Genomic DNA, 112080 nt, shown 5'->3' on the forward strand with positions numbered 1-112080 from the left:
TCGGCGATGATCCGCCCCACGTGGGTGGAGCCGGTGAAGTTGATGCGCCGCACCGCCGGATGCGCGATCAGCGCGCTGACCACGTCCGCCGCCTGTGCCGGGTCGTTGTGGATGACATTGACCACGCCGTCGCCCAGACCCGCCTCATCGAGCACCTCGCCGATCAGCGCGTGGGTGTGCGGGCACATCTCAGAGGCCTTGAGGATCACGCTGTTGCCGCAGGCAAGCGGCCCAGCGATGGCGCGGGTGCCGAGGATGATCGGCGCATTCCAGGGCGCGATACCCACCACCACACCGCAGGGCACCCGGACACTCATGGCCAGGTTATCCGGCACATTGGAGGGGATCACCTCCCCCTGGATCTGGGTCGTCAGCGCCGCCGATTCGCGCAACACGTTTGCGGCCACCATGACGTTGAACCCGGCCCAGCCCGGCGTGGCGCCGGTCTCGTCGACCATGGCGTCGACGAACGCCTCTCGGCGCGCCTCCATCAGGTCGGCGGCCTTGTTGAGCTTCGCCCGGCGCTCGCTCGGGCCGACCTGCGACCAGGTCTTGAACGCGCGCTGCGCCGCCTCGGCCGTGCGCGTCACGTCCTCGAGCGACGCCGCCGACACCTCGGACACCGCCTCACCACTCAACGGGTTGTTGCGCGTAAACGTGGCGTTCTGAGAGGCCGGGCAGGTCTGGCCGTCGATTAACAGTTGAACAGGCGTCATGGCGTGGCTCCTTGGGGTTCATTGAATTGTTATTAAGAACGACTGACGAAAGATTGGCTACCCCTCACCCCAGCCAAGCTCCTTGGCCAGGGCAAAGGCGTGATTGGCCGCCGGTACGCCGGCGTAGATCGCCACGTGCATCAACACCTGGCGCAGCTCGGCCTCGCTCAAACCGATACGTTGAGCGGTTTTCAGGTGCAGCGTCAGCTCTTCACGGCCGAGTGCTGCCAAAATGGCGGTGGTGATCATGCTGCGCTCGCGCCGCGTTAGGTCCTCGTTGCTCCAGAGCTCGCCCCAGGCCAGCCGCGTGATCATCTGCTGGAAGGGCGCATCCAGGCTGTTGGCGTTGGCGGTGGAACGCTCGACATGCGCCTCGCCCAGCACCTGCTTGCGGGTTTCAAGACCGGTGGCGTAGGCCACGCCTTCGTTGGCCACATCGCCAAGCGCTATCGCCATGACGCTCAGAAGTGTCTCGGCAAAGCGCGCCGGCGCCTCGACCGACGGCACATGGCCTACGCCGTCAAAAACCTCGAGCGGTGCACCGCCGAGTTCTTTTGAGAGGGCCTCGAGGGTCGCCGGCGGCGTCGCGAGGTCTTCGCTTCCGCCAAGCAGGTGCACATTGGCGCGCTTGCCGGCCAGCCGGCCGGTGAAGGTATCGCGGCCCAGCATCTCACAAAGCTGGGCGTAGGATTCGTCATCACCGCGGCCCATCTGGACACACCAGCCCGCTTTGAGGGCGGGGCTCGCCTCGAACGCCTGGGGCGCGAACCAGCGCGGGACGATCTCCTTTGCCATGACCTCGAGCCCCTCTTCACGCACGCGGCCGGCGCGGGTGTTCCATAAATCCGGGTTACCGATCACCGCACCGGTATTGGTGAGGGTCGCGGAGAGCAGTTGATCGCCATGCTCGGCGATCAACTGCTGGCCCACGACGCCGCCGATCGAGGTGCCCACGAAGTGAAAACGCCGCGCGCCGGCAAGCTCTGCCAGCGCCAAGGCTTCCTGGGCCAGATCGGCAGGGCTGACCCTGGCGTCGTTGACCGCTTGGCTGGCGCCGTGGCCGGGCAGATCCCAGGTCAGTACGCGGTAGCGGGGGAGCAGCGTGGGTATCACGTCGTCCCACACGGCCTGGCTCATGCCCAAAGGGTGAGCCAGCACCACCAGCGGATTGGCTTGCGAGCCGAGCAGCCGATAGGCAACGCTGCGGCCATTAATCGTATGAAACGCCATGGTGGCCTCCGTTAAACGCGTTCGATCAGCGTGGCAATACCCTGGCCGACGCCGACACACATGGTGCAGAGTGCGTAGCGCTTGCCGCTATTTTGAAGCTCATAAGCGGCGGTGAGCAAAAGCCGCGCGCCGGACATGCCCAGCGGGTGCCCCAGCGCAATCGCCCCACCGTTCGGGTTCACGCGCGGGTCGTCGTCTTTGAGTCCCAGATCGCGCATACAGGCCAGCGACTGGGACGCGAACGCCTCGTTGAGCTCGATGACGTCGATATCGTCGAGGGAAATGCCGGTACGCGCGAGCAGTTTCTTCACCGCCGGTACCGGGCCATAGCCCATGATGCGGGGCTCGACCCCGGCGGTGGCCATGCCGACGATCTTCGCCATGGGCGTCAGGCCGTGCTGCTTCACGGCGGCTTCGCTTGCCACCAGCATGGCAGCGGCGCCGTCGTTCACCCCGGAGGCGTTACCTGCGGTGACGCTGCCGCCTTCGCGAAACGGGGTTGGAAGGCCAGCGAGCTTCTCAAGCGTCGTTTCCCGCGGGTGCTCGTCGGTGTCGAAAATCAGCGGGTCCTGCTTACGCCGGGGGATCTCGATGGCGGTGATTTCGCGGGCGAAGCGGCCGGCCTTTTGCGCCGCGGCGGCTTTTTGCTGAGAGCGCAGCGCGAAGGCGTCCTGATCTTCCCGGGCAATATCGAACTGCTCGGCGACGTTTTCCGCGGTCTCCGGCATGGAGTCGATACCGAAAGACTTTTTCATGACCGGGTTCACGAAGCGCCAGCCGATGGTGGTGTCTTCGATTTTCTGACCGCGGGAAAAAGCGCTGTCGGCCTTGCCCATGACATAAGGGGCGCGGGACATCGACTCCACGCCGCCGGCAAGCGCGAGTGCCATTTCCCCGGCTTTAATGGCGCGAAACGCGGTGCCCACGGCGTCCATGCCCGAGCCGCACAGCCGGTTCATGGTGGTGCCGGGCACCGAGGTGGGAATGCCCGCCAAAAGCGACGACATGCGCGCCACGTTGCGGTTGTCTTCGCCGGCCTGGTTGGCGCAGCCCATGAAGACTTCTTCGATGGCCGCCGGGTCGAGGCTCGGCGCCTCTTGAAGCACCGCCTTGAAAATCGTTGCGGCCATATCGTCCGGGCGAACCGGCGCCAGGGTGCCGCCGAAGCGGCCGACCGCGGTGCGGCGGGGGTGGCACAAATAAACGTCGCTCATCGTTCTCTCCTGCAACTCAAATGCCTACTGGCCGGCGTGGGCGCGGTCGGTGCGCTCTTTCAGCTCGCGCAGAACTGATAACTCGTTGTCGCTTGGCTCCGGGGTGCTCGAAAGCTGCTCGGCAAAGCGGATTTCCCAGCCGGTGGCTTCCTGCACCTGCTCCCGGGTTACCCCCGGATGAAGCGACACCACCACCAGCTCCTTGGTCTGCGGGTCGGGTTTCATCACGCACAGATCAGTGATCACCCGGGTGGGCCCCTTGCCGATGTTGGGGACGTTATCGCGCCCCTTTCCATCGCGACCAAAACCGAGCGTCGTCACGAAATCGACCCGCTCGACGAAGGCCCGGCTGGAGTGTTTCAAGGTAATGAACACTTCCCCGGCGTTGGTAGCGATCTCCGGCGCGCCACCGCCGCCGGGCAGGCGCACTTTGGGTTCGCGATAGTCGCCAATCAGCGTGGTATTGAGATTACAGTACTTGTCGATCTGGGCGGTGCCCAAAAAACCGACGTCGATTTTCCCGCCCTGTAGCCAGTAACGAAACATCTCCGGCACGGCGACGGTGGTCAGCGCGGTTTCGGCCAGCTCGCCGTCACCAATGGAGAGCGGCAGCACGTTGGGTTTGGTCTGCAGCGTGCCGGACTCGTAAATCAGCACGACATCCGGGGCGTGAGTCAGCCGCGCCAGGTTGGCGGCTTCCGACGGCAGGCCGATGCCCACGAAGCAGGTCGAGCCGTTCTCCAGCGCCCGGGCCGCGGTGACCGTCATCATTTCAGACGAGGTGTACTCAAGACTCATTGGGCATTCTCCCCTGCCGGGTAGACGTTATCGTCAAGCCACTGGGTGAAGGTATCGCGGTCCCGAGCAATGGCGTCCCACTCCTTGTAGAAGCGGTTGCTGCGCCCGTAGTAGCCGTGGGTGTAGGAGGGCAGCGCGCCCTTTTCGGCCACCGCGATGGCGCTGATCGCCCAGCCCGGAATCACGCAGGCATTGGGGTGGGTCGCCAGGTCGTCGACGATCTCTTCCACCGTGACGATACTGTGTTTGGCCGCCAGTACGGCCTCTTTTTGAACGCCAACGATGCCTTCCACCAGTACGTTGCCCTGGCGGTCCGCGCGCTGGGCGTGCACGATCGAGACATCCGGGCGCACCGACGGTACCGCCGCCAGGCGCTCGCCGGTGAACGGGCACTCGATGAACTTGATCTGGTCGTTCACGCTTGGCAACTCGCTTCCCACGTAGCCGCGCAGCACCGCCAGCGGCAACCCCGCCGCACCGGCTTCGAACGCGCAGGCCATGGCGGCATGGCTATGCTCCAAAATCTCGATTTTGCGAGGCCAGCCCTTCTCGACCGCGTCGCGCAGGCGGTGAAGCGAACCAACGCCCGGATTGCCGCCCCAGGAAAAGATCACCTTTTTGGCGCAACCGGCGCCAATCAACTGATCGTAGATGATGTCTGGGGTCATGCGGATCAGGGTGAGGTCGCGCTTTTGCTGGCGGATCACTTCGTGACCCGCGGCAAACGGAATCAGGTGGGTAAAGCCTTCCATGGCCACGGTCGCGCCGTCTTCGACGTAGCGCGCCACCGCGTCATGCAGGCTGAGAAACTCGGCCATAGGGGGTGCCTCTTAGCAGGGAATTGCCATCTCTGACAACTTGTTCACATAACGAACATACATTCTTTATACGAACAAGTTACTGCGCTAAGCGAATAGCGTCAAACCCCAGGCCATGGCGGTAGCGCTTCGATAACCGGCGCCCTTTTTAAACTCCGCTTAATTAATCCATATAATTCATTTGCTTATGATTTTTCCAGCCAATCCTTAGCGCGACTTACCTGGGCGACGCTGCTACCAAGGTATAAAGCGGGATCACAGGCCTTCTCCAGTGCCTGTTGGCTAACGGCGTTTGCCACGTCGGCGTACTCGGCGAGTACCTCGGCGTAGGGGCGCTCCTGCTTGCGCGCTCGTTCGGCGGCTTCGGCGCTCACCGTCTTTGCCCGCTCTGCCCCCAGCGCGGGTGTCAGCAAACGCGCGACCGGCTCGGCCATAATGCCGCCGCCGGTTGCCGACAGATTGCGCCGCATCGCTTGCGGGTTCACTTCCAGCCCCTCGAGCAGCACCGCGGCCTGCTCCAGCATGCCCTCGACCAATAGCGCGCTTTCCGTGAGCGGGGCCCACTCGGCATGCCACTCGCCCAGGCCACGCTCCAGAGGCTGCGCCGCCGCGTTCGAAAGCACGCTGGCATGGCCGTGTACCTGCCGGGCGGCGCCGCGAATCAACGCGCAGCGCACCGGATTGCGCTTATGCGGCATGGAGGAGGACTCGCCCATACCGGGGGCCGAAGGTTCGGCCACTTCACCGACTTCGGTCTGAGTCAGCAGCGAAATATCCAGGGCGATGCGCTCGACCGCCCCTGCGACGCCATCAAGCGCGGCGCCCAGGCTTTGAACCGGGTAGCGGTCGGTGTGCCAGGGTAGCACCGGTGCCGCCAGCCCCAGCCGCTTGGCCAACGCGTCCATCCAGCCAAGGCCGTGATCCCCCCAGCCCGAGTGCACGCCCACGGCGCCGCCAAACTGAACCGGGAGCTCCACCTCTGCCAAACGCCGGCGCGCCTGCTCCAGCCCAATGGCCCAGTGCGCCACCTTGACCCCGAAGGTGATCGGCAGCGCCTGTTGCATCAGCGTGCGCCCCACCATGGGCGTCTCAGCGTGGGCCTCCATGAGCAAAACCGCCGCGGCCCGGCAGCGCTTTAACCCATGATCGAGCGCTTCGAGACGCGGCTTGAGCAGGAGCATGAGCGCGGTGTCCACCACGTCCTGACTCGTGGCGCCCTGGTGCCAGTAGCGCTTGAGGTCGTCACCGAGTCGCCCCCGGCCCTGCTTAACGAACGGAATCGCGACGTTACCGCCGCTGGCGATGCCCTCGGCGAGTTCGACGGTATCGAAGGTAGCGCTTTCGAGCTGCTCGCGCATTTTCAGGGCTGCGCCTTCGGGCGCTGCCCCCGAGGCTTCCTGGATCTCCACCAGCGCCAGCTCGAAGGCCAGCATGGCGCGTACCATGGCGTTTTCGTCACAGGTGGAAAGCGCGCTCTGGCTCATGAAGGGGTGCTTAAAGAAGGGGGCGGGCATGGGTATGGGGCTCCAATGACGATTATTCAGAGCATGAAAATAGCGTAAAAACCGCTCTCAATGAAAAACGGTATCAATATTCGCTCTGTTAACAGTCAGTGGTTAAGTGAGAGATGCGCATGTACGCACCCTCTAGCTACTGGTTTGCAAGGGGTGCGTTAAAGGCTATAGCCACTCACTGAGGGCGCGGTACTTCATCGTGACGTACATACCGCAACACCATTTCGGTGACGTGCTCTTCAAGCTTGTTTTGGTTTTCAGGCGCCGCCTGCTGCCACTCGAAAATACGTGAAAACGTATGCTGGTTGGAGACATTGAAAAACGACAGCGCGCTGATCAACCAGTGCAGTTCACGCACATCCAATCCGCCGCGAAAACAGCCCGCCTCCACGCCACGATCGTAAACATCGGTAAGCACGTCGATAACACCCGCATTGAGCGACTGAATGAGGTCTGATTGCGCTAAAAAGCGACCGTGATGAATATTCTCGATCATGACCAGGCGGATGAAATCGGGATTTTGCGCATGATGACAAAAGGTGAACCGCACCAATCGGCTCAACGCTTCAACGGGCGGCAGGTGGTCGAGCGCAAGCTCCGTCTCTTGAAGACGAACCTTTTGATAGGCCGCCTCGAGGGTATGCAGATAAAGGGTCTCTTTATCCTTGAAGTAATAATAAATCATGCGTTTGGAGGCACGGGTTTTTTCAGCGATTTCGTCGATTCGCGCCCCGGAAAGGCCTTTTTCGGAAAACTCGTGCGTAGCGACTGCCAAAATATCCGCGCGTACGGATTCGGGGTCATTTTTACGCCGAGCTTGCCCGCCGCTAACGCCGGATCTGTTGGTAGGAGATGCCATAAAGGTGCCTATTATTGTGATGGTAGTCTTTGGTCTAGTATGCCTTATATTGACTGAACGTACCATTTCGTACATTGTTTTAAAAAGAATGAAAAACGCCTTAGCACGCCTATTAAAAAAGACTTTTATCCCCCTAAAACAGTCTGAAAAGAGGACAACAATAATGTCTCAACAGCCACAGCTCACAGCCATGAAGCGCACCCTGACTGCCGCTATTGCCACCATCACGCTCGCCGCTGCCGCCCAAGCAAACGCCCAGACACTCCGGTTCGCCCACGTGGACCCCGATGACTGGACCACCTCGAAAAAAGGCGCGGCGGGGCAGGTTTTCAAAAATCTCGTGGAAGCCGAAACAGACCTGACCGTAGAGCTCTACCCGGCGGGTTCGCTGGGTGGTGAAACCGAGCTTATCGAAGGTGCTCAGGATGGCACGATTAGCCTCGCCATGGTATCCGGCGCTTACGCCAACTTCTGCCCAGCCGTTGCCGTGACGGACATGCCATATACGTTTCCGTCGGCGCCGGTGGCCTGGTCCGTTATGGATGGCGAATTCGGTACGGCGCTTGCCGAGCACTGTCTGGAGCAGACAGGCCTACGTACGCTGGCTTACGGTGAAACGGGCTTTCGCCATTTCACCAACTCCGTACGTCCAATCCACTCACCGGAAGACATGCGTGGTCTGAAATTCCGTGTGCAGACCATTCCCCTCTACCTGGAAATGGTGCGCGGGCTGGGGGCGGAGCCTCAAGGCATTGCCTGGGGCGAAGTGCCGACCGCTTTGGCCACGGGCTTGGTCGATGGCCAGGAAAACCCTATTTCGGTGATCTTTGGTAACAACTTCTACGAGTTCCAGGACTACCTGACGCTCGACCGTCACGTTTATGGTGTCGACCACCTATTGATCAACGACGAGATTTTCCAGTCGCTGAGCGCTGAAGACCAGGCCGCGGTTAAACGCGCCGCCGTCGTCGCAGGTACGACGGGGCGCGTTATTCAGCAGTTCAACTCGGCAGAAGGCATCTCCAAACTCCAGGCCGAAGGCATGGAAGTGACCCAGCCAAGCGAAGAGCAGATGGAAGCTTTCCGCGAGGCGGCGCAACCTCCCGTTCAGGCCTATCTTCGCGATGAACTGGGCGACGATTCCGAGTGGATCGACCGCCTCTCTTCAGCCGTTGAAGAAGCCTCACTGCGCTTTTAAGTCTGCCTTGTCAAAACGCTTTGCGAGTGGGCCGCCTACGGCCCACTCGCCATTTCGTGTGCCTGACCAACCCTTGAAGGTGCTCTCATGTCCTGTCTTCTCATCCGGCTACATCGTGGCCTGATCCTTCTCAATGGCGGCCTGGCGGGCCTTGCCATGATACTTATTTTTATCCTGGTCGCGGGTAACGCCTTTGCCCGCTACACCTACGGTGGCTCTATCAGCTGGGGAGAAGATACCGCGATCTACCTGATGATTTACGGCCTCATGTTCGGCATGGCTTGGGCGTATTTACAGGACAAGCACATCGGCTTCGATCTTGTACGGCGTTTTTTACCCGCCCGTTGGCAACGCTGGCAGTCCATCATGATCGACCTTGTAGTATTGGCCGTCGGCCTTGGCTTGATCGTGTCGGCCGTTGAATTCATTAGCTCCCGTGGCGGACGCACCTCAGCCAGCACGGGCATGCCGATGTGGCTGTTTCAATCCTCCATGCTGGTGGGCGGCGGGCTGCTCAGCCTTTCTGCTTTGGTAATGGCTGCGCTACGCCTGAACACGCCCGCCAAAGAGGAGATCGCCCCATGATTTTCCTGCTGCTATTGGCCCTCGTTCTGCTCGGCGTGCCGTTCGCCTTTGCCATTCTTGGCACGCTAACAGTGCTGATGAGTACCGGCGATCTGCCCTACCATATCCGCATCGTCTCGCAGCAGCTTTTCGGCGGGCTGGAGTCCTTTCCCCTGCTGGCGATCCCGCTGTTCATTCTGGCCGGCGAGCTGATGAACGAGGCGGGGATTACCCATCGCATCATCAACCTGGCCAGCGCCATCGTGGGCAGACTCAAGGCCGGGCTTGCCCACGTCAATATCTGGGCATCGGTCATTTTTGCCGGGCTTTCCGGCTCGGCGATTGCCGATACTTCGGCGCTGGGGCGAGTATTTATTCCCTCGATGGAAAAACAAGGCTATCCACGCGACTTTGCCGCTGCGCTCACTGCGGCGTCTTCGGTGATAGGGCCCATCATTCCGCCCAGTATTCCGGTCATCATCTATGCCCTGACGGTATCGGGTGTTTCGGTACCCGGACTCTTTTTGGCTGGTATCGTGCCCGGCGTTCTGCTCGCCCTGGGGCTTTCGGTCTACGTCTACTTCTTTGCCGGTGACTTGGGCGCTTCGACGTCAAAAGTACCGTCGCGCCGCCACGCGATTCTTCACGGCCTGCTCCCGGCGCTCATGCCGGTCTTCGTGGTCGGGGCCATTCTGGCCGGTATCGTCACGCCCACCGAGGCGGCTGCCTTCGCGGTGGTCTACGCCCTGATTTTGGGTGTGCTGCTCTATCGCAACATCCGGCTCGTCGACCTGCCCGCCATCTTCGCGCGCGCCATGCGCGATAGCGCCGTCATCATGCTGATCATGGGCGCGGTGGCGGCCGCCAACTGGGTGCTCACCTTCGAGCGCGTGCCCAATATGCTCACCGAATGGGCGCTCATGAATATCGATACCCAGTGGGCCTTTCTGATTGCCGTCATTGGACTGCTGCTGGTGGTGGGGCTGTTTTTGGAGGGTATCGCGGCCATTCTGGTGCTGGTGCCCATTCTTCACCCCATTGCCATGGCGCTGGGGATCGACCCGCTGCACTTTGGCATCGTGGTGATCTTCAACCTGATGATGGGGCTTATCACGCCGCCCATGGGGCTATGTCTGTTCGTGGCCGACTCGGTCTCCGGAGTTGGCATGGGCCGCATCATTCGCCGCATTCTGCCGATGCTGGCCGTTCAGTTTCTGATTCTACTGCTGATTACGTTCGTACCCGCGCTGGTTACCTTTCTACCGCGCTTGGCGGGCTACTGATTTTATCGACTGCTGTTTTCAGACGGCAAGGAGCACGATGTCATGTATTCATCCATTGCCACGGTGTGCTTGAGTGGCTCACTCGAAGAGAAGGTCGACGCCATCGCCGAGGCGGGCTTCGAAGGACTAGAGCTATTCGAAAACGACCTGACCGCCTTTACCGGCACGCCGCGCGAAGCCGGCGAACTGATTCGCTCGCGCGGGCTCAAGCTCGTGACGCTGCAGCCGTTTCGCGACTTCGAAGGGCTCCAAGGGCATGCCCGTGAACAGGCCTTCGATCGCGCCGAGCACAAGTTCGATCTGATGGAGGAGCTGGGTACGGATCTATTGATGACGTGCAGTACGACCCACCCCGATTCGCTGCCGGGCATGAGCCGGGCCGCCGACGACTTTCATGAACTGGGGGAGCGCGCCGCGCGTCGCAACTTGCGCGTGGCTTACGAGGCGCTGGCCTGGGGTCGCCATATTCACGACTATCGCGACAGCTGGGAAGTGGTGCGCCGCGCCGCGCACCCAAGCGTCGGCCTGGTGCTGGATACCTTCCATATTTTCTCGCGCCAGACCGAACTGGGCACCATCGGGCGCATTCCGGGCGACAATATCTTTCTGGTGCAGACCGCGGATGCGCCGCGGCTCTCCATGGACCATCTCTCCTGGAGCCGCCACTACCGCTGCTTTCCAGGCCAAGGGGAGCTTCAGATGAATGCGTTCATGGCCATGCTAGAAGAGACGCGCTACGACGGCCCGCTCTCCCACGAAATCTTCAACGATGTCTTTCGTATGGGGCATAGCGATCAGACAGCTCGCGACGGTTTGCGCTCCTACCATTTACTGCGCAGCATGCAAAAAGACAGCGGCATTCCCGCGCCGCAGCCCGTCGAGTCGGTCGCTTTTCTTGAAATCGCTGTCGAACCGGCGGATCTGGCGCCACTTCGCGAGCAGCTTGCCGCGCTAGGGCTTTCCTGCGTAGGCCGCCACCATACCCTTGATGCCGAACGCTGGGCAGCGGGGGACGTCAACCTGGTGATCAATACCGAGTCCAGCTTCACCGGCCGGGTGCCCGGACGCGATGCGACCGCGATTACCGCCATTGGTCTGAAAGTGGGCAACGCGTACGAGGCGTTCAAACGAGCGGACAAGCTGGGCTACGATATCGTCGAACCCGAAGAAGTCGGCTCGAGCCATCGCATGAGTGCGCTGCGCAATGTGGACGGCAGTCTCTCCTACATTATCGATGACTCGCAGCTAAGCCGTACTTGGGATCGCGAATTCACTATCGATGTTCGGCCGGTACCTCAAAGCGCCATCATCGATATCGACCACATCAGCGTGGCATTGTCGTATCACGACTATCTTTCGCTCATGCTGCAGTACCGCGCCATTTTCGAGCTGGAAATCACGCCCTCCTTCGATGTGACCGACCCCCGCGGGTTGATCCAAAGCCAGGTACTGCAAAATTACAACGGCCGCTTCCGCTTGGCGCTGAATGCCAGCGCGTCGCCGGATACCGCCAGCAATCGCTTCGTCCGCCAGTACGGCGGCTCGGGCATTCACCACGTCGCCCTGCAAACCCGTACCTTGCGCGACACCAGCGCCACGCTTCAAAAGGCGAATACACCGATCCTACCGATCCCCGGCAACTACTACCGCGACCTGGCCGCACGCTTCGATCTGCCCGCGCAGACCCGCGAGTGGATGGAGGAAAACCATATTCTGTTCGACCAGGACGGCAGCGGCGACTTCCACCAGCTATACACCCAGCCGGGGCGCAAGGCGTTCTTCTTCGAACTGGTACAGCGCGACGGCTATCAGGGACTCGGCGCGCCCAACGCCTTCGTTCGGGTAACGGCCCAGCAGCGTCTGGAAGCCGAGATCGACGCTATCGCCCAATAAGTGAGACCTCATAACGTGAAAGAGAATCAAGCATGATCAAACTCGGACTGGTAGGAGAAGGCATTGCCAAATCGCAGTCGCCCGACTTGCATGTTCGCTTGGGGGCCGCGCTGAGCGAAACGGTACGCTATGACCTGGTAGATAGCCGTGGCGTCGATGACTTCGACTTCCCCACGGCCATACAGACCTTGTGCGCCGAGGGCTACCGCGGTACCAACGTTACCTTTCCTTTCAAGGAAAGAGCCGCACAGCTAGCCGACATTCGCGGCGAAGGCGTCAAGCGGGTCGGTACCGCCAATACATTACTGTTCGACGCGCAAGGCCTGCGTGCGGAGAACACCGATTACACCGGCTTTATCAGCGCCTATCGCCACTCGTTCGGCAGCCGCCTCGCCGGCGATGTACTGCTGGTCGGTGCTGGCGGCGTGGGCCGCGCAGTAGCGTGCGCGCTGGGCGAGCTGGGTGCAACGTGCGTGCATATCCTGGAGCGCGATAGCGCACGCGGCGAAAGCCTGGCCCGCGACCTTGGGGCCATGGGGATCACCGCGGTGTGCGTGACTCCAGAACAGGCCGAGCAAGGGCTGCCTGGCTGGCAGGGCGTGGTGAACTGCTCCCCGATTGGCCATATCAATCATCCCGGCTGCCCCATCGCTACCGCTGGACTTGGCAAGCAACACTGGGTGTTCGATGCCGTCTACATCCCCGCGCATACCGAGCTTTTGACCGCTGCCGGCCAAGCGGGCGCCGATACGCTCTCGGGGGTAGAGCTGTTTGTATTTCAGGGCGTGGACGCCTTTCGGTTTTTTACCGCGGATCGCCTAAGCGCCGACAGGATCGACCCACACGTCATATCGTTGCGACAGCATTATATCGAGCGGCTCGTCACCACGCCGGCGCCCCTTGATTCATCCAACTGATTGACAAGACGCAGGTGCCAAGGCAGTTCTGGCGGTGGATAAAGCGGCCGTCCGCTTTCATAAGCTGAAAGGATCACCATGCTCGCCATCCTCGCAATTACAACGCCTATTTTTTTGTTGATCGGTACCGGCTATATCGCCAGAAGAAGCGGCCTCATTACGGCGGATCAAATGCAGGGTGTTGCGATTTTCGTGCTGTACCTTGCGCTACCCGCGCTTATGATACGTGCGCTCAATCAACAGCCGCTGGAAGAGATTCTTCAGATCAACTATCTGGTGGCTTACGGCGCAGGATCCGTGCTGGTGTTCGGCATCGGCCTCTTCATCAGCATGCAGCGCCGGCACGAGCCGCTGCAGATAGGCGCTATGCAAGCGCTGGGAATGTCGGCATCCAATAGCGGCTTTATTGGCTATCCGGTGGCGGCGATGGTCATCGGTTCGCCGGCTGCGGTGCTGCTGGCACTCAATATGATGATCGAGAATCTGTTGATCATCCCCGCCGCACTCATACTGGCAGAAATGGCCACACAAAAAAGCACGCGCCTAAGTACGACACTCAAGAAAACCGCCTTCAATCTGGCTAAAAATCCCGTGCTGGCGGGGTTAGCAATCGGTTTGAGCTTCGCCGTTTCGGGCTTACCCCTGCCGGATACACTGCTAACGCCCATCGACATGCTGGCCGAAGCGGCGGGGCCCGCGGCACTTTTCGTGATTGGCGGGGCGCTTTTCGGTTTAAGGCCGAAAGGACTGACCCGGTACGTGAGCCTGATCGTGATTGGCAAGCTGCTGCTTCATCCGCTTATCGTGCTCGCGGCCTTTCTGGTGGTACCCAACATCGAGCCAATCTATATCGTCGGCGCCGTTCTATTTGCCTCGGCGCCGATGATCAGCATCTATCCCCTGTTCGGGCAGCGCTACGGCGTTGGCGATATGAGTGCAGCCGCGATGTTAATGGCGACGATTGCGTCTTTTTTCACGCTGAGCCTGTTCATAGCATTACTGCTGAGCATACCGATGCTGGCGCTCTAGAGCGTGCTGGACGCTTTCATGATGGCCTCAAGCGCCGCCAGGTAGCCTTGTGTTCCAAGCCCGGCGATCACCCCGTCAGCGCGCAATGACACGTAGGAGTGGTGACGAAAGCTTTCGCGCTTGTGCACGTTGGAAATATGCACTTCGATGACCCTCCCTTCGAAGGCGTTGAGTGCATCGAGGATGGCAACGGAGGTGTGGGTATAGGCCGCCGGATTGATGATGATCGCCATGCTCCCGTCTTGCCGGGCAGTGTGGATCGCATCGATCAGCGCGCCTTCGTGATTACTTTGAAAGCAGTTGACCTCCCACCCTGACTGCAGCGCCGCTTCGCGCAGCCGGTTGTTCACGTCCTCCAGGGTTTCGTGGCCATAGATATCGGGCTGGCGGGTGCCCAAAAGATTGAGGTTCGGCCCGTGCAGTACCGTTACCTTTTTGTGACCCATAGTAGATGGCTTCCTTGATGGCGGGTTGAGGGTGCTGGAGCAGACTAACGAATAATTGTTCGCTATTCGAACACTATGTTACATTAGCTTTTTTATAACCGCGTGCCAACGGTGACCCCTTCGCTATGAAAGACTCTTTACCGGACGATGTGCTCACGCCCGATAGCCGTGACTTTGTCTCTGCCCTGGCCAGTGGCCTGGAGGTCATTCAGGCCTTCGACGATGCGCATCCACGTATGACCTTGAGCGAAGTGGCCGCGCGCACCGACATGAATCGCGCCAAGGCGCGGCGTTTTTTGCTCACGTTGCACGCGCTTGGCTACGTGCGAAAGCACCAGCGTTATTTCGAGCTGACGCCCAAAGTCCTGCAGCTGGGCTATTCGTTTCTTTCCGCGAACAATTATCGTAGCGTTATCCAGCAGTTCCTGGAAGACATTACCGCCCGGACCGGGGAGTCCTCCTCGCTTGGCCAGCTCGACGGTGACGAGGTCATTTACCTCGCGCGTTCAGCGGCGCCTCATCGCTTGATGGCCATTACGCTTTCCATCGGCACTCGCCTGCCGGCGGCGCATACGTCGATGGGCCACGTTCTACTTGCCCAGCTCCCTGAGCAGGCGCTCGAGGAGTATCTGGAGCGCATCGCCCTAAAGCGCTACACCGACAAGACCCTGGTCGATAAAACGGCGCTCAAAAAGCGGCTTCACGCCGTTCGCGAGCAGGGCTACGCGGTTGCCGACCAGGAGCTGGACTCCGGTCTACGCTCGCTTGCCGTACCGGCCTTTGACGCCTCGGGTAGGCTGCTGGGGGCGATCAATATCAGCACGAATGCGGCGCGTGTCGATATGGACACGCTGCTCAAGGAGTATCTGCCGCTATTACAGCAAAAGGCCGCGCAGATACGCACCGCCATTACGCGTTAACCTTCGTTTAAATCTCGCTTGAAAGCTGCGCTTCACTAAAAGGGTGTCCGCTGATGAGTATGCCTCCTCCCCTTTACCTTGGCCTGCCCATGTGGGCCAACCAGGAGTGGCAAGGTAGCCTTTACCCGCGCCACGCGAAAACGGAGCTTTTAAGCGACTACGCCACCGTATTTTCGAGTGTCGAGGGCAATACCACCTTTTACAGCGGGGCGCCGAAGAGCGACACCATTGCGGCTTGGGCGCGTCAGGCGCCGGCGCACTTTCGCTTCTGCTTCAAACTGCCCGCGCGAGTAACGCACGACCAGCGGCTGGGCTCGCTCGGCGACGCCTGGGCGTTTCTCGACGCCTTGACGCCGCTGCACGACCGGCTAGGGCCCACCATGGTGCAACTGCCCCGGGATTTCGGCGCTCAGGAGCTACCCAGATTGGAGGCGCTGCTCGCCCAGTGGCCGGCGCATTTACCCTGCGCCGTCGAGGTACGCCACCCCGAGTTTTTCCAGAAAGGCGCCGCGGAAAAAGCGCTTAACCAATTGTTGATAACTTATTCGGCTAACCGCGTAATGCTGGATGTGCGCCCGGTGTTTTCAACGCCGGACCAACGCCATCCGGGGCTTGACAAAGCGCGTCAGGAAAAGCCGAAACTCCCGCTACACGTGCTTTCAACGGCGAATCAGCCGGTCATTCGTTTCATCGGGCACATTGACAAGGCGATCAACAAGGACTATTTCACGCCGTGGATAGCGCGTATCAACCTGTGGATAAATCAGGGGAAAACCCCTTTCTTGTTTGTGCATACAGCGGATAACCGCGAGTCGCCCCAGATGGCACAAATGCTTTATAACGCCTTGTGCGAACAGGTTTCGCTTCCTGCACTGGCTACCTTCCCCGGCGACACCCAAACACCGCTCTTCTAGCCGAGCCTTCAGCGTGAGGAATTGCCCACCGGGCACCGGCGGACGCTGGCATGGTGGGCGCTGTTCATATAAATTGCGCATACTTTCGATAGCCACTTAATGTTATCGAGTGGGGGCGTTAGCTTAAAAAAGCTTATTACAAACTGAAAACCTTGGGTGATGTATGGCAAAACTGGCACATGCACAATGGTCATCGCGTATGGGCTTTGTGCTGGCGGCCGCTGGTTCAGCGGTTGGCTTGGGGAATATTTGGCGCTTTTCATACCTGACCGGTGAAAGCGGCGGTGCGGCCTTCGTTCTGGTTTACCTGGCGTGCGTGGCGCTGGTGGGCCTACCGATTCTGGTGGCGGAGTGGATGATCGGCCGGCGTGGTCAGAAAAACCCGATCAACACCATGGCGGATCTCGCCAAACGCCATGGCCGCACGCGTCGGTGGGCGCTGGTGGGTATCAGCGGCGTGCTGGCGTCGTTTTTGATCCTGTCGTTTTATAGCGTGATCGGCGGCTGGTCGCTCAACTACACCATCAATGCGGTGGCCGGCTCGTTCAGCGGCCAGGACGCCGAGGCCAGCGAAGCAGCCTTCGGCGCGCTGCTGGGCGATCCGGGTTCGCTTTTGATCTGGCACACGCTCTTTATGGTGCTGGTCGTGGGCATCGTGGCCCGCGGCGTTACCAAAGGGCTGGAAGCCGCCGCGCGCATCCTGATGCCGGCACTGGTCGTCCTTCTACTGGTGCTGGTTGGTTACGGCGCGGTGAGCGGCTCCTTCGGTGAGGCGTTCGCCTTCATGTTCACCCCGGATTGGAGCGCGCTCAACGGCGGCGTCATGCTGGCCGCCATGGGCCAAGCCTTTTTCACGCTGTCGCTGGGTATGGGCATCATGATGGCCTATGGCTCGTATCTGGGTGAGGACGTCAACCTGCTGAGTACTGCGCGGACGGTCATCGTCCTCGACACCGCCATCGCGCTGTTGGCGGGCCTTGCGATCTTCCCGATCGTCTTCGCCACGAACCTCGATGCCTCCAGCGGCCCTGGCCTCATCTTCGTTACGCTGCCCATCGCGTTCGGCAACATGGTCGGCGGAAGCCTCTTGGGACTCGGCTTCTTTTTGCTGTTGACCTTCGCAGCACTCACCTCGGCGATTTCGCTGCTGGAACCGGTGGTGGAAACCCTGGAGGAGCGCACGCATCTTGGTCGCCTGGGCGCCACGCTGGTCAGTGCCGTGGCCGTTTGGCTGGTCGGTGTGGCGGCGCTGTTGTCGTTCAACGTGTGGGAGGACGTGCTGCTGTTCGGGCTGAACATCTTCGACTTCCTGGACACCTTCACCGGCAAGATTCTGCTGCCGCTGACCGGCCTGGGCGCGATCGTGTTCTACTCGCTCTGCCTGGACAAGGAAGAGTCGCGCAAGGAGCTTGGCATGGACGTGTACGACTACAGCCTTTGGAATCTGCTGACCAAATACGTGGCACCGATTGGCGTGGTTGTGGTGTTCGTGGCGGGCTTCATCTAAGCCGCTTGGCAAAACGGATGTCGGCCACTTATCAGGCCCTGCCATTGGCAGGGCCTTTTGGTATCTGCGCAAGGCTGGACCCGGCGCTTTAACCCGTTACGCGCTAGTGAAGCGCGCGGTGCGCCAGCTCCTCGTCGTCCGGCAGCGGGGCGATGTCTCGGGAAAGTTTTTGTGACTCCCGGTGCAGCTCGATGCCGCGGCGCGCCTTCAGATTGCGCTGGGCGGCGCTTCTCCGGCGCTGCGTGTGTTCGGCGACTTCCATTCCCATGAATAGTTCGAGCAGTTCGCTTTTAAGCGACGTCAAGCGTTCGACGTTTTTCATAATCGATGCTCCCTCAGGTGAATCGGCGTTCGTCCACCTGCATCCGTGACCACTATTTATGATGCAGTGCGGCACGTCACTTATTACTATAACCTACTTGACAAAATGATGACGGTCCGGAAAGAAAAGCTTTAACGGCTTTTAAACGCGCAAGCGCCACGCAGGAATGGCGAACGGCTTGACGGCGCATAACGCGCTTGGGTCAGGCATACTGTCGAAAACGCTATGGGATCGTAGCGTGTACCGAATAATCAAGGAGCTCACCGTGAGTCGCGCCCTGTTCGATGAAATGAGACGCCGCATGGAGCACTTTCGCCGCTCCGAACAAAAAGTCGCGCGCTTCGTCCTGCGTAACCCCGACGAAGTGATCCACATGCGCATCGTGGACCTGGCAACGGAAGCCGGCGTCAGCGAACCCACGGTGGTGCGCTTTTGCCGGGCGCTGGGCTGTAACGGCTTTCAGGATTTCAAGCTGCAGCTGGCGCAGATGCTTGCCTCGGGCAGCCAGTTCGCCCAGTTCTCGATGAACGATAGCGACTCGGTGGCGGAGTTCTCTCACAGTATTTTCGACTCCACCGTGGGTACGCTTTTATCGGTGCGCGACCGGCTGGATAACGACGCCCTCGGCCGCGCGGTCAACGCCTTGGCCATGGCCAACCGGGTCGAATTTTACGGCTTTGGCGCCTCCGGGGCGGTGGCCTTCGACGCTCAGCACAAGTTCTTCCGCCTGCAGATTTCCACGTCCGCCTACGCCGACCCGCATATGCAGAACATGTCCGCGGTCACGCTCCAGGAAGGCGACGTGGTGGTGGCGATCTCGCAAACCGGGCGCACCAAGGCGCTGGTGGCAAGCGTTCGCCTGGCCCGGGAAGCCGGCGCCACGGTGATCGGGCTTTGCCCGAGCGAGTCGCCTTTGGCCGACGAGGTGAGCCTGCCGCTCTACATCGATGTCCACGAAGATACCGAGATCTACACGCCGCTTAGCTCGCGCATTGCGCATCTGGTGCTGATCGACGTGCTGGCGGTGGGCGTTGCCAAAACCCGCGGGCCGAAGCTTGCCGAGCAGTTAAAAGCGGTGAAGAAGAGCTTGAACACGCTGCGCTACCCGGACGAAAGCTAGCACGCACTGTATGGTCGTCCAGTGGCCGGGCTGTGTTAAACTGTCGGCCCATTTGCAAACCGGCAGCGGCTACCATGGACGACGTGACGGCGATTCTCGATCAGCTCAACCCCGCGCAGCGCGAGGCGGTCAGCGCCCCCCAGGGCAATCTACTGGTGCTCGCCGGGGCGGGCTCGGGTAAAACCCGGGTACTGGTGCATCGCATCGCCTGGATGATGCAGGCCGAGGGCCTTTCGCCCTACGCGCTGCTCGCCGTTACTTTTACCAACAAGGCCGCCCGGGAGATGCGCACGCGCCTGGAAGCGCTTTTGGGCATCTCCATGCGCCACGTCTGGGTGGGCACCTTTCACTCCATCGCCCACCGGCTTTTGCGCACCCATTGGCAGGACGCGAAACTCCCCCAGAACTTTCAAATCATCGACTCCGACGACCAGCTACGCCTGGTCAAGCGCTTGCTAAAGGACTACAACGTCGACGACGAGCGCTACCCACCGCGCCAGGTGCAGAGCTTCATCTCCGGCTGCAAGGAAGAGGGGTTGCGAGCGCACCAGGTCAATGTGGACGGCGACGGTTATCTGAGCCAGATGGTCGAACTCTACGAGCGTTACCAGTTCACCTGCGAGCGCGGCGGGCTGGTCGATTTCGGCGAGCTCTTGCTTAGAAGCCTGGAGCTTTTGCGCGACAACCCGGCGCTTTTGAACCACTACCGCGAGCGCTTCGGCCACGTGCTGGTGGACGAGTTCCAGGACACCAACACCCTGCAGTACGCTTGGCTGAAGCTTCTGACCGGCATGCAGACGCCGATGACCGCGGTCGGCGACGACGACCAGTCGATCTACGGCTGGCGCGGGGCGAAAATCGAGAACATCCGCCGCTTCGAAGACGAATTCCCCCAGACCCATACCGTGCGCCTGGAGCAGAACTACCGCTCCACCAGCGCCATTCTCGACGCCGCCAACGCCTTGATCAGCCACAACAGCGAGCGCATGGGCAAGAATCTTTGGACCGACGGCGTCGAAGGCGAGCCGATCTCGGTCTACGCCGGCTTCAACGACCTGGAGGAGGCGCGCTACATCGTCGACACCATCAAGGAGCGCGTCGACGAAGGCGTGAACCGGCGCGACGTGGCGATTCTTTACCGCTCCAACGCCCAGTCGCGGCTGATCGAGGAGACGCTGATCCGCCAGGGGATGCCGTATCGCATCTATGGCGGCCACCGCTTCTACGAGCGCCTGGAGATCAAGAACGCCCTGGCCTACCTGCGTCTTTTGCTCAACCGTGACGACGACGCCTCACTGGAGCGGGTGATCAACGTGCCCACCCGGGGTATCGGCACACGTACCGTGGAAATCCTGCGCCACCGGGCGCGTTTGGAGAGCGTCTCCCTCTGGCAGGCGCTGCACGACGCCGTCGGTGATGGCACGTTGAAAGGCCGCGCGGGTAACGCCGTACAGACATTCGCCAACCTGATCGAGCAGCTCGACAACGACGCCGCAGGGCTCTCGCTTTACGAGATCATCGATCACGTCATCGAGCACACCGGGCTGATCGAGCATCACAAGAGCGAGCGAGGCGAGAAGGGCCAGGCGCGAGTGGAGAACCTGGGCGAGCTGGTGACCGCGGCGCGGGCCTTCACCCAGGGCGACGCCTTCGAGACGCCGGAAGCCGGCGAAGGCATGACCGCACTGGAAGCGTTTCTGTCCGAGGCCGCGCTCAACGCCGGCGACCACGAGGCCGAGGAGTTCGAGGACAGCGTGCAGCTAATGACGCTGCACTCCGCCAAGGGTCTGGAGTTTCCGGTGGTGTTCATCGCCGGCGTCGAAGAGGGCCTCTTCCCGCACAAGATGTCCGTCGAGGAGCCGGGGCGCCTGGAAGAGGAGCGAAGGCTTTGTTACGTGGGCGTGACCCGCGCCATGCAGAAGCTTTACCTGACCCACGCCGAAACGCGGCGGCTGCACGGCAAGGAGGTCTTCCCCCGGCCGTCGCGGTTTCTGCGCGAGTTGCCGCCGCATCTGCTCGAAGAGGTACGCCTGCGCGGCCACGTCGCCCGCCCGGTCACCGCCTCGGCGCGGCCCAACTACGCGCAGACCTCCATCGAGAGCGACGGGGAGCTTCCGGAACTTCACGTGGGCCAGCGCGTGAGTCATCCGGTGTTCGGCGAAGGCATGATCCTCAACGCCGAAGGCCAGGGGGCGCGGGCCCGGGTGCACGTTAGTTTCGAAGGCGAAGGCGACAAGTGGCTGGTGCTCGGTTTTGCCAAGCTCACCCCGCTTTAGGCTCACTTGCCCAACAAAACCCCTTTGGCGCATACTCACAAGCGACGCTTGCGCCTTTGTGCAACTATAAAAAAACAGACCTTGTTGGAGTATCCCCTCTCATGCAACGCCGCCAATTCATTAAAACCGCCGGCTTCGGCGCCGCTGGTGTCGCCGCCGCCCCCTTCGTGAGCAGCGCCCAGGCCCAAGAAACCTACACCTGGGATATGGTCACCTCCTGGCCGAAAAACTTCCCGGCGCTGGGCACCGGCGCCAACGACTTCGCCCGCCGAGTAGAAGAGCTCTCCAATGGCCGCATGCGTATTCGCGTACACGGCGCCGGCGAGCTGGTCCCGGCTCTCGAAGTATTCGATGCAGTGTCCGCGGGTACCGCCGAGATTGGCCACTCCACGCCCTACTACTGGCGCGGTAAGGTGGCGGCGGCGCAGTTCTTTACGGCGGTGCCGTTTGGCATGACCACCACCGAAATGAACGCCTGGATCTACCACGGCGGCGGCCAGGAGCTTTGGGACGAGGTATACGCCAACCACAACCTCAAGCCGTTCGCCGTGGGCAACACCGGCCCGCAGATGGCCGGCTGGTTCAAAAAAGAGATCAACTCGCTGGACGACATGCAGGGCCTTCGTCTGCGCCTGCCCGGTCTTGCCGGTGAGGCGATGAACGGCATCGGCGTGAGCACCGTGAACATGCCAGGCTCCGAGATCTTTACCTCGATGCAGACCGGCGTGCTCGACGCCGCGGACTGGGTCGGCCCGTACAACGATATGGCCTTCGGTCTCCACCAGGTCGCCGACTACTACTACACCTCGGTGTGGAACGAGCCCTGTGCGCTGGTCGAAAGTTTCATCAACCTGGACGCCTGGAACGAACTGCCGGAAGATCTGCAGGCGGTGATTCGCGAAGCCGCCCGGGCCTCGAACCTGGCCATGTTCACCGAGTTCGCCTTCCATAACGCCCAAGCGCTTGAAACCCTGGTCGACGAGCACGGCGTTCAACTGCGCACCTTCCCGGACGACGTCATGCAGGCGCTGTTCGAATCATCGAAAGAAGTGATTCAGCGCCAGACCGAAAACGACGAAGAGTCGCGCCGCGTCTACGAATCCTACTCGGCGTTCCAGCAGTTGATGCGCCCGTTCAGCGATATCGGCGAGTACGCCTACTTCAAAGGCCGCGAGAGCATCGGCGCCTAGGTTCAGGCGTCAAAGCATCGCAAAAGGGCGCCCAGGGCGCCCTTTTTGATGGTCGCGCTAGTCGCTATGCACGGCGCGAATACGCCCGTTATCGTCCAGGGCCACGACCACGAAGCGGGCCTCGGTCACCTTCTGGCGCTCTTCGAGGGTGCGCCCCTGGGGCGGGCGCACCCACACCTCGACATCGATTTTGATCGAGCTATGGCCGATTTCCTGTACCTGGGTGTATACGCTGACCATCGAGCCCACCCGTACCGGGCTTAGAAAGTCCATCGACTCGATCGCAACCGTCGCGGTGCGCCCGCCCGCTTCACGGCCGGCCGCCAACTCCGCGGCCTGGTCCATCTGGTTGACCAGCCAGCCGCCGGCAATATCGCCATAAAGATTGGTATCCTGACGCGAAGCCAGTAGCTTTAGCGTCAACTGCCCAAGCGGAGCAGGCGCATCGTCGAGGTCATGTTCAAGCGGTGTCATAGTCGGGTCGCTTCAAAGGCTTATTTTTGTAAAAGACGGCTGTAACGTATTTTTGTAACAGGATGCGGACATGATGGCACGGTTAGCATCCGGCGTCAGCTAATCACAAGAGGTGGATCGTTTGAACAGTCGCGGGTTACGCCCAGCCAATAAATACGTAAGCCTTGCACTTTGGCTGCTGCTTTGGCTCAGCGCGCCGGTCTTTGCGAGCGCGCCGATTAGCGGCACCCTGGGGGCGACCGGCTCCGACACCATGGCGAGTTTGGTGCTGCGCTGGGGCGAGGCGCTCACCGCGCGCCATCCGGATATCAACGTGCAGTTTCAGGCGGGCGGCTCGGCGATTGCACCGTCGGCGCTCACCGCGGGGACGACGCGCCTCGCCCCTATGTCGCGGCCCATGAGCGAAGGCGAGCGTGCCCGCTTCAAAGCGCGCTACGGCTATCCGCCACGCGAACTGCGCGTCGCCCGGGATGCATTGGTCGTGGTGGTGCACCGACACAACCCCTTGAACGCGCTGTCCCCCGAGGCGCTGGACGCCATCTTTTCCACCACTCGCGCCTGCGGGGCCAGCACGCCGATTCGTCGCTGGGCCGACATCACGCCACCGCCACAGTGGCCTTATGGGCGCATCGCGCTCAGCGGGCGCAACCTGGCCTCGGGCACCTTCGATCTTTTCCGCCAGCGGGCGCTGTGCGGCGGGCAGTTTCGGGCCGACATCAGCGAATACCCGGGCTCTTCGGCGGTCGTGGCCGCGGTGGGCCACGCGCCGGACGCCATGGGCTACAGCGGCTATCATCACCTGACACCCATGGTGCACCCGCTGGGCATCATCAATGGCCAGGGCAAAGCGATCTTCCCCACCGAGGCGACGATCCAAAGCGGCGAGTATCCGCTTTCAAGAGATTTGTACCTGTACGTGAACGCCGCTCCCGATACGCCGCTGCCCCCGGTCGAGCAGGCCTTCATCGAACTGATCATGTCCGTCGAGGGCCAGCAAATCGTGCGGGACGCAGGCTTTGTACCGCTAACTGACGAGCAGCGCGAAACGTCGTCGCTGTCACACGACTGACATAAAAATGACTTACGTTAAGGAGAGCTGATGCTTTACTCCGGTTACCCTACGCGCTCTCTTAAGATGTTCCTATGACGCGACCTCCCTTGCCTGCGCCTTTGTCCTGGCGAACACTCAAGGACCGCTTAGCCATCGCCATGATCACCGCCGCCGGCGTTGGCGTGCTGCTGGCGATTCTGGCTATCGGCGTGTTTTTGGTATGGGAAACGCTGCCGCTGTTGACCCGGTTCGACGATTTCTCGCTGGCGCGGCTGTCGCCTCTGGCCTGGGGCACGCTCAAGGCCGCCCTGGCTGCGTTGCTGTTGGCGGTGCCGTTGGCGCTGGGCGCGGCGGTTTTTTCGGCCCTTTTCATGACCGAGCGGCTTCGTGCGCGGATCAAGCCAACCCTGGAACTGATGGAAGCGGTGCCCGGCGTGGTCATCGGCTTCGTGGCGGGGCTCGTGCTGGCGCCCTGGGTGGAGCACCACCTTGCCAGCGCGCTGACACTTCTGGTGTGGCTGCCCCTGAGCGCGGCGCTGGCAGGCGTTTTATGGCATAGGGCGCCGAAAGCGCTGCGCCGAAGGCTCTCGCTCGACCGGGCCGGGCTCTGGCTGCTGCCCTGGGTCGCCGTCATGGCGGCACTCGCTCTCTGGCTTGCGCCCATGATCGAGCAGCAGTGGCTGGGCGGCGACCTGGCCCGGCTGCTGGATCAGCGCTTCGGTATCGATTACACCACCCGCAATACGCTGATCGTCGGCCTTGCCATGGGGTTTGCCATCATTCCAAGCGTTTATTCGCTGGCCGAAGACGCGCTCTACGGGACGCCCCAAACGCTGATGGAAGGCGCCCAGGCCCTCGGCGCCAGCCGCTGGCAGGCGCTTTGGAGGGTCGCCCTGCCCATGGCGGGGCCGGGTATCTTTTCGGCGGTGATGATCGGCGCCGGCCGCGCCGTGGGCGAAACCATGATCGTCCTCATGGCGAGCAGTAACGCCGCGCTCATGAGCCTGAGCCCCTTCGAGGGGCTGCGCTCGTTTTCGGCGGCGATCGCCATCGAGCTGCCCGAGGCGCCGCCGGACGGGCTGACCTATCACCTGCTGATTTTGGCCGCACTCGTGCTGTTCATGTTCACCTTTTTGGTCAACACCCTGGCGGAAGTCGTTCGCCAGCGCCTGCGCCGCCGCTACCAGCGGCTGGGGGGGTACTGATGGTACGCGGTGGCAAGCGCCGCTTTTGGCCCGGCGACACCCTGTGGGCCTGGCTCTGCGCCGGCTGCGTGGCGCTGTCGCTTTTGATGCTGGCGACGCTGCTCACGCTGCTCACCGTCAAAGGGCTGGGGCATTTCTGGCCGGCCACGCTCGAAGAGCTGACGCTGCGCTCCGGCGAGCAGGTGATCGGCCAGCCGATACGCGAGGCCCCCATTCCCCAGAGCGAGGGCGACGAGCGGCTTTACTTTACCGGCAACCGCGAACGAACCGGCGCCGACTGGCGCTGGATCGCGCTGGACGAGATCACAAGCCGGACCACCCCCGATGACGTGGTACGGCTCGAGCGAAGCCCCAGAGGGGATATCATCGGTCGGCTGAGCGCTTTGGAGCTCGAAGGCGAGCGGCTAACCGGCACCGCCGCCCGAACGCGCGTTGCCGGGCTGGTCGCTACATCCCGGGAGCACCGCCCGGAGGGCCAACTAATACTGCTCACCAGCCAAGGGCAGCGCCTGGTGCAGCCGCTTTCAAGCATCAGCGCCTTCCAGACGCCCAATGCGCTCTCGTTGCTGGAAAAAACCGCCGTTTGGGGTCGAGGCGTGTGGCGGTTTTTGAGCGAAGGCCCGCGGGCGGCCAATACCGGCGGCGGGGTCTGGCCGGCCATTTTCGGCACGCTTTTAATGGTGATTTTGATGTCGGTGATCGTGACGCCCTTTGGCGTACTGGCGGCGATCTATCTCAACGAGATCGCCCACCAGAATCGCCTGACTCGGCTGGTGCGTATCGGCGTGCGCAACCTGGCCGGTGTCCCTTCGATCGTTTACGGCGTGTTCGGGCTAGGCGTTTTCGTTTACGGCGTAGGGGGCTCGATCGATGAGTGGTTTTTCGATGACGCCCTGCCCTCGCCCACGTTCGGTACCGGCGGGCTTTTGTGGGCCTCATTGACGCTTGCCCTGCTGACGCTACCGGTGGTGATCGTGGCCACCGAAGAGGGCCTGGCGCGCGTGCCCATCGCCCAGCGCGAAGGCGCCGTGGCGCTGGGCGCGACCCGCCTGGAGATGCTGACCCGGGTCGTGCTGCCCATGGCGACACCGGCAATGCTGACCGGCGTGATTCTGGCCGTGGCCCGGGCCGCGGGAGCAGTAGCACCGCTGATGCTGGTCGGCGTCGCCAAGCTGGCCCCGCAGATGCCGCTGGACGGGGAGTTTCCCTACCTGCATCTCGAGCGCAAATTCATGCATCTTGGCTATCATCTATTTGATACCGCTTTTCATGGCGATGATGTCGAGGCCGCCATTCCGCTGGTTTACGCCACGGCGCTTTTATTGGTGCTGATCGTGCTGGTGCTTAACCTAACTGCCATATTTCTACGTCATTATTTACGGCGTCAACGAGGAGAGTCATGGCCGCGCCCTTGAAAGCCGCACCGCCGCCGGTAGTGACGTTCGACGCCGAACAGCGCTGTTTGAACGTTCAGGACTTCAGCCTGACCTACGGCGGCAAACCCGCGCTCAAGGCGCTAACGCTGCAAGTGCCGCGCCACCGGGTCACCGCGTTTATCGGCCCCTCCGGGTGCGGTAAGTCCTCGCTTTTGCGCGCGTTCAACCGGCTGCACGACCTTAACGAAAGCGCCGTTCACCACGGCCGTATCGAGCTTGAAGAGCGCGATATTTTCGAGGCGGACATCAATGTGAGCGAGCTTCGCCGTCGAGTGGGCATGGTGTTTCAAACCCCCAACCCTTTCCCGATGTCGATCTACGAAAACGTAGCCTTTGGCCTGCGCCTGGAGCGGCGCCTGCCCAAGCGCAAGCGCGACGACATCATCGAGTGGGCGCTTAGATCCGCCGCGCTTTGGGACGAGGTGAAGGATCGCCTGCACCGCTCGGCGTGGCTTTTATCCGGCGGCCAACAGCAGCGGCTGGTGATCGCGCGCACCCTGGCGGTCAGGCCCGACGTACTGCTGCTCGACGAGCCGGCCTCGGCGCTGGATCCGATCTCCACGCTCAAAATCGAGGAGTTGATTCGCAATCTTAAAAACGAGCTGACCCTGGTGCTGGTGACGCACAACATGCAGCAGGCCGCGCGAGTATCCGATTACACCGCCTTTTTGAATGACGGCGAGCTCGTCGAATACGGCCCGACCGACCAGGTCTTTACCAACCCGAAACAGCAGCGGACCGAAAACTACATCACCGGCCGGGTCACATAGCCCGGCGCCGATCCCCGCAGGAGTGCTCGATGGATATTACAAGCGATACCCATAGCCAGCATATTTCGCGCCAGTTCAATCAGGAACTGGAAGAGCTGAAAACCCGTCTGATGGCGATGGGTGGGCTGGTAGAAAAGCAGGTACAAAACGCCGTACACGCGCTGATGGAAAACGACAGCCACTTGGCCGAAGAAGTGCGCGACAACGACCGCCAGGTCAACGACATGCAGCTGAAGATCGACGAGGAGTGCACCCGCGTACTCGCCCGGCGCCAGCCCGCCGCCTCGGATTTGCGCCTGGTCCTGGCGGTGATTCGCGCTACGTCGGATTTGGAGCGCATCGGCGACGAAGCCAGCAAGATCGCGCGTAACGCCCTGATGCTATCCGACAACAGCAGCGGTATTCGTGGCCTCGTCGAAGTGCGCCATATCAGCGAGCACGTTCGCAAGATGTTGCGCGACGCGCTCACCGCCTTTGCCCGCTTCGATACCGAACTTGCCATGCAGGTCGTGCGCGAAGACGAATCCGTGGACGATGAATACGGCAGCGCCATGCGCTCGCTGATGACCTTCATGATGGAGGATTCGCGCTCGATCAGCTCGGTGCTGAGCATCATGTGGGTGCTGCGAGCGCTCGAACGCGTGGGCGATCACGCCAACAACCTGGCCGAGTACGTGGTCTACCTGGTGAAGGGGCTCGATATTCGCCACACCGCGCCGGACAGCCTCGATGAGCAGATGCTAAAAAAGCCTTGACCTTTTAAAGCGTTGAGCCTGCAATACGCCCAGGCATTCCACCCGGGCGTATTTATAAGGATCCTCGATGCTAACTGCGGTCTCCGCCCTGAGCCAGGGCATCCGCCTGGTCTATCGAAAAGGACTACGGCGCTATATATTTCTTCCCATCCTGATCAATCTGATCGTCTACATCAGTCTTGCAAGCTTTACCGCTCGGCGCTTTTCCGGCTGGCTGGACCATGCCATGGCGAGCATACCGGCCTGGCTTGACTGGCTCTCCTGGCTGATCTGGCCGCTGTTCGTCTTGAGCCTGCTGGTGGCGATATTTTTTACCTTCACGCTGGTGACGCATCTAATCGCCGCTCCTTTTTACGGCTTTTTGGCCGCCCACATAGAGCGCAGCGCCACCGGTGTCGAGCCGCTGGACGACCGGGGCCTGGCGAAAACGGCCTTGGACGCGGTGGGCCGCGAGCTGGTCAAGCTGCGCTATATTCTGCCCCGCGCCGCCCTTCTATTCGTTTTAAGTTGGATACCCGGGCTCAATTTAGTGGCCCCACTACTCTGGGCGCTTTTTTCCGCCTGGGTAATGGCCATCACCTACCTGGACTACCCCATGGATAACAACAAGGTGAGTTTTAAAGACATGCGCCAACGCCTGGCCGCGCGCTGGTGGCCGAGCATGAGCTACGGGGGGCTTGTCACGCTGATTACCTGGATACCGCTTGCCAACCTTTTCTTGCTACCCGGGGCCGTGGCCGGAGCGGTGCTGATGTGGGACGCCCATTACCGGGATATCAAGCAGTTGACTCATGATCGAGTCTGAGCTGGCAGGCTTTTCAAAGGTGGGATACGCGAGGTAGGCGAGGCGTAAACCTTTATAGTGATCAAAAGGTTTATAGCAAAAAAACGTTATACCCATAAAAAACTAGACCCCGCTACGAGGCGGGGTCTTCATTTATGCTTAGCGATTGCGATGTGTAACGAAAGCTTCCTATCCTTTTGAGGGGCTCCAACCGTGGAATCTAACCCTAACTAACGTTTTCTATCGTCGCTTGATTCAATCCTTGAATCGTATGGAGCATCCATGCAGTGGGACATCCTGTCCCTTATAAATGCTCACTCCCTAAGCGTAACGCTTTGTACAGAAAATGCAACAAAATGTTACTTATGAATCAGAGTTTTTCTCAACTACGCCTTCCGGAGAAGTTTCTGCACCCTCTTCGGTTGCAGTACCCATTGAGTCCGGCTCACCGATGGTTTCATCGTTAGGGCCTTGGGTGTGATGGTCGGTTTCGAGCTCTTCCTGAGTGTAATCCGGGTTGTCATTGGTGTTCATATTGACACCGGATGACTCGTGCGCCGGATCCTGCTCGACCATGCTGTCCTGGTTTTCCTCGATCGACGAGTGATCGGTGGTATCTGCAAACGCCATCGGGCTTGCCAATAGGCCAAACGAAATACCTAGAATACCAGCTTTCTTGAGTAGCTCCTTGGACATCATATTCCACCTCCTGAATCGCTGTGGTTACCGCTTAAAGTAAGAAAGAGTACCTTTCGGTCGACTACTTTGAAGCAGCTGTCTTTCTTACCAAAAGCTTTGCAGAGGCTGTGCCAAACATGGCATAAAAATTAATATTACTTTAAAAACAGTAACTTAAAATATTACAAGTCTTATACAGAAAGCCGGACAACGGCGTTTGCAACACTAAAAAGTGGCTAATAATGACACATAGACAATTTGTGACCCAATCTTGTATGCCATTTTGACACACTGTACAACTTTGGTCTCATATACCTAGGTCTGAGCAATTCGCGAGACGGGAAAGACGCAGCGAAAACGCGCCCCCTGCTGAGGGTGAGAGTCGATTTGAAGCTTTCCGTCGTGGCGCAGCAGGACGTGTTTCACGATGGCAAGCCCGAGCCCGGTACCACCGGTGGCGGTACTGCGGCCTTTATCCACGCGGTAGAAGCGCTCGGTCAGGCGGGGAATATGGACCGGGTCGATACCGTGCCCATTATCCTCCACTTCGATACAGACGCCGCCGTCAAGGAGGGGGGCGTAGCGCAGCGTGATCTCGCTCCCCCCGGGGGCGTAACGCACGGCGTTGAACATCAGGTTGGAAACGGCGCTTCGAAGCTCCTGCTCGCTTCCGATCAGCCGCGCGTCGCTTTCGATCACAAGCTCGATACTCTGGGGCTCGGTGTGCTGCTGCTGGGAAAGAGCGTTGGCATCCTGGTGAATGCTTTGTAAAAGCGGCGCCAACGCCAGCGGCTGATGATCCTTACCGCCCTGGTCGATTTCCAATCGGGAAAGCAGTAGCAGGTCATTGACCAGGTTCTGCATACGCAGGGTTTGCGCCTGCATCTGGCCGATACTGCGCCCCAACCGGGGCGGCAGCTCGTCTTTTAAATCGCTGTAGGTTTCCAGGTAACCCGAAAGCACGGTAAGCGGCGTGCGTAATTCGTGGGACACGTTGGCCACGAAATCACGGCGCATCTGCTCCAGGCGGTGCAGCCGGGTAATATCGCGCGCCATTACCAGACGCTCGTCATCGCCGTAGAGCGTGATTTGATACTCGAGAATACGCCGCTCGTCGATCGGCGAGGTAAGCGTTAACGGCTCGCTGTACTGGCGCGCGGAGAAGTAGCGTACGAAGGCGGGATCGCGCAGCAAATTGGTAATGTGCTGGCCACGGTCGTGGGCGGTTTGCAGTCCCAGCATCTGGTGCGCGGCGCTGTTCCACCATTCGAGATCGCCGTGGCGGTCGAGCATGACCACGCTGTCGCGCATCGCCTCAGAAGACTCCTGGATACGCGCAAGCGTGGCTCTTAGTCGGCTTTGCGTGATCCGCTGGCTTTTCTGGTAGCGGTAGAGTCGGTCCAGCAGCTCACCCCAAAGGCCCTTGGCCGCGGGGGGCTCTTCGTTGGGCGTGAAGGTCAGCCACTGATGCAGGGTACGCAGTTGGCGCAGATGATAGAAAAGACACGCCCCCAAACCCGCTGACAGCCCCAGCCCCGGCGAGCCAAACAGCCAACCCAGGACGACGCCGAGGGTGGCCAGACCCGCGATACGCCAAAGCTCTCGGCTCCACAAACGCACGCGCTACACCCGGGCGGAGAAGCGGTACCCGGTGCCGCGCACCGTTTGAATCAGGTTCTGGTGGGCATCGCCCAGCGCCTTACGCAGACGGCGGATATGCACGTCCACGGTGCGCTCTTCGACGTAGACGTTGCCGCCCCATACCTGATCCAACAGCTGGCTACGGGTGTAGGCGCGCTCCTGATGGGTCATGAAAAACTGCAGTAAGCGATATTCGGTGGGCCCCATATCCAATGCCTTGCCGTGGGCGCTGACCCGATGGCTTACCGGATCGAGCATCAAACCGTTGATTTCGATGGGGTCTTCCACGCCGCGTGGCGTCGTTCGGCGCAGCACCGCTTTCAAACGTGCCACCAGTTCGCGAGGCGAAAACGGCTTGGTGATGTAGTCGTCTGCCCCCGCTTCGAGCCCCTGGATCTTGTTATCTTCTTCGCCCTTGGCGGTCAGCATGATGATCGGGATCTCGGCGGTCGCCTCTTCGCGCTTCAGCCGCCTTGCAAGCTCGATCCCGCTGGTGCCCGGCATCATCCAGTCAAGCAGCAGAAGGTCCGGCTGATGGTCCACGACCAGGGCGTGGGCGTCCTGGGCATTGTCCGCTTCGAGCACGCGATAGTCCGCCATTTCCAGCGCCACCGCGATCATCTCGCGAATGGGCGCCTCATCATCGACGATCAAAACGGTCTTGGCGGTCATTGGCGGGCCTCACGGTGTCCAAACGAAAGTGGTTCGATGACATATCGGTGACAATCACACCATGGGCGGGTGACAGTTTTATGACATCCCCGACATTAGCCTGTCACCGGCCACCAGCTCAAGGCCAGCCCGGCAAATACCAGAAGTCCCGACCAGTGGTTGTTCAAAAACGCCTGAAAGCACGCGTCGCGCTCGCGGCCAACGATCAAGCGCTGCTGATGCACGAAGGTCACCGCCATGGCCACAAGGCCCAGCCAGAAGAATCCGCCAAGCCCTACACGCCAGCCCACCAGCGCCAGCAGCGCAAGCGTGGCCGCCTGCAGCAGCCCGATGATCAACCGGTCGGCCTCGCCAAACAGCACGGCGGTCGATTTGATGCCGATCTTCAGGTCATCGTCGCGATCCACCATGGCGTATTGGGTGTCGTAGGCGACGGTCCACAGCACGTTGGCTAAAAACAGAATCCACGCCTCGAGAGGCACGTAGCCCAGCACCGCGCCGAACGCCATGGGGATCGCCCAGGAGAACGCGGCGCCCAGTACCACTTGCGGGAAATGGGTATAGCGCTTCATGAAGGGGTAGATAAACGCCAGCGCCACGCCGCCCAACGAGAGGGCCACGGTAAACCAGTTGGTCAGCAGGACCAGCACGAAGGAGGCGGCGACCAGCAAGATGAACAGCAGTTTGGCTTCGGCCTCGCTGATACGCCCGGTCGCCAGCGGCCGGTTTTTAGTGCGTTTGACGTGGCCATCGAAGTGGCGGTCGGCGTAGTCGTTCACCACGCAGCCCGCCGCGCGCATGGTGTAGACCCCGGCGATGAAGATCAGCAGCACGCCACGCCCCGGCACGCCTTCGCCGGCCACCCACAGCGCCCAAAGGGTCGGCCACATCAAAAGCCAGGTGCCGATGGGCCGGTCCAGGCGCATCAGGGTGATGAAATCCGCCGCCCGAGACCACCCGGTAGGGCGCAGCAGTGAACGATCCATGCTTACCTCTCAAAGACAAAACGCGCGTCTAGCCTAGCGCGAAGCCATGCCAAGATCATCCGCCATCGTGGATAAAAAGGCCTCCTGGACCAATAGCGCCAGGCCGGTGTGATAAAAGACCGAACGCCGCGCCCACACCCCGGCCGCCCCAGGAGGACACAAGCGGCGGGCAAACGCTGGCCGCTGGCGGGTAGCAAAGAGGGGCCCGCGTACAAGATCCGGCTGGCGAAACAGCCAGCTCCCCAGTGAACGTTCGCCAAGGTGCTTTAGGTGTTGCCCCTGAAGCTGCTCGAGAGGCGCCACCGAGCGCGCCACTACCCAAGGGGCGTCATCCACGCACAGAGCCACTTCACGAAGCCAGGCCAGACGGCGCGGCGCCAGGCCCAGTGTCAGCGCTTCGTCGCGGGTGGGCACCCCTACCGTTTGGCGCAAAAGCTGCACACGAAAGGGGTTGGGCTGGCCTGCCGAGACCAGCCGCTGGGTCAGGGAATCGGTCGAGGCCACCCACTGCCACCAGGCGGCGCTCATGGCCGGGCGCAGCGCGTTCACGGGTTGCCAGCGCGCGTAGGGGGTAGGGTGCAAAAGGTGTGAAGCCACGCGGCCTCCTGGGCGGTCAAGTCGTTGAAGCTAGTGTAACATGACGTTCTAACGCACTTTTCTCAACGACATTTTCTTGAAGACCGTTCATTTAAAGACCCTTCATTTAAAGACAGTCATTGAAAACATCATGGTTCCAACACTGGGTGATGGCATGACCCATTCCTTCTCTCAAACCGAAAAGCCGGTGGATTTGATCATCCTGGGCACCGGCATGGCCGGTGTCGGTCTGGCCCGGGCATTGCGGCGCCAAGGTGACACCCGCTCGATCACCCTGGTAAGTTTCGACAGCGGCGATGAGTACAGCAAGCCACTGCTCTCCACGGGCTTTGGCAAACGCCTGGCGCCCGAGGCACTCGCCAGGCAAAGCGCCGACGAGGTGGCCCGCGAGCTCGACGCCACGCTGCGCCCCCATACCCATGTCACCGCGCTCGACGTCGATAGCCGGCGCCTGACGCTTGCCAACGGCGAGCAGCTTGCTTTCGAAAAGCTCGTGCTGGCCACCGGCGCCAGCCCACGCCTGGCCCTTGACGTGCCCGACACGTTGACCGGGCGCTTTTTCAGCGTGAACGACCTGGACGACTACCGGGGCTTGCATGAAGCACTGGCTTCGCGCAGTGCCCGGGTGGCGATCATTGGTGCAGGACTGGTCGGCTGCGAATTCGCCAACGATCTGCACGCCGCGGGTCACCAGGTCACGCTAATCGCCCCGGAAGCCACGCCGCTACCGCGCCTTCTACCCGCGCCGCTTGGCGAGGCGCTGGGCAGCGCATTCGAAGCGGGCGGCATTGCCCTGGCGCTGGGCCGCACGGTGAGCGCTATCGCAACGGATGAACACGACGATCTGATGCTCACCCTCGATAACGCCGAAACCTGCCGCGTGGATGCCGTGCTAATGGCCACCGGTCTGACCCCGCGCACAGCGCTTGCTCGCCAGGCGGGGCTTGACGTGTCGCCAAGCGGTATCCAGGTGGACCGCTACCTGCAAACCTCGAACGCTGCGATCTACGCGCTGGGCGATGCCGCCTGTGTCGACGGCGTCAATGCCATGTACGTACAGCCCCTTCAAGCCAGTGTGAAGGCGTTGGCGGCCACCCTGGCCGGCACCCCAACCCCAGTAAGCTTTGGCGCCTGGCCGGTGGTAGTGAAAACGCCGCTGCTGCCCGTGGTGGCCTACTCCCCGCCTGCGCCCGTCGCGCAGTGGCGTATCGAGGGCGAAGGCGATGCGCTCGCCGCCCTTGGCGAAGATAAAGATGGTCAATTAGTCGGGTTTGCGTTGACAGGCAGTTGCGTCAAAAGGAAAGTGGAGCTTTCCAGAGCGGTGCCTGCGCTGCTAGGCTGATCCACGACCGATTGGTGATCAGGCCATAAAGTTAAAACACTCGTTTGTTTTCAATAACACTCATAAGCGTTACGCTTACTTTTTCTATCAGGGAGACCCCTTTTATGCGCAAACCTGAACTCGCCGCTGCCATTGCTGAAAACGCTGATCTTTCCAAAGACAAAGCGGGCCAAGTGCTGAACGTCATTCTTGATGAAATCACCAATAGCGTGGCCAAGGGTGAAGACGTGGCCCTGATCGGTTTCGGTACCTTCACCGTGCGCGAACGCGCCGCCCGTACCGGTAAAAACCCGCAAACCGGCGAGCCGCTGAAGATTCCGGCCAGCAAAAACGTGGCGTTCAAGCCCGGTAAAGCGCTCAAGGACGCCGTTTCCTAATGAAACTCCGGCTAACGCTGTGGCTACTTGGCTTGATGCTCAAGCGAGCACTGCGGCGTAAGCCGCGTTTCAAAGAACAGCTTGAGCGTATGCGCAGTCTGGACTGGGGCATTGCCACGGAAGACCTCGGCACTGCCCGCCACTACCGAATGACGCCTAACGGCATCGACACCGGTAAAGGCCTGCCCATCGACCTGGACCTCGAACTACGTTTTCGCGACCAGGACGCCGCGCTGAAAATACTCAAAAAACCGACCCAGCAAGCCTTTCTGCACGGCATGATGAACGGCGACGTACGCCTGGTCGGCGACTCCAGCGATATGAACAAGCTGCAGAAGCTTTTGAAGTATTTGTAACGGCTAACAGCCCGCCCCCGCCAAGGGGGCGGGCTGTTTTAGTCTGTGGTTGAGACAATCCCTGCGCTCACACGTCGGCTTTTCTTCGAGTCTTCCCCCATGGTGGCAAACACGCTCAAAACGCGCGGGCTGCGCCTCTCAGGCCTGCCTAACGGTTTACTGTGCCCTGAGCATATCGAAACGACTTCGGTCGACCTGCCCCGTGACCCTGCGTTGTTGCTACGCCCCTGCTATATCAGCGTCGACCCTTACATGCGCACCCGCATGCACGCCCAAGGCTATGGATATATTGCGCGCTGGCAAACCGGCAGCACGCTTTCCGGCTGGACGCTGGCCGAAGTATTGGAAAGTCGCCAGGCAGGCTTCATGCCGGGAGATCTCGTCGCGGGGCATCTGCCCATGCAGGAAGTCGTGGCCAGCAGCGCGAAGGGGCTTTACCTCTTGCCCAAAGCGCAGAACCCGCTCGCCTATTTACATCCGCTGGGCATGACGGGTTTGACAGCCTGGGTAGGCATGGCGCTACTGGGCAAGCCTTTAGCGCAGGATACGGTACTGGTCAACGCCGCCGCCGGGGCGGTGGGGTCACTTGCCGCGCAGCTTGCCAAGCACGCGGGGGCTCGCGTTATCGTGACGGCCGGGCGCGATGACAAGCGCGCGTGGCTACGCCGATCAGGCTTTCACACCGTGCTCGACCACCGCCACCCCGACTACGCCCGCCATCTCGAACGCGCCGTACCCGAAGGTATTACGTTGAGCTTCGAGAACGTGGGCGGCAACGCTTTCAGCGCGGCGATCGACTCGATGCGTGAAGGCGGGCGCATCGTACTATGCGGGTTGGTCAGCCAGTACCAGTCGGCGAACCCCCGTCAGGGGCCCAACAACATTGCGACGCTTCCCGCGAAAGACATCACGATGACGCCCTTCGTGGTGCCCGACTATCTCGGCTACTGGGCCGAGTTTCAGCGCTTTATGGCACCGCTCGTCACTGAGCATCAGCTAAGCTGGCGGTTGAGTAAGGTACCGGGCGGGCTAGAAAGCGTCGCGGCAGCGCTCATCGGCGTGCTGAGCGGCGACAACCTGGGTAAACAGGTCGTGGAAATGTCTTGAAGCGACCAAGCACCAGGTGCGCCATAGCAACTCACGCGCCGCCATTGTTATACTAACGTCTAATAAATCAAACGAAGAGACGCCATGCCGATCCTGCGCCGCCTTTGGACCCTGGACAAGTTCGCCTACAGCCTGCGCGTATTTATCGCCTTTAGCGGGGCGCTGCTTTTTAGCGTGCTGCAGGCCGACGTGGCGTTGGTGATTCCGCTGTTTTTGGGCATTATCGCCTGCGCGCTTTCGGAAACCGACGATAGCTGGCAGGGCCGCCTGCAGGCGCTGGTGGTCACGCTGTTATGTTTTGCGCTGGCCTCTTTTATCGTCCAGTGGCTGTTTCCCTGGCCGTGGCTGTTCGCGTTGGGCCTGGGGGTGTCGGCGTTTACGCTGATCATGCTCGGCGCCATCGGCCAGCGCTACGCGACGATCGCCTCGGGCACGCTGATTCTATCGATCTATTCGATGATCAATATCGAGCAGCACGGCGGCGTGGATGCGGACGTGGCCTCGCGCCAGCTTCTGCTGCTGGCGGGGGCGGCCTGGTACGGGGTCATTTCGGTCATCTGGTGCGCGCTTTTTTCCCGCCAGCCGCTCAAGCAGAGCATGGCGCGGGTCTACAAAACACTGGGCGAGTTTTTGATTCTCAAGTCGGCGCTTTTTGAGCCGGTGCGCGGGGTGGATGTCGAGGCGCGCCGAGTGGCGCTGGCGCACCAAAACGGCCAGGTGGTCGCCGCGCTGAACCAGGCCAAGGAGATGATCTTTCGCCGGCTGGAGGGCCAACGAGGCAGCCGTAAGCTCAATCGTTACCTGCGCATCTATTTCGTGGCCCAGGATATCCACGAGCGAGCAAGCTCCACCCACTACCCCTACGGCGCGCTGACCGAGGCGTTTTTCCACCACGACGTGCTGTTTCGCTGCCAGCGCCTTCTCGACCAGCAGGGCCGGGCGTGCCGCCAGCTGGCCAAATCGCTGCTATTGAACCGGCCGTTTAGCCATGAGCAAAGCGAGCAGGCGCTCGCGGATCTGCGCGCCTCGATCGACAACCTGCGCGACCGCGGCCGGCCGGAGTGGCGCAACCTGATTCACCCACTCAATGCGCTGGCGGACAACCTGGCCACGCTAGAGGCACAGATCGCCAGCGCCCATAACCCGGACAGCAGCGTGGAGCGGCGCGACAGCGCGCTTTATGACCGCTCGCCGGCCAGCCTCAAGGATGCCTGGAGCCGCGTGCGCTTGAATTTGACGCTGGGCTCGCCGACCTTTCGCCACGCCGTGCGCCTTTCCACCGCGCTGATGGCGGGCTACGCGATTTTGCACTGGCTGGACCCGGAACAGGGCTTCTGGATCCTGCTCACCACGCTGTTCGTCTGCCGACCCAATTTCGCGACCACTCGGCGCTTTCTCTCCCAGCGTATTCTGGGCACGGTGATCGGCTTGATCGTGGGTTGGGCGTCGATCAGCCTGTTCCCCCAGCCTGGCGTTCAAAGCATCATCGCGGTCGCCGCCGGGGTCGCGTTCTTTGCCAACCGGGAGCGGCGCTACGTGGTCGCGACCGCCTCGATCACCCTGCTGGTGCTTTGCAGCTTCAACCAGGTGGGCGACGGTTTTAACCTGATTTGGCCGCGGCTATTCGATACGCTGATCGGCGCGGTCATTGCCGGGCTGGCGGTATTTTTCATTCTGCCGGACTGGCAGGGGCGCAAACTTTACCGCGAAGCCGCCAAGGTGCTGACCAGCCACCGCGGCTATCTCGACGAGATCGTCCACCAGTACGAAGAGGGCAAGCAGGACGATTTGAGCTACCGCCTGGCGCGGCGCAACGCGCACAACGCCGATGCGGCGTTTTCGACGCTTTTGACCAACATGCTTCACGAGCCGGGCCACTACCGCAAGCAGGATGCGGACAGCGGCCTGCGCTTTTTGGTGCTCTCCAATACGCTGCTGAGCCACCTTTCCGCGCTGGGCGCCCACCGCCACCGGCTAACCGAAGCCGAAGACGACGCCGCGCTGATGCCCCAGGCCAAACGGATTAGCGAGCTGCTGGCGGCGCTGACCGAGCAACTCCACAAGCGCCGGCCCGTCACGGATTTGGAAGACCAGACCCGTGCGCTTCTGGACGCGCTGGGCGAGCCGGTGCAAACGCCCGAGAGCGACGTCAACGCCGTTACGCTTTACCGGCCCATTCAGAGCCAGCTACGGCTGATCGCCGAACAGCTAACGCCGCTGGCGCAGAGCGCCGGGCGGCTGACCCAAACCAAATCCGAAGCCTCATGAACCGCTATACCTGGCCGTAGCGCCCGGCCGCCTCGCCCAGCCAGCGGCGCACCAGCACGGCGGTAGCCTCGCTGTCGCTTTGCAGCGCCTGGGCAAGGGCCGTAACCCGTTCGAGCAGATCAGCATCGCGCTCAAGATCGGCGATTTTCATCTGGGCGAGCCCGGTCTGACGGGTGCCCAGCACTTCGCCGGGGCCACGAATCTCCAGGTCCTTTTCGGCGATGCGAAAGCCGTCGGTGGTTTCGCGCATCACGCTTAGGCGCTCTTTGGAGCTTTTGGAGAGCGGCGGATGATAAAGCAGCACGCAGAAGCTCTCCAGGCTGCCCCGCCCCACCCGGCCGCGCAGCTGGTGGAGCTGGGAAAGCCCCAAACGCTCCGGGTTTTCGATGATCATGAGACTCGCGTTGGGCACGTCCACTCCCACCTCGATCACCGTGGTAGCGACCAACAGATCAAGTTCGCCTTCCTTGAACGCCGCCATTACCTCGGCTTTTTCGCCGGCCTTCATGCGCCCGTGGATCAGGCCGATGGCAAGCTCCGGCAGCGCGGCGGTCAGCTCTTCCCGCGTGACCTCGGCGGCCTGGCACTGTAATACCTCGGACTCGTCGATCAGCGTGCAGACCCAGTAAGCCTGGCGGCCGTCGCTGCAGGCGCGGCGGATCCGCTCGACCACCTCCGGGCGGCGCTCGTCAGACACCACCACGGTTTTCACCGGCGTGCGCCCCGGCGGTAGCTCGTCGATCACCGAGACGTCCAGGTCCGCGTAGGCGCTCATGGCAAGCGTGCGCGGAATGGGCGTGGCGGTCATGATCAGCTGGTGCGGGGTCAAGCCCCCCGCTTCGCCCTTTTCACGTAGCGCCAGGCGCTGGTGAACGCCGAAGCGGTGCTGCTCGTCGATGATCGCAAGCCCCAGGCAGTGAAACTTCACATCGTCCTGAAAAAGCGCGTGGGTGCCGACCACCATGCGCGCGCGGCCATCGGCGATGGCCGCCTTGGCATCCAGGCGGCTTTTGCCCTTGAGTTTGCCGGCAAGCCACGCCACCTCGATTCCCAGCGGCTCGAACCAGGCCTTGAAGGAGCGGTAGTGCTGCTCGGCCAGGATCTCCGTGGGCGCCATGATCGCCGCCTGGCAGTCGCCGGAAAGCGCCGAAAGCGCGGCCATGGCGGCCACCACGGTCTTGCCCGAACCGACATCGCCTTGAACCAGCCTGAGCATCGGGGCGGGCTCGGCCAGATCGAGTTCGATCTCCTCGAGCACCCGGCGCTGGGCGCCGGTAAGCGCAAACGGCAGCTGAGCCAAAAAGCGGGTTTGCAGGCTGCGCCCGGCGGGAAGCCTGGGCGCGCCATCGGCCTGGATGCGCAGGCGCACCTCGCGAAGGCTTAGCTGGTGGGCCAGAAGCTCCTCGAGCGCCAGCCGCCGGGTGGCCGGGTGCAGGCCCTGGGCCAGGGTATCCAGGTCCACATCCGGCGGCGGCTGATGCAAAAGCGCGAGGCTTTCGTGAAGCCCCGGCAGGTCGAAACGCTCGGCAAGTGCCGGCGGAATCATGTCCGGCAGCGCCTGCGGAGTATCGGTTAGCCTGGCGAGCGCCTGGCTTGTGAGGGCGCGCAGCCGGGTCTGGTGCAGCCCTTCGGTGGTGGGATAAATCGGCGTGTAGTGCTCTTCGACCGGTGTATCGGCGGCGCCGCTTGGCCGGTACTCCGGGTGGTAGATCTCAAGACCCGTGGCGCCGGCGCGGGCCTCGCCAAAGGCGCGCAGCGTAACCCCGGGGCGCAGCTGCTGGCTTTGGGCCGGCGAGAAGTGAAAAAAACGCAGACTCAGGATGCCGCTTGCATCGCGCAGGCGCACCAGCAGGCTACGCTTTCGCCCCTTGACGATATCGCAGGCGGTGACTTCGCCCTCGATCACGGCCTCGCTGCCCGCGCGCAAGAGCCCGATGGGCGTGACGCGGGTACGATCCTGATAGCGCAGCGGCAGGTGAAACAGCAGGTCGCTCACGCGCTCGACCCCTAGCCGCGCAAGTTTGAGCGCTAGCGCCTCGCCGACGCCCTTGAGCTCGGTGACCGGCGCATCGAGCTCGTTCATGGCGCGGGCTGCCGGCACTGGCTGATCGCCTCGATCAAGGCGTCGATGGCCTTGGGCCGAGGGAAGCTCGCCCGCCAGGCAATGGCCACAGTACGCGAAGGCGCCGGCGCCACGAAGGGCCGGCTTGTCAGTAGCGACTGCTCGTGCTTCTCTGTACCCAACGCCGACTGCGGCAGCACCGTAATGCCCAGCTTCGAGGCCACCATATGGCGGATCGTCTCGAGGGAGCCGCCTTCGGCTATCAGCGTATTGCTCGGGCTATTGAGCTTGTGGGTAATCGCCGGGCAGGCCTCCAGTATCTGGTCGCGAAAGCAGTGCCCCTCGCCCAGCAGCAAAAGCCGCTCCTCGAGCAGATCCTCCTTATCGATCGCCTCCCGCGCAGCCCAGGGGTGGTTGCTGGGGATCAGCACCTCGAACGCCTCGTCGTAAATCGCCTTGGTCACCACGTCGGTTTCGGTAAACGGCAGCGCCACGATGATCACGTCCAGCTCGCCGCTTCTAAGCTTGCTACGCAGCGTGCCGGTCAGCCCCTCTTCGATGTAGAGCGGCATTTGCGGCGCTACCTTGGCCAGCGCCGGAATCAGGTGCGGGTAAAGGTAAGGCCCGATGGTGTAAATGGCCCCGATGCGTAGCGGGTTGGCCAGTTGGTCGCGCCCGGCGCTTGCCAGCTCGAAAATCAGACTGGACTGCTCCAGCACACGCTGGGCCTGGGCGATGATCTTCTCGCCAAGCGGGGTGACCTGCACCGTGGACTTGGAGCGCTCGAACAAGGGCGTGTCGAGCTCGTCCTCGAGTTTTTTGACCGCCACCGAGAGCGTCGGCTGGGAGACGTGGCACCGCTCGGCAGCGCGGCCGAAGTGGCGCTCTTGTGCAAGGGTTACGATGTAGCGAAGTTCTGTTAAAGTCATAACGGTGCCGGCTGGCATCCTCTCGTAGCAGGTCGTGACGCATCGTCGTGGCCATGAACGGGATGGCAAGGACAGACAAATCTCTTTGACGATGGCATATCTCAAAGGGACTTTGTATCTAATAGGGAATATTTATCAGAAGGAGTGCGCAGGTGAAACTCACTGTACTGATTATCGGCTGTGGCGATATCGGCATCACCCTGGGGCGCGAGCTCCTGAGTGAAGGGCATCGCGTGGTGGGCGTGCGCCGCCAAACCGAGTCGTTACAGGGTACTGGTATCGAACCCCTGGCCCTCGATCTTAACCAACTTGAAGGGGCGAGCGCCACGGCGCTACCCCAGGCGGACTACGTGATCTACACCGTCAGCGCCGACCGCTTCGAGGAGAGCGCCTACCAAAGCGCCTACCCGGATGGCTTGAAGCGCGTGCTCGGCGTACTGGAGCAACACGACGTGCCGCCACGGCGTATTTTCTTCGTCTCTTCGACCAGCGTTTATGGCCAGCAAGAGGGCGAAGCGGTCAGCGAAGTCAGCCCCACGGACTCCACCAGCTTCTCCGGCAGCCTGATGCGCGAAGCCGAGCAGGCGCTTTTGAACCACCCGCTGCCCGGCACGGTAGTGCGTTTTTCGGGCATCTACGGCCCGGGCCGCGACCGGCTGATTCACCAGGTGCTGGGCGGGCGTATGGCCGCCATAACGCCGGCGATCTACTCCAACCGTATTCACCGCGACGACTGCGCCGGCATACTCGCCCACCTGATCCAGTGTCAGGAGAGCGGCAAGCCCCTGGCCGAGCTTTATCTGGGCAGCGACTCTGAGCCCGCCACCATGTACGACGTCATGAGCTGGCTTGCCAAAGAGCTCAAGGTGGAAACCACCGAGACCATGCAGTCGCCGCTTCGCCGGCGTACCAGCAAGCGCTGCGATAACAGCCGTATCCGCGAGACGGGCTACGCGTTTCGCTACCCGAGCTTTCGCGAGGGCTACGCCCAGATCCTCAAGGAAGGCGGCTTCAAGCCACAAAAAGCGTAACGGCTTTTCGACACAAAAGAGCGAGCCCGCGGGCTCGCTCTTTTTTTGGCTCTTTGGCAGCGCCTAGTCGCCAATGATCATCACGGCTTCGGCTTCCACCTGGCTTCCCTTGGGCAGCGCGCGAACGCCCACCGCGGCGCGCGCGGGGAACGGCGCCTTGAAGAACTCTTCCATTACGCGGTTAACGATGGCGAAGTTATCCAGGTCCACCAGGTACAGGTTGAGCTTGACGATATCGGTAAGCGAGCCGGCGGCTTCTTCGCACACCGCCTGCAAGTTGGTGAACACCTGACGCGTTTGAGCTTCGATATCACCGGCTACGAGTTCCATGGACTCCGGGTCGAGCGGAATCTGACCGGACATATAAACCGTATTGCCCGCCTTGATGGCCTGAGAGTAGGGGCCGATGGCGGCCGGGGCTTTCTCGGTATTGATAACGGCTTTATTGCTCATGGTGCCTTGCTCCTGTTGCGGCCATTCAATGGCATTTTTAATAAATGTGTTAAACGAATAAAACCTTCCAACCGTACAGAAAAAGCCGCTCCCGCCCGCGCATCAAGGGCATTGAAAGCGCGCGGTCAGGGAGGGCTTAGTTGGCTATTCGAGTTATTTTGCTGACGCTTGGCAGGTTGCGGATACGTTTCATGATACGGGCCAGGTGAACCCGCCCTTTTACCGAGAGCGTCAGGTTCACCGTGGATAGACGAGCGTCGCGCTCTTCGATGCCGATACGCTCGATATTGGCGTCGGCGTCGGTCACAAGACCTGCAAGCTCGGCCACCAGACCCCGGCGGCTTTCGATCTCAATACGCAGCGCCACCGGGAAGTCTTCGTCGATGTTCTCCGACCACTCCAGGCTGAAGAGCTTTTCCGGATCGCTTCTCAAATCCGACAAATTCTTGCACTCGCTGCGATGCACGACGATGCCCTTGCCCACGGACAAATGCCCGACGACCGGGTCACCGGGCAGCGGGTGGCAGCAGCGGGCAAAGCTCAGCACCATGCCTTCGCTGCCGCTGATCACCACGGCGTCATCGCTGTTTTCCAGCCGTTTGGGGCCGCCATCGACGCCGTGGGCAACGTCCACCAGCCGCCGGGCGGCGACGTAGGCCATGCGATTGCCAAGGCCCAATGATTCGAGCAAGACGTCCAGCGAGGACACGTCCAGCTCCTTGAACGCCCGGGGGAAGATCCGTTCGTCGAGCTCCTCGAGGCTCGTCTCGAAGGAGGCGAGCGCCTTGTTCAAAAGCCGCCGCCCCAGCATGATCGCTTCCGACTGCTGCTGGTGTTTCAGCGCGTGGCGAATGGCCGAACGCGCCTTGGCGGTGGAAACGAAGTTGAGCCAGGATAGATTGGGCCGCGCGCCGGGGGCGGTAATGATTTCCAGGGTCTGGCCGCTTTCAAGGCGCGTGGAAAGCGGCGCCAGGTGGCGGTCGATACGACACGCGATGCAGTTGTTGCCGATATCGGTGTGCACGCTGTAGGCGAAATCGACCACCGTCGCCCCCTGGGGGAGCTCCATGATGTCGCCCTTGGGCGTGAAGACGTAGATATCGTCGGGGAACAAGTCGTTTTTGACGTGCTCGATGAACTCCAGCGAGTCGCCGGCGTGGCGCTGCATCTCCAAAAGTCCCTTCACCCAGGCCCGCGCCCGGGCATGGCTGCCTTCGGCGATAGGATGGGAGGTTTGGCCGGCCTTGTAGAGCCAGTGCGCGGCGATGCCGTTGTTCGCCATGGCTTCCATTTCGCGGGTGCGTATCTGCACCTCGATGGGCATACCGCGCTGGCCAAAGAGCGTGGTGTGCAGGCTCTGGTAGCCGTTCGCCTTGGGAATGGCGATGTAATCCTTGAAGCGCCCGGGTACCGGCTTGAACAGGTTGTGGACCACGCCCAGGATGCGATAGCAGCTCGCCACATCGTCGGTGATGATGCGAAAACCGAACACGTCCATGATTTCGGCAAAGGGTTTGCGCTGGTCGCGCATCTTTTTATAGATCGATAACAGGTGCTTTTGCCGGCCGACCACCGTGCCCTTGAGCGCTTCGTCGTCGAGGCTTTGTTGCAGCGAAGACTGTATTTCGCGCATCGCGCCGCGCCGGTTACCCCGAGCCTTGGCTACCGCGCGTTTGATCCGCTCGGCGCGCATCGGGTGGATCGCCTGAAAGGAGAGATCCTCGAGCTCGATACGAATGGTGTTGATACCCAACCGCCCGGCCACGCGGGCATAGATTTCCAGCGTCTCGCGAGCGATGCGCCGCTTTTTGTCCGGGCGAAGCGCCCCCAGGGTGCGCATGTTGTGCAGGCGGTCGGCGAGTTTGACGATGATGACGCGAATATCCCGCGACATCGCCAGCACCATCTTCTGGAAGTTCTCGGCCTGGGCGACGGCCTTATCTTCGAAGGTGATCTGAGTCAGCTTGGAGACACCGTCGACCAGCTCCGCCACCGGGTGGCCGAACTGCTCGCCGAGGGCGTGTTTCGAGACCCCGGTATCTTCGATGACATCGTGCAGCATGGCGGCCATCAGGCTTTGATGGTCCATGTGCATGTTGGCCAAAATGTTGGCGACGGCGAGCGGGTGGGTAACGTAGGGTTCGCCGGAGCGGCGGCGCTGGCCGTCGTGGGCCTGCTCGGCGTAGTAGAAGGCGCGTTTGACCTGTTGGATTTCATCCAAGGGTAAATAGCCGCCGAGTCGGTCGGCCAGGTCATCGATGGTGAACATTTACCGCGCCCCTGATCGGTTTTAGGCTTAGTCGTCGATTTGGACGCTAGGCGCGGCCGGGCGCTGACGCACCGGCGCCTCGACCGGTTCGTCCAGCACGGTATGATCGACCAGACCCGCGGCAATTTCACGCAGCGCCAGGACCGTCGGTTTATCGTTTTCCCAGGCCAGCTGCGAATCCCGCGAGCCACGGGCGAGCTGACGGGCACGCTGGGTGGAAATCATCACCAGCTTGAAGCGGTTTTCAACATTTTCCAAACAATCTTCAACGGTTACGCGTGCCATGGGGTTTTCCTTTAATAACGGCGCCGGGCCAGCAGCGCTTAAAACGCCTGCCAGCCCGGCAAAATGGGCAACTTGACCCGATAGATTACTCGACGCCCGGCGCCTGTGACAAGAGCGCTTTGAGCAGCGGCGCGTGGCGATGCTGCATGGCAACACACGTTAGCCGCTGGCTGATGACCAGCGACGTGAGCTCGCCAAGGGCGGTGGTGAAGTCGTCGTTCACGACCAGGTAGTCGTATTCATCGAAATGGGTCATCTCGTTGACCGCGTCGCGCATGCGCCGCTCGATCACCGCGTGCTCGTCGGTGCCGCGGCTGGCCAGGCGGCGTTCGAGCTCGGCCCGGGAAGGCGGCAAAATGAAGATCGAGACGGCGTCTTTCATCTGCGCTCTGACCTGCTGCGCGCCCTGCCAATCGATTTCCAGAATCACGTCCTGGCCGGCGGCCAGCAGCGACTGAACGGCTTGACGCGAGGTGCCGTAGTAGTTATCAAAGACCCTGGCGTACTCGAAAAAGTCGCCACGCTCGATCATCTCTTCGAACGCTTGGGTCTGGCAGAAGTGATAGTTCACCCCGTCCACTTCCCCTTCGCGGCGGCCCCGTGTGGTATGCGAGACCGATACCTGAAGGCCATCCATACTCTCGATCAGCTCGCGAACCAGGCTGGTTTTGCCAGCGCCGGACGGCGCCGAAACGATAAACAGCGTACCCTGGGACATGAAACGCTTCCCTAATTGATAAAAACAGTCGTTAGCCCTGTGACGCCGCCACGCTTGCTGGCCGCGGTGCGCACTAAAGGCGGGCAGTATCGCATACCTGCCGCGCGGTCTGTAGTAGAAGACATGAGTAGAAGACATAAGTAGACGACATGGTAGAAGCCACGCAACGAACGTCATCGAAAGGAGTGCGGTATGCGGGGAACGATCTTTATATTAGCGCTGATCGCGCTGGGCGTGGCGCTGCAAAAAGGCCTGATCGAGGTCCCCCGCGAGTGGGCGCCCTGGGCGCCTTTGCACATCGACGACCCGGTCACCCCGGTCACGCAGTTAAAACTCAAACGGCTGGAGGGCGACCGCGCCGGTTGCCTGGCAGCGCTCGAGACCGCGCCACCCGGCGAACTCGACGTCACCCCCATGGACGACTACTCGCCCACGGCCAGTTGCCCGCTCACCAACGTCGTGCGCATGAACGCGAGCAGCGTGCGCTTTAACCGAAGCTTCGTGGCTACCTGCCCGATGGCGCTTGCCTGGGTAATGTTCGAACGCCACGAACTACAGCCCGCCGCCGAACGGATCATGGGCAGCCGCGTAAGCCAGGTCGACCACGTGGGAAGCTTTGCGTGTCGTAACGTATACGGGCGTGAATCGGGCAGGCGCAGCGAGCACGCTACGGCAGAAGCGCTGGATGTCACCGGATTTAGGTTCGAGAACGGCCAGCGTATTACGCTGATCAATAACTGGAATGACGAAGGGGCGGTGGGCGAGTTCTTCCGAGAAGCGCGGGACGGTGCCTGCAACACCTTTGGCAACGTACTAGGGCCCGAATACAACGCCGCGCATGCCGATCACTTTCATATGGGCATGCGCGGGTTCAGCCTTTGCCGCTAGGCGCGGCGAGCGATCACTCGAGGTTGATGTCGTCTTCGTCGGTGAGCGCGCCCGCCGCCGCACCGGCGCCTGCGCCAAGCACCGCGCCGCCGCCAACGCTACCACCGGTCGCCGCCGCGGTACCGGCACCCGCCGCCGCGCCAAGGCCCGCGCCGCTGGTGGCGCGCTCGCCAGAGGTCGAGCCGCAGCCCGCCAGGCCGATGGTCAGGGCCGCAATGGCGCCCAGGGTCAAAATACGCGAGGCTTTTACAAATTGAGTATGCATGAGTCATCTCCTTATGGGGGTGCACTCTTATACCTTAGAAAGAATTACCCACCTGCGCCAATTTAATTACGCCAACGCTTCGCTACCGCGCCTGGGCTACCTGGTAGGTGCGCTTTTCAAGCCAGCGCCCGAACACGAAAATGACCAAACCACACAGGGCAAGCCCGGTGCCCACGAAGCCAGTGCTCGACGGCGTAAGCCCGGCGCTGATCGCAAGCCCGGCAAGCCAGGCGCCCAGCGCGTTGGCACCGTTAAAGGCGGCGTGGTTGAGCGAGGCCGCCATGGTCTGGGCATCGCCGGCCACATCCATTAGCCGCGTTTGCAGCGACGGCGCCAGCGCCATGCTGGTACCTACCAGGCCCACGAACAAAAGCCCGGTCCAGACGTTATTGGCCGCGAAGTAGTAAAGCCCCTGAATGACCGCGCACCAGATCAAAATACGTGGAATGGCCCGCATCAGGTTCTTGTCGGCCATACGCCCGCCCACCAGGTTACCGATGATCGAGCCGACACCGAAGATGACCAATACCAGCGGGCCCAGCGCCTCGCTCATACCGGCCTGCTGGGTCAGCGTCGGCATCACGTAGCTAAAGATCGAGAACATGCCGCCACAGCCCACGCAGGCAATGGCCACCGTGACCAGCACGCGCTGCTTGATCAGCGCGGAAAGCTCCTTGAGCGGGCTCGCCAGCGCATCGAAGGGTTGAACGGGCACGTAAAGGCGAATCAGCAGCGCCGTTAAAAGCGCAATGCCCCCCACCCCGGCAAAGGCGATTTGCCAGCCAAACTGGTTACCCGCCCAGGTGCCCAGCGGCGCGCCGAGCAAAATCGCCACCGTCAGCCCCAGCATGACCCGGGAAACCGCCCGCGCCCGCTGGTCCACGGGGACCGCCCCGGCGGCCACCAGCGCCGCCACGCCGAAGTAGGCCCCGTGAGGAAGGCCGGCCAAAAAGCGCAGCCCCACGAAGGACCAAAAACCCGGCGCCATGGCGCTGGCAATGTTACCCACGGCGAACACCAGCATCAGCACGATCAAAAGCGAGCGCTTGGGCACCCGGGCCGCCATCGCGGAAATGATCGGCGCGCCGACCACCACGCCCAGGGCGTAGCTGCTGATCGCATACCCCACCTGGGGCACGGTCACGGCCAAATCCCCCGCCACCCGGTTCATTAGCCCCATGATGACGAACTCGCTGGTCCCGATACCAAAACCACCCAGCGCTAACGCAAATTCGGCCAGACGAGGGTTACTCGCCCGGCCCGCGGAAGACTCTTGCACACTCTGCTCCTCGGGGGTTAGCCCGCTTTTAAAACGTTTGGAATGGGGTAAATGATCGCAGGATTAGACTAAAGTAGAAACTCTTCACCACGAAAACCTGGCATCTCGGCAGGTACCCTCAAGACGAGCGGCCATCCGCCTTGACGGATAACAGACGCTCGCGCAGCTGACGGCTCTTGGGTATCAACCCTACTTGCAACCCTAGCGGGCGGAATACCTGGTCCAGCAGCGCCCGCGTCGGGCTCGCTTTATCCCCTTCGATATCGGAGAGCGAGCGGCGGCTGATACCGACCTTCTCGGCATATTGCGTTTGCGACATTCCCAGCACCTCACGACGCAATTGGCGCAGTACCTGGCCGGTGCTCATTTCCTCACGCAGCAGCCGGTCGAGCAGCTCCACCAGCAGCGCCTCGCGCTCGATACTACTTAACGCTTTGCGCTTCATAGTAGCCCCCAACGCTTTAGCTTATCGTCCAGGTAATCGAGCCCCAGCGCCGGCGAGTCCAGAAGTGTGGGCGCCACCCCGCGCAGGGCAAGACGCTCTTTCAAGCCGAGCAACTGCCTGGCCTGAGCTTGCAGCTCGCCCATCAATTGCTCCGGGGGCAGGTAGGTTTTCAGCGCCTCGGCAATGGCGAACCAGTCGACCTCTCGCCCCTGCTCGAAAGGTGCGCCCCAGGTCGTGGTGCGAATGATACCTTCCGGGTCGGCCTTCATCGGTGCAAAGTCGTAAATCGGCGCCAGCCAAATCCCTTGCGGTGTTTTCAGTAACGCCGTATTGCGGCCATGATTATCGCTGTTGGCAAACGCAATGTTGAGCAGATCACGTTTGACCCACTCACACACGAACGGCGCTTGATCGAAGGGCTGTCCCTCTTCCAATACGCGATACTGCTTGCCAAGCCTGCCGGTCAACGCCTCGATCACCGCAAAGTGATTCAGAAAACTTCCGGGTTCGCGGCCCATCACGGCGTAAACGGATTCCAGACCGAAAAAAGTACGCTGACCCGCTATATGTGCCACGTCGAACCGCGGTAGCCAAAGCGAAGGATAGCGCTCGCCTTCCAGCAGTCGCATACCCTGGGTGTCTATGGTGGCCACGCCAAGGGCGGTGAGTTCCTGGTAGAAGTGGTACTCGGCGCGCAGAATGTTGCTGTCGAGCTCGCTGCGTTGACCGCGCGGAAATTTGACCAAATAGTGCTGGTCGGTGCTGGCCTGGTCGTCCTGATAGGTATCGATCCAGACCTGATCATCAGGCGTACAGCGCAGCAATAGCTTTGGCGCCTCGCCACCGGCACCGGTCGCGCCCCCACCCGCGGCGCCCATTTGCTGGGCATAGGCCAGGAAGTCACTATCCCGGTCTACGACATCACGTAAAGGAAAGCGCTGCTGCTCCAGTGTGCTGCCCGCCGGGCGTGCGGGCAGCGACTCCTTGATGCGCAGATTGCCTACCGGCGCGATGGTGCCGTTGGCCAATAGGGTGTAATCCTGCTCCGCCTCGCTCAGCGATGCGATCCCCAGTTGAGTGACCCAATAGCGCCGGCTAGCGCCCGACGGCATGATGTCATCAAGAAACGTAAACCAGGTCGACGAATGGTGGGTTTCCATTAACGCGACGGGTAAACGTAAGCTGCAGGCCGCGTCATCGTCGCGCTCGAGATACTCGAGCGCGTAATCGGTCACATAGCCCAGCCGGGCCGCCCCTCGGCGCCCCTGCAAGGGGTGCTCGATGACCAGCTCGGCGGCGTCCTGCCATTGGCCGCGATGAAATAGTTGGATCATCAGCACTATCGGGCTACCTTGATTGAGTAATTTATTACTCAAAATTATAGCTCAGGGGCTTATTTTGTGCACTTTATTGCGCATCAGCGCTCAAAATAGACTCTAATGAACATTATTTTGCTCATTAACCATTGGTGATTCATGTCGTTCGATATCTCTACCCAGCCCACCCTCGACCACGCCATGGCCGCGCTTGCCGAGGCCGACCGCGATATCGCCCGGGCCCTGGCGCACGTGGGTCCGCCCGCCCCGCGCCAACGCGACAAGGGCTTCGCCACCTTCTTCTCGACCATCGTCAGCCAGCAGATCTCCACCGGCGCCGCGCGGGCGATCATGGGCCGCGTGAATACGCTGCTACCGGAGCTTCACGCCCAGGCGGTGATGGAGGTCGAAGGCCAGGCACTGCGCGACGCCGGGCTCTCCTGGCGCAAGGTCGAGTACGCCAAGGGCCTGGCCGAGGCGGAGCTTGCCGGCACCTTCAGCGCCGACGGCCTGGAGGCGCTGGACGACGACGCGGCGATTACCGCGATCACCCAACTCAGAGGCTTTGGCCGCTGGAGCGCCGAGATCTATTTGATGTTCTCGCTCAAGCGTGCGGATATTTTCCCCGCGGACGACCTGGCGCTGCGCGTCGCCCTGGGCCGCCTCAAGCGCATGGACGACAAGCCCACGCCCAAGCAGGCGCGTCAGATGGTGGAGCACTGGGCGCCCTGGCGAAGCGTAGGCTCGCTTTTTCTATGGCACTACTACCGGGGCGAGCCGCTTTAGGCGTTCAACCCGCCGAACTTGCCCGCCTGGTAGTCCTCGACCGCCTGGACGATCTCCTCGCGGGTGGTCATCACGAAGGGGCCGTGGGAGAAGATCGGCTCGTCGATAACGTCACCGTGGCCAAAGAGCAGCCGCGCACCCGATGAGGCTTCGATTTCGAGGGTCTCGCCCTCGCGGTCGACCTCGATCAGGTGATGCGCCTTGACCGGCTCACCGCCCACGCTTACCTCGCCGTTCACCACGTAGAGAAACACCTGGCGGCCAGCGGCCACGGGCAACGCCTCACTCGAACCTGCGGGCAGCGTGAGGGTCGACATGAAAATGCCGGTCAATGCCTCGATAGGGCCGGTCTTGTCGTCCCACTGCCCGGCGATCAGGTTCAGCTCACCGCCGCCGGGAAGCGCCAGCGCCGGGATATCCTGCTGCTGCAGGCCCACGTAGTGCGGGTCGCTCATCTTCAGTTTTGACGGCAGGTTGATCCAGAGCTGGAGGATTTCCAGCGGGCCGCCCTCGCGCTTGAACTCGGGCGGCGAGACTTCCGCGTGCACAATGCCGCTGCCCGCGGTCATCCACTGCACACCGCCTTCATGGATCACGCTTTGGTGATCGGTACTATCGGCGTGGGCAAGCGAGCCCTCGAGAATAAAAGTGACCGTCTCGAACCCGCGGTGCGGGTGCGGGCCAAAGGGCAGCCCCTGGTTATTGGCCGGGTAGGTCTGCGGGCCGTGGTGATTCAAAAACAGAAACGGGTCGAGCTGATCGAGCCCGGGCCCCGGTAGCGGGCGGCGCGTGGTCAGGTCGCCGATATCGTCCCGGTGGGCGGCGTGCTGGGCGATGACGCGGCGAGTAGCGTTAGTAGCTGGCATGACAATCTCCATGGACACTTTTATATGGCCCTAGCGTAAAACCTGCGCGGGCCAAAGAGGAGCGAATCTTTTGCTTCGCCATGATGGAAAAAATAGCTGAAACATTGCCTGAGAACCGCTTTATGAACGTTTTTGCGCCGCCTCGCCTCAGAACTCGGTGACTACCGTCACCCCCGCGCTTTCGAATTTATCCATATTGACCAGCGCATCGATCGACGCCGCCAGGCTGATGCGCCGGCCGATCAGCCGCTCCGGGGCGAGCTTGCCGGATTCGATCATCGCCAGCATGTCGCCGTAGCGGTGCGCCTGCATGCCATGGCTGCCGAGGATTTCCAGCTCGTTGGCGATTACCTGGCTCATGGGCACGGCGGGGGTGCTGTGGTCCGCGAGCATCAGCCCCACTTGTACATGCTTGCCGCGCTTGCGCAGGTTACTGATCGAATTGAAGCAGGTAGTGGGGTGGCCCAGCGCATCCAGCGAAACGTGGGCACCGCCGCGGGTGATCTCGCGCACCGCCTCGGTCACACTGGCGACCTCGGCCGCACTCACCGTGGCTACCGCCCCCAGCTGGCGGGCAAGCTTCAAGGCCTCATTCGAGATATCCACCGCCACCACGTTGGCCCCCAGGGCGCTGGCGATCATCACCGCTGAAAGCCCCACGCCACCGCAGCCGTGTACCGCGACCCACTGCCCCGGCGCCGCTTTGCCCTGGTCGACCACCGCACGAAACGAGGTCACGAACCGACAGCCCAGGCTCGCTGCCGTAGCAAACTCGAGGGTTTCCGGCAGCGCCACCAGGTTCACATCTGCGTAGTGGATGCCCACGTACTCGGCAAAGGAGCCCCAGTGGGTAAAGCCCGGCTGAAATTGGTGGTCGCACACCTGATGATGGCCGGCATTACACTCCGGGCAGGTGCCGCAGCCGCCCACGAACGGTACCGTGACCCGGTCGCCAACCCGCCACTTCGTGACATCCTTGCCCACCGCCTCCACGACCCCAGCCAGCTCATGCCCCGGCACGTGGGGAAGCGCCACATCCGGGTCGTGGCCCATCCAGGCGTGCCAGTCGCTGCGGCACACCCCATTGGCCATTACTTTCACCACCACGCCGTGGGGCTCCGGGGTCGGGTCCGGCACCTGTTGAAGAGCGGGCGGTGCAGAAAATTTTTCGAAAACAACGGCTTTCATGGGTCACTCCAGGGCATGTTTGAATCGTCCCAATATAACCAGCCGCGGCTGAAATTACTTTTCTGATCCATGGACACACAAGCGCGTTTTGAAGCACTCTTCCATTAATAGCGCAGCTAAGAAAGAGCCTTTCACCATGGCCCCACTAGACAAGATAGACGCCCAGCTCGTCGCCTACCTGCAGGCCGACGGCCGCCTCTCCAATGCCAAACTCGCCGAGCGGCTTTCGATCAGCGAAGCCACCTGCTGGCGGCGCCACAAACGCCTGGAAGAGGCGAGCGTGATCGAAGGTTACCAGGCCACGCTCAACCGCCGTGAACTCGGCGCCAGTGTGCTGGCCTTCGTGCAGATCACCTGCACCCAGCACGACGGAGCCGCCACCGCCGAGTTCGAACGCCTGGTGCAAGCAAGCTCGCGGGTACTTAGCTGCCACAACACCACCGGCGAGGCGGACTTTCTGCTTCAGGTCATCGCCCGCGACCTGGACGACTACAGCCGGTTCGTGGAGACGGTACTGCGAAAGCTCCCCGGAGTATCGAGCATCCGCTCGAACCTTTCGCTACGGGAAGTGAAGGCTACGAACCGGCTGCCGGTGGAAGAGTTGCTGGGGGGTTAGAGCAGCGCTATGCAAGGTTTCATTTTTACGAATCTTGCCTCTCCCTCCATCGCCTCGATTCGTTAGACTGTTCGACATTGGATTCTTATCATTTTATGCGCTTGACCCTCTCCCAGCTGGATCAAGCGGGAACAGCCCAATCAGGCATTCGATGTGCTGCGAAGAAAGTTTTACTGCGAAGGCGGCAGGCAAGCGGTAGGCGATGGGTATGATCAGTAAAGGCTCAAGCATTTGCCTTGAATTTTTGCTTCGTCCAGATAGCGAAAAACCCCGATGAACTCACCGAGGTTTAGACGCCGACCGGGCACTCCCAGTCCATTTGACACAGAGCGTGTAAGTAACGACACGGAAAGTCAATATCCAAGGGTGAGCGTATCAGGCGCATCGCCCAGCCTTTGGCGATAACGGTGAGCCCCCATAAAAAGAGCATGGAGCAGAACATGATCGACAAGCTAGCCGAAGTGAGTTTTTTAAGCCGGGCGCGGCTGGCGGAGCTTGCCAAGCGCGACGGTATCGCGCTGTCGACCTTTCAAATGCGCGTGCTGTCGGTGGTGGGGCGCTTTCCCGGCCAGCCCCAGCAAGCGCTGCTGCATTGCCGGGGGTGGGACAAGGGCCAGGTGGCGCGGGCGTTTCGTGAGCTGGAGCGCCAGGAACTGATCATTCGCTGCGGCAATTCGACGGCCAAGCGGCTCACCGAGGTTTCCTTGACCGTTGAGGGCCGGGCGCTGTTCGAGCGCCTGGAAGACGTGCGCCGCGAGCTATCCGCCACGTTGACCGCAGGGCTGACACCGGACGAAGCCCGGCAGTTCGAGACCCTGCTCGACCGCATGCTGGAACATATCGGTAACGATCTCCCCGAGACACCCTAAAACAATCACTTAGTGCGATGGACGCCGGCATAAGTTGACAAAGTCAACTTATAGCTATAGGTTTGCCCGCCCTTGGGCTGGCCTGGCCGCCCGTTTTTCATCGCAATGAGTGTTTCATGTCCCTACGCCTGGTTCTTGGCCTGGTCGGTATGCTGCTGGCCTGTATCGGTGCCGACATCAACGAAGAAGCGACGTCGCTGGCCCTGGCGGACATTCGCGGCGTCTACGGCTTTAGTGTCGACCAGGGTAGCTGGTTCACCACGCTGTACGCCACCGGCGTCGCCATGGGCATGCTGGTTGCGCCCTGGCTGGCGGTGACCTATTCGATGCGCCGCTTCGCGGTGGCGGCGGTACTCGCCCTCGGGGTGCTGGGGCTTTGCTGTACGTTCATCGAATCGCGGGCGGTGCTGCTGGGCTTGCGCTGGCTGCAAGGGCTCACCAACGGCTTTCTGATTCCGCTGTTGATGGCGGTGGCGCTGCGCTTTCTGACGCCGTCGACCAAGCTCTTCGGGCTGGCCGCCTACGGCCTGACGGCCACCTTCGCCCCTAACATTGCCAACCCTATCGTGGCGTGGGCCCACCATGACCTGGGTACCCACTTCGTGTTCTGGGCGGTAGTGCCGCTTTGCGTGCTGGCGGCGGCGCTGCTGCTTTACGGATTGCCCCAGGACCCACGCCCGCCCAACCGCTGGCGTCAGTTCGACTGGCTGGGCTGGCTGCTGGGCTGGAGCGCCTGCGCAAGCCTGGTGGTGCTGTTCACCCAGGGCGAGCGGTGGGACTGGTTCAACTCCCCCCAGGCGGGCTGGCTGGCGCTGGCCTGCATGACGCTGTTGCCGCTGTTCATCCTGCGCTGCTGCGTCGCGCCGGTACCGCTGATCCAGCCGGGGCTGGTCAAACGGGTCAACTTCGGCTTCGGCATCGCCATGCTGATCGGCGTGATCGCCCTGGGGGCCTCGGCGGCTTCACTGCCGGAGGAGTTTTTGGCCGAGATACACGGCTACCGCCCGCTGCAGAGCTTGCCCGTCATGCTGGCGCTGGCGCTGCCGTCGCTGGTGGTGCTGCCGCTGACCGCGTTCGTATTGAACTTCGAGCGCGTGGATAGCCGCTGGATGGTGGCGCTGGGGCTGGTGCTGATGGCGCTGGCCAGTTGGATGAACAGTGGCGCGACCCTGGCCTGGACCCGGGAGCAGTTCTACCTCTCGCAGGTGATTTTCTCCATGGGCCAGTCGATCGTAGTGGTGAGCCTTTTGACGACCTCCACGGCGGTGATCGACCCCTGGGAGGGGCCGTTCGCCTCGGCCACGATCAACACCTCGCGGGCGCTCGCCGGGCCGGTGGCCAGCGGCCTCATCGGCCATGCGCTAGTCACCACCCACGCTCACCACCTACAGACCCTGCTGGACCGCCTGGGCGGGCAGCGCTTCAGTCTGGCCAACGCGCTGCCGCTGGGGGGCCACGAGGGCGAAGCGCTGGCCTGGTCGGCTAACGCCAAAGGCGGCGAGCACTTTCACGCGCTGTACGAGCAGCTCGAGATGCAGGCCCAGGTGCTCGCCTACGCCGATATCTGGCGGGTCCTGGCGCTGGCCGCCCTGCTGCTACTGCCACTGTGTCTACTGCCCAAGCGTACCTTTGCGCCACGTTTCAACCGGCCCAAGCCGCTCTAACCCTAAAATCCCTAGCCTGAGAATGCCATGAGTACCCCAACCGATGACGCCCGCCCACGGGCGCGAACACCCCTGATACTGAGCGCGACCATCCTGATGCTCGCGGCCATCGCCGCCGGTTGGCTGGCCTATCAGCAGTGGCACAGCGACACCGTCTGGACCAACGATGCGCGCCTGGACGCCGACTACGTGGTAATCGCGCCGCAGGTGAGCGGCGATCTGGTGGCCGTTCACGTCGAGGATCACGAGCGGGTCAGCCGCGGCGATGCGTTGATGGAGATCGACCCGCGCGACTACCAGGCAGCGCTGGAGGAAGCCGAGGGCCAGGTAGCCGCGGCCCGGGCGGAGCTTGCGCGGATCGAGGCGCAGCGAGCCCAGCAACCCGCCCGGGTTCGCCAGGCAGAAGCGCAGCTCGCCCAGGATGGGGCCAACGCCGACTACGCCCACGCCACGGCGGAGCGCTTTCGCCACCTACGCCATAACGGCAACGTCTCGGACCAGAACGCCCAGCAGGCCGATGCCAATGCCCGGGCGCTTCAAGCCAAGCGCCAGGCCGACCAGGCCGATCTGGAGAGCGTGCGCCAGCAAGCAGAGGTGCTCCAGGCGCAGCGTGACAGCGCCGCCGCCGCGCTGGACCAAGCCCTGGCACAGCAGGAAAAAGCCCGGCTGGCGCTGTCGCGTACCCATATAAAAGCGCCCGTGGATGGCGTGATCGCCGAACAGGCGGCCCGCGAAGGGGCCTGGGTGGATACCGGCAGCGCGCAGCTCGCCATCGTGCCGGTCGAGGCGATCTATATCACCGCTCACTACCGCGAGGTCGATATTACCCGGGTCGCCCCCGGCCAGCCGGTGGATATCGACGTGGACGCTTTCCCCGAGCTTACCCTGCACGGCCACGTTCAGAGCCTGGCGCCAGCCACCGGGGCGACTTTCTCGCCGGTCTCATCCAACGAAACCTCGGGCAACTTCACCAAGATCGTCCAGCGCCTGCCGGTGCGCATCGCTCTGGACCCGGACCAGCCGGGGCTAGACAAACTGCGGGTCGGTCTCTCGGTCGAGACGACGATTCAAACCGGTGCGCCCGGCTAACGGCCCGGGCGGCTTTAAGCGCCCGCATGGCCAATCAAGACTACCCGAACGCTTCCAGTGCCAGATACGCTCCACTTTGCTCGTGGATCTCGCGCCCTTGTTCGTCGATCTCTTCGCAAATGGCCTTGAAGTGCGCGCGCTCGGCCATGCCGGTAAGCCAAGTGTCGACGCTGGGATAACCGCCGAACGAGTAGCCCGTCGCCTTGATCTGATAGAGCTCGCAGCTAATGGCCAGGTCGGCCAGGGTGGGGTGCTCGCCGCCCAGCAGCGTGGCCGAGTGGCCGGCCTTCGCGTGTCGCGCAAGCTGCGCCTCCAGCACGCCAAGCCCCGACGCCAGGCCATCCTGTAGCGGTTTCAGCTGGGTGGCCTGAATCTCGCGTTTGAGCATGGGCAGCGTCAAGTGCAGGTTCATGATGGAGTGGAACATGTCGAAGCGACGCACGCCGGCGTGCATCCAGGCAAGCCACTGGTCGATCCGAACGGAGGCAAGCGCATCTTCATCCCCCGGATACCAGCGCTTGGCGCACTGTCGATCGCTCGCCGTGCGACAAAGGTACTTCATAATCGCCTGGCTTTCGCCGAGGGAGAACGTATCACCTGCCGCGGAGGTAGCCTGCAGGGCGGGGACGGTTTCGAAGGGGTTAATCTCGGCAAACCACGGCGCATGGGTTTCACCACCCGCGAAGTCGATCTCGTGGAAGTCGTACTCGACGCCCAGCTCCCGGGCAAAAATTTCGACAGCCCGCGAAGGCTGAGAGGCGATGGGCGTAGAGGGTCATGGGCATGGGCAAGGCTCGTGTCTGCTAAACGGTATAGAGACAGCGTAGTGCACGGGGCGGCCATTGCGAAAACCCAACGCTTTGGGTCAAAAGCGTCGATCACTCAATATTCTGAATCTGCTCCCGCATCTGCTCGATCAATACCTTCAACTCCACCGCGCAGCGGGTGGTGTCGGCCACCACGGATTTCGACGACAGTGTGTTGGCTTCGCGGTTAAGCTCCTGCATCAGAAAATCCAGCCGGCGGCCCTGGGGGCCGGGCTCAATAAGCTGGCGGCGTACCTCATCCACGTGGGCTTCCAGGCGGTCGAGCTCTTCGTCCACGTCGGCCTTTTGGGCGACCATGACAAGCTCCGCTTCCAGGCGCTGGGGGTCGAGCTCGGTGCGGGCGATTTCCAGGCGTTCGAGCAGCAATGCGCGCTGGCGCTCTAGAATCTGCGGGAGAAAACCGCGCACCAGGCGCACCTGCTCGCTGACCGCATCGAGGCGGCTTTCGATCATCGCGCTGAGCTTTTCGCCTTCGCGGGCGCGGGCGTCGACCAGCTCGTCCAACGCCTGCTCAAAAAGGGCGTGGGCGGCGGTCTTGATGGCCTCCTGGTCGAGATGCTGGGTCTCCATCACGCCGGGGTGGTTCAAAAGCGCCAGCGTCGTCGGCGCTGCGGCGCCGGGTACTTGGGCCTGGATGGTCGCGAGCACGTCGGCGATCTCTTTTAGCCGCGCCTGGTTGACCGTGGGCGCTTGAACGTCATCGGCGCTTTCAAAGCGCAGGTTGCACTCTATCTTGCCCCGGGCCAGACGCTGCCTGAGCATTTCGCGAAGCGTGGGCTCGAGCTCGCGTAGCGCCTCCGGCAGGCGAAAATGCGGGTCCAGGTAGCGCTGGTTCACGGAGCGAATTTCGATCTGCAGCGTGCCGAAAGCGCTTGCCTGCTCGGTCCGGGCAAAAGCGGTCATACTGTGTACGCAGCGAGTGTTACCCATTGATCAGATCCTTTGAAAGCGCATTTTCTTCAGTCTACCCGATAGGGGCGGGTTTAACCGTCAGGACGTGTACAATAGACGGCTTTTCCGAGTGATGCGCTTTTGAGCGCGATTGAGAGGTGCTATGCGTCCCGATGTTGTTCGCCCCAGTGGCCGCGAGGCCGACCAGCTGCGCGATATCCGCCTGACCCGCGACTATACCCGCCACGCCGAAGGCTCGGTGCTGGTCGAGTTTGGCGACACCAAAGTGCTGTGTAACGCAAGCGTGGAGGCGGGCGTGCCGCGCTGGCTGCGTGGCAAGCACCAGGGCTGGGTGACCGCCGAGTACGGCATGCTGCCCCGGGCGACCCACTCGCGCAGCGGCCGCGAAGCCAGCCGGGGCAAACAGGGCGGCCGGACGCTGGAAATCCAGCGCCTGATCGGGCGCAGCCTGCGCGCGGCGGTGAATCTGAAGAAGCTTGGCGAGTTCACCATCACCGTGGATTGCGACGTGATCCAGGCCGATGGCGGCACGCGCACCGCGGCGATCACCGGCGGCTGTGTGGCACTGCTGGACGCGATTCGCTACCTACAGCGCGAGAAAAAGATCAAAGGCGACCCCTTCAAGCAGTTGGTCAGCGCCATTTCGGTAGGTATCTACAAAGGCGTGCCGGTGCTCGATCTCGACTACCCGGAAGACAGCAAGGCGGACACCGACCTGAACGTGGTGATGACCGACACCAACGAGCTGATCGAGGTGCAGGGCACCGCCGAGGCCGAGTCCTTCAGCCGCGCCGAACTCAACGCCATGCTGGATTTGGCCGAGAAGGCCGGAGAGGAGCTGCGCGAACATCAGCGCGAGGCGCTGGGCATTCGCGGGTAAACCATAACGCCGTTATCGAGACGCAAAAGGCCAGCGCTAAGCTGGCCTTTTTGACGGCTACTTGAAAGTGACTACCGGCGCGACGCGGGAAGTCGCTCAGCCTTAAAGGGCCAGGTCGTACTCGACGATCAGCGGGGCGTACTCGGAGAAGGTCGCGTCATAGTCGATCCAGGCGTCGACCACGTGGCGGCGAAAGTTCGGGCCGACCAGCTGGTAGTCGATGCGCCAACCTTCCTGGCGGTCGCGAGGAACCTGCTGGTCGAGTTTCGGCCACCAGGTATACTCACCGGCGTCGCGATTGATCTCGCGGAAGGTGTCGATGAAGCCGGTCGGGCCGAGCACCTGGTCCATCCAGGCGCGCTCTTCCGGGCGAAAGCCCGAGGTGAGCTGGTTGTCGGACCAGTTGGCCAGATCCACGGTTTTATGGGCGACGTGCCAGGTACCGCAGATGATGTATTCGCGGCGTTTGCGCGACATCTTCGTCAGGTACTCCTGGTACTGCTCCATGAAGGCCTGTTTGGCTTTTTGATCGGAGCCGTCGGGCATCAGGAAGGTAGCGATGCTGAAACGGTCGTAGTCCGCCTGCAAAAAGCGCCCTTCGTGGTCGCACTGGGGAAAGCCCAACCCGTACATGATGGCTTTGGGAATCTTGCGGCAATATAAACCGACCCCGGCGAAGCCATCTTCTTCGGCGTCCAAAAAGTAGCCTTCGAAACCTTCCGGATAGAGGATATGGTCGCCCAGCTCAAAGCTTTTGGCTTTGAGGTTCTGCACGCAGACCACGTCGACATCCTGCTGAGCCAGCCAGTCCAGGAAGCCACGGTCGACGGCATCACGTATACCATTGACATTAATGCTGGCAATTTTCATAAATCGTCCCTTTTGCGTCGCTGCTGTATGATACCCGACGTTTAGACGTTTGGGTAAATAGGCAAGCTTAATCAGACTATTTACCTGATCATTAACGGTTACGTTCACTCACATTTTTGCTTAAGAGACCATCGCCGTGACTGCGACTTTAAAACCCTATCAGCGCGACTTCATTGCCTTCGCTATTGAGCAGGGCGTGCTTAAATTCGGCGAGTTCACGCTTAAGTCCGGGCGCGTCAGCCCCTATTTCTTCAACGCAGGTTTGTTTCAAACCGGTCGCGCCTTGGCCAAGCTGGGTCGCTTCTACGCCCAGGCCATCATGGACAGCGACCTCGAGGCCGACGTGCTCTTCGGCCCGGCCTACAAGGGCATTCCACTGGCCGCCGTCACCGCCGCCGCTTTGGCCGACCACCATGACCAGGACATGCCTTACGCGTTCAATCGCAAGGAAGCCAAGGCCCACGGCGAAGGCGGCAACATCGTCGGCGCGCCGCTTGCCGGCAATATTTTGATCATCGACGACGTGATCACGGCGGGCACCGCCATTCGCGAGGTCATGGCGCTGATCGAGGCCGAAAACGCCCACGCCGCCGGGGTGATCATCGCGCTGGACCGTCAGGAGCGCGGCCAGGGCGAGAAAAGCGCCCTGCAGGAAGTGAGCGACCAGTACGCCATGCCCGTGGTAAGTATCGTCACTCTCGAGCAAGTACTTGAATATCTCGAAGAGCACGAAGGTGGCGAGATGCTCGCCTACGCCGAGGCGGTACGCGCCTACCGCGACCGCTACGGCGTGGTGGCTTCCCAGGCGCTATAGCGCGCCTTTGTAGCCCTGCTGCCGCCAGGCCTCGAAACTCACCACCGCCACGGCGTTGGACAAATTCAGGCTGCGGTTATTGGGCTGCATGGGGATGCGCAGCTTCTGCTCCTCTGCCAGTGCTGCGTGCACCTCGGCCGATAAACCACCGGTTTCCGAGCCGAACAGCAGCACGTCCCCGGGGGCAAACGCCGCCTCGCTGTGCGCCCTTCCCCCCTTGGTCGTAATGGCCCACATGGTGCGCCCGGCCATGGCCTTTGCAAACGCCGCAAAGTCGGCGTGGCGCGTCACGTTGGCCAGATCCCGATAGTCGAGCCCGGCGCGGCGCAGCTTTTTCTCTTCAAGATCAAAGCCCAATGGCTCGATCAAGTGAAGCCGGCAGCCGTTATTGGCGACCAGGCGCATGATGTTGCCCGTATTGGGCGCCATGCGCGGCTCGAACAGCGCTACTTCAAACATGACGAGTACCCTTTGGCCTGCGCAATGTCGCTCCGGTGGCACGCCCCCGCCGGGTGACGATTTCGCCCAACGGTGGCGCGGTATTATACAAACTCTTATAGAACTTTGGTCTAATGTTAGAAAAGATTTTTTTGACTCCATTCGACGTATTTATTCACCGGTTTCGCCTTCGACCCGCCGCCCTGTATGATACGGCCAAAGCGTCCCGCTTTCCTGCCAGGTAGTGTCCATGTCCTCTATTTTAAGCCGCATCAAAGGCCTTAATCCGCGCCAGCAAGAGGCTGTTCGGTATATCGATGGCCCCTGCCTGGTCCTTGCCGGGGCGGGGTCGGGCAAAACCAGCGTGATCACCACCAAGATCGCTTATCTGGTGCAGGAGTGCGGGATGAGCGCTCGGCGGATCGCGGCGGTCACCTTCACCAACAAGGCCGCCCGGGAGATGAAAGAGCGCGTGGGCCAGATGCTCAAGGGCAAGGAGGGCCACGGCCTGACCGTGTCGACCTTTCACACCCTGGGGCTCAACATCATTCGCGGCGAGCTCAAGACCCTGGGCTACAAGCCCGGCTTCTCGCTTTTCGACCCGGAAGACGCCAAGGCGCTTTTGCGCGATTTGATGAACAAGGACGCCCAGGTCGACGCCGAGCAGATCAACTCGGTGCAGGGCAAGATTTCCACCTGGAAGAACGACCTGGTACTGCCCGGTCAGGCGCTCTCGTACGCCGAAGACGAAGACGAGCAGTTCGCCGCGCGCGTCTACGAAGCCTACAACCGCCACCTGAAAGCCTACAACGCGGTGGATTTCGACGATCTGATCCTGCTGCCGGTGGTGCTGTTGCAAAACGATGCCGAGGCGCTGGCCCGCTGGCGGCGCAAGATCCACTACATGCTGGTGGATGAGTACCAGGACACCAACGTGTCTCAGTACCTGCTGGTGAAGCTGTTGATGGCCGAGCGTGCCACCTTCACGGTGGTCGGCGACGACGACCAGTCGATTTACGCCTGGCGCGGGGCGCGGCCGGAAAACCTGGTCACCCTGGGCGAGGACTTTCCCCGCTTGAACGTCATCAAGCTCGAGCAAAATTACCGCTCCACCGGGACCATTCTGCGCGCGGCGAACACGCTGATTGCCAACAACCCCCACGTTTACGATAAGACCCTTTGGTCGGACATGGGCGACGGCGCGCCGATCCGCGTGGTGGTCAACCGCCACGAAGAGGCCGAAGCCGAGCGCGTGGCCAGCGAAATGCTCACCCGGCGCATCAAGGAGCGTGCCGAGTGGCGCGACTTCGCGGTGCTCTACCGGGGCAACTTCCAGGCCAGGCTTTTGGAGTTGAAGCTTCAGCACTACCAGATTCCCTACAAGCTCTCCGGCGGCACGTCGTTTTTCTCGCGTAACGAGATCAAGGACGCCATGGCGTACCTGCGCCTTTTGATCAACCCATCTGACGACAACGCTTTTTTGCGCATCGTCAACGTGCCGCGCCGGGAGATCGGCCCGGGCACGCTTGAAAAGCTCGCCAACTACGCCAACGACCAGACCACCGGGCGCAATATTTCGCTTTTTAACGCCTGCCGAGAGCTGGGTCTCGAGCAGGTGCTGCCGACCAAAGCGGTGGAGCGGCTCGCGCGCTTTACCCACTTTATAGAAGGCGTGCGCAAGCGCATGGACCAGGGCGACGCCATCGCCGCCATTCGCGATATGCTGCGCGACATGGACTACGAAGCCTGGCTTTATCAAAACGCCAGCGCCCCGACCATCGCCGAGCGGCGCATGGCCAACGTGTGGATTTTGATCGACCAGCTCGAAAAATCGCTCAACCGCGACCCGGAAGAGGATGACGACTCTACCGCGACGGAAACCGACGGCGTCGAAGCCGCTATTTCGCGGCTGGTGCTGCGCGATATTCTCGAGCAGCAGGCCGAGGAGGACGACTCGGACCGCGTGCAGCTTTTGACCATGCACGCCTCCAAAGGCCTCGAGTTCCCTCATGTCTACCTGATGGGGTTGGAAGAGGACTTGCTGCCCCACCGCAACGCCATCGAGGTCGGCACGGTGGAAGAGGAGCGCCGTTTGGCTTACGTGGGCATCACCCGCGCGCGGCGCACACTGACGATGACGCTCGCTCGCCAGCGTAAGGCCTACGGCGAGCTGATGGACTGCCAGCCCAGCCGCTTTTTGGACGAGCTGCCCGCGGAGGATCTCGACTGGGAAGGCCGCGCCGATAAAGAGGACCCGGTTAAAAAGCAGGCGCGTGGTAAGGATGCCATCGCCGGGCTGCGCTCGCTGCTCGACTAGCGGTTTGGGTTATCCACAGCGCCTTCGTTCGATGCGGCTGTGGATAAACGAAGTGAGCTAGCGAGAGCGCTCGACCATGAAGTCGACCATCGCCTTGAGCTCGTCGTCGGAAGCGGTACTCGCCCCGCGGGGTGGCATCACCCCTTTACCGGCAATCACGCTTTGATAGAGCACGTCGGGGTCTTTATCCAGGCGCTCGCCCCAGGCGTTGGAATCGCCAAGCGCCGGAGCACCGGCAATGCCGGTGGCGTGGCAGGAGGCGCACCGGGCGCGGGCGTAAAGCGCTTCACCATCGAGTTGGCGGTGGGAAGCGCCCTCTTCGTCGTCAGCAGAATCGGGGGCTGAGGGCTCGGTTGGCGCTTCGCCTCGTTGCTGCGGCGCCGGCTCCTCCATCACGGGCTCGACCAGATAGAACGTCGCTGCGCGCATTTCGTCGTCGGAAAGATTGGGGTTGCCTCCGCGCGGTGGCATCGCGCCGACCCCGTCGATTGCGTGGCGCAGCAGTACCTCGAAGCCCTGGGGCAGGCGGGCCTCCCAGGCCTCGCTATCACCGCGAATCGGCGCACTGGCCACCCCGGTTTGGTGGCACGCCATACAAAGCCTGTCGTAGACCGCCTCGCCTTGCGCTCTCAACGCGTCGTTATCAGCCCACACAAAACTTGAGACAACGCTTAATAAAGCCCCTGCCACGCGCTTGAAATTCACTCCGGACCCCCTATAAAACGCGACCGTTAACGTCAAACGCTGGCATCGCGCCCCTTGGTGCGTAGAAGGCGTGATACCAGCGCGTGTAGCGATCCAATCGTAAAGCATCGGCAGAGCGGCGCCTGCCTGGGGCCGCGGGATCAGAAAATGAGGTTAAAGACACCGGTCAGCGTCAAAAGCCCGACAAGAAAAATGAATACGATGATGCCCAGGATAATTTTCATTGCGATTCCTCCATGAGTAGACAGGTATTCCTTAATGGAACGCGCTCAGTATAGAGTAAAAACTCGCACCATGACGACCTTGTCAGACCCGCTCTTCAGCCCCCTTGCGTCAGCCGGTTCGACCCTCGGGCTCTTCCCGGCGCCATGCGTAGAGCTGCTGGGTGCTATCGCCGCTGAAACCGGCCCGTGTGTAGGCCTGCCAGGCGGGCGTATTGTGCGCATCGACCGTTAGCGTGAGCGTTTGGGCGCCGCCCTGGTGGGCCAGCGCCTGCGCCTGCTCAACAAGCGCCTGGCCCAGCCCCTTACCGCGCCAGGCCGGAACGATCCCCATCAGTTGCAGCGCCCAGCTTGACGGCGTTTGCGGGGCCAGCAGCAAAACACCGACGGTCTCGCCCTTGTAGATGGCCTGGTACCAATGGCGCGGCGCCGCCGGCGCCTGGGCGTAAAATCCGGCTAATAAGGTCTCCATGGACAGTGCCTCGAGCAGCGCCGGGCAGTCCAGCGACGCTTCGCTAATGGCGCGCAACAGCGCGAGCTGACGCGCCCGGGCCAGTCCGCCAAAGGGCGCCATGAGAAGAGGCGACGAGGCGGTGTCCGTCGCCGCGCAGGGCGCCCGCAAATGCGCCACCCGGGCGATGCGCTCCATCCCGCTCGCCGCCAGCATCGCCGCCCAGTCGCTTTGCCCACTGCTTAGCATGACGTGGCAAAGATCGAAGCCCTGGCGGCTTACCCACCGATGGACACCGGCGAGTAACGCCTCGGCGGCGCTATTTTGCCGGGCGGGTAGCCAAAGCTGGGCGGTGGCGTCGGCCAGCGGCTCTACCCAAAGGGTGGCCTCGATGCGCTCTGCGCGCGTGATGATCCAAAAGCCTTCCCAATTGAGCGGCGGGCCGGCCTGGGCGCGCTCCAAAGAGGCTTTCAGAGCCGACTGCTGTGCCGGGTCGTAAAACGCGGCCAGGTGGCTTAGCGCCTCCAACCGTCGATGGGCAGGACAAGGGCCAAGGTAGGAGTGGTCGAAAGCCTCGTGACATGGCATGTTAGATTTTCCGACGCGTTGCGATAGCCCCTGAACGAGCCCGCTGTGAATGAAAGGAGTCATCCGCCCCTATGCGTATACTGCTGGTCGAAGACGATCCCAGCCTGGCCTCCGGCATTCGCCTGGCCCTGAAGCCCGAGCACTATACCGTGGACCATCTTAGCGAAGGTACCGCGGCGTTGAACGCCTTGAAAAACGAAGTTTTCGACGCCGTCATTCTGGATTTGGGGCTTCCCCGGCTGGACGGCATGGCGGTGCTGGAAGGCGCCCGCCGCCAGGGCGTCCAGGTGCCGGTGCTGGTGCTGACCGCCCGCGACGACGTGGACAGCCGCATTGCCGGGCTCGACGCCGGCGCCGACGACTACCTCACCAAGCCCTTTGAAGTCGAAGAGCTAAAAGCGCGTCTGCGCGCGCTGCTCCGGCGAAGTCAGGGTCAGGTGAGCTCGCAGTTGACCTGCCGGGGCATCGTACTCGACCCGGACACGCTCTGCGTGACCTACCAGGGTCAGGAGATTGCGCTCTCGCGTCGCGAGCTGACCCTGTTACAGGAGTTCATGAGCCACCCCGGCCGCGTATTTACCCGGGATACGCTCGCTCAACTGCTTTACGGCTGGGAGGAGGACGTCGAAAGCAACGCCATCGAAGTGCACGTGCATCACCTGCGCCGCAAACTGTTCAGCGATGCGGTACGCACGGTGCGCGGCATTGGCTACGTAATGGATAAAGCGGCCTCGGGGTCGGCCTCATGAAGTCGCTTCGCCAGCGCACGCTGGGGCTTACGCTGCTGGTGTTCGGGCTCAGCATGCTGGTCATCGGGTTCATTAGCTACCGCTACGCCGCCCAGGAGATCGAAGAGCTTTACGACGCCAGCCTGTCGCAAAACGCGCGCCTGTTGGAAGGCCTGCTGCGCGCGCCACTGCCCGAGGCCGACCGGGCGGTGCTGTTGGGCAGCCTGGAAGACGCGCTGCGCACGGCCAACGAGGCCCCCGAGCACGCGGCGGGCCACCGCTACGAAAGCCAGCTCGTCTTCCAGTTGTGGGAAGCGGATGCACTGCTGCTGCGCTCGGCCAACGCCCCACAGGCTTCGCTGAATCAGCAGCCCTCCGGCTATTCGTCGCTAGAGCTTGGCGATGCCGAGTGGCGAATTTACGTACTGGACGTGCCCAACACCGCCCGCCAGGTAGTGGTCGGCGAGCGCGAAGACATGCGCGACGAGCTGATTACCACGGTGGCGCTGCGTACCTTGTTGCCGGATCTTTTGGGCCTGCCGCTATTAACGGTGCTTTTATGGTGGTCGATCGGCTGGGGGTTGGCGCCGCTTTCGCGCATGGCCGAACAGATCAGAAACCGTGACCCCAATAATTTGAAGCCGCTGCCGCGCGAGCCGCTGCCGTTTGAACTCGATACCATCGCCGGCGCCCTCAACCGGCTGCTCGAACGGGTCAGCCGCCTGCGCGTGCGCGAGAAGCGCTTTATCGCCGACGCCGCCCACGAGCTTCGCACCCCGCTTGCCGTGCTCGACCTTCACGCCCAGAACGCCCTGGCCGCCGATAACGCTCACGACCGCGAAGCGTCGCTGACACGGTTGCGCGACGGCGTGGCCCGCTCTACCCGCCTGGTCAGCCAACTGCTCACATTGGCGCGGCTGGACCCGGACACCGACGCACACCCGGCCTCGAGGCAGGTCGACGTGGCCATCGAAGCACGCGAAACCCTGGCAAAGCTCTCCCCCCTGGCGGCGAAAGGCGGCCAGCAGCTGCTGCTCGACGCCGACGACCGGGCCCCGTGGCAAATGAACGAGGAGCCCGGCGCGATCGAGACGCTGATCCAAAACCTGGTGGGCAACGCGCTTCAACACGCCCCACAGCAAAGCACCATTACCGTAACCCTCAGCGCCACCGTCGATACGGTCACGATCACCGTCGACGACCAGGGCCCGGGGATCGTGGAAAGCGAGCGGCTGCGCGCGATGGAGCGCTTTCAGCGCGCAGGCCCGGGTGCCGGTGCGGGCCTGGGGCTTTCGATCGTCGAGCGTTTGGTCAAACGCCACGCCGGGCAACTAAGCCTGGAAGACGCCCCCCAGGGTGGGCTTCGCGTGCGCGCCGTGCTGGCCAAAGGCGGCAACGCCGAGCCACCATAGCCGTTGGTTATCATGTTGATTAAACAATAATTGGACACCCTTAAGGTTGTGGTAAGGATTCCGTGTAAATCTGAATGCATAAAGCAGGCGTAACCGCCTGCGCACCCTGACAGATCACGGAGGTACTGCCATGAATTTAATGGTTCGCAAGCCCAAGCCGCTCGTTCAGTTTGGCCAGACACCGCTTTTGACCACCCCCGCGGCCAAGGAGCTTACCCAGCAAAGCCCGGCGCTTTCGCTGTTGACCGATTTCACCCAGGTAGCGCCGCAGTCCATTGCCGCGGACACCCCGATCAACGAAGCGCACCTGAAAATGCGCCACAGCGGCGTAAGACTGCTGTTCGTGATCGATCGCAACGAGCACTGCGTGGGTGTTTTGACCGCCAAGGAAGTCATCGGCACCCGCCGGGTGAACCTGGCCATGCAGCAGCGCCAGCTCGACCGCGAAGAGATCACCGCCGAAATGATCATGACGCCCTGGGAAAAACTCAGCGCCATGCCCATGGAGCAGCTCACGTCCATGAGCATCCAGGATTTGATCCTCTCGATGGAGAGCTTCACCGAGCAGCATCTTTTGATCACCGAACACAACGCCGAGCACGCCTTGAGCGTTCGCGGCCTGATTTCAGTGACCGATATTCAAAACGCTATCGGTCAGGGCAATGGCAAGATCGACAATACCGTGGTGCCCATGGCTAGCAGCTTCGCCGACATTTGCCAGGTCATCACCGGCCACGATTTATAAAACGCGCCGCACCCCATCACGAAAAAACCGCCCTCTTTTAGAGGGCGGTTTTTGTTTGGCTGGCCAATACTTTCATGCCAACTGGTCAGGCAAGGGCACCCTGCGGTGCCCCCTGGCTTAAAACAGCGACGCGTTGATCCAAAGATGCGCGCCGATGCTGGCCGCGTAGCCCAGCAAAATGGCCGGCACCCAGCGCAGGTGTACCGCGAAGGTGTAAATGCCGCGCGCCTGGCCCATCAAGGCCACGCCCGCCGCCGAGCCCATGGAGAGCAGGCTTCCGCCCACGCCGGCGGTCAGAGTGATCAACAGCCAGTTGCCCTCGGTCATGTCCGGCGCCATGGAAAGCACCGCGAACATCACCGGAATGTTATCGACCACCGCCGAAATGAGCCCCAGCACCACGTTGGCCCAGATCGGGTTCCAGCTACCGTAGAGGGTCTCGGAGAGCAGGCTCAAATACCCCATGAAGCCCAAACCGCCGACACACAGCACGACCCCGTAGAAGAACAGCAATGTGTCCCACTCCGAGCGGGCGATCCGGCTGAAAATATCGAACGGTACGACGCTACCCAACTGCTCGAGCTTTTTCCAATCGCCGCGGCGGGAGTAGCGCTCGCGCTTGCGCTCCAGCGAGCGGGGCAAACTCTGGCGCAGGTAGTAGCCAAAAAACTGCAAAAGCCCCAGGCCGAACATCATGCCCATGGCCGGCGGCAGGTTGAGCACCGAGTGACAAAGCACCGAGATCGCAACGGTCACCAAAAACAGCGCGATGATGCGCCGCGAGCCGCGCTTGAGCCAAACGTTCTCGGTCAAGGCCGCGGGCTGGCGGTTGATAATGAAGAAATTCATGATAGTGGCGGGCACGACGAAGTTGATGATCGCCGGTATCAGCAGTACGAAGAAACCCTCGAAGGGGATTTGTCCGCCCTGCCAAACCATCAATGTGGTGATATCGCCGAAGGGGCTGAAGGCGCCGCCGGCGTTGGAGGCCACCACCACGTTCACACAGCAAAGCCCGATGAACTTGTTATCGCCTTCGGCGACCTTGAGCACCACCGCGCACATGAGCATGGCGGTGGTCATGTTGTTGGCGATGGACGAGATGAAAAAGGCGAGAAAGCCGGTGATCCAGAAAAGACTGCGGTAACTAAAGCCCTTGCGCACAAGCCAGGCGCGCAGCGCATCGAAAATGCGCCGCTCCTCCATGGCGTTGATGTAGGTCATCGCCACCAGCAAGAAGAGCAAAAGCTCGGTGTACTCCAAAAGCGTTTCGCGAAACGCCGTTTCGGCCTCCTCGGGCATCCCCGCCTGCACGTAAATCCAGGCAACGATTGCCCAGATGAGCCCGGCGGCCACCAGCACGGGTTTGGACTTGCGCATATGGATGATCTCTTCACTCATCACCAGCGCATAGGCGAGAATGAAGATGATCACACAGCTAATACCAGCGACGGTGGTGGTCAGATCGAGCGGGCCAGCAGCGGCAAAGGAGAGCGAAGGAAAAGCGAGGAGGAGAAGCGTGATCAACAACCAAGCACCCCGGCGGTTGGAGCACCGGGTTGCAAGGACGTTCGATGAAGTCATGGCGGCGGGATCCTGAGCGTTTTAAGTAGGAATGGAGAGACACCGCCAAATGATAAGCACACTAACTAAGTGTTGCAACGCAGCGGTTGCGCATAAGATGCGCCAATTCACTGCGCCTTGCAAAGTCGATTAACGAAGGTTTATGAGCCCTACTCGACGGTTACACTCTTGGCCAGGTTGCGGGGCTGGTCGACGTCGGTCCCCTTGAGAACCGCCACGTGGTAGCTCAAAAGCTGCAGCGGAAGCGTGTAGAGCAGCGGCGCCAGCGCTTCGTGCACGTGGGGTAGCGTCAGTACCTCGATGCCTTCCTGGGCGACGATGCCCACGTTCTCGTCGGCAAACACGAAAAGCTGCCCGCCCCGGGCGCGTACTTCCTGCAGGTTGGACTTGAGCTTCTCCAGCAGGTCATCGTTGGGCGCGATTGATATCACCGGCATTTCGCTGTCCACCAGCGCTAGCGGCCCGTGTTTGAGCTCGCCGGCGGGGTAGGCTTCGGCGTGAATGTAGGAGATTTCCTTGAGCTTGAGCGCGCCTTCCAGCGCGACCGGATAGTGGGCGCCACGCCCCAGAAAGAGCGCGTGGTGCTTTTCGGCAAACGCCTGGGAGAGCGCCTCGATCTGGCTGTCCATCGCCAGCACCTTTTGGCAAAGCGCGGGCAGTTGGCGCAACACCTCAACGATCTCACCGTAATCCCCACGCCCGTTGGCTTTCGCCACGCTCAGGGTCAAAAGCATCAGCGCGACCAGTTGGGTGGTGAACGCCTTGGTCGAGGCCACGCCGATCTCCGGGCCGGCCCGGGTCATCAGCGCCATGTCGGATTCGCGCACCAGCGAGCTTCCCGGCACGTTGCATATCGCAAGCGTACCCAGATACCCCAGGGTTTTGGCAAAGCGCAGCGCCGCCAGGGTATCCGCGGTTTCCCCGGACTGGGAGAGCGTCACGAACAGCGTCCCTTCCGGTACCACCGGGTAGCGGTAGCGATACTCCGAGGCCACTTCCACCTGCACGGGTACACCGGCGTAGCGCTCGAGCCAGTAGCGCGCCACAAGCCCCGCGTGAAAGCTGGTGCCGCAGGCGATGATGTGGATCTGGCGGGCCTTTTCGAAAAGCGCGTAGGCATCGGGGCCGAAGCTTTCAACCAAAACACCGTCATCACTTAACCGGCCTTCAAGGGCCTCGCCCATCAACGCGGGCTGCTCGAAAATCTCCTTAAGCATATAGTGGCGATACTCGCCCTTGCTCGCCGAACCATCGCCGTGCTCGAAGGTGTGGATAGGCCGCTCGACGGTCTGGCCGTCGCGGTCGACCACGGTGATCGCGCCCTTGTCGCGCAGCACGACCAGATCGCCCTCTTCCAGATAAATAAACCGATCGGTCACCGGTAAAAGCGCCATCGGGTCCGAGGCGAGAAATGCCTCGTCGATGCCTACCCCCACCACCAGCGGGCTGCCCTGGCGGGCGCCGACCACCACACCGGGCTCGCTTTTGCTCATCACACCCAGCGCGTAGGCGCCGCCCAGATTTTTGACGATATACCGGGTCGCTTCGAACAAATCCGATCCGCTGGCCAGCTTCTCGCTGAGCAAGTGAGCGATCACTTCGGTGTCGGTTTGTGAGCTGAACGCGTAACCGTCATTTTCGAGGCGCACCTTGATGGGCTCGAAATTTTCGATGATGCCGTTATGCACCACGGCCACCTGATCCTGGCTGTGGTGCGGGTGTGCATTCGCCTCGGTGGGCTTGCCGTGGGTGGCCCAGCGGGTGTGCGCAATGCCCGAGGTGCCGGGAAGCGCTTCACGCCCGAGCTTTTCGGCAAGGGCGCCGACCTTGCCCACCGCCCGATGGCGCCTTAGAGCCCCTTCGCTAAGCACCGTCATGCCGGAGGAGTCGTAGCCGCGGTACTCCAGGCGTTTGAGTCCCTCCAGCAGGATCTCCTGTACGTTACGCTGTGCAACCGCTGCGACGATGCCACACATGGGTCTCTCCTTGGCTTTTGGGCGATGGGTTCAAGAGGTTTTTTTGGTCGGGCGCGACCAGGGCGCTTTTTGCGTCTGCGGGCTACGGGTGAGCGCAAGCGCCTGGTCGCTGACATCCCGGCTGATCGTCGAGCCCGCGCCGACCGTGGCCCCGGCGCCCACGGTGACCGGGGCGACCAGGGCGCTGTTGGAGCCAATAAACGCCTCGTCGCCGATCACGGTGTGGTGCTTATTGGCGCCATCGTAGTTGCAGGTAATCGTGCCGGCGCCTACGTTCACCCCCCGCCCCAGGGTGGCGTCGCCCACGTAGCTTAGGTGGTTGATCTTGCTGCCCTCGCCTACCTCGGCGTTCTTGGTTTCGACGAAATTGCCGACCTTTGCGTCGAGCGCCAGCCGGGTACCCGGGCGAAGCCTGGCAAAGGGGCCCACCCGGTTGCGCCCCGCACTCCAGGTATCTTCGATGACGCTGTGGCTTTCGATCACGCTTTCCGCGCCGATGACGCTGTTTTTAATCACACTGTAGGGGCCGACGCGTACGCCGTTTTCCAGGCGCACGTCGCCTTCGAACACACAGCCCACGTCGATAAAGACGTCTTCGCCGCAGGTGAGCGTTCCGCGTACATCGAGCCTTGCCGGGTCGGCCAGGGCAACGCCCTGGGCCATCAGCGCCTCGGCCAAATCGAGCTGATAGGTGCGTTCGAGCCGCGCCATCTGCGCGCGGTTGTTGACCCCTTCGACCTCGGCGGCGCTTTGCGGCTGGGCGGTGCACACCGTCGTGCCCTCCGCGCTTGCCAGGCCAATCACGTCGGTCAGGTAGTATTCGCCCTGGGCGTTCTGGTCGGAAAGCTTCGGCAGCCAGCGTTCGAGCTGCTCGGTGGTCATCGCCATGATGCCGGTGTTGCACTCGGTAATGGCAAGCTCGGCGGGGCGGGCGTCCTTTTGTTCGACGATGGCCACCGCCTCGCCCTCGGCGTTGCGCACGATGCGCCCGTAGCCGCTGGGATCAGGCAGGGTCACGGTCAAAAGCCCCATGTGCGTCTCGTCCACCTGCTCGAGCAGTGCGGTGAGCGTCTCGGCCTGAATCAGCGGCACGTCGCCGTAAAGTACCAGCACCTTGCCGCTGCCACAGGCGGGCGTAGCCTGCATCACCGCGTGGCCGGTGCCTTTTTGCTCGGTTTGTTCGGCAAACGTGACCGCCTGACCGGCCAGGGCTTGGCGAAGCTGCTCGCCGCCGTGGCCAATCACTACGTGGGTGCGGGTAGGCGCGAGCGTGGCGGCGGTATCGAGCACGTGTTGCACCAACGCCTTGCCGGCAAGCGTATGCAGCACCTTGGGGGTTTGCGAGCGCATCCGCGAACCTTTACCGGCGGCGAGGATGACGATGTCGAGTTCTTGCATGTTAGTCCCTGATTGAAGCGGGTGAGGTCTCGGCGTTCCAGGCATCGATACCCAGCTCGGCCATCAACGCTTCACCGAAATAGTCGACGAAAGCGGGGCTTGCCAGGCTCTGCCACTGCTCTTCGCCGATATTGACGAGCATCAGCACGCTCAAGTCATTGTCGACGGCCATTGCCATGCCACCCTCTTCCCCCGCCACCGAAAGCGCGGTGGCCCAGGCATCCGCCCAGGCGTTGGAGGGGTGAAACACCGATACCGAGGCCAAACGATGGGTAATCGGGCGGCCGGTGCGCGGGTCGAGGGTGTGCGCGTAACGCTGGCCGTCGGCTTCGAAATAGTGGCGGTAGTCGCCGGAGGTCGCCACCGACAGCGTCTCCAGTGGAATGACGTGCTGGGCCCGGGGCTGGCCGTTTTGAGGTACTTCGATACCGATGCGCCAGGGCTCCTGGTCGACCTCGCTGCGATGACCGCGGGAGATCAAGTCGCCGCCCAGGTTCACCAGGTAATCCTCGATGCCCTGCTGGTCCAGATACGCCGCCACGCGATCCGTCGCGTGGCCCTTGGCCACGCCGGAAAGGTCGATGAAAACGTCGCGATTGCGCCTGGCCTGCATGCGCTGGGTGTCGACCTCGACGGCGTCGAAGCCGATGCGCGCCAGGCGATCCTCGAGTTCCTGCTCGGAAGGAACCTCTTCCGGGCGGGCCTCGGGCCCAAAACTCCACAGATTGACCAGCTCGCCGATGGTGATATCGAAAGCGCCGTTACTCGCCTCGGCCACCGACTGGCTAATCGCCATTACTTCGATCAATTCGTTGGAAAGCGGTTGCCACTCGCCCAGCGGGGCGTTGTTGAACGCGATCAGTTCCGAGTCGTCGCGGTAGGTGGACATCGCCTGGTCGACGTCTTCGAGCTCGGCAAGAACACCTTCTTCCAGCGTTTGAGCTTCGCCCTGGGTGAGCGAATCGGCAATGGTCACCTGATAAAACGTGCCAAAAATGCCGCCTTCGAAGCGTACGGGGGAATCAAGCGGGCGGTCTTGCTCGGAGCAGCCCAAAAGCAGCAGCGCCATCAGCAAAAACGCGGCGTGGTGCAACCTCGGCGAATAGTTTTTCATGTTGGGTCCCTTTAAAACGCCCAGGCATTAGAAATAAAAAAACCACAAAAGCCAAGCGCCGAACAGCACACGATAGAGGACGAACGGCTGCATGCTCAGCTTTTTAATCACCGCTAAAAAGTAGTGGATACACAGGTAAGCACTGATGCCCGACAGCACCGTCGCGCCCAGCATGACCGGCACGTCGACCGAGGCGCCTTTGCTTGCCAGCTTAAACGCCTCGAGCCCACCGGCTAATATAATGACAGGAATGGAAAGCAGAAACGAGAACCGCGAAGCGCTTTCGCGGCTCATGCCCGCCATCAGCGCGGCGGTAATGGTGATCCCCGAGCGCGAGGTACCGGGGATCAACGCGAGTATCTGGGCGGCGCCGATAAACAGCGCATCCCTCAAGCGCATATCATACTCGGAGCGGGTGCCGCGCTTTTTCCAATCGGCGTAGCCCAGTACCAGGCCAAAGACGATCAGGCTGATGGCGATCACCAGCGTGGAGCGCATATAACCTTCCACGATGTCTTGCAGCAAAAAACCGGCCAGACACACCGGTATCGTGGCCACCACGACCCAAAGCGCCAGCGTTGCCTCGCGGTTGACACCCCGGCCGCCCACCGCTGCCAGGCTGCTGGTCACCATCTGCCAGAGTTCACGGCGAAAGTAGAGGATGACCGCGCTCAAACTGCCCAGATGAAGCGCGACATCGAAGGCCAGGCCCTGGTCGTCCCAGTCGGTCAATACGGGCACTAAAATGAGGTGAGCGGAACTCGAAATGGGTAAAAATTCGGTCAGCCCCTGCACGACCGCTAACACTACCACCTGAAGCCAATCCATGGATTGTCCTATTCGTCTGTCGTTATTTAAAGAATGTTTACCTGTCAGGCGAGCAAACAATACCTGCCTCTTGGCGCATTGTCCGTTTCTCTCAACGAACAAGCGCCAAGGGGCTATAGATTACGCCGCTATACGCTACAATGGGGCTCTAATGAACGTGCACGCCCTGCAAGGTACCCATGTCTCAGACCGTAGAATCGTCAGTGGTTCAAAATCATACACTTGACCACGAACAAGCCAAACGGGTGACCTACATTGGCGCCTGGCTGGACGGCTTTTTGAGCATCGTCAAGGTAGCGGTGGGCTTTTTGGTCGGCTCGGCGGCGCTAGTCGCCGACGGTATCCACTCGCTTTCGGACCTGGTCACCGATGGTTTCGTGCTGACCGCGATCCACTACGGCCGCCAGGAACCGGATAACGACCATCACTACGGCCACGGGCGTATCGAAACGCTGACCACGCTGTTACTGGGCAGTATCCTGATATTCGTCGCCGGCGGTATCGCCTGGTCAAGCGTTGACCGGCTGTTAAGCGGCGAGGGGGTAAGCGCTCCGGGGTACGTGGCGATCGCCATCACCGTCGCCGCACTGGCCAGTAAAGAGTGGATATTCCGCTACACCATGCGCGTGGCCAAGCGTGTGCAGTCTAAATTGCTGGAAGCCAACGCCTGGCACTCGCGAAGCGATGCGCTTTCGACCGCCGTGGTGCTGGTGGCGCTTCTTGGCGCCCAGTTCGGGCTTGGCTGGGTGGACGCGGTAGCCGCCGTAGTGGTGGGGCTTTTGGTGGGTAAGGTCGGCTGGGATCTACTGTGGCAATCCGCTCGGGAGCTGGTCGATACCGCGCTTCCCGAAGACGTTCAGCAGCAGATGCACGACGTGGCCTGTAGCGTGGCCGGTGTTGATAGCGTGCACGACCTGCGCACTCGCCAATCCGCGGGCTGGGTCATGGTCGATCTACACATCGTGGTCGGCCCCACCATTACGGTGTCCGAGGCTCACGAGATCGGCAACGAGGTGAGCCGGCGGCTGCGCCACGAGTTTCCCCTGCTCACCGACGTCATTTTTCATATCGACCCCGAGGACGACGCCGGTGAAGGCGACCCAAGTAAGCTCCCGGGGCTGCCGCTTCGCCCGGAGGTCGAGGCAGCGCTCGACGAGCGCTGGTATGCCCACCCGGTATGGCGCACGTTGAACGAATTGCAGCTTCACTACCTGGACAACAAGGTCTCGGTGTCGCTGATCATCAGCGACGCCGTGCATCAGCCGCCCCAGTGCCTGGCCAGCCAGCTCAAGGCCATGGCCAGCGATATCGAGTGGCTGGGCCACGTGGAGATTCTCTTTATCACCCGGGCGGCGAGCAGCGCGCTTCGGTGAATCGTGAATCGTGAATCGTGAATCGTGAATCGTGAATCGGCGCAGGGTGGCGCGGGCGCTGCCTTTTGCACTACAGGGGCAGCGCCGGCTTGGGGCGGTGGTTCAGACCGCCGCGAGGATGATGGTCGCGATGGTGAAGTAGATCAGTACGCCCGTGGCGTCGATCAGGGTGGTCACCAAAGGCGCCGACGCCGTGGCCGGGTCGACCTTGAAACGCTCCAGCACGAAGGGCAGGCACATACCGATCAAGCTGCCAAACAGCACGATGGTCACCATACTCAGCGCCACGATCATTGCCACCGCTTCGCCGCCGCGCATGATACCGATCGGCGTGACCGCAATCGCCATGGTCAGCCCCAACGCCCCGGCGACCATGAGCTCGCGTCCGAGCATCTTGCCCCAGTCCTTGACGCCGACATCCCCGGTGGCCATCCCGCGCACCATCAAGGTCGCCGCCTGGGCACCGGCGTTACCGCCGCTACCGATCAGAAGCGGCAAAAAGAACACCAGCGCCACCTGAGAGGCAATCACGTCCTCGAAGTAGGCAATGCCCGCCCCGGAAAACAGATTGGCAAATACCAATAGCACCAGCCAGGTCACGCGCTTGCGATAAAGGCTCCAGAGCTTGACGCGGCTGACGCCGTCCTCGAGCTGGCCGATCGACATCCCTTTGTGGATATCTTCGGTCGCCTCGGACTCCGCCACGTCCATGGCGTCATCGTGGGTGACGATCCCCACCATGCGCCCGTCGATGTCGATCACCGGCAGCGCCAGCAGGTCGTAGCGCGCCACCACCCGGGCGACCTCTTCCTGGCCGTTATCGACGGCGGTGCTGATCACGTCCTTGATCATGATGTCGTCGACCATCGCCCCGGGGCGCGCGACCATGAGCTGGCGAAGCGACATCGTGCCGATCAGCTCGCCGTCGCTGTCCAGCACGTAGAGCTGGTACACGGTTTCGGCGTCCGGCGCGGTCTGGCGTACCCGCATCAGCGCTTGCGACACCGTCATGCCACTGGCTATCGCTACATAGTCAGAGGTCATGATGGCGCCGGCAGTGCCCTCTACATAGCTTGCCAGACGCTTTAGGTCTTCACGCTCCTGGTGGGCCATCCGCCGCAAAAGCGCTTCGCGGCGATCCTCCCCCAGCAGGTTGAAAAGATCCGCCCGCTCGTCCGAGCCCATCTCTTCCAATAGCTTCAGGACCTGGGTATCGGAGAGCTCGGCGACTACCTCGAGCTGGCTTTCGCCGGGCAGGTAGCCCAGCACGTTGGCCGCGCGCTCGGTGGAAAGGATATCGAGAATCGCTATCGCCGCGGTGAGCTCTTCGTCATCTTCGATGAACTCTTCGAGCACCTGGGCGATATCCGCCGAACGCACTTCCGCCAGACGCTCGGACACCGCCTGGCTCGGCGCTTGCTGGGAAAGCTCGCCCAGCAGCGTTGATTTCAATTCCTGCAAGGTTTCATCGGATAGCGACATCGCAATCTCCCTGAAAGAGGCGTTATGTTAGATGAGTTTTGCAGATAGATAGCTCGCTACATTGCCGGAATTTATAGTAGCAGATAAAAAAAACGCCCCTTAAACCGCCAGGGGTTCAAGGAGCGTTTTATTCACGTCACGCGTGAGCTCTAGCCTTTACCCGCCTTCTTGCGCAGCTGCTGAATCGTTCGCAGCTGGGCAACGGCTTCGGCCAGTTCCGCCGAGGCACGCGTGTAGTCGAGCTCGGCGGACTTCTCGTTGAAGGCCTTGAGCGCGTCCTGACGCGCCTGCTCGGCGGCGGCCTCGTCAAGGTCGCTCGCCCGCGCCGCGGCGTCGGCCAGAATCGTCACCACCTCGGGCTGGACTTCCATGAAGCCGCCGGACACGAAGAAGTTCTCTTCCACGCCGCCGTTCATGATCACCCGGATCGGGCCCGGCTGAAGCTCGGTCAAAAGCGGCGTGTGGCCGGGTAAAATACCCAGATCGCCCATTAGACCCGAGGCGATGACCTGCTCGACGCTGTCCGAGAAGATGGACGCTTCGGCGCTGACGATAGTGCAAGTGAAGCTATTCGCCATAGCGAATCCCCCTAGTGAACGGGATTACTTCTTCATCTGGTTGGCTTTTTCGACCGCTTCGTCGATAGAGCCGACCATGTAGAAGGCCTGTTCGGGCATATCGTCGTACTCGCCGTCCAGAATGCCCTGGAAGCCGCTAATCGTGTCTTTCAGCGACACGTATTTACCCGGCGAACCCGTGAACACCTCGGCGACGAAGAACGGCTGCGACAAGAAGCGCTGGATCTTACGCGCCCGGGCCACGGCCAGCTTGTCTTCGTCCGACAGCTCGTCCATACCCAGAATGGCGATGATATCCTTGAGTTCCTTGTAGCGCTGCAGCACACCCTGTACGCCGCGAGCGACGTTGTAGTGCTCGTCGCCGATGACCAGCGGATCCAACTGACGCGAGGTGGAGTCCAGCGGGTCGATCGCAGGATAAATACCCAGCTCGGCGATAGAACGCGCCAGTACCACGGTGGCGTCCAGGTGCGAGAAGGTGGTCGCCGGTGACGGGTCGGTCAAGTCATCCGCGGGAACGTAAACCGCCTGCACAGACGTGATAGAGCCTGCTTTGGTGGAGGTGATACGCTCCTGCAACACACCCATCTCTTCGGCCAGTGTCGGCTGATAACCAACCGCCGACGGCATACGGCCAAGCAGGGCCGATACTTCGGTACCCGCCAGGGTATAGCGGTAGATGTTATCGACGAACAACAGCACGTCGCGGCCTTCGTCACGGAATTTCTCCGCGATGGTCAGCCCCGTCAGCGCCACGCGCAGACGGTTACCCGGCGGCTCGTTCATCTGACCGTAAACCAGCGATACCTTGTCGATAACGTTGGATTCGGTCATTTCGTGATAGAAGTCGTTACCCTCACGCGTACGCTCACCCACACCGGCAAATACGGAGTAGCCGCTGTGCTCGGTGGCGATGTTGCGGATAAGCTCCATCATGTTGACGGTTTTACCCACACCGGCGCCGCCGAACAGGCCAACCTTGCCGCCCTTGGCAAACGGGCACACAAGGTCGATGACCTTGATACCGGTTTCCAAAAGCTCGTTGGAAGCCGCCTGGTCGGCGTAGCTCGGTGCCTTGCGGTGGATCGGCATGCGCTCGGCTTCGCCGATCGGGCCAGCTTCGTCGATCGGCTCGCCCAGCACGTTCATGATCCGGCCTAGCGTTTCGGTACCGACGGGTACAGAAATTGCGGCCCCTGTGTTGGTCACGTCCAGACCACGCTTCAAGCCCTCGGTGGAGCCCATCGCGATGGTCCGCACCACGCCGTCGCCCAGCTGCTGCTGGACTTCGAGGACGGTCTCTTTTTCAGAGACCTTTAGCGCGTCGTAGACCTTGGGCACAGAGTCCCGCGGAAACTCTACGTCAATCACCGCGCCGATGATTTGTACGATACGTCCGCTCATCTTGGTTCCTCTTTAAAACCTGCAAATGAAACCTGTCTGCCCGATGCCGACTCGCGGCATCAAGGGCGTTATACGGCTGAAGCGCCGCCGACGATCTCGGAAATTTCCTGGGTGATGGCGGCCTGGCGGGCCTTGTTGTACACCATCTCCAGATCGTCGATCAGATTGCCCGCGTTATCGGTGGCACTCTTCATGGCGATCATCCGGGCGGCCTGCTCGCAGGCGCCGTTTTCGACCACCGCCTGATAGACCTGGGATTCGATGAAGCGAACCAACAGGCCATCGAGCAACGCCTTGGCATCCGGTTCATACAGGTAGTCCCAGCTTCCGGGACGGGCGTTTTCTTCATCGTTGGAGGCGTCGTCGTCGCCCATATCCGGCGAAAGCGGCAGAAGCTGACGGACCACCGGCTTTTGCGTCATGGTGTTGATAAACTCGTTAAACACCACGTAGAGCCGGTCGAGACGTCCTTCATCGTACGCTTGCAGCATCACCTTGACGCTGCCGATCAAACCTTCAACCGTTGGCTTTTCACCCAGCCCGCTTTTCGCGGCCACCAGGTTGCCGCCGTAGTTACGGAAAAACGCGCTGGCCTTGGAGCCGAGGGCACAGAAGTCGAGCTCCGCGCCCTGCTCGTGCCAGGCCTTGGCGTCTTTCACCACGGCCTTGAACAGGTTGGCGTTCAAGCCGCCGCACAGTCCACGATCCGTAGAGACCACGATATAACCGACGCGATTGACCTCGTTACGCTCGACCATGTAGTCGTGCTTGTACTCGGGGTTTGCGTCCGCGATGTGGCCGACCACGTTACGAATCTGCCTGGCGTACGGCTGGCCTGCCTTCATCAAATCTTGCGCTTTACGCATTTTCGACGCAGCGACCATTTCCATAGCGCTGGTGATTTTCTGCGTATTTTTGACGCTTCCGATCTGGTTGCGTATCTCTTTTGCAGCTGCCATAGCGATCTACCCTTCGTTCGTGGCTCTCAGAAAGTAGGCAAGCCCGCCGATAGGCGGGCCGGACATTACCAGCTCTGAGTCGCCTTGAACTGTTCGAGACCGGACTTCATGCCGTCCTTGATCTCGTCGTTGTAGTCACCGGTCTGGTTGATCTTGTCGAGCAGTTCAGCGTGTTCGGACTTCATGTAGTCGTGCAGGGCACGCTCGAAGTCCAACACCTTGTCGACGCTGACATCATCCAGATGGCCTTCGTTGGCGGCGTAGAGCGTCAGCGCCATTTCCGCCACGGACATCGGCGAGTACTGGTGCTGCTTCATCAGCTCGGTGACACGCTGACCGTGTTCGAGCTGCTTACGCGTCGCTTCGTCGAGATCAGAAGCGAACTGCGAGAACGCCGCAAGCTCCCGGTACTGCGCAAGCGCCAGACGCACGCTACCGCCAAGCTTTTTGATGATCTTGGTCTGGGCCGAACCACCGACACGCGATACCGACAAACCTGCGTTGATCGCCGGACGAATACCGGAGTTGAACAGGTTGGTTTCCAGAAAGATCTGACCGTCGGTGATCGAGATCACGTTGGTCGGAACGAACGCGGAAACGTCGCCGCCCTGGGTCTCGATGATCGGCAGTGCGGTCAAGGAGCCGGTCTTGCCGGTGACTTCGCCGTTAGTGAACTTCTCGACGTAGTCGGCGTTGACGCGCGCAGCGCGCTCAAGTAGACGCGAGTGGAGATAGAACACGTCACCCGGGTAGGCTTCACGGCCCGGCGGGCGGCGCAGCAGCAGCGATACCTGACGGTACGCCACGGCCTGCTTGGAGAGATCGTCGTAAACGATCATGGCGTCTTCACCACGGTCGCGGAAGTACTCGCCCATGGTGCAGCCGGAGTAGGCGGCGAGGAACTGCATCGGCGCCGGGTCGGACGCGCCGGCCGCGACCACGATGGTGTGCTCCATCGCACCGTGCTCTTCGAGCTTGCGCACGACGTTGGCAATGGTCGACTGCTTCTGACCGATCGCCACGTAGACACAGGTGACGCCCTTGCCTTTCTGGTTGATGATCGCGTCGATGGCGATCGCCGACTTACCGATCTGACGGTCGCCGATGATCAGCTCACGCTGACCGCGGCCGATCGGCACCATGGAATCGATCGACTTCAGACCGGTTTGGATCGGCTCGTCGACGGACTGACGCGTGATGACGCCAGGCGCGACTTTCTCGACCGCGTCGGTCAGCTTGGCGTTGATGTCGCCCTTGCCGTCGATGGGGTTACCCAGTGCGTCGACTACGCGGCCCGCGAGTTCCGGACCCACCGGCACTTCGAGAATGCGGCCGGTACACTTGGCGGTCATCCCCTCTTCGAGCTGGAGGTAGTCGCCCAGTACCACGGCGCCGACGGAGTCGCGCTCGAGGTTGAGCACCATGCCGAAGATGCTATTCGGGAATTCGATCATTTCACCAAACATCGCGTCTTCGAGGCCGTGAACTTTCACGATGCCGTCGGAAACGGTGACGATGGTACCCTGATTACGGGCTTCGGATGCGACGTCAAGCTTCTCGATTCGCTGCTTGATGATGTCGCTGATCTCGGAAGGATTCAGTTGCTGCATGCCATGTCCCTCGGACTCAAGCGGTTAGCGCATCAGTAAGGCGGTTCAATCGACCACGCACCGAGCCGTCAATGACGGTATCGCCGGCACGCAGGATGACACCGCCGATGAGCGACTTGTCTACCTGAGTAGAAATTGAGATTTCGCGATTCAGACGTTTCTTAAGCGCGTTTGCCAATTTGGTCTTCTGCGGCGCCGTCAGCTTGTAGGCCGACGTGACCATCACCTCGACACGCTGCTCGAACTCGGCGCGCAGGCGCTCGAACTGATCAGCAATGAAAGGCAGTGCCAACAGACGGCCCTGGGTCGCCAGGGTCGTCAAAAACCGCGTAATGCCCTCGGGCTGTTCCGGCAAAATGCTGGAAAGCAGCTCGATCTTGGTTTCATTGACGACTTTTGGGCTACCCAGCACTCGGCGTAGGTCGTCGTCGGCAACCGCAACGCTCAAAAAATTCAGCGCCTGAGACCAGCTATCAAACGCTTCGTGATCACGCGCGTATTCAAACGCTGCCTTAGCGTAAGGACGAGCGACGGTAAGTAGTTCCGCCATGGGTCACCTCCTTACAGTTCGGCGGCAAGCTCATCAAGCAACTTGCGATGTGCTGACTCGTCGACCGACTCTTGCAAAATACGCTCAGCGCCGATGACCGCGAGACGAGAAACCTGAGCGCGAAGCTCATTCTTGGCACGGTTCACTTCCTGCTCGATTTCGGAGCGGGCGCTTGCAACGATGCGTTCGCCTTCGGCGCGAGCCTCTTCGCGTGCCTCTTCAATCATCTGGGCAGAGCGCTTGTTGGCCTGCTCGATGATCTGGGATGCCTGCTCCTTGCTCTCTTTGAGCGTCTGCTCGGAGCGTTCCTGAGCAAGCTCGAGATCGCGCGTTGCACGGCTGGCTGCGTCCAAGCCATCAGCAATTTTCTTCTGGCGCTCGTGAAGCGCATTGCTGATCGGAGGCCACACGTACTTTATGCAAAACCAGACAAAGATCGCGAAGGCGATCGTCTGCCCGATAAGCGTCATGTTGATATTCACAGGACTGTACCTCTGACAAGTTCGTGGCGACCGGAGTGAAACAAAACCGAGCGATCTACCGCTCGGTCAAGTTAAATTAACCGGCAACAACGAAGATCAGGTACATCGCGATACCAACACCGATCATCGGAACCGCGTCGAGCAGACCCGCCATGATGAAGGTTTTGGTTTGCAGCTGGTCGCCAAGCTCCGGCTGACGCGCGGTAGATTCGAGCAGCTTGCCGCCCAGAATGGCGAAGCCAATACCGGTTGCCAGTGCGCCCAGACCGATGATGATGGCAGCTGAGAGATAAACCATTTCCATGATGTTGCTCCTGAGTTCAAGTTTTGGTTAAGGGTTGAGGGTTAATGAAACGGGTGTTGATGCAAAACTCAAGCGACACCCGGCGCCGCGCGCCGGGTACGCCTTAATCAGTGATGTTCGTGCGCGGCGCTCAAATACACGATGGTCAGCGTGGTAAAGATGAAGGCCTGAAGCGTCACGATAAGGATGTGGAAAATCGCCCACGGCACGTCCAGTACCCAGATGGCCCAGAAGGGCAGCATGGCGATCAAAATGAAGATCACTTCGCCGGCAAACATGTTACCGAACAGACGCATCGCCAGGCTGAACGGTTTGACCAGCAAGGAGACGATCTCGAGCACCAGGTTGAACGGAATCAGCAGCCAGTGGTTGAACGGTGTTAGCGAGAGCTCTCTGGCGAAGCCGCCCGCGCCCTTGACCTTGATGTTGTAGTAAAGAATCAGACCAAACACGCCCAGCGCCATGCCCAGTGTGGCGTTGACATCGGTGGTCGGCACGATCTTCATGTAATCCACGCCGAGCTTGGCAAACAGCACCGGGCCGTAGTCGACGGGTAGAATCTTGAGCGTGTTCATGAGCAGAATCCACACGAACAGCGTCAGCGCCAGCGGCGCAATATGGGGGTTACGCCCGTGAAAGGTCGAACGCGTCAAGTTCTCGATGAATTCGACGACCATTTCGACGGCGTTTTGCAGACCACCGGGCACGCCGGAGGTGGCGATTTTACCCGCCTTGCGGAACAGCCAGATGAACAAAAGCCCCATGGCAATGGACCAGCCCATGGTATCCAGGTGGATCGCCCAGAACCCCATGTCGCTTGCCTCTTCGGCCGACTGCGCCAGCGACCAACCGTTGACCGGGTGATGCCCGAAGGTCAGATTCTGCAGGTGGTGCTGGATATAGTAAGTCGTCGAGACTTCGTTTCCTGCGGCCATAGAGTTGTCACCTCAATCAGTTGTGCGGTTTTTTGAGCATTAGCCAGGGCGCGAGCCAATGCGTCGAAATTACCGCAACGTAAGCACTAAAAAATAAAGTAGGGTTTGAGGGGGGCACTGCCACGAAGACCAGCGTAAAAAGAGCCACCGTCAAACCAAACTTGCCTGCTTCTGCACGCATCAACTGCGTTGCATTGCGTTTTTGGCGTTTCGAAAAAACGCCCATACGCTTTATGAAAAAAGCATAGGGTACGATCGCGACCAGCGAACCCAACGCCACCGAGATCGCCCCGCCAGGTTGTGCCAGCACGTAGGCCAGCGCCATCCCGATCAGCATAACCCCCGATTGAGCCCGTAAAAGCGAAACGCTGTAGGCTCGGCGGCGCTGGGCTTCGAATCGCTGCATGATTTCTCAGCACCTGTTGCCCCAGCTTCTCGGGCTAGTCGTTGTAAAATCCTGATGCGGGCGTTTTGATTATCGAAACAACCTGCACAAATCTTGCGCGATTATAGGGAAGCGCTATCGTACCTTCAACCGAAGTTGCGCCTAATTTGCCCGTCCAAGCGCGCAGTTGCGACCAAAGAGTTAAAAAAAGACGCTATCGTGCGACTTTTTAATAAGCCTGCTATTTATTTTATATGGCCCAAAATTCCGTCGAGTTCTTCAAGGCTCGTATAGCGGATCGTGACCTTTCCCTTGCCTCGTTGGCCGTGGTCGATGGAGACCGGCGCGCCGAGAAGCTCGCCCAGCTGGGTCTCGAGCCGGGTCACATCCGTCGTCTTGATCGAGCGTTTGGGGGTCGCTTTCGCGCTTTCGTCGCTGGCGAGCTTTTTCACCAATGCTTCGGTGGCGCGCACGGTCAGGTCGTTATTGACCACCTCGTGGGCGATGCGGCGCTGTTGGGCGCTGGCAAGCGATAAAAGCGCCCGGGCGTGGCCCATATCCAAGTCGCCGCGCTCTAAAAGCGTTTGTACTTCGGGGTCCAGGGTCAAAAGCCGTAAAAGGTTCGCCACCTGAGTGCGCGACTTGCCCACCGCATCGGCGACCTGCTGCTGGGTCAGCTCGAATTCGTCCCCTAGCCGTTTGAGCGCCAGCGCCTCTTCTACCGCGTTGAGGTTTTCGCGCTGAATGTTTTCGATCAGCGCCAGCGCCAGCGCGGCTTCGTCGCTGACTTCGCGGATCACCGCGGGGATAACGTCGAGCTCGGCAAGCTGCGCGGCCCGCCAGCGCCGCTCGCCGGCGATGATCTCGTAACGCGCTTCACCGACCGGGCGCACCACGATAGGCTGCATGACGCCCTGGGCGCGGATGGAGTCGGCGAGCTCTTCCAGGGCTTCGGGCTGGATGTCGCGGCGGGGCTGGTACTTGCCGCGGCTTAGCTGGCCAAGCGGCAAACGCTCCAGGCGTTCGCTGGTGGCGTCGAAGGCTGCGCTGGCAGGCGCAGCCGGGTCGATGCTCTCAAACGTTTCCTCACTGGTGAGATCCAGACTGTCACGGCGGCGTGCGCCCGCTCCAATGAGGGCATCCAGGCCACGTCCCAGCGCGCGTTTACGCGTCATGCGTTTCCCCTTAAACGTTGTATCAAGAACCTGTCCTCAGGCACTTACCGCCATTAAAGCGAAAGCTTGCGAATCAACTCTTTAGCAAGCACGCGGTACGCCTGGCTTCCCCGGGAAAAGCGTGCGTAGTGGGTCACCGGCAAGCCGTGGCTGGGCGCCTCGGCCACTTTTACGTTGCGCGGAATGGTGGTCTTCAAAAGCGCGTCGCCGAAAAAATCGCGAAGCTGCTTGTCCACTTCCCGGGTAAGACTGGTGCGTTTATCGTACATCGTGCGCAATATACCGGAAATCGCAAGCGCTGGATTAACGCTCTCCTTGATCTGCTCGACCGTGTCCAACAGCGCCGACAGGCCTTCGAGGGCGTAGAACTCGCACTGCAAGGGAATGAGCACGCCGTCGGCGGCGGTCAAGGCATTGACCGTGAGCATGTTGAGCGACGGCGGACAGTCGATGAGGACGACGTCGTAGTTACCGGCCACGGTATTAAGCGCCATGGAGAGTCGGCTTTGGCGCTCTTCGCTATCCAGAAGCTCCACCTCGGCGGCGGTCAGGTCGCCATTGCCCGGCAGTACGTCGTAATTGACCGGCAGGTTGGTCACGATCGCATCCGCAGCGCGGGCCTCGCCCAGCAGCACGTCCAGTACGCTTTTATCAAGCGCGTACTTGTCGATGCCGCTGCCCATGCTGGCGTGGCCCTGGGGGTCCAGGTCCACCAGCAGTACGCGCCGGTCAAGGCTTGCAAGGCTCGCCGCGAGATTAACGGCCGAAGTGGATTTGCCCACGCCGCCTTTTTGGTTGGTCAGGGCAATGATCTGGCTCACTACGAGGCTCCTTCAGGGGTCAGAATCAACAGCTGCCGTTTCGCCGTATCATAAGGGATTTGCAGCCAATGCCGCGCGATGAGCGCGATATCGGCGGGAAGTGCCGCAAGCTCTTCATCGGCCCCGGGGCCTTTCATGGCCAGCCACTGCCCACCGGGGGCCACTAGCGTCCGGGTCAGGGTGACGAAGTCGTCAAGGCTTGCAAAGGCGCGCGATACTACCTGATCGAAGGTTTGGCCATTGAACGCCTCGACCCGGGTTTGGGTGGGTGTGGCGTTTTTAATGGCAAGCTCCATCACGGCCTGGCGCTGAAAGCGCACCTTCTTGCCGTTACTGTCGACCAGCGTGACGTGCATATCCGGTTTCAAAATGGCGATGACCAGCCCCGGAAGTCCTGGGCCCGCGCCCACGTCCAAAAGCGTCGCCCCGGTCACGTAGGGGGCGATCGCTGCGCTGTCGAGCACGTGCCGGGCGACCATGTCGTTTATATCGCGCACCGCAGTGAGGTTATAAGCCCGGTTCCACTTGTGCAATAACGCCACCAGCGCTAAAAGCTGGTCGCGCTGCTCGGCACTGATGGCGATGTCGAGTTGCTCGAGGCCGCTGTCCAGGCGCGACGCGACCTCGCCGGGCAACTCCTTGATCAAAGGCGCTAACGAACTCATCCGTTCGCCACCTCGGCATTTTTGATCATGCGGCGCTTTTTCAGGTGAATCAGCAAAATCGAGACCGCCGCCGGCGTCACGCCAGAGATACGCCCCGCGTGGGCCAGGGTTTCCGGACGCGCTTCGGCAAGCTTTTGGCGAATCTCGTTGGAAAGCCCCTCGACCTTTTGGTAGTCGAGCTCGGCGGGAAGCGGCGTCGCCTCGTGGCGCTTGAGCTTGTCGATCTCGTCCTGCTGACGGGCGATATAGCCCTGATACTTGGCCTGAATCTGGACCTGCTCGGCCACGAACTCGTCGTCGACCAGATCGCTTTCAAGGCCGGGAAGCGCGGTGATATCGGCGTAGCTAAGCTCCGGGCGCTTCAAAAGATCCGCGAGGGAATACTCTCGCGGCAGAGGCTGGCCGGTTTTTTCGGCGACTTTCTCCGCTGCCGGGGTTTTTGGCTGTACCCAGACGGTGGCAAGGCGTGCACTTTCGCGCTCGATGGCGTCGCGCTTTTGGCTAAACGCGGCAAAGCGCGCATCGTCGACCAGGCCAAGCTCGCGGCCCTTTTCGGTCAGGCGCAGATCCGCGTTGTCTTCACGCAGCATCAGCCGGTATTCCGCCCTCGAGGTGAACATCCGGTAGGGCTCTTTGGTGCCCATGGTGATCAAGTCGTCCACCAGCACGCCCAGATACGCCTCGTCGCGGCGCGGATGCCAGGCCTCCAGCTCTCGGGCTCGGCGGCCGGCGTTCAAACCGGCCAGCAGCCCCTGGGCACCGGCTTCTTCGTAGCCGGTGGTGCCGTTGATTTGGCCGGCGAAAAACAGGTTGTGGATAAATTTCGTCTCCAGCGAGTGTTTGAGGTCTCGCGGGTCGAAGAAATCGTACTCGATGGCGTAGCCGGGCCGGGTGATATGCGCGTTTTCAAGGCCTTTCATCGAGCGCACGACCTGAAGCTGAACGTCGAAAGGCAGCGAGGTCGAGATGCCGTTGGGGTAGAGCTCGTTGGTCTCCAACCCTTCGGGTTCGATGAAAACCTGATGGCTGGTTTTATCCGCAAAGCGGTGAACCTTGTCCTCGATCGACGGGCAGTAGCGCGGGCCGGTGCTGTCGATCACCCCGGAGTACATCGGCGAGCGGTCCAGATTCGCCTTGATGATGTCGTGGGCGCGTTCGTTGGTCTGCGCGATGTGGCAACTGACCTGACGCGGGTGCATATCCCGCGAGCCCATGTAGGACATGATCGGGGTCGGGGTGTCGCCGGGCTGCTCTTCGAGCTGGCTGAAATCCACGCTTTTGGCGTCGATACGCGGCGGTGTGCCGGTTTTAAGCCGGTCGACGTGAAACGGCAGTGCGCGTAGCCGCTCGGCCAGGGCGTTGGAGGGCGGATCGCCGGCTCGGCCGCCGCGGCTTTTATCCAAGCCAATGTGAATCACGCCACCCAAAAACGTACCGGTCGACAGGACGACGGTTTCGGACATAAACCGAATACCGGTCTCGGTCACCACGCCGCGGACGGTGTCGTTATCCACAACCAGATCGCCCGCCGCCTGCTGAAAAATCGTCAGGTTCGGCTGGTTTTCCAGCATACCGCGAATGGCGGCTTTGTAGCGTACACGGTCGGCCTGGGCACGGGTGGCGCGAACCGCCGGGCCTTTGCTGGCGTTTAGAACGCGAAACTGAATACCGCCAAGGTCAGTGGCAAGCCCCATTGCGCCGCCCAGCGCATCGATTTCCTTGACCAGGTGACTCTTGCCGATGCCGCCAATGGCGGGGTTACACGACATTTGTCCCAAGGTTTCGATGTTGTGGGTGAGCAGTAGGGTTTGACAACCCATACGAGCAGAGGCCAGTGCGGCTTCGGTTCCCGCATGGCCACCGCCGATGACAATCACGTCAAAGCGGTCGGGGTAATTCAATTAACACCTCAACTTGGCCCTTCAAAAAGCGCCTATTGATCATTTGAAAACGAGCAGGACTCGATAAGCCGGCCAGTATAAACCTCCTGTGAATAACAGTCAGGTTTTTCCACACCGGGATTTCACGTCCTTGCACTTATAAATAACAAAATAAAAAATATAGAGAGAAGTTCTGTTGATGTTGTAACTATTGGTGTGGATAAAATCTGTGCATAACTGAATATTTATTATATTTATTAATCAATTATATTGTTGAACGAATGGTGATTAACCAGCGGAGTGCCTGCGCAGAAGCAGTGTTGGGGCTGTGGATGAAAGGGGCACTTATGCACAGCGCTAAAAAAACACGGGTTATCCACCGCTGCATACCTGTGCTGTGCGTGTGGCTATAAACACACTGTGGGTAACCGGGCTAAAGCGCCGATGGCCCAAGTGGCGCGGGCTACAGACAAACGTGAAGAAAATTGAAAAAATGATATCCACAGGCAAAAAAAGGGCCTGTCATGGTGACAGGCCCTTTTTTATTCGCATTTTTAACCCAAAAGAGGGTTTAAAAACGCCCTCGGCAGGTGTGTTTCAGTGTTTGAGCACCCGCGCCAAAAACGACTGGGTACGTTCGTGTCGAGGCGCATCGAACAATTGTTCAGGCGGCCCCTCTTCGGTGATTTCGCCTTTATGAATGAAGATGACGCGATCCGCCACTTCCCGGGCAAAGCCCATTTCGTGGGTGACGATCACCATGGTCATGCCTTCCTTGGCGAGCTCGCGCATGGCATCGAGTACCTCACCGATCATCTCCGGGTCCAGCGCCGAGGTCGGCTCGTCGAAGAGCATGAGGCGCGGCTCCATGGCGAGTGCCCGAGCGAGGGCGACGCGTTGCTGCTGACCACCGGATAGCTGGCCTGGGTACTTGTTGGCCTGGTCGGCGATGCCGACCCGATCGAGCAGCCGTTTGGCGTTCTGTGAGGCCTGCTCGCGGCTTTGGCGGCGTACCTTGATGGGTGCCAACGTTACGTTGTCCACAACGCTTAGATGCGGGAATAGATTGAACTGCTGGAACACCATGCCGACTTCGGTGCGAATGGTCTGCAGCGCCTTGGTGCTTTTACCTTTGGGCTCGAGGACATTGCCATCGACCTCCAGTGTGCCCGACTGAAACTCCTCGAGTCCGTTGATACAGCGAATCAACGTGGACTTGCCCGAGCCACTGGCGCCGATCACCACCACGACTTCGCCGGGAGTGATTTCCAGGTCAATGTGCTGGAGTACGTGCAGGCTGCCGAAGTGCTTGTTGAGCTTGCGCATTTGCACAATGGGCGGTTTGTGAGTGTTCATTGTGCGTTCCTTATTGTCCTGCGATGCCTTTACGCTCGAGCAGACGCAGCGCTATGGAAAGTGTCCAGGTGATCGCCAGATACATCAGCGCCACTACGAAGTAGACCTCGAGGGCGTTGAAGGTGGTCGCGATGTAGATACGGCCCTGACGGACCAGCTCGCCGACACCGATGATCGAGAACAGCGAGGTGTCCTTGATGCTGATGATGGCCTGATTGCCCAAAGGCGGCACCATGCGCCGTAGCGCCTGGGGCCAGATCACGTAGAGAAACGCCTGGGTGCGCGAAAGCCCCAGTGACAGCGACGCCTCGCGCTGGCCACGCTCGATGGACTGCACGCCGCCGCGCACGATTTCGGAAATGTAGGCGCCGGAATTCACCGCGATGGCGGCGATACCTGCCACCAGCGGATCGATGGGGCCCCCCAGTAGTTGCGGCAACCCGTAAAAGATGAACAGCACCTGCACCAGTATCGGCGTGCCACGAAATACTTCGATGTAGATGCTCGCGACCCAGCGCATCCAGGCCACGGAGCTGATGCGCAGAAGGCCGAAGAAGATGCCGATGAAAAAACCGATTGCCAGCCCCCCGAAGGAGATCGCCAGCGTCCAGGGAATACCGGGTAACAGGTGGGGGATCGAAGCCAGCGCCGCTGACCAGTCGAACTCAAAGGTAACGTCCACGCGTTATCTCCAGATGAGTAAAATACAAAGGGCCGAGCGACTATCCGCCCGACCCTGAAGAAGTGGTGTTCGCGTCGAAGAGAGCGAGGCGTTATTCGGCTTCCGGGGCTTCACCGAACCACTTCTCATAGATCTCGTCGTAGGTACCATCTTCGCGCATGGCGGCCAACGCTTCGTTGGTCGGCTCTAACCACTCGCTGCCTTTATGAAAGACGATCCCGTACTGCTGGCCTTCGTAGAGTGGGCCGACCACTTTGGTACGGCCATCGCCCCGTGTTTGCGAGAAGTAGGCGACGTTGGGGGCGTCGTACAGCACGGCGTCGACGTTGCGGCCCAGAAGTGCCATGTACATGTCAGGCGTATCGGGATAAGGCGTAATCTCGGCGTCGTCACCCAGCTCTTCTTGCAGGAAGTTGTAGCTGGTCGAGCCGATCTTGGTCGCGATGCTCAAGCCCTGCAGGTCTTCGAGATCTTCGACGTCGTCGTTATCGGCGCGCACGATGATCTGCAGACCGGAGTCGTAGTAGGGGTCGGAAAAATCGACGACCTGGGCACGCTCTTCGGTAATCGTGGTGCCGGCGATGGCGATTTCCTGGCTGCCGGTCTGTACCGCCGGAATGATGCCGGAAAACTCCATGGTGGTGAGATTGACCTCGAACCCGGCGCGGCTGGCCACTTCGTTGATGATGTCCATGTCGAAGCCGATCATTTCGCCGGTTTCGGAATCCATCATTTCAAAGGGCACGAAGCTTGGGTCGGTGGCAACGTTGACCGAAGGCGTCTGCGCAAGCGCCGAAGCGCTGCCAAGGCTTAGAGTCAACGCGGCGGCAATGGCGCTATAGGTAAGCGGAGTGTTCATGTGTTTCCCCGTGTTTTATATGACGCTAACGGTCGTGGGGCGTCATGCCCGTCGACCGCGCGCAATGTTGTAGACCTATCAACCTTGGCGAGAAACCGCCAAGGCGTCAAGTCACGAACCGGGGGTGGTATTAACGCAAGAAGTGGGTCTTGCTCTGAAACACGACCTAAACCATGAACGACGCACCGCACCCGCAGGTGGTGGTGGCGTTGGGGTTTTGCACGCGAAAACGGGCGCCGGCCAGACCCTCTTCGAAATCGATCGTCGAGCCGACCAGGTACTGATAGGAAAGCGGGTCGACGACCAGAGCGGCGGCGCCGAACTCGATCAGGGTGTCGTCGTCGGCGACGTTGTCGGCAAAGTCGAACCCGTACTGAAAGCCCGAGCAGCCGCCGCCGGTCACGTACACGCGAAGCTTCAGCGCGTCGTTGTGCTCCTCGGTCATGAGCGCCTGAATACGCCGTCGCGCGCTGTCGGACAGCAAAAGTGGGGTTGGTACGAAAGCTTCTGCACCGCTCATGGGTACCTCCCGCGAGCTAAAATGGCTGGGTGAAAGCGCAATTATGGGTAATCCCGAGCAAAAGGGTCAACTATTACGTCGCCTTTTTCTAAGTAGCACCTCTGCGACAGCGCTTTCCGTCTAGGGCATCAGCGCCGGAGCGTTGAGGCCCAGGGTCTCGTCGAGGCCAAACATCAAATTCAAATTCTGAATCGCCTGGCCGGAAGCGCCCTTGACCAGGTTGTCGATGACCGACAGCACGATGACGGTACCGCCCTGTTGATGAACCGCGAGCCGGCAGGTGTTGTTGCCTTTGACGCTGCGCGTTTCCGGGTGACTGCCGGCGGGCATCACATCCACGAACGGCTCGTTTTTATAGCGCGATTCGAAAAGCGCCTGCAGCTCCGTTGCGTCGACTTTCAGGGTGCTATAGAGCGTGGCGTGAATGCCCCGGATCATCGGCGTTAGATGAGGCACGAAGGTCAGCTCGATCGGGTGTTCCTGCATATCGTTCAGGCCCTGGCGGATCTCTGGCAGGTGGCGATGGCCCGAGGCGCCGTAGGCCTTCATCGATTCGCTCGCCTCGGCGAGAAGCGAGCCTACCTTGGCACCGCGTCCGGCGCCGGTCACGCCGGATTTACAGTCGGCGATCAGCCGTGTTTCGTCGACCAGCCCGGCCTCGAGTAGCGGCAGGTAACCAAGCTGTACGGCGGTGGGGTAGCAGCCAGGCACGGCGATCAACCGCGCGCCCTTGATCGCTTCGCGGTTCATTTCCGGCAAGCCATAGACCGCCTCTTCGAGCAGCGCCGGCGCGCCGTGAGGCTGGCCGTACCACTGGCTCCAGAGTTCGGCGTCGCGCAGACGAAAATCCGCGGAAAGGTCGATGACCCGCGTGCCGTTCGCCAATAGCTCACCGGCCAGCGCGTGGGCCACCCCGTGGGGCGTGGCGAAAAACACCACGTCCAGGGCGCCCAGCGCGTTGGCATCGGGCTCGCTGAAGGCGAGTGCATCAAAATGGCCGCGCAGGTTGGGGTACATGTCGCTCACCTTGACACCGGCCTCCGAGCGCGAGGTGATCGCCTCGACGCTGACCTCTGGATGCCCGGCTAAAAGCCTTAAAAGCTCCACTCCGGTATACCCTGTACCGCCTACGATACCGACCTTGATCACAAGTCACCTCTTGTCCGTTCGTTGATATGAACCGCGCGTCTTCAAGCCTAATAAACCCGCGCCGGGCTGTCTAAGCGCTTCAAGCTATGATACACAAGAGTGACAGCCCAGGCGTGACGGATTCAATGAGTAAGTCCTCACTTTTGGCCGCCCCGAATAAACGCACTACGCTTTAACCTCGACTGATAAGAACCCACCAACAGGCAAGGAACGCGGCTGTGGCACGCTATTCCCGAGCAGATTTCACCCTCGATGCCTTCCGCCGCCAGCTGGCCAACGTCGACGCGTTGCCCCAGCTCTGCGTACTGGGCCTGGTCTCCGGCGTCATTACCGGCGCTGTGATGGTGGGCTTTCGCCTGCTTTTGGAAGCCGGCGCGATCGTCTATATGCCCGAGGGCGACCCGGAGGCGTTCGAAGGTCTTGCTCCTTGGCTTCGCGCGCTGCTGCCGCTTTTGGCGGTGACGCTCATCGGCGTTTTTCTTTACCGCCAGAAAGCCGCGGCACACAAGCTCGGCGTTAGTCACGTGATCGAGCGGCTCTCCTACCACCAGGGGCGCTTTCCCATGCGCAACTGGCTCAACCAGTGGTGGGTCGGGGTGGTGTCGGTACTCGGCGGGCTTTCCGCCGGGCGCGAAGGCCCGGCGATCCACCTGGGCGCGGCCGCCTCCAGCGGGCTTGGCCTCAAGCTTCGCTTGCCCAACAACAGCCTTCGCGTGCTGGTCGCCTGTGGTACCGCGGCGGGTATTTCTGCCTCGTTCAATACGCCGATCGCCGGGGTCATCTTCGCCATGGAAGTGGTGATGATGGAGTACACCCTGATGAGCTTCATGCCGGTCATTTTGGCCTCGACCATGGGCGCGGTGGTCGCTCAGGCGGTTTACGGTAGCGAACCCGCCTTTCGCATTCCCGATGTAGCGCTGGGCTCGCTGATGAACCTGCCCTGGGTGGTGGTGACCGGCCTGGGGATCGGCCTGCTCGCCGGGCTTTTCATTCACATTGCGCGCACTCAGCGTTTGAGCCGTCTGCCGCTTTGGCTGCGCCTGGCGGTGGTCGGTGTGACCACCGGCGCAGTGGCCTGGTGGTTCCCCCAGGTACAGGGCATTGGCTACGACAGCCTGGCGGCGGCGCTCAACGACCAGCTAAGCGTTAGCGTGCTGCTGGGGCTGGTCATTGCCAAGCTATTGATCACCGCGCTGACCGTGGCCGGAGGTGTACCGATTGGCATTATCGGCCCGGTACTGGTGGTCGGGGCGGCCGCCGGTGCGCTCAGCGGCTCGCTTGGTCTTTGGCTTTGGCCGGCGCCCGCCGCCGACCCTGGCGTTTTTGCCATGCTGGGAATGGCGGCCATGATGGGCGCGGTGCTTCAGGCGCCGCTGGCCGCGCTGATGGCGCTTTTGGAGCTGACCCACAGCCCGAACATCATGCTGCCGGGCATGCTGGTGGTCGTGGTGGCCTGTCTGACCTCGCGCCAGCTAACGGGCTGCGAAGGCTTTTTTATCAGCTCGGTACGTTACGGCCTACACCCCCTTCAACAGCCGCTGATGCAGGCGCTTTCCCGGGTGTCGGTACCCGCGGTGATGGAGCGCCAGCTAGTGCGTACCGAGCGAATCGTCACGCCGGACCAGGCGCGTAAGCTCCTGGAAACTAATCCAATGTGGCTTCTGATCGAGCGCTCCAGCGATAAAAAGCCGGTGCTGGGTTTGAAAGCCTCGGCGCTGGCGCGCTGGCTTTTGGAGCACGACGAGGCGCTGGCCGGTGAGCCACCGCCGGACGACGAGCAGGTGGACCTTCTGGAAATTCCCGGTCAGCGCGTGGAGATGGCGCCGATCGCGCTACAGGCCACGCTTTCCGAAGCTTTTTTGAAGCTTCAGGACAACGCCCTGGGAGCGCTTTACGTGGTGCACGGTTATCGGCCAAAGCAGCAGCGAATTTCAGGTATCATTACCCGGGGGGCGATCGAGCGTTACTACCACTATGCTGACCCTCGTGACAAAACCGACCCCCGTGACAATGAGCCGACCGCGTAAGGAGAAACCATGTATTTATGGATGAAGGCCCTGCATTTGATGGCCGTTGTGACCTGGTTCGCCGCGCTTTTTTATCTGCCGCGGCTGTATGTCTACCACGCCACTGCCCGCGACAACGGGGATGAGCAAGCGATCACTTACTTCAAGACCATGGAACGCAAGCTCTATCGTGGCATTATGACCCCCTCGATGATTTTGGTGCTGTTGTTTGGTGGGATCATGCTCTATCTGATACCCGGCTGGATGAGCCAGGGGTGGATGCACGTCAAACTGACGCTGGTGGCGCTACTGGTGGCCTACCATCACGTCTGCCTGATCTATTTGAAGCAGTTTGCGCAAAACCGCTGCACCAAAAGCCATCGCTTTTTCCGCTTCTTCAATGAAGCCCCGGTCATCGTGTTGATCGCCGTCGTTCTGCTTGCCGTCATTAAGCCTTTTTGATGATAAAGCCGCTTCCTCCCGTGGTATTGGTACTGGCGGGTCACGACCCGACCGGGGGCGCGGGGCTGATCGCCGATAGCGAAGCCGTGGCCGGTTGTGGCGGCTGGGCAATGACCATTCCCACCGCCACCACCGTGCAAAACTGCCACGATGTCCAGCGTGTGCTGCCCGCCGACCCGCAAATGATGTTACAGATGGCCCAAGCGCTCGAGGGGCTTCCCGTCAGCGCGATCAAGCTGGGCCTTTTGGCCGATGAAGCGACGCTGTTGGCCGCCGAGCGTATCATTCGCCGCTTTCCCGGCGTGCCGGTGATTGCCGATCCGGTGCTCAAGGCGGGGGGCGGTGCTGAGTTATCCACAGCCGCGCTTCAAAAACGCTATGTGCAGCGCCTGCTCCCCCTTGTGGATATTCTGACGCCCAACCGGTTCGAGCTCGCCGCCTTGACGCCGGACGTAGAAGAGGGCGCGGACGATACCACCCGCGCGGTGGCGCTTATTTCCCAGGGGGGCCAGGCGGTGCTGGTAACGGCCACCGACGATCCGCTGCCGGGAAACGACGGCCAGGTCGTGCATACGCTGCACTCGCCGGATACCACGCGCCAGTGGCAGTGGCCGCGCCTGGCGCAGCGCTTTCACGGCTCGGGCTGTACGCTGGCTTCCGCCATTGCCGCGCGCATGGCAGTAGGTGAGCGCTTACCCACTGCCTGCGAGCAGGCCCAGCGCTTTACTTGGCAGGCCCTGTCCGAGGCGTTCGAGCCGCCGGACGGGCAGTACCTGCCCAACCGCTTGTCACGCCCAACCCGCTTTTGATCTCATTGGCCGCCGGGTCGGTAACGCGTCTATTTAAGTCCGCGTTTAAAGGACTAAGCTATTCACTTTCGAGTCATTCACGTTGAGGATGCCATGACCACTTCTGCCGAACTCTTTGAACTTGCAAGCCGCCATATTCCCGGCGGGGTCAACTCGCCGGTTCGCGCGTTCAAGGGCCTTCACCGCCCGCCGGTCTTCATGGAGCGCGCCCAGGGGGCTTACCTGTTCGACGTCGAGGGCAAGCGCTATATCGACTACGTCGGTTCCTGGGGGCCGATGATCACCGGCCATGCCGACCCGGACGTGCTCGATGCGGTACGTGCACGCCTGGATAACGGACTTTCCTTCGGCACACCCACGGCGGTGGAAACCACCATGGCGGATCTGATCTGCGAAATGATCCCGTCCATGGACATGGTGCGCATGACAAGCTCCGGCACCGAGGCAACGATGTCCGCGATTCGCCTGGCCCGGGGCAGCACCGGCCGGGACAAGATCGTCAAGTTCGAGGGTAACTACCACGGTCATTCCGACTCGCTGCTGGTGAAAGCCGGCTCCGGGGCGCTGACCCACGGCGAGCCGAGCTCGCCGGGCGTGCCGGCCTCGCTTGCCGAGCACACCATTACGCTCTCCTATAACGACCCGGAAGGCGTCGAGGCCTGCTTTGCCGAAATCGGCGAGCAGATCGCCTGCATTATCGTCGAACCCGTGGCGGGCAACATGAACTGCATTCCGCCTCAGCCCGGCTTTTTGGAAACGCTGCGCCGGGTGTGCAACGAGTACGGTAGCTTGTTGATTTTCGACGAGGTGATGACCGGTTTTCGCGTCGCGCTCGGCGGCGCCCAGGCCCACTACGGTATCACCCCGGATTTGACCTGCCTTGGCAAGATCGTCGGCGGCGGTATGCCGGTGGGCGCCTTTGGCGGCCGGCGCGACATCATGCAGAACGTCTCGCCCATGGGCCCGGTTTATCAAGCCGGTACGCTCTCGGGCAACCCGCTGGCCATGGCCGCCGGGGTTACGCTATTGCAAAAGCTCAAGACACCGGGCTTTCACGATGCGCTGACCCAGCGGGTGCAAACGCTTTGCGAAGGCTTGCAGGAGCGCGCGAACGCGGCGAACGTGGCCATGATGACCCAGTCCGCCGGGGGCATGTTCGGGCTCTTTTTCACCTCGCAAACGCGTGTGGATAACTTTGCCCAGGCCACCGCCTGCGATGCGGACATGTTCCGGCGCTTTTTCAGCGCCATGCTGGACCAGGGCGTGTACCTGGCGCCTTCGGCTTATGAGGCGGGCTTTATGTCCAGTGCCCACGCGCCGGAAGACATTCAGCAAACCCTGGACGCCGCCGAGAAGGCGTTTGCCCTGCTATAAACCGCGGCGCTGGCCAACGCACTGCTATACTCAAAGCGCCGCTCATCGAAGCGGCGCTGTTGGTTCACAAGGTCAATCATCATGAAATGGCAGTCGTTTTGGTCTTACACCCTTGGCGTTGCAAGCCTGGCCTCTGTTTTATCCACAGGTGCGCTTGCCTATCAGGAGCAGCATATGACCCCCATTCAGATCAACGTAAGCGGCACGCCAGGTGCTGAGTTTTCCGCCCATTGGCGGGTGAGCAACGGCGATGAAGTCACCGAGTACTTTGAGGAACGCAAAAGCGTACCCTTTGAGTTCAGCTATGAAGGCACCGCGCTCGAGGGGGAGGTGACGCTTTTAACCGATAACGAACGGCTGGAAGTGGATATTTTGAAGGGCACCAACCGTTCGCGTTCGTCGACCCAAGGCAAAGGTGGCACGCTGACGCTCACTATTCGTTAGCAACAAAACGCAAAAACCGCCCCGAAGGGCGGTTTTTTGACTCCAGGTCCTTCGAGCGAGCAGCGCGTGGAGGACCTGATATCGGGGCTCTGGCATCAAAACCCTGGCTTAGTGGCCTTGAGCGACAACGTTCATGTTGTTGTTGCCCACGGTAGTGATGCTGGAGGTGTGGCCGCCGCCGAAGAAGCTGCCGCTTTGGGATACGGTTTGCTGGTTACCGTAACCTTCGGTGTAAGCGTAGGAGTCGTGGTTGTAGCCAGACTGCGAGATGTCGGCCGTGTTGTAGCCGCCGGTGGTCAAAATGTTGCTTTCGTTGTAATAACCTTGCTGGCTGACGTTGGCCACGTTGTTGTTGCCTTCCAGGTAGGCGTAGCTGTCATTGGCGGTGCCATCCTGAGCGATAGTGGCGTCGTTGCTGCTGCCGACGGACTCGATGACGGACTGGTTGAGCTTGCCTTGCTGGGTGACGGTCGCGTTGTTACCCGTACCTTCCTGATAGGCATAGCTGTCGTTCAGCCAGCCGTCCTGGGTAACATCCGTCGTGTTGTTTTCGCCGTTTTGGTTGGTAACAGAGACGTTGGCAACCCCATTCTGGTCAGCAGAGGCTTGGTTGTTCAGGCCGCCCTGGTAGATGGTTGACTGGTTCTTGGCGCCCATCTGATCAACGCTTGCCACGTTACCTTCGCCGACCTGCTCGATACCTGAATCGTTCCAGCCCGGAAGCGTGGTGGCAACGCCGTCAACGTCATCCTGGTTGACGGTCGTTTTGTTGTACGCGCCGTTTTGTTGAACGCGAGATGTCTGTGAGCCCCACTGGGTTACGTTGTTAGCGTTGTGGTCGCCACTTTGATTGATAGTGGAGTCGCTTCCAGCGAACTGGGCGGAGGCAGCAGTGCTCATGGCGATGGCAATGGCGGCGGCAATAGTGGTGATTTGAGTTTTCATGTGGATTTCCCCTTCAAGACGCTTGCTTTAGTTGTTACTGAGACAAAGAGATTGGCTCAGTAAGTGTCGACGATGACTGGTCGTGCGTTACCCGAGAACGCCTGCTGTTCCACGCTAACGCCGCGGTAGCCACTCCCCGATTGTGAAATCTCGATATCGCTTTGATGACCCGTTTGGGACACAAAGGCGTGTAACCCCTGAACGCCATAGGATTGATTAATGGTGGCGAGGTGACGGTCACCATTTTGTAAAACGACCCCAACGTTATTACCTCCGGCTTGCGTAATGGAGGCGGTATTGAAGTTGCCGGTTTGGCGAATATTGGAAAAGTTGCCGTGTTGATACTGGGCGGAATACGATTGTGTTACGGTGGTACGGTTGTGATGGCCGTTTTGCCTTATGATGCTGTAATTGTCTGTATAAACGGGTGCTTGCGAGGTTTGAAAGTACTGCTCTACACGGCTTTGCGCCTGGGCATTCAGCGCGGCTGAATAGGTGATGACAAACGCTAGAAAAGACCGAACCAGGGGCTTCGAGAGCGCCAGCGCTTTACGTGGTAAAAACGCCTGTCGAGTCGTCATCTCATTACCTTTTGAAAAGTTTTGTATCTAAATGTAGTGATTCGTTGAGTTTGGACTATTTAATAAATTGCGCTATCAGGGCTTTTCTTAAACGCGTGATCAAATATCTAAAAAAAGCGGCACTCTGAAGTACGGTTTTTCTAATATCCCGTAATAAAATTAAAAAAAGCGGCGCTACCGAGAAGTAGCGCCGCTTTTTTTAATGAAACGTGTGACTAGTTTTTTAGTAAGCCAATCATGATAGTGGCCTATAAGGCAGGCGTTGGCGCATTAAGATACTCGGCTAATAGAGTGTCCTGTGCGTTAGCGTTGTTGGCCAGGTTCCAGAGATTATTCTCGACACCCCGGGCAATGAGATGAATGACCGCCGACTCGACCGCGGACATGACGGCCATCTGGACAGGCTCGTTGGAGGTAATACCGACTTCGGCTTCCAGTAAGCGGCGGAAATCGATAAACCGGTAAACGCCTGCGCGAAGCTCTTTCGAATAGATGGTTTTGGTCGTGGTGACGTTGGCGAGTATCTCGCCGGTAGATATTTCGACCGCGCGCAGGTTGACCGTCACCTGATCCACCTGGTATTGGCCCGACGCGCCGATACCGAAGTATTCCGCCCCGGCACCGCCAGTACGCACGTTGGATTCGTAGGCGATGATGCCGCCTTCGAGCATGACCGAGGCCGCGCGCAGCGAGGGCAGCGTATCCGGCTGATTGAAGCGTTCGAACTCGGCGCGGATGATACGCCGCTCGGTTAGAAGATTCTGCAGGCCGACCCGCTCTAGCGGAATGAACCAGCCGGAGTCCGCGAGCGCCCCGGTCAGCATTGCTGCCGCGCCCTGGGTCACCGCGGTCGAGAACGTGCTGGCCGGTGCCGGGCGGTATTGGCCGGTCTGGTCGCGGAAATCGTACACCGATACGAAAATTTTACCCGCCGGCGGCGGTAAAGAAACCAGGTCCTGGTAGGTCGAGCCGCGGGGGGTCAGCGTGGCCTGGGCGCCTTCCAGATCGTTGGAATTAGCGACCATGCCGGCGCAGCCGCTCAATAGCGCCGCCAGCATGAGTGAAGCGATGATTTTCATTTTGATGTTCCCCTGACGACACACGTAAGCGTTATGTTGGCGTTTAGCCGGTTGGTTTTTGAACAGTGTCGAATACCGCTTCACTATGGGTTGAAGAGCCCGCCCACGCTGATATTGGTGACATCGCCGGTGAGCTTGTCCACCACGCGCACCACGAGCTGGCCGCCGTTGTCGCTGACCACCACGTTGAACTCGCCGCTATCGAAAGAGCCCTGATTGACGTTGCCCGCGCCTACATCGGAGATCAGCTGTGAAATCAGCCGGCTTTCCAGGTTTTGAACCAAACGGTCCGTGGAGGAGAGCTGCTGTATGCTGCGCGCATTGGGGTCGGTGTTGGTGTCTTGCGCCTGCGCCTTACCCAGCAGATACGAGCCCATGAAGGGGTCGCCACCAAAGGATGGGTTCAGCGGCCGGTACACCAGATCCCCTGCCGACGCCGCGCTCCCCCCGGCAAGTGCTACCACCGCGATAGTGCCCAGCCACAGGGGGTGTCGTTTGACGTTCATTATCGTAACTCCTCACTTCCCAGGTCTTTATCGAAGGTCAGGGTGGTAGCCAACTGCTCCCGCAGCAGCGCGTCCTGAACGATTTGCACGGCCTCTTCTGCCGCTTGATCCGCCTGATTGATGCGTGGCGAAAGCTGTGTACGGAAATACATCTGGTTGCCCTGCAGGATCCAAAGCTGGCTTCCCCAGCGGGCATCCGGACGCTCCTGGACAATGAGGGTCGCGTTATTGATCAGCGGATTACCCATGGCCCGCTGGCTAAAAGCGCGGTAGAAGGTCTTGCCTGCCATGGTGATGGTGCGGTCGACCATCACACCGGTCAGCTCGCTGCTACCGTAGCCGCGCGGCTCGACCTCGGCCCCGTCAGGGCCCGAGAGACGGTTGATCGCATCGACCGCTGCCTGCTCGTTTTCCGGCAGCTCGTTGCCCGGCAACGAGTCGCTCGGCGAGGCCGGCTGATGGGGCGATACCGGCTCGCTTGCCGATACCGGCCCCGCAAGCGCCAGTGACAGCGCACCCAACAGCAGTAGCGTGCGATACAAGGCCATGGTCGTTTTCTCGGTAGGGTTTAGCGCCCGCGCTGCAGGCTACGCGCTGTCTCGATATTGGGCAGGATGGGGCCGAGGTTCTGGTGGATCCAGTTCAGCGCCTGAATACGGTTATGCACATTGATCTTTCTGAAGATGTTGTAAAGGTGCGACTTGACCGTGTGCTCGCTGACAAAAAGCTTCTCGGCGATCTGCTGGTTGGAGGACCCGCCGCTGAGAAGCGAGATGATCTCCATCTCCCGGTTGGTCAGCCCGCAGGCCGGGCGGAACGCATTGCTTTGGTATTTGCGGTAAAAAATAATCAGCCGCGCCATTAAATCGCGGGACATCCAAAGCTCGTCGTTGAGCAGGGCGTGAATGCCCTTGCAGATCACCTCGAGGCTCTCGTTACGGTAGAAAACCCCCTTGAGCTGGGAGCAGGAGAGTGCTTCCAGGGCGTGATCCATGTCGCGGATGTTAAACGCCGCCAGCGGTGCCTGGGAGAGCGACTCGGGAAGCTTCTCCTGCCAATCCGGGATGACATCGACACTGACGTGGTCGGCATCCACCAGCAGAAGCTGTTTGCCGATAGTGGCCTCCGGCAGTGAAACCCCGGGGGCATACAGATGAATGGTGTAACCCGTCTGCTTATTCAAATACTCGGCAAACAAGTGAGACTGGGGGCTTTTTTCGGTGACGATATACACCACGCCCGGGGTTTTGTGCTGCGCCATCGATAACCCTCCGGCTGCTAATAAAGTGTGAGACGATAATGCGCGGATTGTTACCTATAATGTTTTTTTAGTAAAGTTATGTTACTAAAAATATGTTTAAAGTAGTTTTTATACAACCATTCGATTAGAGAAGTTAGCGGTCAAGACTGAAGCGGCGCCAGCCGGCGGCCGGTGTGATGGCGCCCTACGCAGGCAAGGCATCTTTAGCTGGCGTGCGGTTAGGCGTAAACTGAGCGGCTCTTACTGGGAGGTTACGCCATGTCCGCCGTCAATACGCTTGTGTTAGCCAGTGGCAATGCTGGCAAGTTAAAAGAGTTCAAACAGCTTTTGGCCCCCTTGATGCTCGATGTGCGCCTGCAGTCGGAGTTTGGCGTTCATGACGTAGAAGAGACTGGACTGACCTTCGTCGAAAACGCGCTGCTCAAGGCGCGCGAGGCCAGCCGGGTTAGCGGGTTGCCGGCGCTGGCCGACGACTCGGGTTTGGAAGTCGACGCGCTCCACGGTGCCCCGGGCATCTACTCGGCGCGCTTTGCCGGCGAGCCCAAAAGCGATGAACGCAACAACGAGAAACTCTTGAGTGCGCTTGCCGATTGCGCCGAAGGCCAGCGTAGCGGGCGCTACTGGTGCGTGCTGGTGTACCTGCGCCACGCCGAGGATCCGGTACCGATCATCGTTCAGCGCAGTTGGGACGGTGAAATTCTCGCCCATCCGCGAGGCGAAAACGGTTTCGGCTACGACCCGCTTTTCTGGCTGCCCGAGCAGAGCATGAGCGTGGCCGAGCTGCCTGCGGATACCAAAAACCGGCTGAGCCATCGCGGCCGCGCCTTACAGGGCCTGGTCGATTTTTTGAAGGTGGCGCATGGGTAGTACCCCGCCGCTTTCGCTTTATATCCACACCCCCTGGTGCGTTCGCAAGTGCCCTTATTGCGACTTCAACTCCCACGAGCCGACCTCCCGGGCGCTGCCGGAAAACGCCTATCTCGAGGCGCTTTTAAGTGACCTGGACGATGACCTGGCCCTGGCCGACGGACGCGAACTCGCCACGATCTTTATCGGCGGCGGCACGCCGAGTTTGCTCTCGCCGGCGTTTTACCGACGCCTTTTAGGCGAAGTACAGGCGCGCCTGCCCTTCGCCCCGGATATCGAAATCACGCTGGAAGCCAACCCGGGCACCACCGAACAGGCGCGATTCGTCGGCTACCGGGAGGCAGGGATCAACCGCCTTTCGATCGGCACCCAAAGCTTTCAAAGCGCTCAGCTCGAGGCCCTTGGACGCATTCACAGCGCCGATGAAGCCATCAAGGCAGTGGGCCATGCCCGCGTGGCGGGTTTCGATAATCTGAATATCGACCTGATGCACGGTTTGCCGGGTCAGACACCTACGCTTGCCCTGGAGGATATCGACCAGGCACTCGCGCTTTCGCCGGAGCATCTCTCCTGGTATCAGCTTACGCTCGAACCCAACACCGCGTTTCATTCAAGCCCCCCGGTGCTCCCCGAAGAGGAGGCGCTTTGGGATATTCAGGAGCGAGGCCACGAGCGTCTCGTCAAGGCGGGGCTTTCGCGTTACGAAATATCCGCCTACGCAAAGCCTGGCAAGGCAAGCCGCCATAACCTCAACTACTGGCAGTTCGGCGACTACCTGGGGATAGGCGCCGGCGCCCACGGCAAGCTTTCGCACATAGGGGCGGATGGCCGCTGGACGATCGAACGGCGCTGGAAAACCCGCCAGCCCGACGCCTATCTTCGCCGCCAATCCGACCCGCGCGGCTTTATCGCCGGCAAATCGGTGATCGAGCCTTCCGAGCTTGCGCTGGAGTTTGCCATGAACGCGCTGCGTTTGACCGACGGTGTCGACATGGCGCTGTGGCCTGCCTACACCGGCCAGCCGCTAGAGGCTTTATTGGCGCGCTTGCACGGTGCCGACAAAAAAGGACTTTTGATGGAAATGCCCGAAAAACTACGTGCATCGCCGCAAGGTCTATTATTCTTGAACGAGCTGCTTGAGCAAATCAGTGACGACTAGCCCGGCAGCCTGGTTAATCAAATGAGTTTTTTAAGGAGTGAGTGATGCGTATTTCTCGACTGCTGACCCCGGTAGCCGCCGCCCTGTTAATTGCCGGCTGTGCTTCCTCTGACCCTTACGGTGGCCAATCGCAGCGCTCCAGCACCGGTATGGGAACAGGTATTGGTGCCGCGGTAGGGGCGGCGGCCGGCGCGCTTTCCGGTGATGGCTCCACCAGCCGCCGCGACCGTGCCTTGATCGGCGCCGCCGTAGGTGCCGCCGCCGGTGCCGGTGTCGGCGCTTATATGGACCGCCAGGAGAATCAGCTGCGCGAAAGCCTGCAGGGCTCGCGGATCGAAATCGACCGCCGCGGCGACGATATCGTCCTCAACATGCCCAGCAGCGTAACCTTCGGCTTCGACTCTTCCGAGCTTACCGGTGAAGCACGCAGCGCGCTCAACGAGGTGGCGGGGGTGCTTAACCAGTACACCGATACCCGTGTGAATATCGCCGGCCACACCGATAGCGTCGGTAATGCGGACTACAACCAGCGCCTCTCCGAGCGCCGCGCCCAAGCGGTCGGCAGCTACCTGGGCCAAAACGGTGTCTCTTCGTCGCGTCTTAATACCCGCGGCTACGGCGCCAATCAACCGGTGGCCACCAACGACACCGACCAGGGCCGCGCGCAGAACCGCCGCGTTGAAATTACCCTGACGCCCACCGGTAACGGCCAGGGTCAGCAAGGCCAGCAGGGCCAGGGCAGCGGCTACTAAACAGCTGATGCTCCGGTAGGCCGGTAGGCTCAAACGCCCCGGCCAAGGCCTTTAATCCGAGCCCGCTATTATTTGATAGCGGGCTTTTTTACACCTCGTTGTGAACCGCTATGCTCTCTTATCAACACGCCTACCACGCCGGCAACTTTGCCGATGTCCATAAGCACCTTACGCTTTACGCCGTCACTGGCTATCTATTACGTAAAGAAAGCGCCATTACATATATAGACACTCATGCGGGTCGAGGGCTCTATCCTCTGGATACCAGGGAGGCCTTGAAGCTCGAAGAACACCGCGAGGGCGTCGTGCCTCTCTGGCAGGCGCGGGAGCAGCTCGACGAGCTACTTCTGAACGAATGGCTGGCGCGTATTCAGACGATCCAGCCAAAAAGTGGCCCGTTGAGCCACTACCCGGGCTCGCCCTGGTGGCTTTCCCAGCGGCTTCGCGAGCAAGACGCGCTGCGTCTTTGCGAGCTGCACCCGGGGGAGCACGCCGAACTCGACGCCCAGGCGCTACCGCCGACGGCAAAGCGCCTTTATGGCGACGGACTGGAAGAGCTCAAAAAGCGCGTGCCGGTCAAAACGCCGCGGCTTTGCGTATTGATCGACCCAAGCTATGAGCAAAAAGCGGAGTACCGCGAGGTGGCCGACGCCGTGATTCAAACCCTCGAAAAGGCCCGCCACGCGGTCATCATGATCTGGTATCCACTGCTTCCGGCGGGGCATCACCACACGCTGCTGGAGACGTTAAAGGCCAGCGGCGTGCGCAAGATATGGCGTAGCGAGCTACACCGCGCCCCCGCCGGCCAGAACCACGGCATGTACGCAAGCGGCATGCTGGTGATCAACCCGCCTTGGGGGCTCGATGAGCATCTAAAGGGGGCCATGAACAAGATTACCCCGCTTTTGGGTAAGGAGAGCCGCTACCAGGCGCAGTGGCTGGTAGCAGAATAAACAAGTCGTTCGCGGGGTGTTTAAAGGACCTCGAGGGTCGATTTGACCCGGTCCAGCGCCACCAGGGTGCGAAACCACTTAACGTTGGGGTTTTCGTGGAAAAGCGCATCGCAGATTTGCTGGAAGCGGCGCATGCTGGGGACCAGTAACACCAGCATGAAGTCCGCCTCGCCGGTGACGTAGTAGCACTGCTGGATCTCCGGGCCGGAGAAGCGGGCTTTCAGCGCGTCCAGGTCCGCGGCGTGGGTCTTGTCCGCGCGTACTTCTACGAAGATAGTGATCACCTGACCCAGCTTGTCCGGGTCGAGTACCGCCACGTTCGCTTTTATGTAGCCTTCCTTTTTGAGCCGCTGAATGCGCCGCTGTACGGAAGCGGTGGAGAGATGCACCGTCTCGGCCAGTTCGCGAAGCGGCGTCTGGCACTCCTGCTGCAAATGTTTGAGTAGAGAACGGTCGTAGTCGTCCAGGGCCATGCTGATCACTCGGTGAGAAAATTTATCAATGTAAGGCGTTAATTCGAGCGCCTTTATCGTATCCGATGCAATAAAGTACCGCGACACTGTCTAGCCCGGATACGCTTTATGCAAACCGCCCCTAACACGGCGCTCGGTGTCGTCTTGAACGTGACGGCTTCGCTTTTTTTCGCGCTTCTGTTCGCCTATACGTCGCTGCTGGATACGCTCGATGGTGGGGAAATATACGGTTGGCGAATGCTGCTCACCTTTCCCTGCCTGACGTTTTTTATTCTGTTGCGCGGCCATGGCGGGCAGGTGGCGCTCGTTTATCGACGGCTCAAGGCCGAGCGCTACTTCTGGGCCACCCGATTACTCGGCGCGGCGCTCCTTGCTCTCCAGCTGTGGCTTTTCATGTGGGCGCCGGGCAATGGCCAGGGGCTTGCGGTGTCGCTTGGGTACTTTCTGATGCCGATCACCATGGTCTTCGTTGGCCGTCTGGCCTTCAAGGATCGCCTGTCGCGCTTTCAGACGCTCGCTAGCCTGCTCGCTCTGGCGGGGGCGCTCAATCAACTGCTGTTCTCCCAGGCGCTTGCCTGGCCAACGCTTCTGGTGAGCCTTGGCTATCCGCTCTATTTCTGGCTGCGCCGGGTGACCGATACCAACCACATTGGCGGTCTCTGGTTCGATATGCTGCTGGCCCTGCCGGTCAGCGTCTATTTCGTCGTTCAAGGCGGGGAGGTGCTCGGCGCCGCCAGCATCGCGCCGCTTGGCCTGGTGCTCGGCCTTGGGCTGTTAAGCGCCCTGGCGCTGGTGTTTCAGGCGCTTTCGGCGCCGCTTCTCAACCTGAGCCTTTTCGGCCTGCTGGTCTATGTCGAGCCTTTGCTGTTGTTCGTGGTGGCGCTAGGCATGGGGGAGTCGGTCAGCGCGAACGAGTGGCCAACCTATGCCGCCATTTGGCTGGCCGTAGCGGTGCTCTGTGTGGAAGGCGGGCTCGGGGTGAAAAGGGCAAGGCAGCGCCCGCGTACGGCCTGCTGACTGCACTATTAAAATGATTCACGCAGGATCAAGAAAAGATCACTTTTGTCCCTGCCAGGTTTGCGCGAGCATGGGAGCATCGAGAAACATTCAAACAGAGCAGGAGAGTACGATGAGCGAACATAAAGCCCCTTTTCGCGCCGATGTCGTCGGCAGCCTGCTGCGCCCGGCGGCGATCAAGAACGCCCGTGAAAAAAGCCAAAGCGACCTGCGTCAAATAGAAGACGCGGCGATCAAGCACGCCGTCGCCGAGCAGTGCCAGTGCGGCTTGAAGGTGGTCACCGACGGCGAGTTCCGTCGCGCCTGGTGGCACTTCGACTTCTTCGAGGGCCTTGAAGGCGTGGAAGGCTACGACGCGGCGCAAGGCATCCAGTTTTCCGGCGTGCAGACCAAATCGCGCAACGTGCGCGTGACCGGAAAGCTTGGCTTTGGCGCGCACCCGATGCTCGAGGACTTCAAGTACCTTGCCAGCATCAGCGACGGCGCCACGCCCAAGATGACCATCCCAAGCCCCAGCGTGCTGCACTTTCGCGGCGGGCGTAACGTTGTAAGCCAGGACGCCTATCCGAACATCGACGACTTCTTTGATGATCTGGCCCAGGTCTACAAGGATGCGATTCAGGCGTTTTACGCCGCGGGCTGTCGCTACCTGCAGCTCGACGATACCGTTTGGGCGTATCTTTGTTCTGATGAACAGCGCGCCCAGGTCATCGAGCGCGGCGAAGACCCGGACGAACTCGCTCAAACCTACGCCCGGGTGATCAACGAGGCGCTGGCGGACAAGCCTTCTGACCTGGTGGTGGGCATGCACGTCTGCCGGGGCAACTTCCGCTCGACCTGGATCTCCGAGGGCGGCTACGAGCCGGTCGCCGAGCTGCTGTTTGGTTCGGTGAATATCGACGCCTTCTTTTTGGAGTACGACTCCGACCGGGCCGGCGACTTCGAGCCGCTGCGCTTTATCAAGTCCGGTCATCAGAAGGCGGTGCTTGGCCTGGTGACGACCAAAACCGGTGAGCTCGAAGACCCGGAGGCGATCAAGGCGCGTATTTATGAGGCGGCCCGGTTCGTGCCGCTCGAGCAGCTCTGCCTGAGCACTCAGTGCGGCTTTGCCTCTACCGAAGAGGGCAACGCGATCACCGAGGCCGAGCAACAGGCCAAGCTCGAGCTGGT

Annotated in this window: 112 protein-coding genes and 1 pseudogene (2 of these 113 only partly in view); 48 read left to right on the forward strand and 65 right to left on the reverse strand. The window is 61.0% G+C overall.

Going from position 1 to position 112080, the window contains the following annotated elements; genetic code table 11:
• The 7 genes from ACWHVV_RS17990 to ACWHVV_RS18020 form a co-directional block, all read right to left on the reverse strand.
• A protein-coding gene (locus ACWHVV_RS17990; RefSeq protein WP_447927439.1) for an aldehyde dehydrogenase crosses the window boundary here: on the reverse strand, positions 1-716 show its beginning. The gene continues 736 nt to the left of window position 1, outside the view; the window shows 716 of its 1452 coding nt (coding positions 1-716); its start codon is at positions 714-716; its stop codon lies off the left edge, out of view.
• A 57-nt stretch (positions 717-773) separates the two neighbouring features.
• Entirely contained in the window at positions 774-1946 is a 1173-nt protein-coding gene (locus ACWHVV_RS17995) for an alpha/beta fold hydrolase (RefSeq protein ID WP_447927440.1), read from the reverse strand.
• 11 nt (positions 1947-1957) lie between these two features.
• Positions 1958-3160, reverse strand: coding sequence for a 3-oxoadipyl-CoA thiolase (gene pcaF, locus ACWHVV_RS18000; protein ID WP_447927441.1), 1203 nt, complete (start codon positions 3158-3160; stop codon positions 1958-1960).
• Between the two features lie 24 nt (positions 3161-3184).
• Positions 3185-3958, reverse strand: a complete 774-nt coding sequence (locus ACWHVV_RS18005; RefSeq protein ID WP_447927442.1) for a CoA-transferase subunit beta — start codon at positions 3956-3958, stop codon at positions 3185-3187.
• A complete protein-coding gene (locus tag ACWHVV_RS18010) occupies positions 3955-4776 on the reverse strand; it encodes a CoA transferase subunit A (protein ID WP_447927443.1) in 822 nt (273 codons plus the stop codon). Before ACWHVV_RS18010 ends, ACWHVV_RS18005 begins: the two co-directional genes overlap by 4 nt.
• 185 nt (positions 4777-4961) lie before the next feature.
• Positions 4962-6260 carry a class-II fumarase/aspartase family protein gene (locus tag ACWHVV_RS18015; protein ID WP_447927444.1) on the reverse strand — a complete coding sequence of 433 codons (1299 nt, stop codon included), beginning with the start codon at positions 6258-6260 and terminating at the stop codon, positions 4962-4964.
• A 205-nt stretch (positions 6261-6465) separates the two neighbouring features.
• Entirely contained in the window at positions 6466-7215 is a 750-nt protein-coding gene (locus ACWHVV_RS18020; protein ID WP_447927445.1) for a TetR/AcrR family transcriptional regulator, read from the reverse strand.
• Between the two features lie 97 nt (positions 7216-7312).
• Here ACWHVV_RS18020 and ACWHVV_RS18025 point away from each other — a divergent pair, with 97 nt between their 5' ends.
• The 6 genes from ACWHVV_RS18025 to ACWHVV_RS18050 all read left to right on the forward strand — a co-directional run bounded on the left by ACWHVV_RS18025 (position 7313) and on the right by ACWHVV_RS18050 (position 14033).
• Complete coding sequence (locus ACWHVV_RS18025) at positions 7313-8347, forward strand: DctP family TRAP transporter solute-binding subunit (protein ID WP_447927446.1); 1035 nt, start codon at positions 7313-7315, stop codon at positions 8345-8347.
• Positions 8348-8434: 87 nt separating this feature from the next.
• The gene (locus tag ACWHVV_RS18030; RefSeq protein ID WP_447927447.1) at positions 8435-8932 is read left to right on the forward strand and encodes a TRAP transporter small permease; all 498 of its coding nucleotides are present in this window, start codon (positions 8435-8437) and stop codon (positions 8930-8932) included.
• Positions 8929-10194, forward strand: coding sequence for a TRAP transporter large permease (locus ACWHVV_RS18035; protein ID WP_447927448.1), 1266 nt, complete (start codon positions 8929-8931; stop codon positions 10192-10194). The genes ACWHVV_RS18030 and ACWHVV_RS18035 overlap by 4 nt, the downstream gene beginning before the upstream one ends.
• A gap of 42 nt (positions 10195-10236) precedes the next feature.
• Complete coding sequence (locus ACWHVV_RS18040) at positions 10237-12087, forward strand: bifunctional sugar phosphate isomerase/epimerase/4-hydroxyphenylpyruvate dioxygenase family protein (RefSeq protein ID WP_447927449.1); 1851 nt, start codon at positions 10237-10239, stop codon at positions 12085-12087.
• Between the two features lie 32 nt (positions 12088-12119).
• Positions 12120-13004: a shikimate dehydrogenase family protein gene (locus ACWHVV_RS18045; protein ID WP_447927450.1), complete on the forward strand. Its 885-nt coding sequence runs from the start codon at positions 12120-12122 to the stop codon at positions 13002-13004.
• Between the two features lie 78 nt (positions 13005-13082).
• A complete protein-coding gene (locus ACWHVV_RS18050) occupies positions 13083-14033 on the forward strand; it encodes an AEC family transporter (protein WP_447927451.1) in 951 nt (316 codons plus the stop codon).
• Here the strand turns inward: ACWHVV_RS18050 and aroQ are convergent.
• Positions 14030-14479 carry a type II 3-dehydroquinate dehydratase gene (aroQ, locus tag ACWHVV_RS18055; RefSeq protein ID WP_447927452.1) on the reverse strand — a complete coding sequence of 150 codons (450 nt, stop codon included), beginning with the start codon at positions 14477-14479 and terminating at the stop codon, positions 14030-14032. The two genes, ACWHVV_RS18050 and aroQ, sit on opposite strands and share 4 nt — an antisense overlap.
• A gap of 125 nt (positions 14480-14604) precedes the next feature.
• On the opposite strand from aroQ, the gene ACWHVV_RS18060 reads away from it, so the two are divergent.
• The 3 genes from ACWHVV_RS18060 to ACWHVV_RS18070 all read left to right on the forward strand — a co-directional run bounded on the left by ACWHVV_RS18060 (position 14605) and on the right by ACWHVV_RS18070 (position 17820).
• Positions 14605-15399, forward strand: coding sequence for an IclR family transcriptional regulator domain-containing protein (locus ACWHVV_RS18060; protein ID WP_447927453.1), 795 nt, complete (start codon positions 14605-14607; stop codon positions 15397-15399).
• A gap of 59 nt (positions 15400-15458) precedes the next feature.
• The gene (locus ACWHVV_RS18065; RefSeq protein ID WP_447929186.1) at positions 15459-16313 is read left to right on the forward strand and encodes a DUF72 domain-containing protein; all 855 of its coding nucleotides are present in this window, start codon (positions 15459-15461) and stop codon (positions 16311-16313) included.
• 163 nt (positions 16314-16476) lie between these two features.
• Positions 16477-17820: a sodium-dependent transporter gene (locus ACWHVV_RS18070; protein WP_447927454.1), complete on the forward strand. Its 1344-nt coding sequence runs from the start codon at positions 16477-16479 to the stop codon at positions 17818-17820.
• Positions 17821-17923: 103 nt separating this feature from the next.
• Here ACWHVV_RS18070 and ACWHVV_RS18075 read toward each other — a convergent pair whose 3' ends face one another.
• Positions 17924-18142 carry a PA3496 family putative envelope integrity protein gene (locus ACWHVV_RS18075; protein ID WP_447927455.1) on the reverse strand — a complete coding sequence of 73 codons (219 nt, stop codon included), beginning with the start codon at positions 18140-18142 and terminating at the stop codon, positions 17924-17926.
• A 265-nt stretch (positions 18143-18407) separates the two neighbouring features.
• On the opposite strand from ACWHVV_RS18075, the gene hexR reads away from it, so the two are divergent.
• The 3 genes from hexR to ACWHVV_RS18090 all read left to right on the forward strand — a co-directional run bounded on the left by hexR (position 18408) and on the right by ACWHVV_RS18090 (position 22728).
• Entirely contained in the window at positions 18408-19262 is an 855-nt protein-coding gene (hexR, locus tag ACWHVV_RS18080; protein WP_447530386.1) for a transcriptional regulator HexR, read from the forward strand.
• Between the two features lie 74 nt (positions 19263-19336).
• Complete coding sequence (uvrD, locus tag ACWHVV_RS18085) at positions 19337-21538, forward strand: DNA helicase II (protein ID WP_447927456.1); 2202 nt, start codon at positions 19337-19339, stop codon at positions 21536-21538.
• A gap of 101 nt (positions 21539-21639) precedes the next feature.
• On the forward strand, positions 21640-22728 hold the full coding sequence (locus ACWHVV_RS18090) for a TRAP transporter substrate-binding protein (protein WP_447927457.1): 1089 nt from the start codon (positions 21640-21642) through the stop codon (positions 22726-22728).
• A gap of 57 nt (positions 22729-22785) precedes the next feature.
• On the opposite strand, the gene ACWHVV_RS18095 is transcribed toward ACWHVV_RS18090, so the two are convergent.
• Positions 22786-23202, reverse strand: a complete 417-nt coding sequence (locus ACWHVV_RS18095) for an acyl-CoA thioesterase (protein ID WP_447530389.1) — start codon at positions 23200-23202, stop codon at positions 22786-22788.
• Between the two features lie 121 nt (positions 23203-23323).
• Between ACWHVV_RS18095 and ACWHVV_RS18100 the strand changes: the two genes are divergently transcribed.
• From ACWHVV_RS18100 to cysZ, 6 genes are all read left to right on the forward strand, one after another.
• Positions 23324-24271, forward strand: coding sequence for a PstS family phosphate ABC transporter substrate-binding protein (locus tag ACWHVV_RS18100; protein WP_447927458.1), 948 nt, complete (start codon positions 23324-23326; stop codon positions 24269-24271).
• Positions 24272-24345: 74 nt separating this feature from the next.
• The gene (locus ACWHVV_RS18105) at positions 24346-25458 is read left to right on the forward strand and encodes an ABC transporter permease subunit (RefSeq protein ID WP_447927459.1); all 1113 of its coding nucleotides are present in this window, start codon (positions 24346-24348) and stop codon (positions 25456-25458) included.
• Positions 25458-26873, forward strand: a complete 1416-nt coding sequence (pstA, locus tag ACWHVV_RS18110; RefSeq protein ID WP_447927460.1) for a phosphate ABC transporter permease PstA — start codon at positions 25458-25460, stop codon at positions 26871-26873. Before ACWHVV_RS18105 ends, pstA begins: the two co-directional genes overlap by 1 nt.
• Positions 26858-27664, forward strand: a complete 807-nt coding sequence (gene pstB, locus ACWHVV_RS18115) for a phosphate ABC transporter ATP-binding protein PstB (RefSeq protein WP_447927461.1) — start codon at positions 26858-26860, stop codon at positions 27662-27664. The genes pstA and pstB overlap by 16 nt, the downstream gene beginning before the upstream one ends.
• A 29-nt stretch (positions 27665-27693) precedes the next feature.
• The gene (gene phoU, locus ACWHVV_RS18120) at positions 27694-28419 is read left to right on the forward strand and encodes a phosphate signaling complex protein PhoU (RefSeq protein ID WP_447927462.1); all 726 of its coding nucleotides are present in this window, start codon (positions 27694-27696) and stop codon (positions 28417-28419) included.
• Positions 28420-28486: 67 nt separating this feature from the next.
• Positions 28487-29224: a sulfate transporter CysZ gene (cysZ, locus tag ACWHVV_RS18125; protein WP_447927463.1), complete on the forward strand. Its 738-nt coding sequence runs from the start codon at positions 28487-28489 to the stop codon at positions 29222-29224.
• Positions 29225-29566: 342 nt separating this feature from the next.
• Here cysZ and ACWHVV_RS18130 read toward each other — a convergent pair whose 3' ends face one another.
• The 5 genes from ACWHVV_RS18130 to ACWHVV_RS18150 form a co-directional block, all read right to left on the reverse strand.
• Positions 29567-29902, reverse strand: coding sequence for a hypothetical protein (locus tag ACWHVV_RS18130; RefSeq protein WP_447927464.1), 336 nt, complete (start codon positions 29900-29902; stop codon positions 29567-29569).
• 294 nt (positions 29903-30196) lie between these two features.
• Complete coding sequence (phoR, locus tag ACWHVV_RS18135; protein WP_447927465.1) at positions 30197-31501, reverse strand: phosphate regulon sensor histidine kinase PhoR; 1305 nt, start codon at positions 31499-31501, stop codon at positions 30197-30199.
• 3 nt (positions 31502-31504) lie between these two features.
• Positions 31505-32194, reverse strand: coding sequence for a phosphate regulon transcriptional regulator PhoB (gene phoB, locus ACWHVV_RS18140; RefSeq protein ID WP_447927466.1), 690 nt, complete (start codon positions 32192-32194; stop codon positions 31505-31507).
• 95 nt (positions 32195-32289) lie between these two features.
• Positions 32290-33180 (reverse strand): 4-hydroxybenzoate octaprenyltransferase, encoded by an 891-nt coding sequence (gene ubiA / locus ACWHVV_RS18145; protein ID WP_447927467.1) that lies wholly within the window; start codon positions 33178-33180, stop codon positions 32290-32292.
• A gap of 33 nt (positions 33181-33213) precedes the next feature.
• The gene (locus ACWHVV_RS18150; protein ID WP_447927468.1) at positions 33214-33777 is read right to left on the reverse strand and encodes a chorismate--pyruvate lyase family protein; all 564 of its coding nucleotides are present in this window, start codon (positions 33775-33777) and stop codon (positions 33214-33216) included.
• A 154-nt stretch (positions 33778-33931) separates the two neighbouring features.
• Between ACWHVV_RS18150 and ACWHVV_RS18155 the strand changes: the two genes are divergently transcribed.
• The 5 genes from ACWHVV_RS18155 (at position 33932) to yccS (ending at position 39227) form a co-directional block, all read left to right on the forward strand.
• Positions 33932-35119 (forward strand): FAD-dependent oxidoreductase, encoded by a 1188-nt coding sequence (locus ACWHVV_RS18155; protein WP_447927469.1) that lies wholly within the window; start codon positions 33932-33934, stop codon positions 35117-35119.
• A 104-nt stretch (positions 35120-35223) separates the two neighbouring features.
• Entirely contained in the window at positions 35224-35496 is a 273-nt protein-coding gene (locus ACWHVV_RS18160) for an HU family DNA-binding protein (RefSeq protein WP_447530402.1), read from the forward strand.
• A complete protein-coding gene (locus ACWHVV_RS18165) occupies positions 35496-35852 on the forward strand; it encodes a hypothetical protein (RefSeq protein ID WP_447530403.1) in 357 nt (118 codons plus the stop codon). The genes ACWHVV_RS18160 and ACWHVV_RS18165 overlap by 1 nt, the downstream gene beginning before the upstream one ends.
• Positions 35853-35951: 99 nt before the next feature.
• Positions 35952-36959: a zinc-binding dehydrogenase gene (locus ACWHVV_RS18170; protein ID WP_447927470.1), complete on the forward strand. Its 1008-nt coding sequence runs from the start codon at positions 35952-35954 to the stop codon at positions 36957-36959.
• 84 nt (positions 36960-37043) lie between these two features.
• Positions 37044-39227: a YccS family putative transporter gene (yccS, locus tag ACWHVV_RS18175; RefSeq protein WP_447927471.1), complete on the forward strand. Its 2184-nt coding sequence runs from the start codon at positions 37044-37046 to the stop codon at positions 39225-39227.
• 4 nt (positions 39228-39231) lie between these two features.
• Here yccS and recG read toward each other — a convergent pair whose 3' ends face one another.
• Together recG and ACWHVV_RS18185 are read right to left on the reverse strand one after the other, a co-directional pair.
• Positions 39232-41310: an ATP-dependent DNA helicase RecG gene (recG, locus tag ACWHVV_RS18180; protein WP_447929187.1), complete on the reverse strand. Its 2079-nt coding sequence runs from the start codon at positions 41308-41310 to the stop codon at positions 39232-39234.
• Positions 41307-42218: a hydrogen peroxide-inducible genes activator gene (locus tag ACWHVV_RS18185; protein WP_447927472.1), complete on the reverse strand. Its 912-nt coding sequence runs from the start codon at positions 42216-42218 to the stop codon at positions 41307-41309. The genes recG and ACWHVV_RS18185 overlap by 4 nt, the downstream gene beginning before the upstream one ends.
• 152 nt (positions 42219-42370) lie before the next feature.
• Between ACWHVV_RS18185 and ACWHVV_RS18190 the strand changes: the two genes are divergently transcribed.
• Complete coding sequence (locus ACWHVV_RS18190; protein ID WP_447927473.1) at positions 42371-43249, forward strand: SDR family oxidoreductase; 879 nt, start codon at positions 42371-42373, stop codon at positions 43247-43249.
• 63 nt (positions 43250-43312) lie between these two features.
• Here the strand turns inward: ACWHVV_RS18190 and ACWHVV_RS18195 are convergent, their stop codons facing one another.
• The 4 genes from ACWHVV_RS18195 to gmk form a co-directional block, all read right to left on the reverse strand.
• A complete protein-coding gene (locus tag ACWHVV_RS18195) occupies positions 43313-43702 on the reverse strand; it encodes a RidA family protein (protein WP_447927474.1) in 390 nt (129 codons plus the stop codon).
• Positions 43703-43838: 136 nt separating this feature from the next.
• The gene (locus tag ACWHVV_RS18200) at positions 43839-45971 is read right to left on the reverse strand and encodes a RelA/SpoT family protein (RefSeq protein ID WP_447927475.1); all 2133 of its coding nucleotides are present in this window, start codon (positions 45969-45971) and stop codon (positions 43839-43841) included.
• 27 nt (positions 45972-45998) lie between these two features.
• On the reverse strand, positions 45999-46256 hold the full coding sequence (gene rpoZ / locus ACWHVV_RS18205) for a DNA-directed RNA polymerase subunit omega (RefSeq protein WP_447530409.1): 258 nt from the start codon (positions 46254-46256) through the stop codon (positions 45999-46001).
• Positions 46257-46341: 85 nt separating this feature from the next.
• Positions 46342-46974 carry a guanylate kinase gene (gene gmk, locus ACWHVV_RS18210; protein ID WP_447927476.1) on the reverse strand — a complete coding sequence of 211 codons (633 nt, stop codon included), beginning with the start codon at positions 46972-46974 and terminating at the stop codon, positions 46342-46344.
• Positions 46975-47166: 192 nt separating this feature from the next.
• Between gmk and ACWHVV_RS18215 the strand changes: the two genes are divergently transcribed.
• Positions 47167-47862, forward strand: coding sequence for an extensin-like domain-containing protein (locus ACWHVV_RS18215; protein ID WP_447927477.1), 696 nt, complete (start codon positions 47167-47169; stop codon positions 47860-47862).
• 13 nt (positions 47863-47875) lie between these two features.
• Here the strand turns inward: ACWHVV_RS18215 and ACWHVV_RS18220 are convergent, their stop codons facing one another.
• From ACWHVV_RS18220 to ACWHVV_RS18235, 4 genes are all read right to left on the reverse strand, one after another.
• Positions 47876-48127, reverse strand: a complete 252-nt coding sequence (locus tag ACWHVV_RS18220) for a hypothetical protein (RefSeq protein ID WP_447927478.1) — start codon at positions 48125-48127, stop codon at positions 47876-47878.
• 82 nt (positions 48128-48209) lie between these two features.
• A complete protein-coding gene (locus ACWHVV_RS18225; protein ID WP_447927479.1) occupies positions 48210-49406 on the reverse strand; it encodes an MFS transporter in 1197 nt (398 codons plus the stop codon).
• 118 nt (positions 49407-49524) lie between these two features.
• Positions 49525-49851: a helix-turn-helix domain-containing protein gene (locus ACWHVV_RS18230; RefSeq protein WP_447894712.1), complete on the reverse strand. Its 327-nt coding sequence runs from the start codon at positions 49849-49851 to the stop codon at positions 49525-49527.
• On the reverse strand, positions 49848-51191 hold the full coding sequence (locus tag ACWHVV_RS18235) for a type II toxin-antitoxin system HipA family toxin (RefSeq protein ID WP_447927480.1): 1344 nt from the start codon (positions 51189-51191) through the stop codon (positions 49848-49850). The genes ACWHVV_RS18230 and ACWHVV_RS18235 overlap by 4 nt, the downstream gene beginning before the upstream one ends.
• Before the next feature lie 135 nt (positions 51192-51326).
• Here ACWHVV_RS18235 and ACWHVV_RS18240 point away from each other — a divergent pair, with 135 nt between their 5' ends.
• Entirely contained in the window at positions 51327-51953 is a 627-nt protein-coding gene (locus ACWHVV_RS18240) for a DNA-3-methyladenine glycosylase family protein (RefSeq protein WP_447927481.1), read from the forward strand.
• On the opposite strand, the gene ACWHVV_RS18245 is transcribed toward ACWHVV_RS18240, so the two are convergent.
• Together ACWHVV_RS18245 and ACWHVV_RS18250 are read right to left on the reverse strand one after the other, a co-directional pair.
• On the reverse strand, positions 51950-52819 hold the full coding sequence (locus ACWHVV_RS18245) for a pirin family protein (protein ID WP_447927482.1): 870 nt from the start codon (positions 52817-52819) through the stop codon (positions 51950-51952). The genes ACWHVV_RS18240 and ACWHVV_RS18245 overlap by 4 nt on opposite strands.
• A 147-nt stretch (positions 52820-52966) precedes the next feature.
• On the reverse strand, positions 52967-54007 hold the full coding sequence (locus ACWHVV_RS18250) for a zinc-dependent alcohol dehydrogenase family protein (RefSeq protein ID WP_447927483.1): 1041 nt from the start codon (positions 54005-54007) through the stop codon (positions 52967-52969).
• Positions 54008-54143: 136 nt separating this feature from the next.
• Here ACWHVV_RS18250 and ACWHVV_RS18255 point away from each other — a divergent pair, with 136 nt between their 5' ends.
• From ACWHVV_RS18255 to ACWHVV_RS18270, 4 genes are all read left to right on the forward strand, one after another.
• Positions 54144-54623, forward strand: coding sequence for an Lrp/AsnC family transcriptional regulator (locus tag ACWHVV_RS18255; RefSeq protein ID WP_447927484.1), 480 nt, complete (start codon positions 54144-54146; stop codon positions 54621-54623).
• Between the two features lie 440 nt (positions 54624-55063).
• Positions 55064-55492: a MarR family winged helix-turn-helix transcriptional regulator gene (locus ACWHVV_RS18260; protein WP_447927485.1), complete on the forward strand. Its 429-nt coding sequence runs from the start codon at positions 55064-55066 to the stop codon at positions 55490-55492.
• Between the two features lie 116 nt (positions 55493-55608).
• A complete protein-coding gene (locus ACWHVV_RS18265; RefSeq protein ID WP_447927486.1) occupies positions 55609-57156 on the forward strand; it encodes an MFS transporter in 1548 nt (515 codons plus the stop codon).
• A gap of 27 nt (positions 57157-57183) precedes the next feature.
• Positions 57184-58245 carry an HlyD family secretion protein gene (locus ACWHVV_RS18270; RefSeq protein WP_447927487.1) on the forward strand — a complete coding sequence of 354 codons (1062 nt, stop codon included), beginning with the start codon at positions 57184-57186 and terminating at the stop codon, positions 58243-58245.
• Positions 58246-58285: 40 nt separating this feature from the next.
• Here the strand turns inward: ACWHVV_RS18270 and ACWHVV_RS18275 are convergent, their stop codons facing one another.
• From ACWHVV_RS18275 to ACWHVV_RS18285, 3 genes and pseudogenes are all read right to left on the reverse strand, one after another.
• Entirely contained in the window at positions 58286-58807 is a 522-nt protein-coding gene (locus tag ACWHVV_RS18275; protein WP_447927488.1) for a glutathione S-transferase family protein, read from the reverse strand.
• 30 nt (positions 58808-58837) lie between these two features.
• A pseudogene (locus ACWHVV_RS18280) lies at positions 58838-59008 on the reverse strand (glutathione S-transferase N-terminal domain-containing protein); the annotation flags it as partial.
• A gap of 115 nt (positions 59009-59123) precedes the next feature.
• Positions 59124-60002 (reverse strand): YicC/YloC family endoribonuclease, encoded by an 879-nt coding sequence (locus ACWHVV_RS18285; RefSeq protein ID WP_447927489.1) that lies wholly within the window; start codon positions 60000-60002, stop codon positions 59124-59126.
• Between the two features lie 124 nt (positions 60003-60126).
• Between ACWHVV_RS18285 and rph the strand changes: the two genes are divergently transcribed.
• Positions 60127-60864 (forward strand): ribonuclease PH, encoded by a 738-nt coding sequence (rph, locus tag ACWHVV_RS18290; RefSeq protein ID WP_447894725.1) that lies wholly within the window; start codon positions 60127-60129, stop codon positions 60862-60864.
• Between the two features lie 102 nt (positions 60865-60966).
• On the opposite strand, the gene ACWHVV_RS18295 is transcribed toward rph, so the two are convergent.
• Complete coding sequence (locus ACWHVV_RS18295; RefSeq protein WP_447530427.1) at positions 60967-61734, reverse strand: exodeoxyribonuclease III; 768 nt, start codon at positions 61732-61734, stop codon at positions 60967-60969.
• A gap of 136 nt (positions 61735-61870) precedes the next feature.
• On the opposite strand from ACWHVV_RS18295, the gene pyrE reads away from it, so the two are divergent.
• A complete protein-coding gene (gene pyrE, locus ACWHVV_RS18300) occupies positions 61871-62548 on the forward strand; it encodes an orotate phosphoribosyltransferase (RefSeq protein WP_447927490.1) in 678 nt (225 codons plus the stop codon).
• Here the strand turns inward: pyrE and ACWHVV_RS18305 are convergent.
• Positions 62543-63007, reverse strand: a complete 465-nt coding sequence (locus ACWHVV_RS18305) for a tRNA (cytidine(34)-2'-O)-methyltransferase (RefSeq protein ID WP_447530429.1) — start codon at positions 63005-63007, stop codon at positions 62543-62545. The genes pyrE and ACWHVV_RS18305 overlap by 6 nt on opposite strands.
• Before the next feature lie 229 nt (positions 63008-63236).
• Between ACWHVV_RS18305 and rep the strand changes: the two genes are divergently transcribed.
• The gene (gene rep / locus ACWHVV_RS18310; RefSeq protein ID WP_447927491.1) at positions 63237-65303 is read left to right on the forward strand and encodes a DNA helicase Rep; all 2067 of its coding nucleotides are present in this window, start codon (positions 63237-63239) and stop codon (positions 65301-65303) included.
• Between the two features lie 57 nt (positions 65304-65360).
• Here rep and ACWHVV_RS18315 read toward each other — a convergent pair whose 3' ends face one another.
• On the reverse strand, positions 65361-66116 hold the full coding sequence (locus ACWHVV_RS18315) for a c-type cytochrome (protein ID WP_447927492.1): 756 nt from the start codon (positions 66114-66116) through the stop codon (positions 65361-65363).
• A gap of 225 nt (positions 66117-66341) precedes the next feature.
• On the reverse strand, positions 66342-67268 hold the full coding sequence (locus tag ACWHVV_RS18320; RefSeq protein WP_447927493.1) for a GNAT family N-acetyltransferase: 927 nt from the start codon (positions 67266-67268) through the stop codon (positions 66342-66344).
• Between the two features lie 71 nt (positions 67269-67339).
• Between ACWHVV_RS18320 and ACWHVV_RS18325 the strand changes: the two genes are divergently transcribed.
• The 3 genes from ACWHVV_RS18325 (at position 67340) to ACWHVV_RS18335 (ending at position 70153) form a co-directional block, all read left to right on the forward strand.
• Positions 67340-68017, forward strand: a complete 678-nt coding sequence (locus tag ACWHVV_RS18325) for a response regulator transcription factor (RefSeq protein WP_447530433.1) — start codon at positions 67340-67342, stop codon at positions 68015-68017.
• The gene (locus tag ACWHVV_RS18330; RefSeq protein WP_447927494.1) at positions 68014-69408 is read left to right on the forward strand and encodes an ATP-binding protein; all 1395 of its coding nucleotides are present in this window, start codon (positions 68014-68016) and stop codon (positions 69406-69408) included. The genes ACWHVV_RS18325 and ACWHVV_RS18330 overlap by 4 nt, the downstream gene beginning before the upstream one ends.
• A 130-nt stretch (positions 69409-69538) precedes the next feature.
• Positions 69539-70153 carry a CBS domain-containing protein gene (locus tag ACWHVV_RS18335; protein ID WP_447894734.1) on the forward strand — a complete coding sequence of 205 codons (615 nt, stop codon included), beginning with the start codon at positions 69539-69541 and terminating at the stop codon, positions 70151-70153.
• 117 nt (positions 70154-70270) lie between these two features.
• Here ACWHVV_RS18335 and nhaD read toward each other — a convergent pair whose 3' ends face one another.
• The 5 genes from nhaD to ACWHVV_RS18360 all read right to left on the reverse strand — a co-directional run bounded on the left by nhaD (position 70271) and on the right by ACWHVV_RS18360 (position 77053).
• Positions 70271-71737 (reverse strand): sodium:proton antiporter NhaD, encoded by a 1467-nt coding sequence (gene nhaD / locus ACWHVV_RS18340; RefSeq protein ID WP_447927495.1) that lies wholly within the window; start codon positions 71735-71737, stop codon positions 70271-70273.
• 149 nt (positions 71738-71886) lie between these two features.
• Positions 71887-73713, reverse strand: coding sequence for a glutamine--fructose-6-phosphate transaminase (isomerizing) (gene glmS / locus ACWHVV_RS18345; protein ID WP_447927496.1), 1827 nt, complete (start codon positions 73711-73713; stop codon positions 71887-71889).
• 30 nt (positions 73714-73743) lie between these two features.
• Entirely contained in the window at positions 73744-75111 is a 1368-nt protein-coding gene (gene glmU, locus ACWHVV_RS18350) for a bifunctional UDP-N-acetylglucosamine diphosphorylase/glucosamine-1-phosphate N-acetyltransferase GlmU (RefSeq protein WP_447927497.1), read from the reverse strand.
• A 1-nt stretch (position 75112) separates the two neighbouring features.
• The gene (locus ACWHVV_RS18355) at positions 75113-76225 is read right to left on the reverse strand and encodes an FAD:protein FMN transferase (protein ID WP_447927498.1); all 1113 of its coding nucleotides are present in this window, start codon (positions 76223-76225) and stop codon (positions 75113-75115) included.
• Between the two features lie 27 nt (positions 76226-76252).
• Positions 76253-77053: an undecaprenyl-diphosphate phosphatase gene (locus ACWHVV_RS18360; protein ID WP_447927499.1), complete on the reverse strand. Its 801-nt coding sequence runs from the start codon at positions 77051-77053 to the stop codon at positions 76253-76255.
• A 179-nt stretch (positions 77054-77232) separates the two neighbouring features.
• Between ACWHVV_RS18360 and ACWHVV_RS18365 the strand changes: the two genes are divergently transcribed.
• On the forward strand, positions 77233-78426 hold the full coding sequence (locus ACWHVV_RS18365; RefSeq protein ID WP_447927500.1) for a cation diffusion facilitator family transporter: 1194 nt from the start codon (positions 77233-77235) through the stop codon (positions 78424-78426).
• 102 nt (positions 78427-78528) lie between these two features.
• On the opposite strand, the gene mgtE is transcribed toward ACWHVV_RS18365, so the two are convergent.
• From mgtE to argC, 19 genes are all read right to left on the reverse strand, one after another.
• Positions 78529-79908, reverse strand: coding sequence for a magnesium transporter (gene mgtE, locus ACWHVV_RS18370; RefSeq protein ID WP_447927501.1), 1380 nt, complete (start codon positions 79906-79908; stop codon positions 78529-78531).
• Between the two features lie 149 nt (positions 79909-80057).
• On the reverse strand, positions 80058-80486 hold the full coding sequence (locus ACWHVV_RS18375; protein WP_447927502.1) for a F0F1 ATP synthase subunit epsilon: 429 nt from the start codon (positions 80484-80486) through the stop codon (positions 80058-80060).
• Between the two features lie 24 nt (positions 80487-80510).
• Positions 80511-81890 (reverse strand): F0F1 ATP synthase subunit beta, encoded by a 1380-nt coding sequence (atpD, locus tag ACWHVV_RS18380; RefSeq protein ID WP_447530444.1) that lies wholly within the window; start codon positions 81888-81890, stop codon positions 80511-80513.
• 68 nt (positions 81891-81958) lie between these two features.
• Complete coding sequence (gene atpG / locus ACWHVV_RS18385; protein ID WP_447927503.1) at positions 81959-82849, reverse strand: F0F1 ATP synthase subunit gamma; 891 nt, start codon at positions 82847-82849, stop codon at positions 81959-81961.
• Between the two features lie 65 nt (positions 82850-82914).
• Positions 82915-84459 carry a F0F1 ATP synthase subunit alpha gene (atpA, locus tag ACWHVV_RS18390; RefSeq protein ID WP_447927504.1) on the reverse strand — a complete coding sequence of 515 codons (1545 nt, stop codon included), beginning with the start codon at positions 84457-84459 and terminating at the stop codon, positions 82915-82917.
• A gap of 16 nt (positions 84460-84475) precedes the next feature.
• The gene (locus ACWHVV_RS18395; protein WP_447927505.1) at positions 84476-85009 is read right to left on the reverse strand and encodes a F0F1 ATP synthase subunit delta; all 534 of its coding nucleotides are present in this window, start codon (positions 85007-85009) and stop codon (positions 84476-84478) included.
• A gap of 11 nt (positions 85010-85020) precedes the next feature.
• Positions 85021-85491, reverse strand: coding sequence for a F0F1 ATP synthase subunit B (locus ACWHVV_RS18400; protein ID WP_447927506.1), 471 nt, complete (start codon positions 85489-85491; stop codon positions 85021-85023).
• Positions 85492-85567: 76 nt separating this feature from the next.
• Positions 85568-85795: a F0F1 ATP synthase subunit C gene (gene atpE, locus ACWHVV_RS18405; protein ID WP_018918432.1), complete on the reverse strand. Its 228-nt coding sequence runs from the start codon at positions 85793-85795 to the stop codon at positions 85568-85570.
• A gap of 107 nt (positions 85796-85902) precedes the next feature.
• Positions 85903-86730: a F0F1 ATP synthase subunit A gene (atpB, locus tag ACWHVV_RS18410; protein WP_447530449.1), complete on the reverse strand. Its 828-nt coding sequence runs from the start codon at positions 86728-86730 to the stop codon at positions 85903-85905.
• Between the two features lie 16 nt (positions 86731-86746).
• Positions 86747-87136 carry an ATP synthase subunit I gene (locus ACWHVV_RS18415; RefSeq protein WP_447927507.1) on the reverse strand — a complete coding sequence of 130 codons (390 nt, stop codon included), beginning with the start codon at positions 87134-87136 and terminating at the stop codon, positions 86747-86749.
• A 224-nt stretch (positions 87137-87360) separates the two neighbouring features.
• Positions 87361-88290, reverse strand: a complete 930-nt coding sequence (locus ACWHVV_RS18420; protein WP_447927508.1) for a ParB/RepB/Spo0J family partition protein — start codon at positions 88288-88290, stop codon at positions 87361-87363.
• 53 nt (positions 88291-88343) lie between these two features.
• A complete protein-coding gene (locus ACWHVV_RS18425; RefSeq protein WP_447927509.1) occupies positions 88344-89111 on the reverse strand; it encodes a ParA family protein in 768 nt (255 codons plus the stop codon).
• The gene (gene rsmG, locus ACWHVV_RS18430; RefSeq protein ID WP_447927510.1) at positions 89111-89776 is read right to left on the reverse strand and encodes a 16S rRNA (guanine(527)-N(7))-methyltransferase RsmG; all 666 of its coding nucleotides are present in this window, start codon (positions 89774-89776) and stop codon (positions 89111-89113) included. Before rsmG ends, ACWHVV_RS18425 begins: the two co-directional genes overlap by 1 nt.
• The gene (gene mnmG, locus ACWHVV_RS18435; RefSeq protein ID WP_447927511.1) at positions 89773-91677 is read right to left on the reverse strand and encodes a tRNA uridine-5-carboxymethylaminomethyl(34) synthesis enzyme MnmG; all 1905 of its coding nucleotides are present in this window, start codon (positions 91675-91677) and stop codon (positions 89773-89775) included. The genes rsmG and mnmG overlap by 4 nt, the downstream gene beginning before the upstream one ends.
• 576 nt (positions 91678-92253) lie before the next feature.
• A complete protein-coding gene (locus tag ACWHVV_RS18440) occupies positions 92254-93012 on the reverse strand; it encodes an amino acid ABC transporter ATP-binding protein (protein ID WP_447927512.1) in 759 nt (252 codons plus the stop codon).
• A gap of 10 nt (positions 93013-93022) precedes the next feature.
• Positions 93023-93694, reverse strand: a complete 672-nt coding sequence (locus ACWHVV_RS18445) for an amino acid ABC transporter permease (RefSeq protein WP_447927513.1) — start codon at positions 93692-93694, stop codon at positions 93023-93025.
• A gap of 91 nt (positions 93695-93785) precedes the next feature.
• Positions 93786-94553 (reverse strand): transporter substrate-binding domain-containing protein, encoded by a 768-nt coding sequence (locus ACWHVV_RS18450; protein WP_447927514.1) that lies wholly within the window; start codon positions 94551-94553, stop codon positions 93786-93788.
• Positions 94554-94719: 166 nt separating this feature from the next.
• Positions 94720-95073 (reverse strand): iron-sulfur cluster insertion protein ErpA, encoded by a 354-nt coding sequence (gene erpA / locus ACWHVV_RS18455; RefSeq protein ID WP_447530458.1) that lies wholly within the window; start codon positions 95071-95073, stop codon positions 94720-94722.
• A gap of 120 nt (positions 95074-95193) precedes the next feature.
• Entirely contained in the window at positions 95194-96222 is a 1029-nt protein-coding gene (gene argC, locus ACWHVV_RS18460; RefSeq protein ID WP_447927515.1) for an N-acetyl-gamma-glutamyl-phosphate reductase, read from the reverse strand.
• Between the two features lie 218 nt (positions 96223-96440).
• Here argC and ACWHVV_RS18465 point away from each other — a divergent pair, with 218 nt between their 5' ends.
• From ACWHVV_RS18465 to ACWHVV_RS18485, 5 genes are all read left to right on the forward strand, one after another.
• A complete protein-coding gene (locus ACWHVV_RS18465; protein ID WP_447927516.1) occupies positions 96441-98249 on the forward strand; it encodes a chloride channel protein in 1809 nt (602 codons plus the stop codon).
• Between the two features lie 9 nt (positions 98250-98258).
• Positions 98259-98690: a protoporphyrinogen oxidase HemJ gene (gene hemJ / locus ACWHVV_RS18470; protein WP_447530461.1), complete on the forward strand. Its 432-nt coding sequence runs from the start codon at positions 98259-98261 to the stop codon at positions 98688-98690.
• A complete protein-coding gene (gene thiD / locus ACWHVV_RS18475; RefSeq protein ID WP_447927517.1) occupies positions 98690-99499 on the forward strand; it encodes a bifunctional hydroxymethylpyrimidine kinase/phosphomethylpyrimidine kinase in 810 nt (269 codons plus the stop codon). The genes hemJ and thiD overlap by 1 nt, the downstream gene beginning before the upstream one ends.
• 93 nt (positions 99500-99592) lie before the next feature.
• Entirely contained in the window at positions 99593-100873 is a 1281-nt protein-coding gene (gene hemL, locus ACWHVV_RS18480) for a glutamate-1-semialdehyde 2,1-aminomutase (RefSeq protein ID WP_447530463.1), read from the forward strand.
• A 174-nt stretch (positions 100874-101047) separates the two neighbouring features.
• Complete coding sequence (locus ACWHVV_RS18485) at positions 101048-101317, forward strand: hypothetical protein (protein ID WP_447927518.1); 270 nt, start codon at positions 101048-101050, stop codon at positions 101315-101317.
• 108 nt (positions 101318-101425) lie between these two features.
• Here ACWHVV_RS18485 and ACWHVV_RS18490 read toward each other — a convergent pair whose 3' ends face one another.
• From ACWHVV_RS18490 to ACWHVV_RS18515, 6 genes are all read right to left on the reverse strand, one after another.
• Positions 101426-102262 (reverse strand): curlin subunit CsgB, encoded by an 837-nt coding sequence (locus ACWHVV_RS18490; protein ID WP_447927519.1) that lies wholly within the window; start codon positions 102260-102262, stop codon positions 101426-101428.
• A gap of 56 nt (positions 102263-102318) precedes the next feature.
• Positions 102319-102843 (reverse strand): hypothetical protein, encoded by a 525-nt coding sequence (locus ACWHVV_RS18495; protein ID WP_447927520.1) that lies wholly within the window; start codon positions 102841-102843, stop codon positions 102319-102321.
• A 248-nt stretch (positions 102844-103091) separates the two neighbouring features.
• The gene (locus tag ACWHVV_RS18500) at positions 103092-103922 is read right to left on the reverse strand and encodes a CsgG/HfaB family protein (protein ID WP_447927521.1); all 831 of its coding nucleotides are present in this window, start codon (positions 103920-103922) and stop codon (positions 103092-103094) included.
• A gap of 83 nt (positions 103923-104005) precedes the next feature.
• Positions 104006-104428: a curli assembly protein CsgF gene (locus tag ACWHVV_RS18505; protein ID WP_447927522.1), complete on the reverse strand. Its 423-nt coding sequence runs from the start codon at positions 104426-104428 to the stop codon at positions 104006-104008.
• On the reverse strand, positions 104428-104976 hold the full coding sequence (locus ACWHVV_RS18510) for a CsgE family curli-type amyloid fiber assembly protein (protein WP_447927523.1): 549 nt from the start codon (positions 104974-104976) through the stop codon (positions 104428-104430). The genes ACWHVV_RS18505 and ACWHVV_RS18510 overlap by 1 nt, the downstream gene beginning before the upstream one ends.
• Before the next feature lie 20 nt (positions 104977-104996).
• A complete protein-coding gene (locus tag ACWHVV_RS18515) occupies positions 104997-105689 on the reverse strand; it encodes a LuxR C-terminal-related transcriptional regulator (RefSeq protein WP_447927524.1) in 693 nt (230 codons plus the stop codon).
• Positions 105690-105947: 258 nt separating this feature from the next.
• On the opposite strand from ACWHVV_RS18515, the gene rdgB reads away from it, so the two are divergent.
• From rdgB to ACWHVV_RS18535, 4 genes are all read left to right on the forward strand, one after another.
• Positions 105948-106556: an RdgB/HAM1 family non-canonical purine NTP pyrophosphatase gene (rdgB, locus tag ACWHVV_RS18520; RefSeq protein ID WP_447530471.1), complete on the forward strand. Its 609-nt coding sequence runs from the start codon at positions 105948-105950 to the stop codon at positions 106554-106556.
• Entirely contained in the window at positions 106549-107715 is a 1167-nt protein-coding gene (gene hemW, locus ACWHVV_RS18525) for a radical SAM family heme chaperone HemW (RefSeq protein ID WP_447927525.1), read from the forward strand. The genes rdgB and hemW overlap by 8 nt, the downstream gene beginning before the upstream one ends.
• Before the next feature lie 44 nt (positions 107716-107759).
• Positions 107760-108467: an OmpA family protein gene (locus ACWHVV_RS18530; RefSeq protein ID WP_447927526.1), complete on the forward strand. Its 708-nt coding sequence runs from the start codon at positions 107760-107762 to the stop codon at positions 108465-108467.
• 110 nt (positions 108468-108577) lie between these two features.
• Positions 108578-109420 carry a 23S rRNA (adenine(2030)-N(6))-methyltransferase RlmJ gene (locus ACWHVV_RS18535; RefSeq protein WP_447927527.1) on the forward strand — a complete coding sequence of 281 codons (843 nt, stop codon included), beginning with the start codon at positions 108578-108580 and terminating at the stop codon, positions 109418-109420.
• A 20-nt stretch (positions 109421-109440) separates the two neighbouring features.
• Here the strand turns inward: ACWHVV_RS18535 and ACWHVV_RS18540 are convergent, their stop codons facing one another.
• Positions 109441-109893: an Lrp/AsnC family transcriptional regulator gene (locus ACWHVV_RS18540; protein WP_447927528.1), complete on the reverse strand. Its 453-nt coding sequence runs from the start codon at positions 109891-109893 to the stop codon at positions 109441-109443.
• A gap of 108 nt (positions 109894-110001) precedes the next feature.
• Here ACWHVV_RS18540 and rarD point away from each other — a divergent pair, with 108 nt between their 5' ends.
• Positions 110002-110910 (forward strand): EamA family transporter RarD, encoded by a 909-nt coding sequence (gene rarD, locus ACWHVV_RS18545; RefSeq protein ID WP_447927529.1) that lies wholly within the window; start codon positions 110002-110004, stop codon positions 110908-110910.
• Positions 110911-111022: 112 nt separating this feature from the next.
• On the forward strand, positions 111023-112080 hold the 5' portion of the coding sequence (locus tag ACWHVV_RS18550) for a cobalamin-independent methionine synthase II family protein (RefSeq protein ID WP_447927530.1). 34 nt of this gene lie beyond the right edge of the window; 1058 of the gene's 1092 nt are visible here — the first part of the coding sequence; it begins with the start codon at positions 111023-111025; the stop codon falls past the right edge of the window.

Source organism: Vreelandella sp. EE27, from assembly GCF_968206495.1.

Bases quoted from the DNA above. Each gene is read 5' to 3' on its own strand.
- ACWHVV_RS17995 (WP_447927440.1), bottom strand. From the start codon at position 1,946: ATGGCGTTTCATACGATTAATGGCCGCAGCGTTGCCTATCGGCTGCTC.
- pcaF (WP_447927441.1), bottom strand. From the start codon at position 3,160: ATGAGCGACGTTTATTTGTGCCACCCCCGCCGCACCGCGGTCGGCCGC.
- ACWHVV_RS18005 (WP_447927442.1), bottom strand. From the start codon at position 3,958: ATGAGTCTTGAGTACACCTCGTCTGAAATGATGACGGTCACCGCGGCC.
- ACWHVV_RS18010 (WP_447927443.1), bottom strand. From the start codon at position 4,776: ATGGCCGAGTTTCTCAGCCTGCATGACGCGGTGGCGCGCTACGTCGAA.
- ACWHVV_RS18015 (WP_447927444.1), bottom strand. From the start codon at position 6,260: ATGAGCCAGAGCGCGCTTTCCACCTGTGACGAAAACGCCATGGTACGC.
- ACWHVV_RS18020 (WP_447927445.1), bottom strand. From the start codon at position 7,215: ATGGTACGTTCAGTCAATATAAGGCATACTAGACCAAAGACTACCATC.
- ACWHVV_RS18025 (WP_447927446.1), top strand. From the start codon at position 7,313: ATGTCTCAACAGCCACAGCTCACAGCCATGAAGCGCACCCTGACTGCC.
- ACWHVV_RS18030 (WP_447927447.1), top strand. From the start codon at position 8,435: ATGTCCTGTCTTCTCATCCGGCTACATCGTGGCCTGATCCTTCTCAAT.
- ACWHVV_RS18035 (WP_447927448.1), top strand. From the start codon at position 8,929: ATGATTTTCCTGCTGCTATTGGCCCTCGTTCTGCTCGGCGTGCCGTTC.
- ACWHVV_RS18040 (WP_447927449.1), top strand. From the start codon at position 10,237: ATGTATTCATCCATTGCCACGGTGTGCTTGAGTGGCTCACTCGAAGAG.
- ACWHVV_RS18045 (WP_447927450.1), top strand. From the start codon at position 12,120: ATGATCAAACTCGGACTGGTAGGAGAAGGCATTGCCAAATCGCAGTCG.
- ACWHVV_RS18050 (WP_447927451.1), top strand. From the start codon at position 13,083: ATGCTCGCCATCCTCGCAATTACAACGCCTATTTTTTTGTTGATCGGT.
- aroQ (WP_447927452.1), bottom strand. From the start codon at position 14,479: ATGGGTCACAAAAAGGTAACGGTACTGCACGGGCCGAACCTCAATCTT.
- ACWHVV_RS18060 (WP_447927453.1), top strand. From the start codon at position 14,605: ATGAAAGACTCTTTACCGGACGATGTGCTCACGCCCGATAGCCGTGAC.
- ACWHVV_RS18065 (WP_447929186.1), top strand. From the start codon at position 15,459: ATGCCTCCTCCCCTTTACCTTGGCCTGCCCATGTGGGCCAACCAGGAG.
- ACWHVV_RS18070 (WP_447927454.1), top strand. From the start codon at position 16,477: ATGGCAAAACTGGCACATGCACAATGGTCATCGCGTATGGGCTTTGTG.
- ACWHVV_RS18075 (WP_447927455.1), bottom strand. From the start codon at position 18,142: ATGAAAAACGTCGAACGCTTGACGTCGCTTAAAAGCGAACTGCTCGAA.
- uvrD (WP_447927456.1), top strand. From the start codon at position 19,337: ATGGACGACGTGACGGCGATTCTCGATCAGCTCAACCCCGCGCAGCGC.
- ACWHVV_RS18090 (WP_447927457.1), top strand. From the start codon at position 21,640: ATGCAACGCCGCCAATTCATTAAAACCGCCGGCTTCGGCGCCGCTGGT.
- ACWHVV_RS18095 (WP_447530389.1), bottom strand. From the start codon at position 23,202: ATGACACCGCTTGAACATGACCTCGACGATGCGCCTGCTCCGCTTGGG.
- ACWHVV_RS18105 (WP_447927459.1), top strand. From the start codon at position 24,346: ATGACGCGACCTCCCTTGCCTGCGCCTTTGTCCTGGCGAACACTCAAG.
- pstA (WP_447927460.1), top strand. From the start codon at position 25,458: ATGGTACGCGGTGGCAAGCGCCGCTTTTGGCCCGGCGACACCCTGTGG.
- pstB (WP_447927461.1), top strand. From the start codon at position 26,858: ATGGCCGCGCCCTTGAAAGCCGCACCGCCGCCGGTAGTGACGTTCGAC.
- phoU (WP_447927462.1), top strand. From the start codon at position 27,694: ATGGATATTACAAGCGATACCCATAGCCAGCATATTTCGCGCCAGTTC.
- cysZ (WP_447927463.1), top strand. From the start codon at position 28,487: ATGCTAACTGCGGTCTCCGCCCTGAGCCAGGGCATCCGCCTGGTCTAT.
- ACWHVV_RS18130 (WP_447927464.1), bottom strand. From the start codon at position 29,902: ATGATGTCCAAGGAGCTACTCAAGAAAGCTGGTATTCTAGGTATTTCG.
- phoB (WP_447927466.1), bottom strand. From the start codon at position 32,194: ATGACCGCCAAGACCGTTTTGATCGTCGATGATGAGGCGCCCATTCGC.
- ubiA (WP_447927467.1), bottom strand. From the start codon at position 33,180: ATGGATCGTTCACTGCTGCGCCCTACCGGGTGGTCTCGGGCGGCGGAT.
- ACWHVV_RS18155 (WP_447927469.1), top strand. From the start codon at position 33,932: ATGACCCATTCCTTCTCTCAAACCGAAAAGCCGGTGGATTTGATCATC.
- ACWHVV_RS18160 (WP_447530402.1), top strand. From the start codon at position 35,224: ATGCGCAAACCTGAACTCGCCGCTGCCATTGCTGAAAACGCTGATCTT.
- ACWHVV_RS18165 (WP_447530403.1), top strand. From the start codon at position 35,496: ATGAAACTCCGGCTAACGCTGTGGCTACTTGGCTTGATGCTCAAGCGA.
- ACWHVV_RS18170 (WP_447927470.1), top strand. From the start codon at position 35,952: ATGGTGGCAAACACGCTCAAAACGCGCGGGCTGCGCCTCTCAGGCCTG.
- yccS (WP_447927471.1), top strand. From the start codon at position 37,044: ATGCCGATCCTGCGCCGCCTTTGGACCCTGGACAAGTTCGCCTACAGC.
- recG (WP_447929187.1), bottom strand. From the start codon at position 41,310: ATGAACGAGCTCGATGCGCCGGTCACCGAGCTCAAGGGCGTCGGCGAG.
- ACWHVV_RS18185 (WP_447927472.1), bottom strand. From the start codon at position 42,218: ATGACTTTAACAGAACTTCGCTACATCGTAACCCTTGCACAAGAGCGC.
- ACWHVV_RS18195 (WP_447927474.1), bottom strand. From the start codon at position 43,702: ATGAGCAATAAAGCCGTTATCAATACCGAGAAAGCCCCGGCCGCCATC.
- ACWHVV_RS18200 (WP_447927475.1), bottom strand. From the start codon at position 45,971: ATGTTCACCATCGATGACCTGGCCGACCGACTCGGCGGCTATTTACCC.
- rpoZ (WP_447530409.1), bottom strand. From the start codon at position 46,256: ATGGCACGCGTAACCGTTGAAGATTGTTTGGAAAATGTTGAAAACCGC.
- gmk (WP_447927476.1), bottom strand. From the start codon at position 46,974: ATGTCCCAGGGTACGCTGTTTATCGTTTCGGCGCCGTCCGGCGCTGGC.
- ACWHVV_RS18215 (WP_447927477.1), top strand. From the start codon at position 47,167: ATGCGGGGAACGATCTTTATATTAGCGCTGATCGCGCTGGGCGTGGCG.
- ACWHVV_RS18220 (WP_447927478.1), bottom strand. From the start codon at position 48,127: ATGCATACTCAATTTGTAAAAGCCTCGCGTATTTTGACCCTGGGCGCC.
- ACWHVV_RS18230 (WP_447894712.1), bottom strand. From the start codon at position 49,851: ATGAAGCGCAAAGCGTTAAGTAGTATCGAGCGCGAGGCGCTGCTGGTG.
- ACWHVV_RS18240 (WP_447927481.1), top strand. From the start codon at position 51,327: ATGTCGTTCGATATCTCTACCCAGCCCACCCTCGACCACGCCATGGCC.
- ACWHVV_RS18245 (WP_447927482.1), bottom strand. From the start codon at position 52,819: ATGCCAGCTACTAACGCTACTCGCCGCGTCATCGCCCAGCACGCCGCC.
- ACWHVV_RS18250 (WP_447927483.1), bottom strand. From the start codon at position 54,007: ATGAAAGCCGTTGTTTTCGAAAAATTTTCTGCACCGCCCGCTCTTCAA.
- ACWHVV_RS18255 (WP_447927484.1), top strand. From the start codon at position 54,144: ATGGCCCCACTAGACAAGATAGACGCCCAGCTCGTCGCCTACCTGCAG.
- ACWHVV_RS18260 (WP_447927485.1), top strand. From the start codon at position 55,064: ATGATCGACAAGCTAGCCGAAGTGAGTTTTTTAAGCCGGGCGCGGCTG.
- ACWHVV_RS18265 (WP_447927486.1), top strand. From the start codon at position 55,609: ATGTCCCTACGCCTGGTTCTTGGCCTGGTCGGTATGCTGCTGGCCTGT.
- ACWHVV_RS18270 (WP_447927487.1), top strand. From the start codon at position 57,184: ATGAGTACCCCAACCGATGACGCCCGCCCACGGGCGCGAACACCCCTG.
- ACWHVV_RS18275 (WP_447927488.1), bottom strand. From the start codon at position 58,807: ATGAAGTACCTTTGTCGCACGGCGAGCGATCGACAGTGCGCCAAGCGC.
- ACWHVV_RS18285 (WP_447927489.1), bottom strand. From the start codon at position 60,002: ATGGGTAACACTCGCTGCGTACACAGTATGACCGCTTTTGCCCGGACC.
- rph (WP_447894725.1), top strand. From the start codon at position 60,127: ATGCGTCCCGATGTTGTTCGCCCCAGTGGCCGCGAGGCCGACCAGCTG.
- ACWHVV_RS18295 (WP_447530427.1), bottom strand. From the start codon at position 61,734: ATGAAAATTGCCAGCATTAATGTCAATGGTATACGTGATGCCGTCGAC.
- ACWHVV_RS18305 (WP_447530429.1), bottom strand. From the start codon at position 63,007: ATGTTTGAAGTAGCGCTGTTCGAGCCGCGCATGGCGCCCAATACGGGC.
- rep (WP_447927491.1), top strand. From the start codon at position 63,237: ATGTCCTCTATTTTAAGCCGCATCAAAGGCCTTAATCCGCGCCAGCAA.
- ACWHVV_RS18315 (WP_447927492.1), bottom strand. From the start codon at position 66,116: ATGCTTTACGATTGGATCGCTACACGCGCTGGTATCACGCCTTCTACG.
- ACWHVV_RS18320 (WP_447927493.1), bottom strand. From the start codon at position 67,268: ATGCCATGTCACGAGGCTTTCGACCACTCCTACCTTGGCCCTTGTCCT.
- ACWHVV_RS18325 (WP_447530433.1), top strand. From the start codon at position 67,340: ATGCGTATACTGCTGGTCGAAGACGATCCCAGCCTGGCCTCCGGCATT.
- ACWHVV_RS18330 (WP_447927494.1), top strand. From the start codon at position 68,014: ATGAAGTCGCTTCGCCAGCGCACGCTGGGGCTTACGCTGCTGGTGTTC.
- ACWHVV_RS18335 (WP_447894734.1), top strand. From the start codon at position 69,539: ATGAATTTAATGGTTCGCAAGCCCAAGCCGCTCGTTCAGTTTGGCCAG.
- nhaD (WP_447927495.1), bottom strand. From the start codon at position 71,737: ATGACTTCATCGAACGTCCTTGCAACCCGGTGCTCCAACCGCCGGGGT.
- glmS (WP_447927496.1), bottom strand. From the start codon at position 73,713: ATGTGTGGCATCGTCGCAGCGGTTGCACAGCGTAACGTACAGGAGATC.
- glmU (WP_447927497.1), bottom strand. From the start codon at position 75,111: ATGCAAGAACTCGACATCGTCATCCTCGCCGCCGGTAAAGGTTCGCGG.
- ACWHVV_RS18355 (WP_447927498.1), bottom strand. From the start codon at position 76,225: ATGAAAAACTATTCGCCGAGGTTGCACCACGCCGCGTTTTTGCTGATG.
- ACWHVV_RS18360 (WP_447927499.1), bottom strand. From the start codon at position 77,053: ATGGATTGGCTTCAGGTGGTAGTGTTAGCGGTCGTGCAGGGGCTGACC.
- ACWHVV_RS18365 (WP_447927500.1), top strand. From the start codon at position 77,233: ATGTCTCAGACCGTAGAATCGTCAGTGGTTCAAAATCATACACTTGAC.
- mgtE (WP_447927501.1), bottom strand. From the start codon at position 79,908: ATGTCGCTATCCGATGAAACCTTGCAGGAATTGAAATCAACGCTGCTG.
- ACWHVV_RS18375 (WP_447927502.1), bottom strand. From the start codon at position 80,486: ATGGCGAATAGCTTCACTTGCACTATCGTCAGCGCCGAAGCGTCCATC.
- atpD (WP_447530444.1), bottom strand. From the start codon at position 81,890: ATGAGCGGACGTATCGTACAAATCATCGGCGCGGTGATTGACGTAGAG.
- atpG (WP_447927503.1), bottom strand. From the start codon at position 82,849: ATGGCAGCTGCAAAAGAGATACGCAACCAGATCGGAAGCGTCAAAAAT.
- atpA (WP_447927504.1), bottom strand. From the start codon at position 84,459: ATGCAGCAACTGAATCCTTCCGAGATCAGCGACATCATCAAGCAGCGA.
- ACWHVV_RS18395 (WP_447927505.1), bottom strand. From the start codon at position 85,009: ATGGCGGAACTACTTACCGTCGCTCGTCCTTACGCTAAGGCAGCGTTT.
- atpE (WP_018918432.1), bottom strand. From the start codon at position 85,795: ATGGAAATGGTTTATCTCTCAGCTGCCATCATCATCGGTCTGGGCGCA.
- atpB (WP_447530449.1), bottom strand. From the start codon at position 86,730: ATGGCCGCAGGAAACGAAGTCTCGACGACTTACTATATCCAGCACCAC.
- ACWHVV_RS18415 (WP_447927507.1), bottom strand. From the start codon at position 87,136: ATGCAGCGATTCGAAGCCCAGCGCCGCCGAGCCTACAGCGTTTCGCTT.
- ACWHVV_RS18420 (WP_447927508.1), bottom strand. From the start codon at position 88,290: ATGACGCGTAAACGCGCGCTGGGACGTGGCCTGGATGCCCTCATTGGA.
- rsmG (WP_447927510.1), bottom strand. From the start codon at position 89,776: ATGAGTTCGTTAGCGCCTTTGATCAAGGAGTTGCCCGGCGAGGTCGCG.
- ACWHVV_RS18440 (WP_447927512.1), bottom strand. From the start codon at position 93,012: ATGAACACTCACAAACCGCCCATTGTGCAAATGCGCAAGCTCAACAAG.
- ACWHVV_RS18450 (WP_447927514.1), bottom strand. From the start codon at position 94,553: ATGAACACTCCGCTTACCTATAGCGCCATTGCCGCCGCGTTGACTCTA.
- erpA (WP_447530458.1), bottom strand. From the start codon at position 95,073: ATGAGCGGTGCAGAAGCTTTCGTACCAACCCCACTTTTGCTGTCCGAC.
- hemJ (WP_447530461.1), top strand. From the start codon at position 98,259: ATGTATTTATGGATGAAGGCCCTGCATTTGATGGCCGTTGTGACCTGG.
- thiD (WP_447927517.1), top strand. From the start codon at position 98,690: ATGATAAAGCCGCTTCCTCCCGTGGTATTGGTACTGGCGGGTCACGAC.
- hemL (WP_447530463.1), top strand. From the start codon at position 99,593: ATGACCACTTCTGCCGAACTCTTTGAACTTGCAAGCCGCCATATTCCC.
- ACWHVV_RS18485 (WP_447927518.1), top strand. From the start codon at position 101,048: ATGACCCCCATTCAGATCAACGTAAGCGGCACGCCAGGTGCTGAGTTT.
- ACWHVV_RS18490 (WP_447927519.1), bottom strand. From the start codon at position 102,262: ATGAAAACTCAAATCACCACTATTGCCGCCGCCATTGCCATCGCCATG.
- ACWHVV_RS18495 (WP_447927520.1), bottom strand. From the start codon at position 102,843: ATGACGACTCGACAGGCGTTTTTACCACGTAAAGCGCTGGCGCTCTCG.
- ACWHVV_RS18500 (WP_447927521.1), bottom strand. From the start codon at position 103,922: ATGAAAATCATCGCTTCACTCATGCTGGCGGCGCTATTGAGCGGCTGC.
- ACWHVV_RS18505 (WP_447927522.1), bottom strand. From the start codon at position 104,428: ATGAACGTCAAACGACACCCCCTGTGGCTGGGCACTATCGCGGTGGTA.
- ACWHVV_RS18510 (WP_447927523.1), bottom strand. From the start codon at position 104,976: ATGGCCTTGTATCGCACGCTACTGCTGTTGGGTGCGCTGTCACTGGCG.
- ACWHVV_RS18515 (WP_447927524.1), bottom strand. From the start codon at position 105,689: ATGGCGCAGCACAAAACCCCGGGCGTGGTGTATATCGTCACCGAAAAA.
- rdgB (WP_447530471.1), top strand. From the start codon at position 105,948: ATGTCCGCCGTCAATACGCTTGTGTTAGCCAGTGGCAATGCTGGCAAG.
- hemW (WP_447927525.1), top strand. From the start codon at position 106,549: ATGGGTAGTACCCCGCCGCTTTCGCTTTATATCCACACCCCCTGGTGC.
- ACWHVV_RS18530 (WP_447927526.1), top strand. From the start codon at position 107,760: ATGCGTATTTCTCGACTGCTGACCCCGGTAGCCGCCGCCCTGTTAATT.
- ACWHVV_RS18535 (WP_447927527.1), top strand. From the start codon at position 108,578: ATGCTCTCTTATCAACACGCCTACCACGCCGGCAACTTTGCCGATGTC.
- ACWHVV_RS18540 (WP_447927528.1), bottom strand. From the start codon at position 109,893: ATGGCCCTGGACGACTACGACCGTTCTCTACTCAAACATTTGCAGCAG.
- rarD (WP_447927529.1), top strand. From the start codon at position 110,002: ATGCAAACCGCCCCTAACACGGCGCTCGGTGTCGTCTTGAACGTGACG.